Raw genomic sequence first — 113,800 nt, 5'->3', positions numbered from 1 at the left:
AGATAATGAGATGTTGCCGCGCGATTGCGGCATGGCGGGCGGGCCCGTCAATCCCGGGATGTGCGAATGGATCATTTATGGTTCAGTCCATGATTGCCGAAGTTTAAAACAGGCATAATAATCATGGGCTTTGACGTCATGTCCATCGCTCAAGCGCTTCCATCGGGTGCGCGCGTATATTCGCGATGACGGGCAGGATCGATTCGGAAAGGGCGGTTCAGCCTATGGCCGTACAGGACATTGTCTTCATTCATCAGAATATGCCGGGCCAGTTCCGCTATCTGGCCATGGCTCTGGCAAAGCAGAAGGATCGGTTTCGCGTCTTTTTCATCACTTGTCGCAAGGGGGTGGATATGGCCGGGATCGAAACGCTGCGTTATGAACGGCCCCAGCCCAAGGAGCGCTCGCCAGAACCTTTCGCCCGGTCGTTCGAGGCGGCGGCGGGCTTTGGCCGGGCGGTGGCCGGGGTGGCGCTCGACCTGACCAGGAAGGGGGTGCGGCCCGCTCTGGTCCTGTATCATCCGGGGTGGGGCGAAGGGCTTTTCCTGCGCGATATCTGGCCGGGGGCGCGGCTCTTGTCCTATGCCGAATATTATTATCAGCCGCGCGGGGGCGATATCGGCTTTGATCCGATCTTTCCGGTCACGCCTGCGGGATTGTTCAATGCGCGCGCGATGAATGCCAATCTGCTGCTGGCGCATGAACAGGCCGATGTGCTGCTCTCGCCCACGCATTGGCAGAAGAGCCGCCATCCCGCGATCCTGCGCGGCAAGACGGCGGTGATCTTTGACGGTATCGACACCAATCGCGCCAAGCCCGACCCCAAGGCCGGCTTCAAACTGCCCGATGGGCGGGTGCTGACGCGCAAGTTCGAGGTCATCACCTATGTCGCGCGCAATCTGGAGCCGCATCGGGGCTATCATGTTTTTATGCAGGCCCTGCCGAAACTGCTGGCCGCGCGGCCGCACGCGACCGTGCTGATCGTGGGCGGCAGCGATGTCAGCTATAGCCCGCGTCCGCGCGACGGCCATGCCGACTGGTGCGCCAAGTTCGCTGCCGAGGTCGATCTGGGGGGCGATGGTGCGCGCGTCCATTATTTGGGCAAGCTGCCCTATCCCGACTACATGGCGTTGCTTCAGATTTCCTCGGCGCATGTCTATCTGACCTATCCTTTCGTGCTGTCGTGGAGTTGCCTTGAGGCGATGGCCGCGGGCTGCATGTTGGTGGCCTCCGATACGGCCCCGGTGCGTGAGGTGATCAGGCATGAGGAAAACGGCCTGCTGGTGCCCTTCTTCGATGGCGATCAACTGGTGGCTGCGGTCTGCCGCGCGTTGGACGACAAGGCGCTGGCCAAGCGGCTGCGCAAGGCGGCGCGCGAGACGGTGGTGGCGCGCTATGAATTGCAGAATTGCCTGAAGCAGCAGCTCGCGCTGGTCGAGCAATTGCTGGCCCCGCCGCCGCCCCGACCCGCCCCGGCGCCCGTGGCCGCGTAGGGAGATGAGGATTGAGTTTTTTGATAGGTAATTGCGCAGGGCAAAACCGCCTACCGCTCAGGCAAACGCAGTCCCGCTCGAGGCGATGGTTTCATATCGGATCGTGGAATGGCCCGGGTCAAAATCCATCCATAAATTCCCGATTGCTCAAGAGAATTTATGGTGGGCGCGACAGGGATTGAACCTGTGACCCCACCCGTGTGAAGGGTGTGCTCTACCGCTGAGCTACGCGCCCGCTGGCCTCGTATCGGCTTCGTATCGAAGCGTCTCCGTTGCCGGGAGCCGCGCCTCTAAAGGGGTTTGTTTGCGTTGACAAGTGGGTAATGCAATTTATTTCACGCACCCATGACTGACACTGAAAACACCCCCGCCGAATCGGGCGCCGCTCTGGGCGATACCCCGCCCGATCGCCTCGCCATCAACCCCAAGAGCCCGTTCTTCGACGCGGACAAGCTGCAGCGCGGCATTGGCATCCGTTTCAAGGGCGTGGTGCGCACCAATGTCGAGGAATATTCGATTTCCGAAGGCTGGGTGCGCGTTCAGGCGGGCAAGAGCTTTGACCGCAAGGGGCAGCCGCTGACCATCAAGCTGAACGGCCCGGTCGAGGCGTGGTATGAAGATCTGGGCGACAATCCGCCCATCGCTGCTGCCTGAGGCTGAAACGAAAAAGGTCCGGGCGCAACCCGGACCTTTCCTATCGACTGCTACTTCGAATTCTTACAGGTTTCAGCGGCGCGAATAGGCCGCGATAATCGCCCCGATGGGGTCGCCCAGATAGCGGCTCAGCACCGAGCCGTGATTGGCCCCGGCATAGGTGCGGGTACCGCCAACAGGCGCGGTGGGCGTGTTATAGATAAAGCCCGAAATCGGCCAATGCGTCGTACCCAGCCCGCCCAGCGGCTGATACCACACGCGCACCTCGCTCCAGTCGCCGCGCGCCGACACGTCGGTTGCCAGCACATTATCCTCGATCTGTCCGCGCTCGCCGCCCAGCGGGCTCCAGTTGGCATGACGCAGCAGCACCCGGCGCGAATCGAGTATCCGGCTGACCGTGGCCACATGGCCCAGCACCATCGGCCCATAGGGCTTGAACGCCATCACCGCGCCCACGCGGGGGGTGAAACCGCGCTGATAGCGCCCGGCGGCCTGATCCCACCATGTATGCGCATCGCCGCGTAATTGAATGCCCGACACCGTGCGCGCATAGGGCACGCACTGCAGGAAAGTGCTGCCCGGCGCGGCCACGACCTGCTGGCTGCGCGGGATGATCCGCCCATTCTGATTCGCCAGATCGACAAAGGCGATGGCAAAGCGCGGGGCGGTCTGCGTGCGCCCTGCCGCATGGGCAGGCCCGGCTCCGATTATCGGAGCCCCCAACACCGAGACTCCCATCAGCGCGATGGCCAAAGCCTTTGCCGTGATCTTGCCCGGCGATTTGCTGATGAGCGTTCTCGTCATATCGGGAAGATTACGCCCCACAAGTTATGCTGGGGTCGCAAGGTGTGGTTACCAACCCGGCAACCTTTTGCCGGATTAGCCCTTATCGGCTCAAACCGGCGGTAAAAGCGGCCCATTTAGGGGCTGGGCAGGGCTGGGATGCGCCGTTTTGCTTGCCAAATGCGCGTTCTTGTGAGCAGGGACATGCCATGTCCCGTCAGATTATCATTATTGGCCGACCCAATGTCGGCAAATCAACCCTGTTCAACCGCCTCGTGGGCAAGAAGCTCGCGCTGGTGGATGACCAGCCGGGCGTGACTCGCGACCGCCGCTTTGGCGAGGCGAGTCTGCTGGGGCTGGATTTCACCATTGTCGACACCGCCGGGTGGGAGGACGACGATCCCTCCAGCCTGCCGGGCCGGATGCGGATACAGACCGAGGCCAGCCTTGAAGGCGCGGATATCGCACTGTTCGTGGTGGATGCCCGCGCCGGCATCACCCCGCTGGACGAGGAAATCGCACGCTGGCTGCGCGAACAGAGCGTTCCGGTTATCCTTTGCGCCAACAAGGCTGAAGGGCGCGCGGGCGATGGCGGCCTGTATGAGGCCTTCAGCCTGGGCATGGGCGATCCCGTTCCGATCAGCGCCGAGCATGGCGAGGGCATGGGCGACCTGTTCGAGGCGCTGCTGCCCTTCTTCGAAGGCGACGAGGAAGAGGAGGAGTTCGAACCCTTTGATCCCGACGATGAAGATGCGCTCAACGCCGCGCCGCTGAAGCTGGCCATCGTGGGGCGTCCGAATGCGGGCAAGTCCACGCTGATCAACGCGCTGCTGGGCGAGGATCGGTTGCTGACCGGGCCGGAGGCGGGGATTACCCGCGATTCGATTTCCATCGACTGGTTGTGGATGGACCCGGAAACTCATCTGGAGCGTCCTGTCCGCCTGATCGACACCGCCGGTATGCGCAAAAAGGCGCTGGTGGTCGAAAAGCTGGAGCGCATGTCGGTGGCCGATGCGCGCCGCGCGATCGACTTTGCCGAAGTGGTCGTGCTGCTGCTCGACGCTACTCGCGGGCTGGAGCATCAGGATCTCAAGATCGCCAGCATGGTGCTGGAAGAAGGCCGCGCGTTGATGATCGCCATCAACAAATGGGACGTGGCCGAAGACGCCTCGGGCCTGTTCAACGGTATCAAGGCGGCGCTGGACGATGGTCTGGCGCAGGTGCGCGGTCTGCCGCTGATGAGCGTTTCGGCGCGCACCGGCAAGGGGCTGAACCAGATGATCGCCGCAGCCTTCAAGCTGCGCGCGGCATGGAGCAAGCGCGTGCCCACCGCCGCGCTCAACCGTTGGTTCGACGATGCGCTGGCCGCCAATCCGCCGCCCGCGCCCGGCGGCAAGCGGATCAAGCTGCGCTATATCACCCAGGCCAAGACCCGCCCGCCCGGCTTCGTGCTGTTCGGCACCCGTCTGGACGATCTGCCGATGTCTTATCAGCGCTATCTGATCAACGGCATCCGGCGCGAATTGGGCTTTGACGCAGTGCCGGTGCGTTTGACGCTGCGTATGCCGAAGAATCCCTTCGCGCCTAAGAAGTAACAAAAAGGGCTGCTCCAGACAGGGGGCAGCCCTTTTTTCAACGGCGTCAGGTTTGAAGGATCAGCGCCCGCGCTGTGTCCGGGGCGTGGCCATGGCCAGAGCCCGGCCCTGCGAGCCTTTGCTCTGCGCGGGCTGGGCCGGGGTCGCCTGCGGCAGATTACCCGCATGGGCGAAACAGGCGCCGCCGCTCTTGCGGATCGAGGCGCATTTGTTCGACGCGGCATTGGCGTTGAACCCGCGCACCGACACACGCCAGAACTGGCGATCCTCGACCGTGGCCTTGGTCACTTCGACATCGGCGGCGGCAAAGGACTTTTCGCGGCTCAAGAAGGCCTTCTTGGCGCGCAGGGCGTTCTGTTCCGACAGGAATGCACCCAGTTGCACGACATGCGTGCCCGAGGGGCTGCGCGCTTCGGCACTGGCCATGTTGAGTGCAGGAGCCGTCTTGGCCTTCACGCGGGGCGTGCGGACGGCCATGGTCGCCGGGCGCGCCATCGGGGCGGGCATGGCAATGGCGTGAAACACCGGCGCGGGCGGGGCGATCACTTCGCTCTGGGTCAAAACAGGGGTCTGGGCCAAAGCGGGCAGTTCAGCGGCCGGAGCCGATTCGCTGGCCGCTATCGGGGAAGCCGCAACCGGGGCGGCGGGCTCTGCATTGGCGGGTTCGGCCTTGACCGGGACCTCGACCGGCGCGGCGGCGGCCACCATGGGTGCGGCCATCGGTGCGGGTTCGGCCGAGGCCATCTGTACCGGGCTCTCGCTCTTGTTCAACGCCAGTTGCATGGGCTGGCCCGCATCGGGCGCCAGATTGACGCCCAGCAGGCTGGCCACGCGCTGGCGGCTGGCTTCGGGGCGGGCGGCCTGCGCCCATTCGGTCATCCGGGCGTCGACCTTGTCGGCGGGCAGGTCCATCGCCACAATCGTGCGCGACTCGGCCCAGCGGCCCGCCAACGCATAAGCATAGCCCAGATTGGCGCGCAGCTTGTCGCTCTTGTCGCCCGCGCGCAGCGCATCGGCCAGCAGCAGGCTGCCCTTGTCGCCTTCGCCCGCCAGGGCCAGCGCGAGGCCAAGGTCGGCCACGGGAATCACATTGTTGCCATTTTCCAGCGTGGCCAGCGCGGCGTCATTCTGCCCGCTGCCGATCTGGGCCAGCGCCAGCGCCAGCAGGGTGCGGCCCGAGGTGTCGCCCAGCGTCACCGCATCGGAAAGCGCGGTGGTTGCCGACTGAAAACGCCCGTTTTTCAAATAGGCCCGGCCCAAAGTGGCACGCAGGGCGGCCTCACGCGGGCTTTGCGCCACCGATGCTTCGGCCAGCGAAACGCCCCGCTCGCCATCGCCCTTGGTCAATGCGGCCTCGACCGCCTGCGGCTTGGGTTTGGCGCGGGCCATCGCGGGCTGGGCCAGCGTGGCGGCCGCCAGCGCCAGAGTCAGTGAAAGCGGCACAGCAGCGTTAAGCGAAAAAGAACGGCGCGCGATCATGGTCGGCTCCTGCATCGGTTTACGGGCGCGCAAGGCGGGCGGCCCGGCGCGGCGAAATTGCCAGTTTCATCGGGCCAGCCCCATTTGCGCATCCCGACCCCATGGTGGGATTTCTGGGAAAAACTTCGCAGATCGTTCCTAAATTTAAGTTAACGGGACGGTAGTAACCCGCGTAGTAAACACGGGGGTAGCCAAGGGGCTGAGGGGGCGATCCGGCCCCGGCGGTCTTGGGCAATGGATTACGGGACAGGTATTGGCGGCGCGCTTTGCGTCGCAAGGGGATCGGACGATGGGTTTCTCTTTGATGCGCAAGGGTTTGGTCGTTGCAGGCTTGCTGGGCGCGGCGGCATCATTGCCCGCGCTGGCCGATGTGAAGGCCGGGGCCGATGCGTGGGGGCGCGGCGATTTTCCCGCCGCCATTCGCGAATGGCAACCCTTGGCCGATAAAGGCGATCCCGATGCCCAGTTTAACATGGCGCAGGCCTATAAATTGGGGCGCGGCGTGCCCCAGGACCTGACCCGCGCCGAAATGCTTTATGCCAAGGCGGCGGCGCAAGGCCACCTGCAGGCGGGCGACAATTACGGCCTGCTGCTGTTTCAGCGTGGGCAACATGCTGCCGCGCTGCCCTATATCCGCGCCGCATCGGACCGGGGCGATCCGCGCTCGCAATATCTGCTGGGGCTGGCCTATTTCAACGCCGATGGGGTTAACAAGGATTGGGTGCGCGCCTATGCGCTCGAAAGCCTTGCCGCCCAGCCATCTTCGGGCGCGCCGGGCCTGCCGCAGGCCAAGGCGGCACTGGGCGAGATGGACAAATATGTTGCCATAGAGGACCGCCAGCGCGCGATCTCGCTGGCCACCGAATTGGCCGCGCAGGTCGAAGCGAATCGCCAGCGTCAATTGGCCGCGTTCGATCTGGGCACGCCCAATCCGCCGGTGGTGGCCACGTCCGCGCCGGTGCGCCCGATGCCGGTGCGTGCCATGCCCACGGGAATGGCGGGTAATATGCGCCCCGCCACGGTCGCCACGCGTGAACCTGCGCCAATGGTGATGATGCGCGAACCCGCGCCCGCGCCGATCATGCCGCGCGAACCTGCGCCGCGTCCGACGCCGGCGACTCCGACGGGTCTGCCGCCTGCGCCTGCTCCGCGTGTGATGGCGTCCACGCCGCGTCCGGCCCCGATGGCGGTGGCTGCACCTGCGCCTCAACCGGCCCCCGCGCCCAAACCGGCGCTCCATGCCGCCCCGGTGACCGGGCCGTGGAAATTGCAGCTTGGCGCCTTTGGCGTGGCGGGCAATGCCGATGCGCTGTGGACGCGGGTGAAATCCATGCCCGAAATCGCCGGGCATCCGCGCGCCAATGTGCCGGTTGGCAAGGTCACACGCCTGCTGGCCACAGGCTATAGCGAAGAAAGCGCGCAAAATGCCTGTCGCAAGCTGACGGGGGCGGGTCTGTCCTGTATGGCGGTCAAGGATTGACGGCGTTCGAGGACTGACGATTTTGACGATGGAGGGGCGCGAGCGGATCATTTCGCTCGATCTGGTGCGCGGGTTTGGGGTGCTGGGCATTGTGGCGGTCAATATGGCGGGCTTTGCCGGGCCGCGTCTGGCCACTTTGACGCCCGCGCATCTGATCGCGCAGGGCGCCGGTTTTGCCTATGCCCCCGCCGCCCGGCTGGACGAGGCGGTGTTTGCCGCGATCCTTGTCCTGTTCGAGGGCAAGATGCGGGCGCTCTTCACCATGCTGTTCGGCGCCTCGATGCTGCTCTTTATTGAGCGGGCCGAGGCGGCGGGGCGCAATGGCCTTGCGCTTCAGGCGCGGCGGCTGGGCTGGCTGGCGCTGTTTGGTTATCTTCACTACGTGCTGCTGTGGTGGGGCGATATTCTTTTCCTTTATGCGGCCTGCGGCTTTGTTGCGCTGGGTCTTTGCGTGTTTTCCAATCGCGCCTTGGTAGTCGGCGCTCTGGCCGGTTATCTGCTCTGGGCGGTGATGGGGGGCTTGGGCGGCCTGCCGCTGGTGATGGCCGAGGAGCATATGCGCCTTGGCATGGCCAGCGCGGGCGAGGTGAGTAAACTCAACGAGGCCTTGGCCGACAGTATGACCATGCTGCGCGGCGATGTGGCGCAGGCGCATCTGGGCTTTGTGGCCATGGCGCATGACAAGCTGGTCCATGCGCCGGGCTGGCCCTTTGTCATGATCTTTGCCAGTTTTGGCGAGACTTTGCCGCTGATGCTGATCGGCATGGTGCTGTATCGTATCGGTTTTGCCCAAGGACAGGTCTCGCGGCGGGTGTTGTGGGGCGTGGCTGCGCTGGGGCTGGGGCTGGGCCTGCCGATGGCGCTGGGCATGGCGTGGTGGGCTTGGGCGCGCCATTTTCCCCCGGTGGCGATGGGCGAATTGATGGCTGATTGGGCCGCTCCGCAGCATCTGCTGCTGGCGCTGGCCTATTATGCGCTGATGCTGCTGGCTGCGCCCTGTTTGCTGCGCAGCGGGCTGGGCGCGCGTCTTGTCGCGGCGGGGCGGATGGCCTTTTCCAATTATATCCTGACCAGCGTGGCGCTTTCGGTGCTGTTCTATCGCGTGGGCCTGTTCGGGCGGATGGGCGATGCGACGCAGATGCTGGTGGTGGGGGCTGTGTGGATCGCCATGCTGGGCTGGAGCAAGCCGTGGCTGGCCCATTTCCGGCAGGGGCCGCTCGAATGGCTGTGGCGCTCGCTGGTGGAGCGCCGCGCCCTGCCTTTCAAAAGAGTGACGCCGGGAGTGTGATGCTCCCGACGCCGTGATGCTTAATTGTCGCCGCCGCCCATCGGGGGCATGCCGGGAGGCGGGCCATCGCCCATGCTGCCCCCCATACCGCCGCCTGCGCCGCCGCGTCCGCGTCCGCCGCCCATCGGCGGCATCATGCCGCGTCCGCCGCGCATCGCCTCGATCTCCTCGCGGCTCAGGAACAGGTCCTTGTTGGTGTCGGCCTTGTCAAAACGGGCGCGTTCATAGGCCTGCAATTCGGCCAGGCTGATCCCGGCGTCATAATCGACATTGGCCTTGGCGATCGCCACCGGGCCCAGCGGTTCGACCGCCAGACGCAGCGCCATGTCGCGTTCGCCTTCGCCCAGATCGGGGAAGATCGCGTCAGGCACGATTTCGGCAAATTCGCCGCCATCCTCGGCCATTTCCGCGCTGCTCTTGCGGCTTTCCCAGGCGATGAATTCGCCCTCGTCGATGCGCCCGTCATGGTTGGCGTCCACATCGACAAAGCGCTTGTGAATCAGCGTATTGCGCCGCGCGGTAATCACGCTTTCAAATTCGGCCAGCGTGACCATGCCGTCCTTGTTGGCGTCCGCCGCGCGGAACATGGATTCGACCGCTGCTTCGTATTTTTTCAGCGGGATGGGCTTCATGTCCCGTGGCGCGCCGCCGCGCGGGGCGCCACCGTCGGGCGGGCCGCCCATGTCGCCGCCGCCATGACGGCCACCCATGCCGCCACCGCCTCCCATACCGCCCATTCCGCCGCCGCCCATTCCCCCCATGCCGCCCATCTGGGCCATGGCGGGCTGTGTCGTCAGCGCCGCTGCCATGAGGGGCGCGGCCAGCAGCAAGGCTGTCAAAACTGTCAATCTGTTGCGCATATTACATCCCGGACCAATGCGAAGCCCTCCCCATAGCTGACCTGCCTGCGCAAAGCTTGCGCGCAGATGAACGGGGGCGTTTTTTGCATCCCGGGCTGATTTGCTCTAGCCCGAGCTGATGCATATTCGCGCCCCCGCCATCCTGTGTTCGGCCCGCCCGCATGGCGAGGTAGGGGTGATCGCGCGCCTGATGACCGCCGATCATGGCATGGTGGCGGCCTATGTCGCGGGGGGGCGGGGGCGCGAATTGCGGCCTGTGCTGATTCCGGGCAATGGGCTGGCGGTGGATCTGCGCGCGCGCATCCCCAGCCAGATGCCCGCGGCCAAGGTTGAACTGGCCATCAGCCGCGCGCCCTTTCTGGCTGAGCCCTTGCCCGCTGCGGCGATCGGCTGGGTCACGGCGCTCTCTGCCTGTTCTTTGCCCGAGCGGCAGGCCTATCCGGCGCTGTATGATGCGCTGGGCGCGCTGCTTGATGCGGTGTGTCATGCGCCATCGGCGCGGGGCTGGGCGCCGGCCTTGCTGGCCTATGAGGCGCTGCTGCTGCGCGAGATGGGCTATGGCGAGCGTTTCGGCGCGGGGGCTGATGGGCAGCGTATGCTCGATGGCGGGGCGTGGGAGGCGGTTCTGGCCCGTTTCGATGCGCTGGGGCTTGCACTTTCGCGCTATCTGCTTGCCGATCGGCGCGGCGATGTTATGGGAGCGCGCGAAATCCTGCGCCAGCGTCTGGGGCGTATGGCGGCTTGAACAAGAGGTTTGACCCATGAAGATTGCGGTTTTCGCCGGTGACGGCATCGGCCCCGAAGTGACGGCACAGGCCGTTCGCGTGCTGGACAAGCTGGCGATTGCCGGGCTTGAAATGGTTGAAGGCGATGTGGGCGGCGCGGCTTATTACAAGCATGGCCATCCCTTGCCCGAGGCGACCAAGGACATCGCGCGTTCTGTGGACGGCATCCTGTTTGGCGCGGTGGGCGATTTTTCCTGCGACCATCTGGAGCGCGCGCTGCGCCCGGAACAGGCCATTCTGGGCCTGCGCAAGGAACTCAGCCTGTTCGCCAACCTGCGTCCGGCCACGCTCTTCCCCGGCCTCGAAGGCTTTTCGGCGCTGCGTCCCGAAGTTGCCAGCCAGATCGATCTGCTGATCGTGCGCGAGCTGAACGGTGACGTCTATTTCGGTGAAAAGGGTATGCGCACTCTTGAGGATGGCCGCCGTCAGGGCTGGGACATGATGTCCTATGCCGAGGACGAAGTGCGCCGCATTGCGCACGCCGGTTTCAAGGCCGCGCAGGGCCGCAAGGGCAAGCTGTGCAGCGTGGACAAGGCCAATGTGCTGGAAACCAGCCAGCTGTGGCGCGATGTGGTGATCGAGGTTTCGGCCGAATATCCCGATGTCGAGCTGAGCCATATGTATGTCGACAATGCCGCGATGCAGCTCGTCAAGTCGCCCGGCCAGTTCGACGTGATCGTCACCGGCAATCTTTTCGGCGATATCCTCTCGGATCAGGCCAGCATGTGCGTGGGCTCGATCGGTCTGCTGGCCAGCGCCTCGCTGGGCACGCGCCAGACCGAATATGGCACCGTGGGCCTGTATGAGCCGATCCACGGCAGCGCCCCCGACATCGCGGGCCAGAACAAGGCCAATCCGATGGCTACGATCCTCTCGGCCGCGATGCTGCTGCGCCATTCGCTGGGCCTTGAGGCGCAGGCCGCGCGGATCGAGGCGGCGGTGGCCAAGACGCTGGCCGACGGCATTCGCGGTGGCGATCTGGGCGGCGATGCCGGAACCAGCGCGATTGGCGATGCGGTGCTTGAACGCCTTTGATGCAAGGTTTTGCGCCCCTGCCATGATTTGAACAAGGTTGGGGCGCAAGAACCGCGCGTTTTCCGGGGGGCGATAAACCCGGCAACATGCCGAGGTGGGATGAGAGTGGGGCTCTTTCCCATCGTCCGGCTTTTTAAGCATCAGGAATTATGGTTCAGACTCTGCAACTTGCCATTGTCATGCCCACGCTGAACGAGAGGGGCAATCTGCGCCCGCTCGTGGCGCGGCTCGATGCCGCCTTGGCGGGCATCGCGTGGGAGGCGATCTTCGTCGATGACAACAGCCGCGACGGCACCGCCGACGAAGCGCGCGCCATCGCTTTGGAAGACCCCCGCATCCGCTGCATCCAGCGCATCGGGCGGCGCGGTCTGGCCAGCGCCGCCATTGAGGGCATGTGCGCCACCGCCGCGCCCGTTGTCGCGGTGATGGATGCCGATCATCAGCACGATCCCAAATTGCTGCCCGGCATGCTGGCGGCGATTGAATCAGGCGAATATGATCTGGCCTATGCCAGCCGCTTTGCCGAAGGCGCCAGCACCGAGGCATGGGGGCGCCCCGATCGCGTCAAGGCCAGCGGCTTTGCCAATTCCATCGCGCGCAAGGTGACGGGCGTTGACCTGTCCGATCCGATGAGCGGCTATTTCATGCTGCCCACGGCCACGCTGCGTTGCGATGCGCATCGCCTTTCGGGCGTGGGTTTCAAGATCCTGCTCGACATTCTTGCCACAGTTGACGCGCCGATGCGGGTCAAGGAATTTCCCCTCGACTTTGCCGCCCGTGCGGATGGCGAAAGCAAGCTGGATCGGACGGTTGTGTTTGAATTCCTGATCGGTCTTTACGACAAGTGGCTCGGCCGCATCATTCCCACCCGTTTCGCGCTGTTCGGCACGGTGGGGGCGCTGGGTGTGGCGGTGCAGTTCGCGATGCTCTGGCTGGTGCTCAGCGTGTTTCTGGGCGAGCGTTTCGTCTATGGCCATTGGTCGAGCGACGAGACGACCTTCAACATCGCCAACACCATTGCCGCGTTGATCGCGATGACGTTCAACTTCGTGCTGAACAACGAACTGACCTATGCCGACAAGCGTTTGCGCGGGGTCTGGCCATTGTGCAAGGGCTGGGCGCAATTCGCGCTGACCTGTTCGCTGGGCCTGCTGACCAACATCGGCGCGACAGCGGCGCTCAAGCGGATGCATATCCACGATGTGATCGCGGTGCTGGTGGGCATCGTGCTGGCCTCTGTTTGGAACTTTGCGCTGTCGAGCAAGTTCGTCTGGGGCAAATACGGCAATTGATAGGCCGGGCCAGTTGGTGCCATCACCGCCAACTGGCCAGCCACATCCAGTCCTCGAAACTGGCCACGCCCTTGGTCAGCGCTGCGGCCGAGAGGATGGGGAAGAACCAGGCGAAGACACCCAGCGACAGCACGAGAACACCAAAGGCCTCGTGCCGCCGGCGCTGTCCCCGCGAGGCCCATAATTCATCCACCATCAGCCCAAGCGCGCCCATCAGAAATGTACCGGGCAGCAGATAGTGATAATAGAACTGCACCGGCTTGTTGCCCACGATCCACAGACCCAGCGATGCACAATAGAGCGCAACAAGCACCAGCGGCAGCCATGCCCCGCGCCGCATCCCGCTCCAGCCCGCCCAGATCAGCGCGATCAACCCCGCGATCATCGTAAAGGGATTGCCGATCAGCATCACCCCGCGCTGCGCCCCATCGGTGACTTCATAGAGATACCAGATCGCGCGCCAGTTGATGATCCACTGGCTCCATACGCTTTGATAGGGATGGTGCTTGGTCACGCTGCTTTGCAGGTCGATCATGTGGCGATGCCAGCCTAGCGGATCAAGCGTGGGCACCGCATCACGCGCGGTGAAAAAGCCGGGCAGATAGGTCAGCCAATAGGCTCCCAGCGGCAGGACGATCAGGCAAAGCCCCAGCTCGACCATCGATAGTGCGGGCAGGATCGGCCGCCCCCCGGTGGCAAAGGTCCACAGCCGCGCGCCCAGCACCAGAGCCACGACCACCGCCCAGACCGGCAGCACGCTCCATTTTGCGCCCAGCGACAGGCCCAGCACGAGCCCCGCGCCCACTATCCGCCAGCGCGCCCCATCCGTTCGCCTTATCGCCCCTGCGATCAGCCAGAGCGCCACCATCGCCAGCCCCGCCATCACCATGTCGAGCATCGCGATCCGGCTTTGCACATACCAGGCAAAATCCGTGGCCAGCAGCACCATGCCTGCCACCGAGGCCATCGCCCGCCCGCTGGCGTACCACAAGGCCCGGCCAAAGGCCCACAGGCCGATCACCCCCATCAGCGCCGAGGGCATCCGCCAGCCCAGCGGATTATCGCCGAAGATGCGGATCGACCCGGCAATCATCGCCTTGGCCAGCATCGGGTGTTCGGGGTTGGCCGGATGGCCGGCGATCATCGCGCGGGCGGCGGGCACATAATGGATTTCGTCAAAATAGAGATGCGAGGGGATGGTCAGGCGCAGAAAAACCAGCCCGGCAAACAGCAGCGTGACAAGGATCTGGAAGGCCCATGGATCGGACTGTTGCTTTGCAAACATTTGAACAGGCTAGATCCCGTCCGAGATATGCGCAACAGCGCTTGCGCCGGATGCCCTTGCTCTTGCGCCGTGCCGGTTATAGAGCAAACGCCATGAAAAGGGACACTGGACAGGATCGCAAGATCACCCGCAACTGGCGCAGCGCGACGCAGGCCGTGCGCGGCGGCACATGGCGCAGCGAACAGGGCGAAACCTCCGAGGCCATCTATATGACCTCGGGCTATGCCTATGACACGGCCGAAACGGTGGCCGACCGTTTCGCGGGCAAGATCCCGGGCATGACCTATTCGCGCACCGCCAACCCCAGCGTGCAGATGCTGGAGGAACGCATCGCCCTGATGGAAGGGGCCGAGGCGTGCCGGTGTCAGGCCAGCGGCATGGGCGCGATGTCGAGCGTTCTGCTGTGCCAGCTTTCGGCGGGCGACCATATGGTGATCGCCAAGGCCGCCTTTGGCCCGACGCGCTGGGTGACGGACAATCTGTTGCCGCGCTTCGGGATCGAGGTGACGGCCATCGACGGGCGCGACCTGAACCAGTGGCAGGATGCGATCCGCGACAACACCAAGCTGTTCTTCTTTGAAACCCCGGCCAATCCGACGATGGATCTGGTCGATATTGCGGGCGTGTCAAAGATCGCCAAGGAACGCGGCATTCGCGTGGTGGTGGACAATGCCTTTGCGAGCGTAGCCTTGCAGCGGCCTTTGGATCATGGCGCCGATGTGGTGGCCTATGCCGCGACCAAGCTGATGGACGGTTCGGGTCGAACGCTGGCGGGCGCGGTGGCGGGCGATGCCAATTTCATCAACACGATCCTGCACCCCTATACGCGCAACACCGGCAATGTGCTGTCGCCCTTCAACGCCTGGGTGGTGCTGAAAGGTCTGGAAACGCTCGAACTGCGCGCGCGGGCGCAGAGCGATGCGGCGCTCGAACTGGGCCGCTGGCTGGAGGCGCGTTTGCCGCGCGTGCTGCATCCGGGGCTGGAAAGCCACCCGCAGCATGATCTGGTGAAGAAGCAGATGTATGGCGCCGGTTCGATCTTCTCCTTTGAGGTCGATGGCGGGCGCGAGGCGGCGATGAAGCTGCTTAACGCGCTGCAACTGATCGATATTTCGAACAATATCGGCGATACCAAATCGCTGATGACGCATCCGGCCAGCACCACCCATTCCTCGATCTCGCCCGAAACTCGTCAGGCGATGGGGGTGACCGAGGGCATGGTCCGGATCAGCGTCGGCCTTGAGGATCTGGAAGACCTCAAGGAAGACCTCGACGGGGCGCTTAAGGCGATTGGCCTTTAAGCCTCGACCCTGAGTTCCCGCCCGGAATCGCGAAGGGCGCTGGCCAGCACGCGCGTGGTGGCCAGCAGGCCCTCGATGGCGGGGGCCTGCGTCAAATCCTGCAAATGTTGCCCTGCCTGCGCCGGATCATGATCGGCGCAGGTCATCGCGCGCAGCAGTGCATTTTCCGCCGGCGTCATACGCGAGGCGCAGCAGGGCGCGATCTGGATCGGCTTGCGCGTAGTCTGCGACACTTCCATCAACAGCGCGCGCATCAGCACCAGCGGTTTGCGAAAATGCAGCCCGAAATGTTCGAACATCAACAGCGACGCGCTGGCATCATACAATCCGTGAATCGCCATGCGGCGCAGCGCCACCAGAAGCGCGCGCGGCGGGCCGTCGAGCGGGGCGGCATGGGGCAGGATGCGGGCCAGATGCGGTTCGTTCATGGGGACACTCCTTGGTGTGGAGTCTCATTTAACGCTATTGCGAGTGAATATCAATAATGACGCTGCATTTTTTGCGGTGGACCGTTGACCCGATACCCCCAAAATGCCCCCAAAGGCCCGTTGCGAAGCGACAAAAGCAGCGCTAACCTGCACTCATGTCTGACCGATCCTTCATCAAGGAGCTGTTCCAGCACGCCGCCACCACCCATGGCGTCACCGTGCGGGTGGCTGTCAACTTCCTGCCCGAACAATCGCGGATCGAGGCGGGCAAGTGGTTCTGGGTCTATCATATACGGATCGAGAACGACTCGGATCGCACGCTCCAACTGGTCACGCGCCACTGGCGGATCACCGACGGGCGCGGCGCGGTCAATCTGGTCGAGGGCGAGGGCGTGGTGGGCGAAACCCCCGTGCTGCATCCGGGTCAGAGCCATGATTACGTCTCGGGCTGTCCGCTGGCCACGCCGCAAGGCAGCATGGAGGGGTACTATACCTTCCGCGAGATTCACCCCGATGGATCGCAGGGCGATTCGGTGCTGGTGCCGATCCCGCATTTCCCGCTGGCCGCGCCCGCCACGGCGGGATGAAGGCTTGACGCAGCGGGCGGTGGCGCGCAACAACCCGGCCCATGAAGCGTACCCATCTTCCCCTTAACGCCCTGCGCGTGTTTGACGCAGCGGCGCGCCATCTCTCCTTCACCCGCGCCGCCGATGAACTGGCCGTGACCCCCGCCGCCGTGGGCCAGCAGATCCGCGCGCTCGAGGATCTGCTGGGCGTGGTGCTGTTCCGCCGTACGACCAAGGGGCTGGAGCTGACCGACGAGGCACAGGCGGGGCTGGAGCCTTTGCGCGCCGGTTTCCTGCAATTTGAAGATGCGGTGCAGGCGATGCAGGCGGGGCAATCCTCGCATGTCTATACGATTGCCGCCCCGCGCGACATTTTTGCCGCTTGGCTGGCGCCGCGCCTTGCCGCATTCCGCGCGGCCAATCCCGACATCCGCGTCGTGCTGGTCGATGGCGACGCCACCGATTTTACCGAGGCCAACCTCGATCTGGCCATGCGCCTGTCGGAAGGTCCGGGCGATCTGGAAGGCGTGGCGATTGGCGAGGCCGAGCAGACCGTGGTGGGGCAGGGCGAGTGGATCGCATGGCCCAGCGACCCCAATCCGGCGGGCGAGGGGATTGAGGCGGGTCTGCATGTGGGCGATGCCGGACAGGCGATTGCCGCCGCGGCTGCTGGTCTTGGTCGCGCGCGCGTGCCTTTGTTGCTGGCGCAGGGCTGGCGCGATCTGGGCCGCATCCCCGGCTTTGGCGAGGTGGAGCCTGCGCGCAAGGCCTATTGGCTGGTTGCCCCGCTGCCGCAATGGCGTCAAAAAAAGGTGAAGGCACTGGTCGCCCATCTGACGGCCTAATCGGATTTTTGCCGCTCCAACGCCTGCAATTGTGCGCGCAGGCGGCGGTTTTCCGCGCGCAATTGCGTCATCTCGGTACGTTCTCGCAGAGAGAGCGGCGCCTCGCGCTGTTTTCGAACAATAAAGCCCGAGACCAGCATCCGCCCCATACTGCCGATCCATGCACCAATGGTCGCAGTCAACCCGACCGAGGGCCGCGTCAGCGAGAGATGGCGCGGCAGTGGCCTGTCCTTCACCAGCGGTTCGGGTCGAGATGGCAGAGGCAGGGCAGGCGGACCGCCGGAGCCATGGTTGCGATCAATTTCGTGCACGCCCTGTTCTTGCGCCATCCGATCCCATCCCCCGGGGATTACCGATACGGACCGGGCGGGAGATTGTCCGCCGCGGCCCGTATCGATTGGGCCCTATCCACGCGCCCTGTCTGGAGATTGGCAGACAAGCGCCCGGTCGTGAATCGCAATTGAATCGGCTTTGGACCAGACCCGATCCTTATTCCATGAACCACCCATGGCTGGCGATCAGCGATTGCCCGGTCAGCGCATTGGTGGGGAAGGAGGCGAAGAACAGCGCCACCTCGGCAATGTCTTCGACGGTGGTGAATTCGCCGTCCACCGTTTCGCCCAGCATCACCTTCTTGACCACCTCATCCTCGGAGATGCCCAATTCCTTGGCCTGTTCGGGGATCTGCTTTTCCACCAGCGGTGTTTTGACAAAGCCGGGGCAAATCACATTGGCCCGGATGCCCTTCTTGCCGCCCTCGCGCGCGATGGTGCGGGCCAGGCCCAGCAACCCGTGCTTGGCCGTGACATAGGCCGATTTGAGCGGGCTGGCGGTTTTGGAATGGACCGAGCCCATCATGAGAATCGCGCCCGAACCTTGCGCCTGCATATGTGGCAAGACCGCCTTGCTGGTCAGAAAAGCGCCGTCCAGATGGATCGCCAGCATCTTCTTCCAGTCGGCATAGGCGAAATTCTCCACCGGGTTGACGATCTGAATGCCCGCATTCGACACCAGCACATCGACCGTGCCCCACTTGGCCACGACCTGCGCCACGCCCGCATTGACCTGTTCCTCGCTGGTCACATCCATGGCGATGCCGATTGCCTCGCCAGGGCCTGCCGCGTTCAGTTCGGCCGCTGCCGCGCCGGCCGCATCCAGATTGAGATCGGCCAGCGCCACCAGCGCCCCTTCGGCCACATAACGCCGCGCGATGGCAAGACCAATGCCGCTGGCCGCGCCAGTGACGATGCAAACCTTTTTGTCGAGTTTCATTGCCGGTTCACTCCTCTTGTCATCCATTGCGGCATCGCGCGCCTTGGGATGGCTAACCTAGCCATCCTGAATGATGAATCAACTTTCGTATTGTCGCAGGCGATCCGCGTCCTGCGGCGTATCTATATCGCTGGTAAAACGCGAATGTTCCGCCTCATGCCAGACAATACGCGAGGCATGGCGGTCGATCCACGCGCGCGGGCTGATGTTCGCCGGCGCCGCGTTCAGCCCGCGCGCCAGATCGCCCGGCATCAGCACCGGATTGCCCCGCACACCATCATGGCGCGGGATAATGACAGCATCGCGATGGGCGGCAAAATCCGCGATCAGCGCGGCAATATCCTCTGGCCGCAACAAAGGCTGATCGGCCAGCGCAAAGATCACGCCATCCCCATCCAGCACGCCCCCGTCCAGCAGACAAGCCGCCAGTCCGACCCGCGCCGACGCGCCCTGCTCGCTGCCTGTATCAGGATTGGCCACCAGTCGCAGATCCAGCCCATCGAGCGCCAGCGCCAAAGCCTCATCGCGCGCCCGGCCCACCACCACCACCGGCAGGCCCAGCGCCAGATACAGTTGCACCGCATGGCGCACCATCGGCGTCCCGCGCCATTGCAGCAGCCTTTTGTCCGCGCCTTCCATCCGCCGCGACCATCCCGCCGCCAGCAGTATGACTTCAGGGCGCATCAGAAGCGGATCGCGGTGAACAGCCCCACTTCGTCATAGGTGCCGTTGCCCTTGCACAGCGCCGAAGGGCCAGAGATCGTGGCAAAGGCATTGGGCGTGGCCACCGTGCCGCAACCCACCACGCCATTGCTGGTGGCCAGCGAGCCGCCATTGACCGTTTCGCGCTTATACACCAGCGCCAGATCGACGAATTTGAGCGGCGAGAATTGCAGGCCGCCCACGAACAGATCGTCCTGCAATTCGCGCACCGTCATCCGGTTGGGGTGGACCTGATCATAGCGCATAAAGGCCCTCCACTGGCGCGACAGGTTGTAATGGGCAAAGCCCGACCAGCCGCTGGCCGTATCCTGCGAGAGGGCAAAGAGCGCGGGGTTGACGCCCACATTGTTCCAGTCGCGGGCAAAGAAATATTCACCGCCGATGCCGATCACCGAATTCTTGTATCCGCCCATAAAGTCGATGCGCGTGGCGGTGCGGAAGGACGAGGCCGTGGTGCCCGCGATGGATTCGATGTCATTGCCCCGCTTGCCGTAATAGCCCCCGGCGGCGGCGTAAAAGCCCTTCCATGTGCCCGACAGGCGCGCCTCGACGTCCACCGATTTGGTCACGCGGGCCTGGCGATAGCCTCCGCCGTTGACCACGGCCAGGCCATAGGACAGGCTGGTGTCGCCCTGACGCAGAAAGTCGCCCGAAAGGTGGACGCCCCAGTCGGCCGGATTGCCATAGCCCACCCGTTCGAGCAGCGAGCGTTCGACATGGCGCTGGTTTTCCGCGCCCTCGGCATAGGAAATCCACGGCATTTCCGCCGCGCCCAGCCGGATGGTCAGCGCCGGGTGCAGTTTGACCTCGCCATAGGCATTGCGCACATAGACGCCCTTGCCCACCAGCCCCGAGGCCGAGGTGAGCGGGTTCACCGTGCTGGGCTGGCCGGTGACATTGTCGGCGTCCAGCAGGATTGCGGCCGAAACCTTGCTGCTGAAACGATGGTTGACCCCCAGGAAGGCGCGCTTGAGATTGACGCCCACGCCGCTGGCCGGATTGTTCGCGCCGCCGCTGTGCTGGGTGATGTTGCTCAGGTTCAGGAACATCTCGCCCGAGATCGAGGTGTTGGCGGCCCATTTTGTGGCGGCCACGGCGCGCTGGGTCAGGGCGATGGCGCCCTGCGCCTTTTCCGCGCTGGCCAGCGCCTGCGTGGCGGTGGCATCGGCATGGCGTGCGGTTTCGGCGGCGGCGGCCAAGGTGGGCGTTTCAGGCGCGGCCGTTGCAGGCGCAGATTGCCCTTCGGCCAGCACGGTCAGCTTCTTTTCCAGCGCGTCGATCTGGGCCTGCATACGGGCCATTTGCGCCTGCGCTTGTTGCAATTGGGCCTGAAGGCTGGGGGAGGGCTTTGCCGTCTTTTGCGAGGATGCCGCCTTTTGCTGGCCTGCCATTGCCGCATCGGGCGCCAGAGCCGTCGATGCGAGAAGGGTCAGAGCAAGGGGCTTGAGCAAATCCATCGAACGAATTCCTTGTGGCATAAGCGTGGCATAAGCCATGTGGGCCGCGAGGCTGGCAGCCATTCCCGTGAACCGGCCGCCCCGATCGGATCGCGCCGGGACCCGGTCAGCGCGTCGATCTGATCGTGCCAGTTTAGGACCGCCGCGCGCATCGGGATAGATAGATAATCGTCGGTGGGACGATAAAGCGCTGGGGCGCCAGGGGTGCGGTCAGGAAAATGACATTTCTATGACATCGCTCTCCGCATAGGGGAGGAAAGGTTGGGCGTGGCCTGCGATTCTTGCGGCTTGGGCCAAAATTGCGCGAAAGTGCCGAGGCTTGGCGATTGTCACAAAGTTGTCATATGGAATGTCTAGCGCCCGACGTGGGCGAAGTGTGCCCATTGGTGGAGAATCGCCCATGTTTCGCAAAACCGTGCTGGCGTTCGGCCTTGGGCTGGCGATGATTTCGCCCGCTCGGTCCGAATCGTTCACCGGCGCGGGGGCCAGCTTTCCTGCCTCTCTTTATCAGGCATGGGCACGCGAATATGCCGGGGCTTCCGGCGATCAGCTGAATTATCAATCGATTGGATCAGGCGGCGGGGTGCGCCAGATCATCGCCCATACGGTCGATTTCGGCGCCACCGACAAGCCTTTGAAGCCCGAGGAACTGAACAAGGCCGGGCTGGTGCAATTTCCCGCTGCGATTGGCGGGGTGGTGCCGGTGTTCAATCTGCCGGGCATCGGGCCGGGGCAATTGCGCCTGTCGGGCGGCCTGTTGGGCGAGATTTTTCTGGGCAGGATCAAGCGCTGGAACGATCCGCGCATTGCCGCGCTCAACCCGGGGCTGAAATTGCCGCCTTTCCCGATCACGGTGGTGCATCGCGCTGATGGTTCGGGCACGACTTTCTTGTTCACCACCTATCTGGCCCAGACCTCGCCCGATTGGGCGCGCATGGTGGGGGCCAGCGATGCGGTCAAATGGCCCGCCGGGATCGGGGGCAAGGGCAATGACGGCGTGGCGGCCTTCGTCCGCCAGACGTATGGTGCGCTGGGCTATGTCGAATATATTTACGCCCGCAAGGGCAAGGTCAGCTATGCCCGTGTGCAGAACGCCTCGGGGCAATTCCCGACACCTGAACCGGCCAGCTTTGCCGCGGCCGCGGCGGCGGCGCCATGGGGCCGGGCGGCAGGCAATTACGTGCTGCTGCTCAACCAGCCCGGCGCCGGGACATGGCCGATTTCCGGCGCGACCTTCATCCTGATGCACCGTGATCAGGAGCGCCCGGAAAAGGGTCGCGCGGTGCTGCGTTTCTTTGACTGGGCCTTTGCGCGCGGGGACGCCACGGCGGCGCGCCTGTCCTATGTGCCGCTGCCCGCCTCGCTCAAGGCCATGGTGCGCCAGCAATGGCGCGCGATCGGGGGCGGCCAATGACCGAGGAAACCAACGGCCTTTCGCGCGCGGCGCGGCAGGATGCGTTTTTTCAGGCGCTGTGCTTTTCCGCCGCCATGGTGCTGATGGCCACGTTGGCCGGGCTGCTGGTCGCGCTGGTGATCGGGGGCTGGCCCGCGCTGGCGCATTTCGGGCCGAAGTTCTTCATCTCCGCCGCATGGGACCCTGTGGCCGAGGATTACGGCGCGGCGGGCCCCATTGTCGGCACACTGGTCACGGCAGGTCTGGCCATGGTGATGGCGCTGCCGCTGGCGGTGGGGATTGCGGTGTTTCTGGTGGAATTCTGCCCCGCGGTGCTGGCCAAATATGTCAGCATGGCGGTTGAGCTGCTGGCGGGCATCCCGTCCATTGTTTACGGCATGTGGGGCCTGTTTGTGCTGGCGCCGTGGTTTGCGCTGCATGTGCAATTGCCGCTGTTCTATGTGGTCGATCCCGACAGTTTCTGGGGCCATCTGTTCGAGGGCATCCCCAATGGTGCCAATATCTTTACCGCCGCGATGATCCTGGCGATCATGGTGCTGCCCTATATCGCCACGGTCCTGCGCGAGCTGCTGCTCTCGGTGCCCACCCATGTGCGCGAGGCTGCCTATGGTATGGGCTGCACGCCCTATGAGGTCGTCAGCCGGATCATGCTGCCCTATATCCGCCGCAGCGCGATTGGCGCGGTGATGCTGGGGCTGGGCCGCGCGCTGGGCGAGACGATGGCGGTGACGTTTATCATCGGCAACAGCCATGAATTTCCGCGCAGCCTGTTTGCCAGCGGGTCGACCATTGCCTCGACCATCGCCAATGAATTTGCCGAGGCCAGCAGCGATCTGCATGTCTCGGCGCTGCTGGCGCTGGGGCTGGTGCTGTTTGTGATTACCTTTGCCGCGCTGGTGGGCGCGCGGCTGCTGATCGGACAGGAGAAGGCGTGATGAGGTTTGACCGCCATACGCGGCGCAAGCTGGTCAATTACGGCTTTGTGGGCCTGACCATGGCGGCAACGGCCGTGGCGGTGATTGCGCTCCTGCTGATCCTGTGGTCGCTGGTGGTCAACGGGCTGGGCGGGATCGGACTGCATATCTTTACCATGGACCAGCCGCCGCCTGAAATGCCCGGGGGCCTGCGCAATGCGATCCTCGGTTCGTTGGAAATGTGCGCGATCGGCATGGTGATGGCGGTGGTCATCGGCATTCTGGCGGGCACATGGCTGGCCGAATATGGCGAGGGCAAGCGTCTGGCCGAGGTGGTGCGGTTTTTGAACGACGTGCTGCTTTCCGCGCCCTCGATCCTGATCGGCCTGTTCGTTTACGAATTGCTGGTGCGCCCGCTGCATGGCTTTTCGGCCGCAGCGGGCGCGGTGGCGCTGGCCTTTGTGGCCACGCCCGTGGTGACGCGCACTACCGAGGACATCCTGCGCCTGCAATCGAACCAGTTGCGCGAGGCGGGCATGGCGATGGGCGCGGGCAAGAGCTATGTCATCCGCGCTATCATCTGGCGGGCTTCGCGGCCCGGTCTGGTGACGGGCGCGCTGCTCGGCTTTGCCCGTATCTCGGGCGAGACGGCGCCGCTGCTCTTCACCTCGCTGGGCAATCCCGATCTGTCCTTTGCCCTGACCCAGCCGATGGGGGCGCTGCCCACCACGATCTATCAATTCGCGCTGTCGGCCTTTGACGACTGGCGCGCGCTGGCATGGGTGGGGGCGCTGTTGATTGCGATCACCGTCCTTGCCGCCAACATCATCGGACGCGCTCTGGCGCGCGGGAGCCATCAGTCGTGAATTTTGACGCCAAACAGGCCGATGTCGCCAGCGTGATCCTGCCTCCGCCGATGGAGCAGCGGGTGCTGGACGTTCGTGGGCTCAACTTTTTCTATGGCAAGCATCAGGCGCTGTTCGGCGTCGATCTGCCGGTGGCGCGTGGCAAGATCACCGCGCTGATCGGCCCGTCGGGTTGCGGCAAATCGACGCTGCTGCGCACGCTCAACAAGATCTATGACCTCTATCCCGGCCAGCATGCCGAGGGGCAGATCCTGTTCAACGGCGAAAACCTGCTGAACCCACGTGAAGCGGTCGAGGATGCGCCGCCCGCCGCAGGTCCGGCGATCAACGGCGACAATGCCCGGCTGCGCGCGCGTATCGGCATGGTGTTTCAGCGGCCCACGCCTTTCCCGATGTCGATCTATGAAAACATCGCCTTTGGCGTGCGGCTGCACCGCAATGTTTCGCGGGCGCAGATGGATGAGATCGTCGAAACCTCGCTGACCCGCGCGGCGCTGTGGGACGAGGTCAAGGACAAGCTGGACAAATCGGGACTGAGCCTGTCGGGCGGGCAGCAACAGCGCCTGTGTGTGGCGCGCGGGATCGCGGTGGAGCCGGAAGTGCTGCTGCTCGACGAGCCAGCCTCGGCGCTCGATCCTTTGTCCACCGCCAAGCTGGAAACGGCGCTGATTGAGCTGAAGCAGAGCTTCACCATCGTCATCGTCACCCATAACCTGCAACAGGCGGCGCGGATTTCCGATTACACCGGTTTTATGCTGATGGGCAAAATGGTCGAATTCCGACCCTCGGGCGAGGCCTTTGTGCGGCCTGCGACGGCGGCGATGCGGGATTATGTGACCGGAAGGTATGGGTAAGGTTAGAAGGTATGCGAGGGTCTAGACCCTCGCGCTCCCATTAGTTTGTGTTGCGCCTTGGGTTCGGCCAAGGTGAGTTGCACGCAGCGTTGCAACATTAAAGCCTGCGTCGCTTTTGGCTCTAAGGCCCCCGCGCCGCAGGCTTGCAAATTCTCTTCAATGACCCTGCCAACCCGGCCCCACCCCATTAACGGGATTGCAAAGGGACAAGTCCCTTTGCCCGCCGGAGGCATAAACCCCCGAAATCAAGCCGCCAGCCGCAACTCCAGCCGATCCCAGATTTCGACCAGCGCCCGCGTCAGATCGCGCATCATGGCCTCGGTATGCTGCGGCCCCGGTGTAAAGCGCAGACGCTCGGTCCCGCGCGGCACGGTGGGGAAGTTGATGGGCTGCACATAGACGCCATATTCGGCCAGCAGGATGTCGCTGATCTTCTTGGCCTTGACCGGATCGCCCACCATCAGCGGCACGATATGCGTGGTCGAGTTCATCACCGGCAGGCCCGCCTCGCGCATCATCGCCTTGAGGTTGGCGGCGGCGGCCTGCTGGCCGTCACGCTCCACGCTCGATGCCTTCAGATGGCGCACCGATGCCAGCACACCCGCGACCAGTACCGGCGAGAGCGAGGTGGTGAAGATGAAGCCCGGCGCATAGGAGCGGATAACATCGACGATGCGTTTGTCGGCCGCGATATAGCCGCCCATTACGCCGAATGCCTTGCCCAGCGTGCCCTCGATAATGTCGATGCGATGGGCGGCATTGTCGCGGTCGGTGATGCCGCCGCCGCGCGGGCCATACATGCCCACGGCGTGAACCTCGTCGATATAGGTCAGCGCGTTGTACTTTTCCGCCAGATCGCAGATTTCGTGGATCGGGGCGATATCGCCATCCATCGAATAGACCGATTCAAACGCCACCAGCTTGGGCACGTTGGGATCGGTTTCCTTCAGCAGTTCTTCCAGATGCTCGACATCATTGTGACGGAACACCTTCTTTTCCGCGCCCGAATTGCGGATGCCGGCGATCATGCTGGCATGGTTCAATTCGTCGGAAAAGATCACGCATCCAGGCAGGATCTTGGCCAGCGTGGAGAGCGTGGCATCGTTCGACACATAGCCCGAGGTGAAGAGCAGCGCGCCCTGCTTGCCGTGCAGGTCGGCCAGTTCTTCTTCCAACTGGATATGGTAATGGGTGTTGCCGCCGATGTTGCGCGTGCCGCCCGAACCGGCGCCCACGTCATGCAGCGCCTCTTCCATCGCGGCGATCACCTTGGGGTGTTGCCCCATCGCCAGATAGTCGTTGCTGCACCACACCGTGATCGGCTTGGGGCCGTTATGTCCGGCAAAACAGCGCGCGTTGGGATAGGCGCCCTTGTTGCGCAGGATGTCGATAAACACGCGATACCGCCCTTCGGAATGCAGGCGGTCGATAGCTGCGTCGAAAATCTGGTCGTAGTTCACTGGCTCTAATCCTGAACGGCACCGTATGGATCCGGCTTTCCGGCTCTCCCCCCTTAGAACATATGAGGGGATGCATAAAATGACCAGAGTCAAACAGTGAGATAGGGCATTCTGTCCAAAAGTAGTATTCGTCTTTGTCGCAGACCGATCATTAAGGCGATCAGAACACGGCGACCCGCATCAGCCCGCGCTGGTGCAGCGCCGGCTCCAGACCGGCGATGCCGTCCCCGCTGGTGAATAGGGCGAGGTCCTCGGCATTGCGGCTAAACTCCTGACCTTGCGTCAAAAAGGCGATACGACGCGCGATGCCGTCGGCCCCGTCGATAAAGCGCACGCCCGGACCGAATGCCTCGCCCAACTCCTGCGCCAAGAGCGGGAAATGAGTACAGGCCAGCACCACCGTATCGATGCGATCCCCACCCTGTTGATTGCGCAGCCCCGCAACCGCCCGCGCAATCAACCGGGAATCGACCGGCAGGCCCCGCAATTTCGCCTCCGCCGCCTCAACCAGTTCGGGCGCACCATGGCGCAAAAGGCGTTTACCGGCGGCAAATTCATGTTCCAGTCGATCCACATAGGCCTGCCGGATCGTCGCCTGTGTGCCCAGCAGGCCGATTACGCCGGTCTGGGTCATGGCTGCGGCGGGCTTGATCGCGGGGACGGTGCCGACAATCGGCACCTCCAGCACCTCGCGCACACTGGCCAGCGCGATCGTGCTGGCCGTGTTGCAGGCGATGCAGACAAGACGAGGGCGCAAACGCTCGGTCATCCGCCCCAGCAGGCCCGACACGCGAGCGGCGATCTGCGCCTCGCTCTTGGTGCCATAAGGCAGGCCTGCATTGTCCGCGACATAGATCACCGGGGCTTGCGGCAAATGGCGGCGCAGCGCGTCCAGCACGGTCAACCCGCCAACGCCGGAATCGAACAGCAGGATGGGGGCTGAAGGGGCGATCAGTTCTTTGGGAGTCGGGGCCATGTCAGTCCCTCTTTAGGAGGGATTGCGGCAAAAAGGAAAGAGAAGGGGGTTCGACAAAGCCTCCGCTGCGACTAAAGGAGGGATGAACGCGCCCTTTGGTTAAAGCATCGGGCGCCAACAAGGGTGAATGCAATGTCTTTGATGGTGGCCTCGGTGCTGGGTTACGCGCTGGGTTCGGTGCCTTTTGGCCTGCTGTTGACGCGGGCCTTTGGCGCGGGCGATCTGCGCTCGATCGGCTCGGGCAATATCGGGGCGACCAATGTGCTGCGCACCGGGCGCAAGGGTTTGGCGGCGGCCACGCTGCTGCTCGATGGCGGCAAGGGCGCGGCGGCGGTGCTGATCGCGGGCATGCTGCCTGCCGGGCAATTTGCCGATGGGGCCGCCGGGGCAACATGGCTGGCGCTGGCGGGCGGGGCAGGGGCGATGGTGGGCCATTGCTTTCCGGTCTGGCTGAAATTCAAAGGCGGCAAGGGCGTGGCCACCATGCTGGGCGTGGCGCTGGGGCTGGCATGGCCGGTGGGGCTGCTGTGCCTGCTGGCATGGGTGGGCATGTTCAAGCTCTCGCGCATTTCCAGCGTTGGCGGGATGAGCGCCGCGCTGGCCGCCCCGATTGGTGCATTGGCGCTGGGGCATATGGCGATGGTGCCGGTGCTGGCCGCGCTGGCCGTGCTGGTGCTGTATCAACATCGTGAAAATATCACCCGCCTGCGCGCCGGGACCGAGCCGAAAGTGGGCGCGAAAAAGGGATGAGCGGGCCGGGCGACGAGGCGCAGTCCGGCGCGGGTTTTACCCTGACGCGCGAGGAAGGGCTGGCGCGCATCCGCCTGATCCGTTCGCCCAACATCGGGCCAGTCACCTTCGGCCAATTGCTGCGCCGCTTTGGCGATGCGCGCCGCGCGCTCGACGCTTTGCCGGATCTGGCCGCCAGAGGCGATGGACGTGGCAGCTCCAAGGGTCGCAAACCTTATCGTGCCATCGACATTGGCGTGATCGAGGCCGAGATCAAGGCCGTCCGCGCCGCCGGTGCGCGCTATATCTTTCACGATTCGCCCGATTATCCTCCCTTGCTGCGCCAGCTCGATTCGGCGCCGCCGCTGTTGATTGCGCGCGGGCGGGCTGATCTGTCGCGGGCCGCGCCGGTGGCCATAGTGGGCGCGCGCAATGCCAGCGCGGGGGCGATGCGTCTGGCCCGTGAAATCGCGGGCGGGCTGGCCGAGGCGGGCTATCCGGTGGTTTCGGGTCTGGCGCGCGGGATCGATGCGGCCGCGCATGAGGGCGCGCTGGCCGGTCGCGGAGAGAGCTATAACAGCGCCACCACGATCGCTGTCATCGCGGGCGGCATCGACATTGCCTATCCCACCGAACATGCCGCGCTGCAATCACGTATTGCCGAGGAGGGGCTGCTCCTGACCGAGGCCCCCCCCGGCGTTGAGCCTACCCAGCGCCACTTCCCGGCACGCAATCGCATCATCGCCGGCATTGCGGCGGGGACCGTGGTGGTCGAGGCCGCGTTCAAGTCCGGCTCGCTGATAACCGCGCGGCTGGCGGGCGATTACGGGCGCGAGGTGATGGCGGTTCCCGGCTCTCCGCTCGACCCGCGCAGCCATGGCTGCAACGAAATGATCCGCGAGGGGGCCATCCTGATCCAGCGGGCCGAGGATATTATCGAGCTGATCGCCAGTTTCGACGGCCTGCCGCGTTCGCATTTCCATGAAGAGGATCACGCCCCGCTCGATGGCTGTGGCGGTGATCGCCTGCCAGAGGCGGATGAGACCGGGGATGAGGCCGAGGAGGGAGGCGCCGATGCCAATGACCGGATCGCCGCGCTGCTCGGCCCGGCGCCGGTGGGGGTGGACGAGATCGTGCGCCAGTCGGGCCTTAGCGCCGGGGGTGTGCAGATGGCGCTGACCGAGCTGGAGCTGGGCGGGGTGATCCAGCGTCATGCCGGGGGGCGGGTCAGCCGCATTGCGTGATTTTTCCATGGTGTGCTCCGTAAATCTGCGTGGGATTTTCTGCCGGGAGCGCCCGCGGGTAAAGTTGCGATAGTTCCGAAACGAACCTGCCGCTGTCTTATGGCTGTCAAAATGCCATGAGAATGGACCCGCCACACGCCCTCTTGACGAAGGCACGCCCGCCCCGCCACCATCGCGCGTATACGTGAGGCCCGGCGCTCTAAGGGGCAATCGGGCTTCACAAGCCTTTCAATTGGGGGCATGGCCGCATTGTCGGCCCTGCGGCCATCGCGGCCAGAGCGTCCCTCTTAGATAGTACAAGAGAAACCATGCAGCTTGTTATTGTCGAATCCCCGGCCAAGGCGAAAACCATCGAGAAGTATCTCGGCAAGGATTATCGGGTGCTGGCCAGCTATGGCCATGTGCGCGATTTGCCGCCCAAGGATGGATCGGTGCGGCCCGATGAAGATTTCGCGATGGACTGGGAACTGTATGGCGACAAGCAGGCCCGCGTGCGCGAGATTGCCGAACTTGCCAAGCAGGCCGACCGACTGATCCTGGCGACTGACCCTGATCGCGAGGGTGAGGCGATTTCGTGGCATGTGAAGGAATTGCTGGCCAAGCGGCGGGCGCTGCCCAAGGAGGTTGAGCGCGTCACCTTCAACGCGATCACCAAGGATGCCGTGACTACGGCGATGAAGCATCCGCGCGAGCTGGATCAGGATCTGATCGACGCCTATCTGGCGCGGCGCGCGCTGGACTATCTGTTCGGCTTCACGCTCTCGCCGGTGCTGTGGCGCAAATTGCCCGGCGCCAAATCGGCGGGCCGCGTGCAGTCGGTGGCGCTGCGCCTGATTGTTCAGCGCGAGCGCGAGATCGAACTCTTCAAGCCTGAGGAATATTGGCAGGTCATCGCGCGCATGATGCACGACGGCTCGCAATTCCCGGCGCGGCTGGTGAAGTTTGAGGGCAAAAAGCTGGAGAAGCTGAGCCTTGGCGAGGCGGGCATTGCCAATCGCGCCAAGGCGGCGGTGGAGCAGGGCGCCTTCCGCGTGGAGGAGGTGGAGACCAAGCCGGTCCGCCGCAATCCCTATCCGCCTTTCACCACATCGACCCTGCAACAGGAAGCCGCGCGCAAGCTGGGCTTTTCGGCCAGCCACACGATGCGCGTGGCGCAAACGCTGTATGAAGCGGGCGCGATCACCTATATGCGTACCGACGGCGTGCAGATGGACCCCAGCGCCATTTCCGCCGCCCGCCGCGAGATCACCGAGCGTTTCTCGGGCCATTACTGCCCCGAAAAGCCGCGCCACTATGAAACCAAGGCCAAGAACGCGCAGGAGGCCCACGAGGCCATCCGCCCGACCGAGTTCGGCCGCGACCATTACGGCAACGGCGACGAGGCGCGCCTCTATGACCTGATCTGGAAGCGCGCTTTGGCCAGCCAGATGGCGAGCGCCGCGCTGGAGCGCACCACGGTGACGCTGCGCGATGGCACGGGGCAGCATGAGTTGCGCGCCACGGGGCAGGTGGTCAAATTCCCCGGCTTCATGGCGGTCTATGATGAAAGCCGCGACAATAAGACGGACGATGATGACGATGCGAACCTGCTGCCCCTGATGAACAAGGGCGACATGCCCTTGAAGCAGGGCGTGGAGGCCACCCAGCATTTCACCCAGCCGCCGCCGCGCTATTCCGAAGCAAGCCTCGTCAAGCGTCTTGAAGAGCTGGGCATCGGGCGTCCCTCGACCTATGCGGCCACGCTTCAGGTGTTGAAGGACCGCGCCTATGTGCGCACCGAGAAAAACCGTTTCTTTGCCGAGGAAACCGGGCGTCTCCTCACCTCTTTCCTCGAACGTTTCTTCGACCGCTATGTCGCCTATGAATTTACGGCGGGTATGGAGGACGAGCTGGACGATGTTTCGGGCGGGCGGGCGCAATGGCGCACGGTGCTCGAAGCCTTCTGGAAGGATTTCAAGCCCAAGTCCGACGAGGTGATGGAGAAGAAGCCCTCGGAAGTGACCGAGGCGCTGGACGAATTCCTCTCCGATTACCTGTTCCCCCCGCGTGAGGATGGGACTGATCCGCGCAAATGTCCGCAATGCGAGGCAGGGCGTCTGAGCCTGCGCGGCGGCAAATATGGCGCGTTTGTCGCCTGCTCGAACTATCCGGAATGCAAATTCACCCGCAAATTCGCTCAGCCCGGCGGCAGCGCTGATGCGGGCGAGGAAGGCGAGCTGGGGAAGCACCCGGAAACCGGCGAGCCGATCATGCGCAAGGCGGGCCGCTTTGGTCCCTATATCCAGATGGGCGAGGGTGACACGCGCAAGATGGCGTCGATCCCCAAGGATATTGGCGAGATGACACTGGACTGGGCGGTCAAGCTCTTGTCCTTGCCGCGCACCATCGGGCCGCATCCCGAAAGCGGTGAGCTGATCACCGCCAGCATCGGTCGCTATGGCCCCTATCTGGCGCATAGCGGCAAATATGCCCGTTTGCGCAGCACGGCCGAAGTGTTTGAGACAGGCATGAATCTGGCCGTGACCAAGCTGGCAGAGGCGGCGGCGGGCGGCGGACGCAGCCGCAATGCTCCTGCCGAGCCGCTCAAGGTGTTTGGCGCCCACCCCACCACCGGGGGCGAGATCAAGCTGCTGGCGGGCCGCTATGGCGCTTATGTCACCGATGGCACGACCAATGCCACGCTGCCCAAGGCGGTCGACCAGGACAAGCTGACGCTGGAACAGGCGATCGCGCTGATCGACGAAAAGGCGGCCAAGGGGCCTGGCACCAAGGGCAAGAAGAAGGCCCCCGCGAAAAAGGCCGCGCCCAAGAAGGCCGCTGCCAAGAAAGATGATGGCGAAGCGCCTGCCGCCAAGAAGCCTGCCGCCAAGAAGGCTCTGGCCAAGAAGGCAGCCCCGAAGAAAGCTGCAGCCAAGGCCTGATTTTCGCAAGCCTGAGCAAAGAAAAGGGCCGCGCCGGAGATGTCCGGCGCGGCCCTTTTCGTTTGGCCCCTTATGGCCGGTTGTTCAGCCGATAGATCAGCAGGTCGCGCCATCCGACATGGGCCAGCCCGACAATCTGATAATCCCGCTTGAGATGCTGGAACATCATATTGCGCGTGTGCCAGTTCACCGGCAGCGACGAGGGCTCAACCGTCATCACCACCACCTGCGGGCGCTTGGCCAGAATGTTGCGCACCTCTTGCCCGGCATCGACGCCCAGCGCGTTGACATCGACCATGCCGTTGAGATGGTTGGGGAAGATGTAGCGCGTGACAAAGCAGGCATTGGCCATGTGATAGAGGATCGGATCGCCCTCGTTGATATAGACGCAGCCCTGCCCGGTGGGCGTTGCCGCCGCGTTTCGGATCATGTCGGCGGCCACCTCTACCTCTTCGGAGGTGCCATGGTGGCGGGTGTTATAGATCGTCACCACGGCGGCCGCGATCATGCCGATGCCCAGCATGAAATGGGTGTACCAGCGGAAAGGCCGGGCGCGGCCCAGCGCAGGTGCGGCCAGCGCCATCAGCGGCACCAGCAGCGGCGCGACATAATGGTCATACCACGTGCCAAAGATCAGGAACCCGGCCACCGCCACCCCGGCCCAGATCCTCAGGAACCCCTGCGCCGGGCGCGCAGCAAAGCGCAGCGGCGGCATTTTGCGCGGCGCCCACAGGATCGCCGCCCAGACCGGCAACAGCGCCAACGTTTCCTTGAACAGGCGGAACAGCGAACCGTCGAGATCCTCGTGTCGGCCAAAGATCGAGAGGAAATTGGCCTGCGCAAAGGCCAGACCGTGGCCCATCGCGATATAGACACCCCATGCCGCCAGCGTGGGCAACAGCGCCACGCCCGCCCAGCCGGTGGCCGCTGCCATCACCCGCCTATGCGACCAGCCCAGCGCCCGCGCGCGGAACATCAGCATCAGGCCAAAGGCCAGACCTTCGAATACGACCGTATATTTGATCTGAAGCGAGACGCCGACCACCGCCATGATCGCCAGGCCATGTACGAACAGGCGCCGGTCGGTCTTGGCCGTCCACACGCCCATCATGCCAAGGCCCGCCAGAGCCATCAGCAGATTATAGAAAACCGGCGCCTGTCCGCCAAAGCAGAAGAAGGCCGAGAGGAACAATTGATAGGCAACCCCGGCCCAGAACGCGCCCATCGGCGAGGCGATTTCGCGCGCCATGCGATAGATGACCAGCGACGTGCCCGCCACGCAGGCCAGTGCCACCAGTTGATATTGCAGGATCCCGTCGCCCCCCAGCAACCGGATCGCAGCATAGAGCAGGAACAGGCCAACCGGTTTGCGGTCCCAGATGTCGACAAAGGGCACCGCCCCATGCAGCATGCGGTCGCCCACCAGCAGATAGAACTGTTCGTCAATATGGATAACAGGAAAGCCCAGCGTGGCGCCGCGCAGCACCAGTCCAACCGCCAGATAGGCAAAGCCCATCAGCAGCAGATTGACCCCGCGCACCGCGCCCAGCCCGGCTCTTTCGGCCACGCCCTGCAAGGGCTGGCTGATCTTGGGAGCTTCCGCTCTGGCTGCACCCCGCAGCCGCGCCGGAAGTTCTGCGATATATTCGACCATCAAACACTCCGTCCGTCTGATCGCCTTTACAAACCGCGACAGACCCCCATCTGCATTGCGGTCAGGCCATCAACCCCCGATGCCCAGCTTTGATTCTGTGCCTTCACGTCATGGTTTCGAACCAAACTGTCTTGTCGCAGTTTTCATCCGATTTGCCATAACCTTTGTATGTCTGTCTCACAATAGATCAGGCAAGGCGCTTGAGCACGCCTGATAGGTTGCCGGGCGCGCCTCAGCGCACCCAGTCCAGCCCGATCTCTTCATAGATCTCGCGCGCATCGGCCCAGTTTTCGTCAACCTTGACGTGCAGGAACAGATGCACCTTGACCCCCAGCAGCTGCGCCAGCTCGGTCCGCGCCGCCTCGCCGATGGCTTTGAGCCGCGCGCCGCGCTTGCCCAGCACGATGGACTTCTGGCTTTCGCGGGCGATCACGATCTGCTGGCGGATCTCGACGCTGCCATCCTTGCGGTGAGTATAGCTTTCGGGCCGCACGGTGCTGTCATAGGGCAGCTCGTCATGCAGTTGGCGATAGAGTTGTTCACGGGTGATTTCGCAGGCCATCAGCCGTTCCGAGGCATCGGAAACCTGATCTTCGGGGAAATTCCACGGGCCCTCGGGCATCAGATCGGCCAGACGGGCCTTCAACTGCGCCACGCCGTCGCCGGTCGAGGCCGAGATGAAGAAGACTTCGGCAAAATCGACCGCCTGCGTCAATTCCTGGGCCAGAACCAGCAGCGGCTCCTTGGGGCAGAGATCAACCTTGTTGAGCGCGAGCAACTTGCGTTCGGGGCGACCTTTCAGCGATTCGAGGATTTCCTCCAGCCCCTGCCGGTTCTTCTTGGCGGCATCGACCACCAGCAGGATGGCATCGGCCTCGCTCGCGCCTTCCCATGCGGCGGCCACCATCGCACGGTCCAGACGACGGCGCGGGGTGAAAATGCCGGGCGTGTCGGCAAGTATGATCTGGGCATTATGCTTGGGCGACTGCTCCAGCGCGATGCCCATCAGGCGCGCGCGGGTGGTCTGAGCCTTTTGCGAGACAATCGCCACTTTTTGCCCGACCAGCGCGTTGACCAGTGTGGACTTGCCCGCATTGGGTGCGCCCAGCACGGCCACCAGTCCACAAGATTCTGCGATTTCACTCATCCAAATTGCCTTAAAAATGCGGCGGCCGCCTGGGTTTCGGCCTCCTGTTTGCTGTTGGCCACGGCCTCAACCTCGCCCACGCCTTTGACCGCCACGGCGACCGTAAAGCGCGCGGCATGATCGGGGCCTGAACGATCGACCAGTCGATATTCGGGGGGCTTGCGGCGGTTGCCGGCGGCCCATTCCTGAAGCGCGGATTTGGGATGCTTGGCCTGTCCCGCGCGCCCGCCGACCTCTTCGGCCCACAGGCTGCGGATCAATGCCCGCGTGGGTTCAAAGCCGCGCGTGACGAAGGAGGCGCCGATCAGGGCTTCCATCACATCGCCAAGGATATTCTCGCTGTCCGATCCGCCATCGTCGCGCGCCTGTTTGCCAAGGCGGATATGTTCGCCAAGCCCGATGCCGCGCGCGATGGTGGCGCACATCTGGCGGCTGACCAGCACGTTCAACCGCTGCGACAGGCGGCCCTCGGCCGCGCCCTCGCTTTGATACAGCCATTCGGCAATGGTCAGGCCCAGCACCCGGTCGCCCAGAAATTCGAGCCGCTGATAATCTTCAAGACCTTTGCCGCGCGCGCCGTTCTGGGCGGAAAAACTGCCATGGGTCAGCGCGGCGGTCCATTCGGGCGCGCCATCGGGATCCACGCCGATCACGCGGGTCAGAAACGCCCGCGTGTCATCAGGAAGCGCCGGATTATGGGCAGGCTTAGTCGTAAGGGTCTTGCTCAAAAGGTGCCCCCGATCCGGTTCCAGCGCGCGGCGGTCAGCCAAGTCCAGGGCTTGTACCACGAAACCGATCCGTCGGTCGACCACATCACGATGGTGGCGCGGCCCACCAGATTGCCCTGCGGCACATAGCCGATGCCGCCTACCTCGACGGGGAAACGGCTGTCCTGCGAATTGTCACGGTCATCGCCCATCAGGAACAGCGCCCCCTCGGGCACGATATAGGGCAGGGTGTTGTCCTGCGGCGTGGTTTCCATGTCGAGGACGTTATAGGACTTGCCCGGTTTGCCGTTGTCGGCGGGCAGCGTCTCGCGATATTGCGGATAGTGACAGATGGTCTTGCCATCCTTCACCGTCTCGTAGTTCACGCTCATGCCATAGCGCGGCTGATAGCAGGAGGTGTTGGGCGAGACGGCGATCTCGAAATCCTCGATCTTCTGCTTGGGCACGGCGTTGCCGTTGATATACAGAACGCCGCCCTTCATCTGGATCGTATCGCCCGGCAGGCCGATCACGCGCTTGATCCAGTCATCCTGATTGGTCGGCGGGGCCTTGAAGATGACCACATCGCCGCGCTTGGGCTGGGTGGCCAGAATGCGGCCCGGCAGCAGCGGCAGGCTGAAAGGCATCGAATAGCGCGAATAGCCATAGGGCCATTTGGCGGCCAGCAAATAGTCGCCATTGACCAGACGCGGCAGCATCGATTCGCTGGGGATGTTAAAGGGCGAGAAGATGAAGCTGCGGAACACAGCAACGATCACCACCAGCTTGATAAGGAAAACGAAAAAGTTCTCCTCCTGTTTTTCCGGTTTGGCGCCGGGCTTGGTGGCGGGTTCGGCTTGGCTCATCTTTGCTCATCCTTGAATCTGGCCGTGCTGCCATGTTGGCCAAGAGGCCCTGCGTCAAGACATGGTTTGGCTGAGCAGGGGATGAACCGTGCATGTTTGGGCCATCCTTGCGTCACAAAACGTATTCAGCGGCGCGATAAGGGTAAAAATGCTGCGGCGCACCCTTGGCCAATCCTTGCGCAAAGGGCATAGGTTCGGGCCAATTATTGATCGCATCTGCAAGACGGGAGTGAAGCTAACGTGTCCACCAACCAATCGGTCAAGGCTGCATGGGACCATCTGGCGGGCCTGCCTCGCCCCACGCTGGCGGAATTGTTCGCCGGCGATGCCGATCGTCTGAGCAAGCTGTCCACCCGTTTCGAGCTGGGCGAAGGGTTGGGCGGCATCCGCTTCGACTGGTCGAAGATGCATCTCGATGATGCGCATATTGCCGGGTTCGAGGCTCTGGCCGCGGCGCAGGATTTCGATGGCCGCCGTGCGCAATTGTTTGGCGGCGAAAAGATCAACAACACCGAAGGCCGCGCCGCCGAACATACCGCCCAGCGCGGCATCGGCAAGGACAGTTCGGTGGAAGAGGCACAGGCCCTGCATCAGCGCACGGCCTCGCTGGTGGCCGCGATCCACGAGGGCGCGCTGGGCGAGGTCAAGCACCTGATCCACATCGGCATCGGCGGTTCGGCATTGGGCCCGGCGCTGGCGATTGACGCGCTGACCCGCGACGGCTGCGTGGTCGAGGTGCATGTGGTCGCCAATATCGACGGCTGCGCGCTGGAGGCCGCCTTTGCCAAGGCGGACCCGGCCACCACGATGATCGCGGTTGCCTCCAAGACCTTCACCACCATCGAAACGATGACCAACGCCAAGTCGGCGCTGAACTGGCTGAAGGAAAATGGCGTCGATGATCCCTATGGCCGTGTGGTCGCGCTGACCGCCGCGCCGGAAAAGGCGGTGGAATGGGGCGTGGATGAAACCCGCATCCTGCCCTTCCCGGAAAGCGTGGGCGGGCGTTATTCGCTGTGGTCGTCGATCGGTTTCCCGGTGGCGCTGGCGCTGGGCTTTGAGGAATTTGCCGAATTCCTTGCAGGCGCGGCGGCCATTGACGAACATTTCGCCAATACGTCGGGCGCGGACAATCTGCCCCTGCGCGCGGCCTTTGCCGACCAGCTCTACACCCACCTGCGCGGTTGCCAGACGCGCGCCTGCTTTGCCTATGACGAACGCCTCGCGCTGCTGCCTGATTATCTTCAGCAGCTCGAAATGGAATCGAACGGCAAGAGCGTGACCTTCGACGGCGCGCCGCTCGATGGCCCTTCTGCGCCGATCACCTGGGGCGGCGTGGGCACGGATGCCCAGCATGCGGTATTCCAGTTGCTGCATCAGGGCACGATCGTCGTGCCGGTCGATTTCATCGCCAGCATCGCGCCGGGCGATCAGCTCGATCCGGCCCATCACCGCATCCTGCTGATGAACTGCTTTGCCCAAGGCGCCGCGCTGATGGCGGGCAAGGCGAGCGAGGACAAGTCGCGCGATTATCCGGGCAATCGTCCTTCGGCCACGATCCTTGTCGACGATCTCTCGCCCGCCAGCCTTGGCGCGCTGATCGCGTTCCATGAACATCGCACATTTGCCAATGCGGTGCTGCTGGGAATCAACCCGTTCGACCAGTTCGGCGTGGAATTGGGCAAGCAGATCGCCAATGCCATCGACAAGGGCGAAGCCGTGTTCGACGCCAGCACCACCGCGCTGCTGGCAGAGGCTGGTTTGGCCTGAAGCATTAGCCAAGTGTAAACTTGCACGGGATCGCGTCGTTTCTATGACGAAACGGCGCGATTTTCGTGAGAATTATCATTGAGTTCCGAAATAGGCTGTGGCTATTCTGCCCGCAGGCAAGATGTGTTCGATGGGCAGAACACAGCTAATGGGGGCTTGATGATCGTGAAGCAGTTTGGCCGGGCGTGCAGCAGTGTGCTGGCGTTGGCGGCGGCGTTTGGATTGGGCGGCGGACAGGCCATGGCGCAAGACGCAGCGCCGGTTGCCGCACCCGTGGTCGAGGCCGAACACCGGCTGGACGCGGCCGATTTCGCCGTCCTGCCCTTTGTGGCCGAACCGACGCTTTCGCCCGATGGCGAATGGATGGGCGGCCTTTTCGCCATTGGCGGGCAAAAGCGGATCTGCGCGATTGGCCTGTTTGACGGGCAGAGCAAACCTTCATGCATCGGCATCCCCGACCTGACCGAGGCGCATGGGCTGGAATGGGTCAACAATGATAATCTGCTGGTCCACCTGACCGTGTTGCAACCGGTGGAGGGCGAGCGTTTCTATGTCAGCCGCCTGATCAACTTCAACCGGGTGACGGGCAAGATCACCAAGCTGTTATGGGACAGTCAGGGCCAGTCGGCCGACCGGGTTTTGTGGACCGCCCATGACGGCAAGCCCACGGCGCTGATCGCGGCGCAGAATTCGATCTATATGGGCGCTGATTTCTGGCCCTCGATCTATCGCGTCAATGTCGAAACCGGCAGCCGGATGATCGTGCAGCAGCCGCGCGCGGATGTCATGCGCTGGTTCACCGATGGCGAGGGCGTGGTGCGCATCGGCTATGGCTATGACGATAACAGCCGCATGTCGCGCGTGATGTATCGCAACGGCGTGGGCGAGAGCTTCAAGGAAGTGGACCGCGCCGATGGTCGCAAGCGAGAGGATCTGATCTCGGTGGTCGGTTTTGGCAGCGTGCCGGGCAGCGCGCTGATCATCCATGACGACAAGGACAAGCATTCGGCCCTGTTCGAGGTGGATCTGGCCACGCAAAAGGATCTGCGCACGATCTGGACCGCGCCTGAGGGAAGCTGGATCGAGAAGGCATGGACTGATGTCGACCGCAAGACGGTGCTGGGTCTGCGTGTAGAGGGCAAGGAGCAGAAGCGGGTCTGGCTGGATCCCGCGCTGGCCGAAACGCAGGCCGCCTTTGCCAAGGCGGTGCCGGACCGGCGCGTGGCGATTGTCGATATCAACAGCAACCATACGCGGATGCTGGTGCGGATCGATGCGCCCGATGCGCCGGGCGCAATCTATTTTTATGATACCGGCGAGGGCGTGCTGCACCGTCTGGCCTATCTGTCCGAAAAGCTTAAAGGGCAGGCGATCAATCCGGTGAAGATGGTGCGCTATAAGGCGCGCGACGGGCTGGAGATCGAGGCGGTCCTGACCCTGCCCAAGGGCAAGGCGGCGAAGAATTTGCCGTTCGTGGTGATGCCCCACGGCGGGCCGTGGTCGCATGATACGCTGGACTATGATTACTGGGCCCAATTCGTGGCCCAGCTTGGATATGGCGTGATCCAGCCCAATTTCCGCGGCTCGGACGGCTATGGCGAGGAGTTTGAACGCAAAGGCGAAGGGCAGATGGGCCTTGCCATGCAGGATGATCTCAATGACGCGCTGGACTGGGCGGTGAAGGAGGGCATTGCCGATGGCAAGCGGGCTTGCCTGGTGGGGGCATCCTATGGCGGCTATGCCACGATGTGGGGGCTGGCGCGCGATGCGGACCTGTGGCGCTGCGGCATCTCGATTTCGGGCGTGGCCAGCGTGCGGCGCGAGGTCAACGATATGGGCAATTCGCTCTATGGCAATCACAACCGCGATGCATGGTCGCGCATGACCCCCGATTTCGCCGCCGTTTCGCCGATCAACGCGGTGGGCCGGATCAAGGCGCCGCTGCTGCTGGTGCATGGCAAGATGGATGTGACGGTCGATCATGGCCAGTCGGCCTCGATGGTGGCCAAGATGCGCGAGGCGGGCAAGCCGGTGGAATTCGTCTCTCTGCCCAAGGCGGACCATTATTTCACGCGTGAGGTCGACCGGCTGGAATTGCTCAAGGCCATCGAGGGATTCTTGAAAAAGAACAATCCGGCAGATTAATGGGGCCGGCAGATTAATATTGTCAGTGTTGCATACTATCTATTGGCAAAGTGTGTGGTTGGCCCCATATCGGCGCGGCAATCTGTCCCCCGGTGGAGTTTGAAAATGGCCGAATTTGACTACGACCTGTTTGTGATTGGCGCCGGGTCGGGGGGCGTGCGCGCCAGCAGGATCGCGGCCGGTCATGGCGCGCGCGTGGCCGTGGCCGAGGAATTCCGCGTTGGCGGCACCTGCGTGATCCGCGGCTGCGTGCCCAAGAAGCTGCTGGTTTACGCCAGCCAGTTTGCCGAGGAACTGCACGATACGGCCAAGCTGGGCTGGACGCTGGGCGAAAAGAGCTTTGACTGGGCGGCTCTGCGCGATTTCGTGGCCAGCGATGTCGATCGGCTGGAGCGTGCCTATACGTCCACGCTGGACAACAACAAGGTCGAGCATTTCCACGAACGCGCCACCATTGCCGGGCCGAACACGGTGCGTCTGGCATCGGGCCGCGAGATCAGCGCGAAATTCATTCTGGTGGCCGTGGGCGCTTGGCCGGTGATGCCCGAATTTCCGGGCAACGAATATGCGATCACCAGCAATGAAGTCTTCCATCTGGAGACCTTCCCCAAGCGCGTGGTGATTCAGGGGGCGGGCTATATCGCGCTGGAATTTGCGGGCATCTTCAACGCGCTGGGCGCGCATGTCACGGTGGTGAACCGCTCGGACAAGATCCTGCGATCGTATGATACCAGCCTGACCGACCGCTTGTTGACCATGATGCGCGCGCGGGGCATCGAGTTCCGCTTTGACGCGCCGATTGAAAGCATCATCAAGCAGGCGGACGGCTCGCTCTGCGTCAACACCAAGGGTTTCCTGCCGATTGAGGCGGATGCCGTGCTGGTCGCCACCGGGCGCAAGCCCAAGACCCCAGGGCTGGGCCTGGAAAACGCCGGGGTCGAATTGGGCAAGAACGGGCAGATCCCGGTGGACGAATATAACGCCACCTCCTGCCCCTCAATCTATGCCGTGGGCGATGTCACCGACCGGGTGCAGTTGACCCCTGTGGCTATCCGCGAGGGCCATGCCTTTGCCGACACTGTGTTTGGCGGCAAACCCCGCACCATCGCCTATGACCATATCCCCAGCGCGGTGTTCAGCCAGCCCCCTCTGGCGGGCGTCGGCCTGACCGAGGCGGCGGCACGCGCGGCGGGGCATGACATCAAGATCTATACCAGCGATTTCCGCCCGATGAAGAACATGTTCCACACGCGGGCGGAGCGCGGCTATTACAAGCTGATCGTCGACACGGCGACCGACAAGGTGCTGGGCGTGCATATGATCGGCCCGGATGCGCCCGAGATTTTGCAGGCAGTGGCCATTGCGGTGAAGGCTGGCCTGACCAAGGCCGATTTCGACGATACCGTGGCCCTGCATCCCTCGATGGCCGAGGAATTGGTGTTGATGCGGTAAGGTTTAGGGATAGGTGCGAGGGTCTAGACCCTCGCGCTCCCGTTACTGTCTTCGTTGCGCCACGGGTTCGGCCAAGGCGATAAATTTACACCGCCGGAGGCTATAATGCCTGCGGCGCTGATGGAGAGTTCGGGGCGCACCCTGTCGGCGCCACTCCCCTCTCGCCGGAAGACGTAGCGGGGAGCCACGAGGGGCTAGCCCCTCGTGATTCTTACCCCTCCAATTCATCCTTCAAAAACGCGGACACTTCCTCCAACGTCACATCCTTGGTCAAAAACGTCCCGCCAATCCCGCGCATCAGCAAGAACGCCAAGCGCCCGGCATCGACCTTTTTGTCATGCAGCATATGGGCCGCCAATTGCGCCCCCGACACATTCAGCCCCAACGCGCGAACGTCCGCAGGCAGGCCGACAGCGGCGATATGGGCGGCCACCCGCTCGGCCTCATCCGCTCCCATCAGCCCCCGCCGCGCCGAAAATCGCGCCGCCAGCACGCAGCCCAACGCCACCGCCTCGCCGTGGAGCAGGCGGTCGGAAAAGCCGGTTTCCGCTTCCAGTGCATGGCCGAATGTGTGGCCAAGGTTGAGCAGAGCGCGCAGGCCCGTGGTTTCGAACTCATCCTGCGCCACGATGCGCGCCTTGGCCGCGACCGAATAGGCCACCGCATATTCGCGCGCCGCCCGGTCGCCCGACAGCATGGCATCGCCATTGGCCTCACACCATGCGAAAAATTCCGGGTCGTTGATCAGCCCGTATTTCACCACCTCGGCATAGCCCGAAGCCAACTCGCGCCGGGGCAAGGTTTCCAGCGCATCGAGATCGGCCAGCACCAGTGAGGGCTGATGAAAGGCGCCGACCAGATTCTTGCCCGCAGGCGTGTTTATCGCGGTCTTGCCGCCCACGCTCGAATCGACCTGCGCCAGAAGCGAGGTCGGCACCTGAATGAAATGGCATCCGCGTTTCAGCATACTGGCCGCAAAGCCGGTCAGATCTCCGATCACCCCGCCGCCCAGCGCGATAATATGGTCGCCCCGCTCCACCTCCAGCGCCAGCAGCCCATCGACCACCGCCACCAGATTGGCCCAGCTCTTGGTGCTCTCGCCCGCAGGCAGAATGTGCCAGGCGGCCTTTTTGCCCGCGCGCGCCAACGAGGCGTCGACCGCCGCTCCCCACGCCTGATGCACATTCACGTCTGTAATGATCGGCACGACGGGCTTGCGCAAACGCGCCCCCGCCTCTTCGGCCAGACGCGCGATCAGCCCGGCGCCCACGCGCACTTCATAGGGGCGGCCGGCAATATCGACAGGAATAATCGGCATCGTAAAATCAGCCTTTCGCGCCATGGGCATCGAGCCATTCGTCCAGCGAGACCATCAGGCTGGCCAAGGTGCGCGAATGGGGCACATTGCCGCTCATCACCTTGATCGGGGCCTGCGAATAGAAGGGTTCGCGGCTGGACTTGAGATTGGAGAGAATTTCGCGCGGATTGCCGGTTTTCAGCAAAGGCCGGTTTCCCTTGCGCGCGGTGCGATCCACCAGCGTTTCCAGCTCGGCGTCCAGCCACACCGCGATCCCGCGCGCGAGAATCAGTTCGCGCGTGGCATCATTCACAAAGGCCCCGCCGCCAGTGGACAAAACCTTCAGCCCCGCTTTGCCATTGCCCGCATGAGGCAGCTTGAGCCCCTTGATCGCATCGCCCGGCGTGTTTTCGCCCAGCAGCCGCGCGATCACCCGCCGCTCGCCCTCGCGAAAGAAAGCCTCGCCGTAAGTGGCGAAAATATCGGGAATCGGCATATGCGCCGCCTTCTCGATCTCGTCATCGGCATCGACAAAGGGCACGCCCAGCAGCGCGGCCAGACGCCGCCCAAGGCTGGTCTTGCCCACGCCCATCATGCCCACCAAAACGATGGGGCGGTCGATATGCGCCAGAACAGCGGCCAGATGAGCGGCCTCGGCTACGCTTTCGGAAAGAGTGTGATCTTCATCCATTGCCGGGTTGCCTATACTTTTGCTAACCGGCTGCGCAAGCATAGCATGATGTTGGCGCGCTTCGGGCCGCTGTTTCGAGGATTTTGACGTTGAGTATCACGATCCGGCGCGATGGCGGCAAGAGTGCGGGCAGGAACAGAGCGGCAAAATCGCATCGCGGGCGGTGGCTGTTCTGGTGGCTGGTGCTGGCCTTGATGGTGGCGGGCGGCGTTGCGGCGCTGGCCTGGATCAAGGGCGGGCCGGTGCAGATGCGCGAAGTGGCGGTGGAACTTTCGGCCAGACAGGTCGGCGTGAACGGACAGGTGAAGTGATGAAACGGATTGCCAGACCTCTCCTTGTTTGCTCCGCGCTGGCCCTGTTGGGGGCGGGCGGCGCATGGGCGCAGGGCGGCCCCGAATCGCTGCTGCCCCCCGGCTTTGACCGTCCCGCGCCGCGCCCCAGCCGCGCGCCGGTTCCTGCGGCCGCTCCGGTTCGCCCCGGCCAACCGCGCGTTGACATCGCGCCCACGCCCGAACCCACCATTGCCGCGCAACCGATGGTTGAGGCGCCATCGGGCATTGCCGCCATCGGCGCGGCATCGGCCAGCGGGCCGGTGGTGCTGCCCGAGGGGATCAGCTCGTTTGAACAATTGATCGCCCTGCCGCCGGAGAAGCTTGACCGGTTGCTGGGCCTTATCCCCAAATATGACATCCCCCCCGGCGCCCAGCGGGCGATGAAGCAGGTTGGTCTGCTCGACACGGGCGAGGGCGGCATGGCGCCGCAATCGCTGGCCGGACAGAATGCGGGCCTCGTGCGCGCGGCGCTGGCGGGCAACAATGGTCAGATGGTGTCGCGCTGGGGCCATATTCTGGTGCGCCGGGCGCTGGCCTCGCGGCTGGATGCGCCCGCCGAGATGGCGCCCGCCGAATTCGCCGCGCTGCGCGCCGCCCTGCTGCTGCGCATGGGCGAAGGTGTGGCGGCGCGCGCACTGGTGCAGGATGTCGATCCGGTCAATTACGACGCTTCGCTGACGCAGGCGGCGATGGACGCCTATATCGCCACGGGCGATTTTACCGGCTTTTGCCCGGTGCTGCAATTGAACGCCTCGGCGCGCGACGATGTGCCCTGGCAGGTGATGCGCAGCATTTGCCAGACCTATGGCGGGGCCACCGCCACCGGCCAGTCCGAACTCGACCGTCTGGGCAAGGCCAAGGCGCTCTCGGGCATGGATATGGAACTGGCGCAGAAATATGCCGGCGCCGTGGGCGGCGCGCGGGCGCGGGCGGTCAAGATCGAGTGGGACAATGTGGGTGACCTGACCCCGATGCGTCATGGGTTGACGCTGGCGGTGGGATTGGCTCCGCCCGATGCGCTGCTGGCCAAGGCCGGGCCGGTCTATGCCGACATGACCGCGCTGTCGCCGATGGCCGGGCTGGGCCTGCGCGCCGATGCGGCCGATGTGGCGGGCGCGATGGGTGTGCTGTCGGGCGCGGCGATGGTCGATCTTTACAGCCAGATCTACAGCAATGACGACATCACCGGCGGCCCGGCGGAGCGCGCGCTTTTGCTGCGCGATGCCTATGTGGGCGTGGCCCCGGCCGACCGCGTGGCCGCGATGCAGCAATTGTGGGATGGGGCCGCCAACCCCTATTCGCGCTATGCCCGCATGGTGTTGACGGCCTATGCGGCGGCGCGTCTGGCGCCCTCGGCGGATCTCAATGCGCAATCGGGCGATCTGATCGCCTCGATGCTGAGCGCCGGGCTGGACGGCAATGCGGCCCTGTGGCGGCCGGTGGTCGAGGCCGGATCGCCCGGCTGGGCGCAACTGGCGCTGGGTCTGCCGATGTCGGGCGAGGCCGATACCGGGGCGATTGAGAGCTTTATCGGCAATGACAAATCCGATGGCCAGCATCGCAGCGCCATGCTGATCGCGGCGTTGTCGGGGCTGGGACGGATCAAGGACAGCACGCGCGATTCGCTGCTGGGCAAAGTCAAGGGCAGCGTCGGCGGCCAGACCCGCTGGACCGGGGCAATTGATACGGCGGCGGGCGTGAACAATGCCGCGCTGGTGGCGCTGCTGGCCGGATTGGGCATGCAGGGCGACAGTTGGGCCAAGATGACGCCGCGCTATCTCTATCACATCACCTCCGCGCTCAATCGCGTGGGGATGGGGGCCGAGGCGCGGATGATCGCGGCCGAAGCGGTGGCGCGCGGGTGACGCGCGAAATTCTAACAAAGGCGCGCGGGTGACGCGGGCGCCATCGGTTGCGGTGGCGGCGTTTCTGGCCATGCTGGCGGCGGAACGCGGCGCGGCGGCCAACACGCTGGCGGCCTATGAGCGCGATCTGCGCGGGGCCGAGGATGTGCTGGGGGATATTGAAAACGCCGATGTGGCCGCGCTGGAACGGCTGGCGGCCACATGGGGCCATCTCTCGCCCGCCAGCGTGGCGCGCAAATCCTCGGCTTTGCGGCAATTCTACGGTTTCCTGATCGACGAGGGCTGGCGCGAGGACGATCCCAGCCCGGCCCTGCCGCGCGTGGCCCAGCGCCGCCCTTTGCCGCGCATTCTGGGGCATGAGGATATCGCGACCCTGTTTGCCCGCGCCGAAGAGGAAGCCGCGGGCGACAAGCGCGAACCCTTGCGCACGCTGGCCTGTCTGGAATTGCTCTATGGTTCGGGCCTGCGCGCGACCGAGCTGGTATCCCTGCCGATCCGCTCCGCGCCGCGTGATGCGCCCTTGCTGACCATTACGGGCAAGGGCGGGGTGCAGCGCATGGTGCCGATCAGCGCGCGCGCGGGTCATGTGCTGCGCCGCTGGATCGCCATCAGGGGCGCGGGGGCGGATTCGCGCTTCCTGTTTCCTTCCACCGGCAAGGATGGGCATCTGACGCGGGTGCGCCTGTTTCAATTGCTGCGCGAACTGGGCGCGCGCGCCGGACTGGACCCCACGCGGCTTAGTCCCCACGTGTTGCGCCATGCCTTTGCCACCCATCTGCTTGAAGGGGGTGCCGATTTGCGCGTGGTGCAGACGTTATTGGGCCATGCCGATATTGGCACGACCCAGATCTATACCCATGTCGATGCGGCGCGTCTGGTCGAATTGGTGAACCAGCGACATCCTTTGGCGGCCAGAACGGTTGGCTGACGGCTGAAAGGCTTGCCCAAACCTGCGCGGCGCACTAGGGCCATGCCCCATGGTTTCCTATCTCGAATTTGAAAAGCCGGTGGCCGCGCTTGAAGCGCGCATCAAGGAATTGCGCGCAACGGCGGCCGAGGGCGACCTCGACATTTCCGCCGAGGTGGGGCGACTGGAGCGCAAGAGCGCCGATCTGCTGGCCAGCACCTATCGCGCGCTGACCCCGTGGCAGAAGACGCAGGTGGCACGCCATCCGATGCGCCCGCATTTCGTCGATTATGTCGAAAAGATCTTCACCGATTTCGTGCCTCTGGGCGGCGACCGCCTCTATGGCGAGGATCAGGCGATCATCGGCGGCTTTGCCAAGTTGAATGGCCGCAAGGTGATGCTGATCGGCCATGAAAAGGGCCATGATACCGCCACGCGCATCAAGCACAATTTCGGCATGGGCAAGCCGGAGGGCTATCGCAAGGCGATTCGCCTGATGGAACTGGCTGGCCGATTCGGGCTGCCGGTGGTCACGCTGGTCGATACCTCGGGCGCGTTTCCCGGCGTTGAGGCTGAGGAGCGCGGTCAGGCTGAGGCCATTGCCCGTTCGACCGAGGCCTGCCTTGCGCTGCGCGTGCCGATGGTGGCCGTGATCGTGGGTGAGGGCGGCTCGGGCGGCGCGGTGGCTCTGGCCAGCGCTGAGCGCGTGCTGATGCTTGAACATGCGGTCTATTCGGTGATTTCGCCCGAAGGCTGCGCCTCGATCCTGTGGCGCACCGCCGAAAAGGCGGCTGATGCGGCCGAAGCGATGAAGGTGACGGCGCAGGACCTGCTGGGCCTCAAGGTTATCGACCGTATCGTGCCGGAACCCGTGGGCGGGGCGCATCGCGATCCGGATGCTGCGGCAAAGGCGCTGGGCAAGGCGATTGGCGAGGAACTGGACAAGCTGCTCAAGCTGGATGCCAAGCAATTGCTGGCGATGCGCGAAGAGCGTTTTCTGGCGATCGGCGCTGAATAAGGCGCGGCGTCCTAAGCGGGATACAGAAAAAGGGCGCGGCCTTCGCAGGCTGCGCCCTTTTTGCTGGTCATGAGCGTCTGCCGGTCACAGCGCTCATATGGGGCGGGCGGCAAATGGCTCAGCCGCCCTGGATCACCCCGATCAGGCAGCGGCGTTGGCGGCCGACATCTGCGAAGAGGTGGTGTTGAAGGTGGTCGAGAGTTGATTGCCCATGCCGTTCATGGCGGTGATCGCGGCAACGGCGATCAGAGCGGCGATCAGGCCATATTCGATGGCGGTGGCGCCGGCTTCGTCACGGATCAATTTGCTGAAGAATTTCATGGTCGGTCTCCGGTCTCGTCGAGCAACTTGTTTCTGCCGACCTCCGGAGGAATACTGATAAGGTGTTGATAAAGCGATACCAAAAAGATAGTTTTACTTATGGTAACCTTAAAAAGGTTCATCATATTATGAGATGGTCAAGCAAATATTGCGCGCACGCAAGAAGGGCGACAGGTTGCCCTGTCGCCCTTCTCATTACCTCTAAATCGCGCCCGACCCCGTAGTCAGGCCGGCGATTAGGCAGCGGCGTTGGCGGCCGACATCTGCGACGAGGTGGTGTTGAACGTGGTCTTGAGCTGGTTGCCCAGACCGTTCATGGCGGTGATGGCGGCAACGGCGATCAGAGCGGCAATCAGGCCATACTCGATGGCGGTCGCACCAGCTTCGTCGCGGATCAGCTTGTTGATGAACTTCATGGTCAGTCTCCTGTAGCAGTCTTTCCGCCCTGCCAGTTTTCCCGTCTCAGCCCGGCGGTCCCATCGTCCTAGTCGAGATGTCTTAACAATCCGTCAGCGCCCCGATTCCTCTGCGGAGAATGCGGATGGCAAGGGTTAAGTCTTGCGCAAGGTATCGGAAGGGGGAGCAGGGCAGCTTGGCAAAATGCAAAACGAGGCAGAGCGGCGGGGCAGCCCTAGCCGCCTGTCGATTGTTGAACCGCAGTCTGGGCCTCGGAACTGACGTGATTCCATGTCTGGCCGATCACATTGGCCATGCCGTTGAGCGAGGCGATCATCACCAGCACAACCAGCCCGCACAGCAGCGCATATTCCACCGCCGCCAGCCCGCTTTTGTCCCGATGGAGCCGGGCCAGGATTTCTGTAATACACATGACCTTGCCCGCCCAATTCCGTTGCGGTGTTATTGTGCAGGCGTCCGGTTAATAAGATCTTGAACGGGAATGGTGGAATTTCCCAGGCGGTTAGGAAAGGTCGTACAATGATTCTGCCCGTGGTGGCCGTGGCGCTGTTGCGCGAGGACGGGCATATATTGATGCAGCGCCGTCCGGAGGGAAAACAGCACGGCGGTCTTTGGGAATTTCCCGGCGGTAAGATTGATCCGGGCGAGGGGCCGATCGAAGCGGCGCAGCGCGAGATGGAAGAGGAGCTGGGCGTAGGGCTGGAGGCGCGCGCGCTGATGCCGGTCAGCTTTGCCCATAGCGATGAGGGGCGGCGGGTGCTGCTGTTGCTTTACATAGCGCGGGTGTGGAGCGGCGATCCCGTGGCGCGAGAAGGCCAGCAATTTGCGTGGGTTGCGCCCGATGCTCTGTCGGATCTGGATATGCCGCCGCTCGATGTGCCGCTGGTTCGCGACCTGTTGCGCTGGATCGGCGCGGGGGCAATACAGCGAAAATAATTAGTTTTTACAAAATGTCATTTTCCTCTTGCCAAGCCGGTGCTGTCCCCTTAGAGGCGCGGCTCCAAGGCACCCGTAGCTCAGCTGGATAGAGCATCAGACTACGAATCTGAGGGCCGGGCGTTCGAATCGCTCCGGGTGCACCACTCTCCTTTTGGGGGGAATGGTCGGTCTTTTACAAGGCCGTTTGGGATATTGTGTTAGTGTGCACCCGTAGCTCAGCTGGATAGAGCATCAGACTACGAATCTGAGGGCCGGGCGTTCGAATCGCTCCGGGTGCACCAACACATGATCCCCTGAATGCCCCTTCGGGCCATCCTTCTTAAAAGCGCGAATTGTTCTTGCTTTGGCCGGCATATGGGCCGAAAGCGTGCGCCGTATCGGGGCATAAGCTCCCGTAAACCATGCTGGCCCGAAGCCGCGCTGACGATGCCGCGAGAGGACTCTTCCTTGACGCCCCGACAGCCGGTCTGGCGCAGGATGCCGGAGTAGCGCAGAATGAACGAGATCAGCGAAAATTTCGACCTGCATGACCACGATCATGCCGATGACGGCAAGCTGCCGGTCCCCCAAGAGGTTCAGGAGGCGATTCGCACGTTGCTGCGCTGGTCGGGCGATGATCCGGCGCGCGAAGGGCTGATCGACACGCCCGCGCGCGTGGCCCGCGCGTGGAAGGAATATTGTCAGGGCTATAATGAGGACCCGGCGGTCCACCTGTCGCGCCAGTTTGAGGAAGTGGGCGGCTATAACGAGATCGTCCTGCTCAAAGATATTCCGTTTCAGAGCCATTGCGAACATCACATGGCCCCGATCACCGGCAAGGCGAGCATCGCCTATCTGCCGCGTGAGCGCGTGGTGGGGATTTCGAAGCTGGCGCGGGTGCTGCACGGCTATGCCCGCCGGTTGCAGATTCAGGAGCGTCTGACTGCGCAGGTGGCCCAGTGCATCTGGGACAATCTCGACCCCTTCGGTGTGGCCGTGGTGATCGAGGCGCAGCATGGCTGCATGACCGGGCGCGGGGTGAAAACGCCGGGCGTGGGCATGGTGACCAGCCGGATGATGGGTGCGTTCCTGTCCGACCCGCGCAGCCGCAAGGAAGTGCTGAGCCTGATGGGCTATTGATCCGGCGCGGCGCGGGTGAGAGGGTGGGGCATGACCGCTCCCGCTCTTGTCCGCCGCGCCCTATGGGCCGCCTGTCTCCTCGCGCCTCTGGCTCCGGCGGCGGCCAGGCCGTTGCCTTTGCCGCCTGCGATTTACGCCGATCCTGTCCATGATGGGGCCCATCCTGCGCGGATGGAGGTGCTGCATATCCCCAGCGGCGGGGTGGAGATCAATGGCGTGGCTTATCTGGCCTCGGGCGCGGCGCCCCGGCCTACGGTGGTGATCTGCCACGGATTTCCCGGCAATGAGAAGAACCTCGATCTGGCGCAGGCGCTGCGCCGCGCCGGATGGCATGCGATCACCTTCAACTATCGCGGGTCATGGGGCAGCCCCGGCACGTTCCGCTTTGCCCAGAACCCGCAGGATTTGCAGGCCGTGCTGGCCTATCTACGCGATCCGGCCAATGCCCGGCGATTGGGCATCGACACCGCGCATATGGCCGTGGTGGGCCACAGCATGGGCGGATGGGTGACGGCGATGGCGGGCTCGCAGGACAAGGGGCTGGTGGCGCTGGGCCTGATTTCGGCGGCGAATTTCGGCCAGATCGGCCGGATGGCCCCAGAACCGCGCGTCAAGATGATGTCGGAAAACATGGAAACGCTGGCCAGCACGCCGCAGGCCCTGTCCGAGGAACTGGGGGTGCATGTGGCGGATTATGATTTCACCTCTCGGGCCGCCGCGCTGGCGGGCAAGCCCTTGCTGGTGCTGACTTCCGATGATGGGTTGGCCGGGGATGTTGCGCCGCTGATGGCCGCGATTCGCAAGGCGGGGGGCAAAAAGCTGCAGACCGGGCATGGGGCCACCGATCACAGTTGGTCGGACCGCCGCATTGATCTGGAGGCGCGAATCATCCGGTTTCTTACCCCCTATTTGCACAGCGGGGCCTGATTCGGAGACTGATTCGGGGCGGGAATAGATTCGGAATTGAACCGAGTTGCGTTCGACGAAACCCGGCATGGGCCGCAAACTTGGCCTCATGACGATACGCAACCCAATCGAAACTCTCGCCCGCTGGTTCCGCATGGCGGTCTGCCTGCTGCTTGCCCTTTTGTTTCAGGCGCCCCCGGCCCATGCGCTGGTGGATCAGACCTGGATCTCCTCCGAAGGGCTGGACAGCGGGGGCTGTCTGGCGCTGGCCCCCTGCGCCACGCTGGCCTATGCGATCCGCCAGACGTCGGCGGGCGGCACGATTTCGGTGATGGACAGCGGCATCTATGGCACGGCCACGATCGACCGCAGCCTGACGATCCGATCCGAATATGGCCAGATGTCGATGGTCGCCTCGATTACGGTCAATGCGGCCAGCACGGATAAGGTGATGTTCGACAATGTCGCGCTGGAATGCATCGCCCCGGCGCGCAGCATCGCCTATGGCTATGGGGTGCAGGTGCTCAAGGCGGGCGATGTCCTGTTCAACCGCGTTTCGATCAAGGATTGTCTGGCCAGCAGCACCGTTGGGGCGGGGGTCTATATCTATTCCACCACCAATTGCCGCGTGACGCTTAACGATTCGGTGATGTTCAACAATCGCGTGGGGGTTCTGGTGTCCAGCACCGACGGGATGGCCCATGCCAAGATCTACCGCACGCTGTTTCTGGCCAACAGCGAATCGGGCGTACGTGTGATCGGCACCGGCAATGATGCGATCATGGCTGATAACAATATGCTGGGCAGCACCAAGTCGATGGACCTGCAATCGGGCGGGGCCTCGCGCAGCTTTGGCAACAATTCGATGACCAGCGGCGATACGCCCATCCTGATGTCGCAATATTGAAGTAGCATTTGGGGCCGGTTCGATCCCATTTTGGACCAGCCACGATTCCTCCCTTGCGCAATCCGCCACCATGCGAGAGGTCGATCATAGGGCTTAAGAGTCCTTTAACCACTTCGAGCATGCAGGATCATGGCGGTCATCGCGGTTTACAGTTCCAAGGGCGGCGTGGGCAAGACGACGCTGGCGGTCGATCTGGCCTGGCGGTCGGCCGCGCTGGGCGGGAATCGCACGCTGCTGTGGGATCTGGACGTGCAGGGCGGGGCCGGGTTTCTGCTGGGCATGGACGAGGCGCCAAGAATGCGCGCGGCCAGCCTGTTCCAGCGCGAGGGGCGCCCTGAGCAATTGATCGAGCCGACACCTTATGCCGGCCTTTCGCTGCTACGCGCCGATGACAGTCTGCGCGGATTGCCGGTGCATCTGGCGAGGCTGGGGCAGAAGAAGCGGCTGGCGCAACTGACATGGCCATTGCGGCGCGAATTTTCGCGCATCATCCTCGATTGCCCGCCGATGCAGAATGAGGTGAGCGAGCAGATCATTGCCGCCGCCGACGTGTTGATCGTGCCGCTGCCTGCCTCGCCGCTGGCGGCGCGGGCGCTCGATCTGCTGCGGCGCGATCTGCTGCGCCAAAACGGGCGGCACCCGCCGCTTTTGCCGGTGCTGTCCATGTATGATGCGCGGCGCAAGGGGCATAGGGCCGCGCGCGAGGGGCGGATGGCGCCTTTCCCCGTCATCCCCATGGCCAGCATGATCGAGCAGACCGCCTTTCGCCGCGCCCCCATCGGCACATTCGCGCCCAATTGCGAACCGGCTCGCGCGCTCGACCGGCTGTGGCGCGCGATCGAGGTGAAGCTGATGGATGAGGAAGCGGCCTGATGGGCAACAAAAAACCCCGGCACTATCGCGGCACCGGGGTCTTTTATCGTGACCGAAAGGTCAGCGGAAAATCAGAGGTTTTCCAGCACGTATTCGGCGCTGGACACCTTGAATTCGCCCGGACCTTCGACGAAAACCTTTTCCACCACGCCGTCATTGACGACAAGAGCGAAGCGCTGACCGCGCTTGCCAAGGCCCGCGCCCGAAGCGTCGAGCGTCAGGCCCAGAGCGGTTGCGAAGTCGCCATTGCCATCGGCCAGCATGGTCACGTCGGCGCTGCCCTTTTGCGCGCCCCAGACGCCCATCACGAAGGGATCGTTGACGGCGGTGCAGACGATCTCGTCCACGCCGGCGGCCTTGAGTTCAGCGGCCTTTTCCACGAAACCGGGCAGGTGCTTGGCCGAGCAGGTGGGCGTGAACGCGCCGGGCACCGAGAAGACGACGGCCTTCTTGCCCTTGAAATATTCGGCGGTCTGAACGGGTTCGCGCTCGGAATCGGTGGACTTGACGAGCTTGACGTCGGGCAGGCTGTCGCCGGGGGCGATGGTCATGGCTTTCTCCTTATGCGGGGCGGGCGTTGCGATATGTCCGCCTCTGTGTCGCGCACAGATATAGGCCGCCCTTTCGCAGTCGCAACCACGCATGGGCCTTCGCGCAAGAATTTATCCCTGACGCACTGTTAACCTTAGCATTTGGGGGCGGGTAAAGGGCTTTTTCGCAATCTGCAAAGCTGGCGGGGGCGCCACAATGACAAATGCGGTCAAATCGCCGCAACCATCGGGGAGGATGGATATGAGGAAGGGATTGGGTATCGGGCCATATGCGGCGATTTTAGGCGCACTGGCCATCGGTTTGCCGCAGGGCGCACAGGCCCAGATGGCGCAGAGCACGATAGAGCAGACGATAGAGCAGAATCATGCGGAGTCCGATTTCGCCGTGCCGGATTTTGCGCGGCCCGTGCTTGCCCCGCGACAGGATGAGCGCCCGGCCAGCGCGGCGGAGAAATTGCGTAAGCTGGATATCATGCTGATGGTCACGGGCCTGCGTTGCCGCACCACGGCAGACAATTTCCTTGAGGATTTTCAGGCCTTCGAGGCGGCGCATATGTCCGAATTGAACGCGGCGGCGCGCGATCTCAAGATCCAGATCGCCGCGCAGGAAGGCAAGGATGGGGCTGAGCGCGCGCTCGACCGGATCGGCGTTGGCATGGCCAACCAGTTCGGCGGCGGGCATCCGTGGCTCGATTGTCGCGCGCTGAAGGAACTGGCCCATGCCTTGGCCGTTACGCAGGGGACGGCGGTGTTGCAGGACGCGGCCGATCTGGCGCTGGGGGCTGGGCCAAGGCTGGCCTATCGACCCTAGATCGGGGCATTTCCGCAGGAGACCTATAAGGGATATAAAGGTTCCTTTATATCCCTTGCGCGGGGGCGGGGGCTGGGCTAAAGGGCGACCATGATTGGCGCCCCTTTGGCGCCCACTCTCTAAGGAGCCCTTTCGTGACCACGCTGGAAGCCCAGAAGGACTATGTGATCGCCGACATCGGCCTGGCCGATTATGGCCGCGCGGAAATCGCCATTGCCGAAACCGAAATGCCCGGCCTGATGGCTCTGCGCGCCGAATATGGCGCCTCGCAGCCGCTGAAAGGTGCCCGGATCACCGGCTCGCTGCACATGACGATCCAGACCGCCGTGCTGATCGAAACGCTGGTCGCGCTGGGCGCCGATGTGCGCTGGGCCACCTGCAACATCTTCTCGACGCAGGACCACGCCGCCGCCGCCATCGCCGCGCGCAACATTCCCGTGTTCGCGGTGAAGGGCGAGAGTCTGGCCGAATATTGGGACTATGTGGGCCGCATCTTCGACTGGGGCGATGAGCCCTGCAACATGATCCTCGACGATGGCGGCGACGCCACGATGTTCGCCCTGTGGGGCGCGCGCGTTGAGGCGGGCGAAGACCTGTTCGAGCCCAGCAACGCCGAAGAAATCGAGTTCGTCCGCGCGCTCAAGAACTTCCTCAAGGAAAAGCCCGGCTATCTGACCGCCAGCGTCAAGGCGATCCGCGGCGTTTCGGAAGAAACCACCACCGGCGTTCACCGCCTGTATGCCCTTGCCAAGCAGGGCAAGCTGCCGTTCCCCGCGATCAACGTGAACGACAGCGTGACCAAGTCGAAGTTCGACAACCTCTATGGCTGCAAGGAATCGCTGGTTGACGCGATCCGTCGCGCCACCGACGTGATGCTGGCCGGCAAGGTCGCCTGCGTTGCCGGTTTCGGCGATGTGGGCAAGGGTTCGGCGGCATCGCTGCGCAATGGCGGCGCCCGCGTGATGGTGACCGAGATCGACCCCATCTGCGCGCTTCAGGCCGCGATGGAAGGCTATGAAGTCGTTACGATGGAAGAAGCCGTCAAGCGCGCCGACATCTTCGTCACCGCCACCGGCAACGAAGACGTCATCACCGCCGAGCACATGGCCGCGATGAAGCCCATGTCGATCGTGTGCAACATCGGCCACTTCGACAGCGAAATCCAGATTTCGGGCCTGTCGAACTATGCCTGGAACGAAGTGAAGCCGGGCACTGACCTTGTGACCTTCCCCGATGGCAAGCAGATCATCATTCTGGCCAAGGGCCGTTTGGTGAACCTGGGCTGCGCCACCGGCCACCCGTCCTTTGTGATGAGCGCCTCGTTCACCAACCAGACGCTGGCCCAGATCGAGCTGTTCACCAAGGCAGGTGATTACAAGAACGACGTCTATGTCCTGCCCAAGCACCTCGACGAAAAGGTTGCCGCGCTTCACCTCGAAAAGCTGGGCGTGAAGCTGACCCAGCTTTCGCAGAAGCAGGCCGACTATATCGGCGTGCCGCAGGCCGGCCCGTTCAAGGCGGATCACTACCGCTATTGATCCTTTTGGATTGATGGTAAAAGCGCCTCGCGGGGAATTTTCCTTCGCGGGGCGTTTTTGTTTTGGGAGGTTTTTTGCTCCGGCGGGTTAAGGGCGGGGGCCCTTAACAATCCCGTTACTGTCGAGGTTTGCGCTAGGGCGGCGGCCTTGGGTGTCGGACGCCATGTTTGATGCGGCGCCTTTGGGGCTGCGCTTGCCGCGCCGCAGGCTGTCAAGCCATCCGCCCACAACTGCCTCCCGCAAGCCTCCCACCACCCATTAACGGGATTGCAAAGGGACGAGTCCCTTTGCCCGCCGGAGGCCCCCCTGCACCCTTATATCTCACACCCCCCATTGCCATTCCGCCCCCGCCCGCTTAGCTGATAGGCGATGCAATGGACCCCTCTTGCCATGGTTGTCATGGGCTTGCTGCTGGCTGCTTGGGCGGTGGCGGCTGGCTGGGCTGTGCTGTCCTCGCTGGCGCGCGGGCGGGCGGCGGCGGGCGCGGTGCGTCAGGCGCGGCGGATGGCCCGGATGGTGGAGGAGAGCCCTGCGCAATTGCTGATCGTGCGCAGCGATGGGCGGATCGAGGGTTCGCCCCGGTTGGCCTCGTGGCTGGGTTTTTCGGCCATGCCGCAGTTTTTGAGCGAGTTGGATGATGGCAAGCCTGATCGCGGGCTAAGCGCCGAGCAATTGGCGCAGTTGACCGAGGCGGTGCTCTCGGCGCAGCGCACCAGCCGTTCGTTCGATCTGGCGCTTTCCCCGCGCGGCTCGCGCCGTTCGCTGTCCTTGCGTGGCGCTCTGGCCGATCCGCAGGTGGCGCCTGCCGGGTCGGCGCAGGTCTGGGTGTTTGATGCCAGCGAGGCTGAGACGCAGATCGCCCGGATGCGCGCCGAAACCGCCCGGTCGAAGAGCGATTTTCTTGCACTGGTCGGCCTGATCGAGGCAGCGCCGATCCCGATGTGGTTCCGCTCGCCGCAGGGAGAGCTGCGGCTGGTCAACTCGGCCTATGTCCGTGCGGTGGGCGCGGAAAATGCCGAATCGGTGGTCAATGGCGGGCTTGAACTGGTCGAGCGGATCGATGGTCAGACCCCGGCACAGGTGGCCGCCCGCGCCATGCTGGAAAAGCGACCAGCCGAGCGCATTGTTGCCGCCACCATCGGCGGCCAGCGCCGCGCGCTGCGCGTGTCCGATCTGCCGCTGGGCGACGAGGGCGTGGCGGGCTATGCCATCGACATTGAGGAAATGGAGGAAATCTCCCGCGCTTTCCGTGCCTTCCGCGAGGCGCAGCGCTCGATGCTTGATCTGCTGTCCTCGGGTGTGGCGCAATTTGATGCGCGCCACCGCCTGACCTTTGCCAATCAGCCGTTTCAGCGTCTGTTCGCGCTATCCCCCGCCGATCTGCACGACGCGCCGTTCGAGCGCCTGCTCGATGCCGCGCGTGAAACGGGCCGGGTGCCGGAAATGCGCGACTATCGCGCATGGCGCAAGGAGCGCGCGCAGTGGTTCGCAGCCTCTGAGGCGCAGGAGGAGGCATGGCCGCTTTCCGATGGCACGCATCTGCGCGTGGTGGCCCAGCCGATGCCCGATGGCGGTTTGTTGCTGGTGGTCGAGGATCGCACCGAGACTTTGCGGATTTCGGCCATGCGCGACACGCTGCTGCGCACCCGCACGGCCACGTTTGACAGCCTGTTTGAGGCGGTGGCGGTCTTTGCCCCCGATGGGCGGCTGCAATTGTGGAACCGCCTGTTCGCCAGTGCATGGGGGCTGGAGGCCGAGGTGTTGGACGCGCATCCGCATGTTGATGATGTGATGAAGCGGATCGGTGCGCAACTGGCCCGTCCGGAACAGGCGCAGGCGGTGGGCGATGGCGTGCGCGCCGCAACGCTTGAGCGGCGCCAGACCGGCGGGCGCGTGGCGTTGGCCGATGGTCGGACGCTGGAATATGCGGGCGTGCCGCTGCCCGATGGCAATGGGTTGCTGACGGTGCTGGACATCACCGATTCGCAAAAGGCCGAGGAAGCGCTGCGTGAACGCAACGCCGCGCTGGTCGAGGCGGACCAGCTCAAGACCCGCTTCCTCGCCAATATGTCCTATGAATTCCGCACGCCTTTGACTTCCATCGGCGGTTTCGCCGAATTGCTCGAGGCGGGCCTTGGTGGCGATCTGTCCGAAAGCGGGCGCGAATATGTGGGGGCGATCCTGACCTCGGTCGGGCGGCTGACCGATCAGATCGAGAATGTCCTCGACCTCTCGCAATCGGAGGCCGGGATGCTGCCGCTGGCGTTGGAGCCGGTCGATCTCTTCGCCCTGATGCGCGATCTGGTGCAGGAGCGCGAGGCGGTGGTCACGGAAAAGCACCTCGAACTCGACCTGCGCGGCAGCAGTCTGAACGCGGGGAAGATCGAGGCTGATCCGCGTCGTCTGGGCCGTGCGCTGGCGCATCTGCTCGACAATGCGCTGGACGCCACGCCGCACGGCGGGCGCATTCTGGTCGAGGTGGGGCGTCATCGCTCGCGCCAAAAGGATGGCAAAAACGGCGATGGAAAACAGCGCGCCCGCGTGGTGATTTCGGACAATGGGCCGGGCATGGACCGCGCCGCACTGGCCCGTGCCTTTGACGGTTTGCCGATCCAGCCGACCAGCCCGGATGCCAAGGGCGCGGCGCGGCGGCAGGGGTTGGGCCTGCCTCTGGCGCGGCAATTGATCGAGGCGCATGGCGGCAATCTCGAAATGTTGTCCGAACCGGGGCAGGGCACGGCGGCGATTGTGGAGCTGGACTGATGGAAATAATGCTGCCCGATCTGGCCGCGATGGAGCGGTGGGGCATGGCGATTGCGCAGGCCCTGCGCCCGGGCGATGTGATTGCCTTGAACGGTGGGCTGGGGGCTGGCAAGACCACGCTGGCCCGCGCGATCATCGCCGGATTGGGCCATGAGGGTGAGGTGCCTTCGCCCAGCTTTGCCATCATCGAGCCCTATGATGGCCTGCGTTTCCCGCTGGTCCATGCCGATTTCTACCGCCTTGCCGATCCGTCCGAGGCCGAAGAACTGGGGCTGGACGAATATCGCGAGGGCGGGGTGCTGATTGCCGAATGGCCGCAAATGGCGGGCGGCTTTGCCCATGAGGCCGGTTGCCTGTCGATTGCACTCGAAACTGCGGATGAAGGGCGCAGGGCCATTGTCGAACCGGGGGCCGATTGGCTAGGGCGCGTGCCATGCTGAAGAACTTGCCCGATGGTCTGCCCGATGGTCTAAACCTATTTGCCGCCCATGCCGGTTGGGGCGATGCCGCTGTGGAGCCTTTGCCCGGCGACGCCTCGTTCCGCCGCTATTTCCGCCTGCGCCGCGCATCTGGCGAGGTGGCGATGCTGATGCATGCCCCGCCGCCGCAGGAGGACCCCGCGCCTTTCCTTGCCGTGGCCGGTTGGCTGGGAAGTAACGGCCTGCGCGCGCCCGCCATTCTGGCGCAACAGGCGGCGCAGGGCTGGGTGCTGCTCGAAGATTTCGGCAATGACCGGGTGCGCGACTGGCTGGATGAGCGTCCCCAAGATGAGCGCGCGGTGTATGAAGGAGCGCTGGCCCCGCTGGTGGCGCTGACCCGCCTGCCTGCTGGGCCTTGGGCGCCCTATGACTGGGCGGTTTACCTGCGCGAGGTGCGCTTGTTGACCGAATGGTATGCGCCCGCGATGGGGTTGAGCGTCGATGAGGCAGGTTATGATGCGGCGTGGGAGGAAGCTCTCGCCCCGATGATCGTGCGCCAGAACGCCTTTAACGCCACCGGCGGCGTCACGGTCCTGCGCGATTATCATGCCGAAAACATCATGCTGCTGCCCGGCGGATTGGCGGATCAGGGCCTGCTTGATTTTCAGGACGCGCTGGTGGGCCATCCGGCCTATGATCTGGTCAGCCTGCTTCAGGACGCCCGCCGTGATGTCTCGCCCGAGATCGAGAGTGCGATGATCGAGCATTATCTTGCCGCCACCGGCTTTGACCGCGAGAGCTTCCTTGCCGATTACGCGCTGCTGGGCGCGCAGCGTAATGCCAAGATTGTCGGCATTTTCGTCCGCCTGTGCCGCCGCGATGGCAAGCCGCGCTATCTCGACATGATCCCGCGCGTCTGGGCGGCGATGGAGCGCGATCTGGCCCATCCAGCCTTGGCCCCGGTGGCGCGCTGGTTTGCCGACAATATCCCGGCGGACATCCGCGCGGCCCATGGCGGAAGGATTGCAGCATGAAGCCTCTGGTTTCCGATACGGCGATGGTGCTGTCCGCCGGGCTGGGCAAAAGGATGCGCCCCCTGACGGCCACGCGGCCCAAGCCGATGGTGCCGGTTGCGGGGCGTCCGCTGATCGACCATTCGCTGGACAAGCTGGTCGAGGCGGGCGTGGCGCGCGCGGTGGTCAATGTTCATTACATGGCCGATTATCTGTTGGCTCATATGGGCAAGCGGCAAAAGCCGGTCGTCACCATTTCGGACGAGCGCGCCATGTTGCTGGAAACCGGCGGCGGGATGGTCAAGGCCTATCGTGAGGGCCTGCTGCCCGATCCTTTCTTTGCGCTCAATTCGGACAATGTCTGGCTCGACGGGCCGGTCGATGTGTTTCATGACCTGTCCTCGGCGTGGGACGCGGACCGGATGGACGCGCTGCTGCTGATGGTGCGCCATTCGGACGCCAGCAATTATCGCGGCATGGGCGATTTCCGCCTCGATCCGCTGGGCCGGGTGGCCCGCCGCGCCCCGCGCAAGGTCGCGCCTTTCATCTTCACCGGCATCCAGATCGTTTCGCACCGCCTGTTGCGTGATGCGCCTGAAGGGCCGTTTTCCACCAACATCCTGTGGAATCGCGCGATGGAGGAGGGGCGCCTCTATGGCTTGGTCCATACCGGCCAGTGGTTCGAGGTGGGCACGCCGCAATCCATCGCCCCCACCGAGGAAGCGCTGAACCGTGTCTGATCGGGTCACGGCCCGGCTCCCCAAGGTTTATTCGATTCCAGCGCATCGCGGCTTTGCCGATGCTTTGGTGGCAGGGCTGATCCCGCGCTATGCCGATCCCGACCTGGGGCTGGCGCGGTTGACGCTGCTGCTGCCTAATCAGCGCGCGGCGCGCAATCTGACCGAGGCCTTTGTGCGCGCCGGGACCGATGGGTTTCGCGGCGGGGCGGGCGGTTTGCTCTTGCCGCGTATGGTCATCGTGGGCGATCTCGATCTGGACGAGGCGCTGGGGCCTTTGCTCGACCCTATCGGGGCCGGCGACATCCCTCCCGCCGCCGATCCCACAAGGCGCTGGCTGCGTCTGGCGCAGATTCTGGCGCAGGTCGAAGCGGCCGAAGGCGCGCAGGGCGGGGCGGTGCGCCTGCGCCGCGCGGCCGAGATTGCCCAGAGCATCGACCGTCTGGCCGTTGAAGGCATCGCACCTGAGGATTTGCTGAAAGAGGACGTGCTGGCCATCATCGGCGAGCAGGCGCAGCATTGGCGCCAATCGACCCGCGCCTTTTTGACGGTACAGGCCCATTGGCGCGCCGAACTGGACGCGCGCGGCGAGGTGGATCCGCCGGTGCGGCGCAACCGCCTGTTCGACCGCGCGGCGATGGTGTGGCGCGACAATCCGCCGCCCCATGCCGTGGTGGCCGCAGGCATCACCAGCGCTTCGCCTTCGCTGGCGCGGTTTTTGCGCGTGGTGGCCGAATTGCCGGGCGGGGCGGTGGTGCTGCCTGATCTCGACCTGTCGATGGACGATGAGGTCTGGGAGGAACTGGGCCATGCGGGCATCGCGCCTGAATTGGGCGATGCGCCATTCGGGCGCGAGGATGCGCTGACACATCCGCAATATCATTTGAAGCTCTTGCTCAACCGCATGGGCGTGGCGCGGGGCGAATTGGACCTGTGGCACCGCGCCGGGCCATCGGCGGCCCCGCCCGAACGCAGCAAGGCGATCTCGAACCTTTTCCTGCCCGCGCGGGCTTCGGCGCGCTGGGTCGATCTGGCCGAGCGGCAAAGGCGTCTGTCCGCCGTGCGCCTGATGGAAAGCGAGCATCCGGGCGAGGAAGCCCAGGCCATCGCCATCCTGATGCGTGAGGCGCTGGAAACGCCCGAAAAGCGCGTGGCCTTGGTGACGCCCGATCGCGGGCTGGCGAGCCGCGTGGTTGCCCATCTGCAACGCTGGGGCATCAAGGCGGACGATACGGCGGGCCGCGCCTTGCCCCAGACGGCGGCGGGGCGGCTATTGCTTCTGCTGGCCGAGGTGGCGGGTGAGGGCGCGCCGCCGGTGCCGTTGATCGCTTTGCTGGGCCATCCGATGGTGGGCGGGACAGAGGGGCGTGCGCTCTGGCTCGATCATGTGCGCGTGCTGGATCTGGCCCTGCGCGGGCCGAGGCCGGACGCAGGGCTGGCACCCTTGCGCGCGATCATCGAGCGGATCGAGAAAAAGCGCGGCCCCGGCCCGCTGACCGCATGGTGGGACGAGGTCGAGGGCATCCTTGGCCCGCTGATGAACTTGCCCGAGGAAGCGCCGCTGGCCGATCTGCTCGACGCGCTGGTCGCGGCGGGCGAGGCCTTGTGCGGCGAGGAATTATGGGCCGAGGCGCCGGGGCGTTCGCTCTCATCTTTCGTTGAAAATCTGCGCCTTGCCGCCTCGGCCGAGGGCACGGTGCTTCAGGTCCGCGATCTGGCTTCGGTGCTGCGCCATGCGATGGACAAGGTGGCCGTGCGCCCGCCATGGGGCGGCCATCCCCGCGTGGCGATCTATGGCCTGCTCGAAGCGCGCATGACGCGCAGCGACCTTATCATCTGCGGCGGCCTGACCGAAGGGTCTTGGCCGGGCAGCCCTTCGCCCGATCCGCTGTTGCCGCCCGCCGTGCTGCGCCATCTGGGCGTGCCGGGGGCGGAGTTTCGCATTGGTCTGGCCGCGCATGACCTTGCCGGATGCCTTGGCGCGCCGCAGGTGGTGCTCAGTTGGGCGCATCGCGACGAGGGCGGGCCGGTGATCCCCAGCCGCTTTGTCCTGCGCGTTCAGGCGATGCTGGGCAAGGATCTGGCCGAGAAACATGCCGAGACCGACGCCGTCACCTATGCCCGCGACATTGACGTGGGCAAATTGGCCGCGCCCCATCCGCGCCCGCAACCCATGCCCAGCGCCGAGCAGCGCAAGGTGGACATTCCCGTCACCGCGCTCGACCGGCTCCGCGCCGATCCGTATCAGTTTTATGCGCAGGCCATCCTGCGGCTGCGCGCGCTCGACCCGCTGGACGCCGAGCCCAGCGCGGCCTGGCGCGGCACGGCGGTCCATGCGATTTTGGACGCATGGCATAAGGATGGCGCGCCGCGCGGGCGTCTGGTTGAAACGGCCAACAACGTGCTGGACGGGATGAGCGCCCATCCGCTCGAACGCAGCCTGTGGCGTCCGCGCCTGTTGGCCGCGCTGGAATGGATTGATGAAGAAGTGGCCGCTCTGGCCGCCGAGGGCCGCCGCGTTCTGGCCACCGAAATAAGGGGCGAGATGCGCATCGACGGCATCCGCATCCATGGCCGCGCCGACCGTATCGACCGGATGCCCGATGGGAAACTGGCCGTGGTGGATTACAAGACCGGCGGCCCGCCCAGCGGCAAGATGGTCGAGGCAGGCTTTGCGCTGCAATTGGGCCTGATCGGCATGATCGCGGCGGATGGCGGGTTTGAAGGCGTAGCGGGCGTGCCCAATGTCTTTGAATATTGGTCGCTTTCCCGGAGGAAAGGCAATCCCGGCTTTGGCTGGCGCGATGAGCCTGTGCTGGAGGGGCGCAAGAAATCGGGCATCCCGCGCGAGGAATTCCTGAACAGGACCGAGGAATATCTGACCGACGCCATTGGCCAATGGCTGCTGGGCCAGGCGCCGTTTACCGCGCGGCTGCGGCCCGATATTCCCTCTTACAATGATTATGACCAATTGATGCGGCTGGATGAATGGATCGGCTGGATCGGGTCGGACGAAGTGCCGGAGGAAGAAGCGTGAGCGGGCCACAAAAGCTCCACGGTCTGCATGGCAATCAGGCGCGCGCGGTCTTGCCCGATGAAACGGTCTGGCTCTCGGCCAGCGCGGGCACGGGCAAGACGCAGGTGTTGTCCTCGCGCGTGCTGCGCCTGTTGCTGACGCCCCATGTGCGGCCCGAACAGATCCTGTGCCTGACCTTTACCAAGGCCGGCGCGACCGAAATGGCCGAGCGCATCAACAGCAAGCTGGCCGGATGGGTGCGGGCCGAACCCACGCAATTGGCCGCCGAACTGGCGGCTATCGGGGCGGATATATTGCCCGAGGTGCAGGCGCGGGCGCGCACGCTCTTTGCCTCGGTGCTGGATTGCCCCGGCGGGGGGCTGCGGATCGACACGATCCATGCGTTCTCGCAATGGCTGCTGGCGGCCTTCCCGGAGGAAGCGGGATTGAGCGCGGGCGCGCGGCCGATGGAGGAGCATGAAAAGACCCTGCTGGCGCGGCAGGTGTTGGCCGAACTACTGCTGGACGCGGAAAAGCGGGGGGATGAGGCTTTGCTCTCGGCTTTGGCCTCGCTGTCCTTGCGGATGGGCGGGGATGCGGTCGAGGGCTGGCTGATGCGCTGTGCGGGCGCGCGGGGGTTGTGGTTCGGGCCGGGGGCGTGGAGCGTGCCGGTGGCGCCGAGGGTGAAACAGGCGCTGGGCCTGCCTGCGGACGCCTCCATGGCGCAGGTCGTGGCCCTGTGCGAGGATGAAGCCTTTGACGTGCGCTCGGTGCGCTGGTTACTCGATGTGGTCAAACAATGGACCGACAAGAAGGGTAACATGACCGCCACCGCCGAGAAAAAGGCCAATGCGATCTGCGACTGGCTGGAGGCGGAGCCTGAGCAGAGGCTGGAGCGGATCGGTGATCTTTATTCGGCACTGTTCACCAAGGAGGGCGTGCCTTCTTATCTGAAAAACCTTGACAATATCGCGCCCGATTATGGCGAATATTGCTATCGCGTGGGGTTGAAGATCGAGGCGGTCAAGGCGCGGCGGGCGCTGATTGCGCTGGCCGGATGGTTGGCCCCGGCGCTGGAACTGGGCCGTGCCTATGCGCTGGCGTGGGAAGAGGCCAAGGCGCGGGAAGGGCTGATCGACTTTGACGACCAGATCGCCCATGCCGCCGACCTTTTGGGTCGCGCCGATATGGCAGACTGGATCCGCTATAAGCTGGACCGGCGATTCGATCATATTCTGGTGGACGAGGCGCAGGACACCAATGCCGAACAATGGCGGATCATCGAAGCGCTGACCGAGGAGTTTTTCGCGGGCGAGGGCGTCCATGCCGGGGCGGCGCGCACGCTCTTCGTGGTCGGCGATTTCAAACAGGCGATCTTTGGTTTCCAAGGCACCAGCCCGGAAAACTTCGCCGCCGCTCGCGAGAGGGTCAAGGGCCGGATGGGCGGCGCGGCGGATAATGCCGAGGCGATCCGTGGCGGGCCAAAGGCGCATCGCCTGATGGAGCTGGGGCTGGAGCGGTCTTTCCGCACCGCCGCGCCCGTGCTGGATTTCGTCGACCGGGCGATTGCCCACCTGGGCGCCCCGGCCTTTGGTCTGGACACCGCGCCGGAGCCGCATCAGGGCGAGGCCCGACCCGGATTGGTGACGCTGTGGCGGCCCGTGGGCGGGACCAATGGCGGCGCGGGCGAGGATGAGGAGGCCGAGGACACATGGCTCTCGCGGCCCGAGCGCGAAATGGCCGACCGCATCGCGCGGCAGGTCAAGCACTGGTTGTTTTCGCCCGATGGCTTCCCTCTGGTCAAGGGGCTGAAAACCCCGCGCCGGGCCGGGGCGGGCGATATCATGGTGCTGGTGCGCAAGCGGCGCGAGTTGGCCGGGCTGATCGTGGCGCGGCTCCATGCGGCGGGCGTGCCGGTGGCGGGGGTGGACCGGCTGCGGCTGGGCGCACCTTTGGCGGTCAGGGATCTGGTGGCGGCGCTGCGCTTTGCCGCGCAACCTTTGGATGATCTCAATCTGGCCGCGCTGCTGGTCTCGCCTTTGTTCGGATGGTCGCAGGATCAATTGCTCGAACATGGCTATCGCGAGGGGCGCCTGTGGCCGCATCTGCGGCGCAGCGATGCGCCTCTTGTCCGCGATGCGGTGGAGCAGTTGAACGCCCTATTGGCCCGCGCCGATTTCGAGCCGGTGCCGGTGCTGATCCACTGGTTGCTGGTAGGGCCGTGGCGCGCGCGCGAAAGGCTGGTGGCGCGGCTGGGGCGCGAGGCGAACGATCCGCTCGATGAACTTATCAACGCCGCCCATGCCTATGCCGCCACCGCCACGCCCAGCCTTGTCGGGTTCCTGGCATGGTTCGACGCGGGCGATGGCGAATTGAAGCGCGAGGCGGGCAAATCGGACGGCCTTGTGCGGGTGATGACCGTGCATGGGTCCAAGGGTTTGCAGGCGCCGATCGTCATCCTGGCCGATGCCACCGGCGATCCGGCGAAAAGCAAGGGTTCGCCGCTCTCGGTCGAGGACCCCAGCGCGGCCTTGTCGGGCGACAGGCGCGTGGTGCCGTTGCCCAATCTGGGCAAGGACGAGCGGCAAGGGCCGATTGCCGAGGCCGCCGCCCGCGCCGCCAAGGCCGAGGGCGAGGAACATTGGCGCCTGCTCTATGTCGCCATGACGCGGGCTGAGGAGGCCCTGTTCATCGGCGGGGCGTTGGCCGCGAATGAGAAGGAACCGGCCAAGGGGAGCTGGTATGCGCGTCTTGCCGAGACTTTCGCGCCCGAGGATTGGCTGGCCGATCCGTTGTGGGGCGCGGAGGCGCGGTTTGGCGCGCTGGCCGAGGCGCCGCAATGGCAGGCCGAGACGATGGAACTGGGCATGGAGGCGGGCAAGCCTGGATGGCTGACCCGCGCCGCGCCCGAGGAAGCGCGCCCTCCGCGCCCGCTCGCGCCCTCGGCGCTGGGCGAGGACACCGCCGCCGATCCGCCAACCGCCCTTGGCCCCGCGCGCGCGGCGGCGGCGCGGCGCGGTACGCTGATCCACGCTTTGCTCGAACGCCTGAGCGGCGCGGCCGATCCGATGGAGGCGGCGCTGGCATGGCTGGGCCGACAGGCGCGCGATTTGGACGAGGCGGCGCATCGGGAAATGGCGCAAGCGGCTATCGACGTGCTGGCCAATCCGGAATGGGCCGACCTGTTCGGGGCTGGCGCTCTGGCCGAGGTGCCGATTGCCGCCACCGTGGGCGAGCAGGTGGTGGCGGGAACGATCGATCGCCTGCTGATTGAGCCCGACCGCATCCGCCTGATCGATTTCAAGACCGCGCGGCGTCCGGCCACCAGCGCGGCGCAGGTGTCGGTGGCGATTTTGCGCCAGATGGCCGCCTATGTCGCCGCGCTGGAGGTGACCTATCCGGGGCGGCGGGTCGAGGCGGCGCTGCTCTATACCACCGGACCGCATCTGATCGCTTTGCCCGAAAGCATCCTTGCCCCGCACAAGGCCAGCTTGAGGCCCAAGCAGGAAAGCTTGACGCTCTAGGGTGGTTGCGCAAGGCCGCGCATGGACTATCTTAAAGACAACATTTCAGGAGATTTCAGGCCATGGCCACGATCAAGGTAACCGACGCAAGCTTTTCCACCGACGTGCTGGCTTCTGACAAGCCGGTTGTGGTCGATTTCTGGGCCGACTGGTGCGGTCCTTGCAAGATGATCGGCCCGGCTCTGGAAGAATTGAGCGAGGAACTGGGCGAGGAAGTGACCATCGCCAAGGTGGACATCATGGAAAACACCGAGATCGCCAGCCAGTTCGGCGTGCAGTCGATCCCGCTGCTGCTGGTTTTCAAGGACGGCAAGCCGGTGGCGCAAAAGCTGGGCGCCGCGCCCAAGAGCCAGCTCAAGGCATGGATTCAGGGCGCGCTTTGAGCGCTACGGACCAGATTCGATCTACGAGGGGCGTCTGAAAAGGCGCCCCTTTTCTTTGGGCGATCATCGGCTATTCTTTGCCCATGCGCCATACTTTGACCTTTTACTCCGACGCTTTTCCGATGATCCCCGATCCGACGCCGGAGGGGGATGAGGCATGGGAGGATATCGATGAGGTGAATCCCGGCATATATGGGCGCAGGCTGGCGGAGTTCGTGGCGCAGGAGCTACGCGGGGCGGGCATCGCCGCCGATGATCCGGCGGTGGAGGATTATGGCTGGTGGGTCAATCTGCCGGGATGGCCGCATCGTGCCTTTCTGGTTTGCAACGCAGGCTGGGGCCCGCCGGGACAATTTCGTATCATGTTCTATCCCGTCCGGCCCAGAGCATGGCGATGGTGGCGCTTTGTTAATACGCGGCCTTGCAACGAACAGGTCACGCGGGCGGTGGAAAAACTGATGCTTGAAAGTGGATTGGTCCGAAACGTGATCTGGGAAGATTAAAATATGAACCACGCGATCAACCCGATCTGAACCAGCGCGATCAGCCAGAGCCAGGTCGAAAACGGCTGTTTGCGCGTCTTGTGCCGAAACCATTGCCGCGCGGCCAAGGCGCCCGGTGTGCCGCCAACCGCCGCCATCATCAGCAGGCTGGATTCTGGAATACGGCGGCGGCCCTCCTGCGCATAGCGCTTGTCCAGCCAGAACAGGTGGGCGGTGCGCGCATTGATCAGCAGGAGGGCGAGAGGAATGTAGCCGGAGATCAAATTTCCGCCATTCGCGCGGCCAGTTCGTCCCACAGGGCGGGGCTGGAGGCGCCGATCAGGCCCCGGCGATCCTCGTCCACGCGATAGGGCGTGCCATCGAAACGCGCCGCCTTGCCGCCCGCCTCGTTCAGGAACAGGACGCCCGCCGCATGATCCCAAGCCAGCGTGCGTTCAAAGATCGAGACATCGTTCACGCCCGTGGCCAGACGCGGATATTGCTCGGCGGCGCAGCGGGGGATTTCGACCATGCGGTAATGCGGGGCGATATGATCCATCAGCGCGGCGCGGCGCGCCGGATCGGCAAACAGCACCGAGATCGCCGCCACCGCCGGGCTTTCACCGCTGGTCCGCGCGGTCAGGCGCTCGCCGTTTAGATAGGCCCCTTCGCCGCTGCGTGCATGGCAAAACCGGCCCGAAAGCACGTCATAGATCCAGCCGCCAATCGTCTCGCCCCCTTGCGCCAGCGCGACAAGGATGCCGAAGGGCGGGCGGCCATGGGCGAAATTGTTGGTGCCATCCAGAGGGTCGATGATCCAGCACAGGTCCGAGCCCAGCCGCGAAAGGATCGAGGGATCGGCAAAGGCCGCCTCCTCGCCCACAATCGCCGCCTCGGGCAGGATGCGCGCAAGGCCCTCGGCCAAAATCGCCTCGCTCTCCTTGTCGGCAATCGTCACCAGATCGTCGGAGGCTTTCTCGATGATGTCGGCAGCCGCCAGATGCTGATAACGCGGACGGATGGCGCGCGCCGCCGCATCGGCCATCACATCATGGACGGCTTCGCTCAGAGTATTGGTCATGGATCGCGCCTTTCAGGTGAGGGGGATGGCGACATATTGGAAGCCGGGACGGGCGCTGACGGCCTCGAACCAGCGGCGGATGTTGGGCACATCCTCGCGCGCAAAGCCCAGTTTGAACCATGTGTAAGTATAGGCGCCCATGGGAATATCGGCGATGCCGAAAGCCTCTCCGGTCAGGAAGGGCTGCTTGGCCAGCGTATCTTCCATGATCCGCATCAGCTTGTTGGTCTCGGCAACGGTGCGCTCGATCTTGGTCGCATCGCGGTCCGCCTCGGCCACGCGCACCATTTGCAGGAAGCCGTCGCGCTGCGCATCGGCAAAGGCGAATTGCCAGTCCATCCACTTGTCCGCCAAAGCCCGCGCGCGCAGGCCCGTGGGCCACAGATGCGGCGCATGGGCATCGGCCAGATAACGCAGGATGGCATTCGATTCCCACAGCGAGAAATCATCTTCCACCAGCGTGGGCACCAGCCGGTTGGGGTTCATCGCCAGATATTCGGGCGTATAACCGAATGAGCCGCCAATGTCATGGCGCACCCATTCCTGCCCGGTTTCGACCGCTGCCCAGACGACCTTTTTGACATTATGCGAATTGAGCCGACCCCAGATCGTGAGCATGCGCCTCAGCTCCGGTAATCAGCGTTGATCGAGATATAGCCATGCGTCAGGTCGCAGGTCCAAACGGTCGCGCGGCCTTGCCCAAGGCCGATATCGACCTCGATGCTGATCTCCTGACCCTTCAGATGGGCCGCCACCGGGGCCTCGTCATAATCGGGCAGAGGCTGGCCGTCCTTGGCCTGCCACACGCCGCCAAAGCCGATGGAGAGGCGGTCGCGGTCGGCCGGTTCGCCCGCCTTGCCTACGGCCATGACGATGCGGCCCCAATTGGCGTCCTCGCCCGCGATGGCGGTTTTGACCAGCGGCGAATTGGCAATCGCCATGCCGATCTTGCGCGCGCTTTCATCCGTCACCGCGCCCGTGACGGAGACGGCGATGAATTTCTGCGCGCCTTCGCCATCTTTCACCACCAGATGCGCTAGTTGGCGGCACACATCGGTCAGCGCGGCGGCAAAGGCATCGGCGCCCTCGCAGCCTTCGCAATTGATGATCGTGTTGCCCGCCTTGCCGGTGGCAAAGGCCAGCACAGTGTCGCTGGTCGAGGTATCGCTGTCCACCGTGATGCAGTTGAAGGTTTCATTGGCTGCCTTGGTCAGCAGTTCCTGAAGATAGGCCGGATTGATCGCCGCATCGGTAAAAATATAGCCCAGCATCGTGGCCATATCGGGCGCGATCATGCCCGACCCCTTGATGATGGCGCTGAACGTCACGGTCTTGCCGCCGATGATGGCGGTGGCCGTAGCGCCCTTGGCAAAAGTGTCGGTGGTGCCGATGGTGTTGGCGGCATCCTCCCACGAACAGGGCGCGGCGGTCAGGGCATTGTTGACGCCCTCCTTTGCCTTGTCCTTGGGCAGGGGGACGCCGATCACGCCAGTCGAGGAGACAAACACCTGCTCCTTCGCGCAGCCCAGATGGGCGGCAACCTGATCCATGATCTGCTCGACCGCCTCGCGCCCGCGATAGCCGGTGAAGGCATTGGAATTGCCCGCATTGACGATCAGCGCCCGCGCGCGGCCCTGCTTGACGTTGGCCCTGCCCAGTTCAACCTCGGACGAGCAGCAGATGTTGCGCGTGAACACGCCCGCCACGGCGGTGTTTTCGTCCAGCTCGACATAGGTCAGGTCGCAGCGGTCCCATTCCTTGTATCGCGCGCGAGCAACGCGAGGGCAGGCCCCGGCAATCGCGGGCAGAGCAGGAAAGGGCGAGGCGAGCGGAGAGATGGCGTGTGACATGCCAGCGGGTTAGCGCCTGATGCCCGCCACTTCAACCTTTCCGGCGCACAGGAATCCCATGGGCCAGCGGGCTGATCGCCAGCAGACCGGCCAGCGCCAACACGGCGACCAGCGTCAGCGGGCGAATCCACCCGGCCTGCGCCCCATGGCCATGTGCAAGTGATGCGCCCCAGATCAGCACCGGCCCATGGATCGCATAGGCCGGATAGGACAATCGCCCCAGCCCATCGGCAATTTTCAGCGCCCCGCCGTGCAAGGCCACATGCGCCGCGCACCACAATGCCACCGGAAAGACCGCAAAACCCGCCAACAGATCGCCCGCCACCACGCCCAAAGGCCACCAGGGCAGGCTGAATAAAGTCAGCGGCAGCAGCAATCCGCCCGCCCATGCCGCAACCGGAGAAACCGGCGCGCGCCCCGCCGCAAATTGCCGCCCCATCCACACGCCCAGCCCATAGCCAAAGCCGACCCGCGCAAAGCCGCCCCACCAGTTGCGCCCTGTATCGCCCAGCCCCACCGAGCCCCACGCATAAGCGCACCACGCCAGCACCCCCGCGCAGGCCAGCACGAAACCCAGCAGCAGCCGGCTATTCAGCCGCCGCAGCACCAGCGCATGCACCGCATTGGCCAGCACTTCATAGGCCAACGACCATTGCGGCCCGTTGAGCTGAAAGATCCCGCCTGTGCCTCGCATGATGGGCCACAGCGTCAGGCCCGAAAGCGTCAGCAGCCACAATTGCCCGGTGAGCCCCACCGAAAGCCGCCACCCCGCCCCGATCAGCACCCCCACCGCCAGCACCGGCCACAGCCGCGCCACGCGGCGGACCATGAAATCGCCCGCGCCAAGGGAGCCGCGCAATTTCGGTTCAAAGGCCAGGGTCAGCACAAAGCCCGAAAGCATGAAGAAGAAATCCACCGCCAGATAGGCGCGGGGAAACAGGCCCGGCGTGCCGTAAAGCGGGGCCTCGTGATGAAAAACCACGCTCAGCGCCGCCACCCCGCGCAGGGCATCGAGCAAAGGCAGGCGGCCGGATGGCGCGGCAGAACGGGCGATTTCGGACATGGGGCGCGGACTTGGCCCAGAATGGGCGGTCATACAAGCTCGGCCTTGTACGTGGTTGGCGCAGGATCTAGTCTCGGCCAAGCTTAGGGAGTGATGGTTATGCTGGCTTTGGGGTTGATTCTCTTGCAACAAGCCGTGAGCGCTTCTCCGGTGACGGCCGTGCCGCCCGCACCGCTGATGCCACCTGTGCCGATGCCTGCCGAGACTTTGCCGCGCGGCCCCCGGCCCAAGAACGGTCCGGCGGGGTGGATTCAGACCGGCGATTATCCGCCCATGGCGGTCAAGAACGGCGAATCGGGTACCACGGGCTTTACGCTGACCATTGACGCCAAAGGGGGCGTGACCAATTGCGTGGTGGTGGCCACCAGCGGATCGGCCGCACTCGACCGGGCCACCTGCGATCTGATGCGTGTGCGCGCCACTTTCGACCCGGCGCTCGACAGTGCGGGCAAGCCGGTGGGGGGCAGCTATACCAACCGGACGCGCTGGGTTCTGCCCGCGCCGGGGCCTTTGCCGCAGCCGGGCGAATTCATCTTTCACTATGTGGTTGAGGCCGACGGGCGCCAGACCGAATGTCGCGTCGAAAAGGCAACGGGCGCGATGGAGCCGCGGCTCAAGCTGTTGGGCGAGGGGTGTCCGGCGGTGCATTTCCGCGAACCCTATAAGGATGAACAGGGCAATCCGGTGCGTCGCCATGTGACGGTCCGCCAATCGCTGGTGGTGGAACCATAAAGGATACGCCCTAGACGCCGGCGATAGTCCTGCCTATATCCTGCGCCATGCTTCGGCTGCTGTTATCTTTTCTGGCTTTGGTTTCCGGTCTTGCCGCAATGGCCCCGGAAACGGATGCGCGCGCCTTTGCCGCGCGTCCGGCCATTGCGGCCACGATGCAGGGCGCAGGCGCGGCGCGGGTTTCGGCCCATGTCGTGGCCCATGCGCGCGAGATTACGCGGCCCGCACAGCCCCGGCTGATCGAGGCGGCGCGCGCGCCTTTGCGCATGGCCTATTCTGCGCCTGCGGTGCGGATGCGGGTGGATCGCGCCCGCGAATAAGGCGCTTATGCGCTTTTCCTCATGTCCTATTTCATGGGCGCGCGCCGCATGTGCCGGTGCCCCCGTGCCCCTATCTGTCTTCAGGAATTTTGCATGTTTTCCAAGCTTGCCAAGTCGATCTTCGGCTCGTCGAACGATCGTTACGTCAAATCGCTCGACAAGATGGTGCGCCAGATCGGCGCCTATGAGCCCCAACTGGCCGAAATGAGCGATGAGGAATTGCGCGGCATGACCGCCAAGTTCCGCGAGGAGATCGCGAGCGGGCGCACGCTGGACGACATTCTGCCCGAAGCCTTTGCCGTGGTGCGCGAGGCCTCCAAGCGCTGCATGGGGATGCGCCATTTCGATGTGCAGATGATCGGCGGCATCGTGCTGCACCGGGGTGAAATTGCCGAAATGCGCACCGGCGAGGGCAAGACGCTGGTGGCCACGCTGGCGGTTTATCTCAACGCCTTGGAAGGCAAGGGCGTGCATGTCGTTACGGTCAACGACTATCTGGCCCGGCGCGACGCCGAAACGATGGGCGTGCTGTATAATTTCCTCGGCCTGACTGTGGGCGTGATCGTGCCCAATCTGAACGAGCTGGAGCGTCGTGAGGCGTATAATTGCGACATCACCTATGCCACCAACAATGAGCTTGGCTTCGACTATCTGCGCGACAACATGAAGCATGATCGCGATCAGATGGTGCACCGTCCGTTCAATTACGCAATCGTCGATGAAGTCGACTCGATCCTGATCGACGAGGCGCGCACGCCGTTGATCATTTCGGGCCCCACCGATGACAAGAGCGACCTTTATGTCTCGGTCGATGCGGTGGTGCGCCAGTTGATCGCTGATGAATCGACCTTTGAAGCCGACGAAAAGTCGAAGAATGTCACGCTGACCGAGGATGGCGTGGAAAAGGCCGAGCGCCTGCTCGAAAGCGCGGGGCTGCTGGAAGGCAGCAACCTGTATGCCATCGAGAACACGCAGGTCGTCCATCACCTCGATCAGGCGTTGAAGGCCAATGTCATGTTCAAGCGCGACATTGACTACATCGTCAAGGACGGCAAGGTCGTCATCATCGACGAGTTTACCGGGCGTATGATGGATGGTCGCCGCTGGTCGAATGGCCTGCATCAGGCGGTCGAGGCCAAGGAAGGTGTGAAAATCGAGCCGGAAAACCAGACCATGGCCTCGATCACCTTCCAGAACTATTTCCGCATGTATCCCAAGCTTTGCGGCATGACCGGCACGGCGGCGACCGAGGCGGCGGAATTCTTCGACATCTACAAGATGAACGTGGTGACCATTCCCACCAACGTTCCGGTGCAGCGCATCGACGAGGAAGACGAGTTCTACAAGAACACGCTCGACAAGTTTGCCGCCATTGCCAAGCTGATCCGCGACAAGAACGAGATCGGGCAGCCGGTGCTGGTGGGTACGGTTTCGATTGAAAAATCCGAACTGCTCAGCGAATTTCTGACCAAGGAAGGGGTGGTGCATAATGTGCTGAACGCCCGTTTCCATGAAAAGGAAGCGCATATCGTCGCGCAGGCGGGCCGTCTGGGCGCGGTCACCATCGCCACCAACATGGCCGGGCGCGGCACCGACATCAAGCTGGGCGGCAATCTGGAATTCCGCATCGAGGATGAATTGCGCGATACGCCCGAGGGGCCGGAGCGCGACGCCATCATCGCCGGTTTCAAGGCCGAGATCGACGCTGAAAAGGAAAAGGTGCTGGCCGCCGGCGGGCTTTGCGTGATCGGCACCGAGCGCCACGAAAGCCGCCGCATCGACAACCAGCTGCGCGGCCGTTCGGGCCGTCAGGGCGATCCCGGCCTGTCCAAGTTCTACCTCTGCCTTGAGGATGATCTGCTGCGCATCTTTGGCCCAGACACGATGTTCTCCAAGCTGATGAACAGCAATCTGGCCGATGGCGAGGCAATTGGTTCGCGCTGGCTGTCCAAGGCCATCGAGACGGCGCAGAAGAAGGTGGAAGCGCGCAATTATGACGTGCGCAAGCAGGTCGTCGAATATGATGACGTGATGAACGATCAGCGCAAGGTCATCTATGAACAGCGCGCCGACATCATGGACGCGCAGGCGATGGACGAAGTGGTCCACGACATGCGCCACGATACGGTCAACGCGCTGGTCGGTACGGCCTGCCCTCCGGGGTCTTATCCCGAAGTGTGGGATATCGAGGGCCTGACCAATGCCGCGCTCTTTACGCTGGGCATCAATGCGCCGATCGCCGATTGGGTCCATGCCCAGGACGGGATCGAGCCGGAGACCATCGAGGAGCGTCTGGCCGAGATGGCGGACGCGCATATGGCCGACAAGATCGCGCGCAACGATCCGGAAATCTGGCGTCAGGTCGAAAAGAGCGTGCTGCTCGAACGGCTTGACCATCACTGGAAGGAACATCTGGCCACGCTCGATGCGCTGCGTCAGGTGGTGTTCCTGCGCGCCTATGCGCAAAAGACGCCAATCAATGAATATAAGCAGGAGGCTTTCGGCCTGTTTGAACGGATGATCGAACAGATCCGCGAGGATGTGACGCGCATTCTGTCGACCGCCGAGTTGCAGTTCTCGCAACCGGAGCCGGCCGCGCTGCCCGAACTGCCCGATTTCCTGACCACCCATATCGACCCGTTCACCGGCCAGAATGATGCGGCCCCGGCCGCGCTGCCCGGTTTCGATCCTTCGCAGATCGATCCGGCCTATTCGCGCAATGCGCCTTGCCCCTGCGGGTCGGGTCAGAAATACAAGCATTGTCATGGGGCTGTGGTCTGAAGCAGCGGGGCGGGCGCTGGTCGCTCGCCCTTTTACCTCAAGTTCGGGGCACAGTGCAAAGGACTGTATGCCTCGCCAATTAACTAAATTGCAGGAATTGGTTGGGGCTAAACCGCCATATTTCTCACATATTGGCTATTGCGGAGCCGATGTTCATAACCGCTTTACCATTTCCTGCAATGTATAGGAGGCAACCTGGGGAAACGGTTTTGCCTCTTTTCCCTGTCGGCAAATTATCGCAGGTGGATCAATCGGTGAGTCAAGACGTCTTCCGTCCCGAAATGACAGCGCATTCCGCGCCTGAGGTCGGGCAGGCGTCTGGGGCCGAACTGCGCGGTGCGCCGCGCTTCACGCTGCTGGTGCGTTCGGCCAAGCTGATCATCGACGGGCGCGAATATCTTTGCGTGCTGCGCGATGCTTCGGCCACCGGGTGCAAGGTGCGTCTTTTTCACCCGCTGCCTTCCTATACGTCGTTGGCGCTGGAAACATCGAGCGGCGAACGCTTTGCCATGGAATTGATGTGGAACCGCGACGATCACGCCGGTTTCCGTTTCTTCGACATGATCAATGTCCAGCGCCTGCTGGATGACAAATGCGGCCTTTATGCCAAGCGGCAGATCCGACTCAAGACCGATGCCGAAGCCATCGTCTTTGCCAATGGTCAGCAGATCCGCGCAATGATGCGCGATATTTCCCAGCAGGGCGCCTGTATCGAATGCCCCGAAAGGCTGATGCTGCGCCAACCGGTGCGGATCGAAACCATCGGCTTTCCCCCGATCTACGCCAAGGTGGTGTGGCGCCAGCAGCCGCGCCACGGGCTGGTGTTCGACCGGGGCTTTCTGATGGAAGAATTGGCCCAGAACATTGCCAAGATGCATGAGGCGCAAGGGTCAACGCCTCCGGGTCGTTTCCGCGCTGCCTGCTAAAGCGCGGGCGGGTGCGGCTTTTACCCTCAGACTCCTTTACTCTCAAACAACGCCGCGCAGGTCCTTCCGATGTCGCCTTGCGCCCTTATGGTGGCGATGATCGCGCAGAATCAGCGTCGTCCCTTCCTCGCCAATCGCGTAATCCTTGCAGGCCTGCTCGATCAGCGCATCGACATCTTCCTCACTGGCCGCAGGGTTGATGGGGATGCGCGCGATGGTCATGCCTTCGGCCGGATCGTCGACCGAGAGAAAGAAACTGGCCGCATCGCCCAGCGCGTCGATATTGAACCCGCCATTGATATGCCATGTCGTTCCATCGACGCTGAAGATCGGGCGGTGGCAATGGTTGCAATGGGTGTAAAAGGCCCCGTCAACGCGCTCTTTTGGCTTGTGATCGGGTGAGTGTCGGCGGGTAAACCAGCATTGTGTAAGCGCAAAAGCGGACATGGCGGAGCCCTGGGCAAAGAGGGAACGGGCCGCCAGTCTATGCCCAATCGCTGATATTGTGGTTATTTTGAATTAAGCAGTCCGCCCGGGGCAAACCCCTGTGCCGTTGATACTTACGGCCCGGTCTGGCGCTGTTCGGCCTGCTCCACATCGCTGGTGATGCCCGTCAGGCGGCGTTTGACGCGCACATAATCGCCGGCCATGGTTCGGGGCAATCCGGTGCGGATTTGACGGCTTTCGCTGCCCGATGAGCCGGGCTGCACATGCATGTCGATGGACTGCTCGCTCGAATGCAAACGGGTGCATTCGGGCTGGGGCGAATCCTCCTCGGGGCAGGCAAAGGCCTCGGTCCAGGTATTAACCGTGACGATGGCCGATTCGGTGCCGTTATAGACTGTTACGGGCAAATCCAGCACCAGTTCGCCCCCGGTGATCGCGCCCTTGGTGCCCTCGGTCTCCACTTGTACACTGCCCTCGACGAAATGCTGGCGCGCAGCCATGATCCGCCATACCGCCGTGCCCCCGGCCAGCGCGAAAAGCACCATCAGCAGATAGACCGGGCGCCATTGCAGCAGATTGCGCAGATCATGCGAGGAGAGGGATTGACTCGGCATCGGACTTCCTGACTGGGTCTGGAATTATCCTATGCTTCACACCTTGTTAAACAGGCGCTGCAAAATGGGGTGAATACAAATTAAGGCTGTTTTTGCGCAACAGGCGCAGAATGGCCCGCGCCATGGCTTTACGCTGAATTTTGGAAAGGGTGGCTCCCTGAGTAGGATTCGAACCTACGGCCGCTCGATTAACAGTCGAGAGCTCTACCGCTGAGCTATCAGGGAACAGGCCGGCGATGCCGGGCGGTTTATGTGTCCATCGCAAAGAGCCTTGGCCCAAAGTGATGAAATGGCTCCCTGAGTAGGATTCGAACCTACGGCCGCTCGATTAACAGTCGAGAGCTCTACCGCTGAGCTATCAGGGAACAGTCCGGCGAACCGGGCAGGTGCGCGCCAATAACATCTTGTCCGACTTTGACAAGCCCGCATTGACGCAGAATGGCATTTTTTTGCCTATCATGTGGAAAAGTCGGTGGATTTATTCGCGCGATCAGACCTGAAACTGCTCAGCAAAGATTCGCTCGTCCAGACTCGAATGGCGGTCGAACAACAGCGTGAGCGTATGTTCACGATGCGCGGCCACGCGGACATGGGCGATATCGCGCACTTCCTTCTGGTCGGCCACCGCCGCCACCGGGCGCTTGTCGGGTTCCAGCACGCGGAATTCGACCGTGGCATTGTCCTTGATGATCGCGCCCTTCCACCGGCGCGGGCGAAACGGGCTGATCGGGGTCAGCGCCAGAATGCCGCTGCCCATCGGCAGGATCGGGCCGTTGGCCGACAGGTTATAGGCCGTCGATCCGGCAGGCGTGGCCACCAGAATGCCGTCACAGGCCAGTTCGGCCAGCCGCACCTTGCCATTGACCGAAATCTCGATCTTGGCCGTCTGGCGCGTTTCGCGCAGCAGCGAGACTTCGTTGATCGCATAGAAATGCTGCGTCTCGCCCGCCCATGTGGTGCAGGTCATCTCCAGCGGCGCCACCGCCAGCTTGCTGGCCTTGGCCACGCGGGTGGCGATGGGCTTGGTCGATTTGGGGCGGTTCATCATAAAGCCCACCGTGCCGTGATTGAGGCCATAGGCCGGGATCACGCGCCCGGCGTCCAGCATCCGGTGCAGCACCGTCAGCATGAACCCGTCGCCGCCCAGCACCACCACCACATCGGCTTCTTCGAGCGGCACCCAGGGGTGATCGCCCGCCATCAATTCGGCCGCCGCCATTGCCTTGGGCGTGTCCGATACCACCAGCGCCAGGCGCAATTCTTCTGTCATTGCCGAAAGTTCCGCTCCGCAAATTGAGACTGCCGGGCTGATGGCTGGCCCTTGTGGGCCTCATAGGCGGGCTTCTTGTCAATTGCCAGCGCGGCCTTTGTGATAAGGATCAATCAAGAGAAGGTTTTGGCAAGAGCTTGTGGCCTATGTTAAAGCCTTGTTCGAACAAACAGCGTGAAAGCACCGATGCCCTTTCGCCACAATTTGCCCGCCGGGATTATACCTGCGGTGATGCAGGATCATGACGATGCAGGGCGCGATCCGCTGACCGGCCTGTTGACGCTGGATGCCTCGCGTGAGCGATTGGCCGAATGGGTCGAACAGGGCAAATCGGCGGCGGAAACGGGCGGGGGCATTCCGCGCGTGCATGCGATGCTGATGGGCATCCGCCGGTTCGAAACGATCAATCTGGCCTATGGCGAGACGACCGGGGACGCCGCGCTGATCGAGGTGGCCACGCGCATCGCCAGGCTGGCGACGGAAAGCTTGAACGGCCCATGGTTTGCCGCGCGCGGGCCGGGCGGAACGTTCCTGCTGATTGTGGACGAGGCATGCAGCCGCGAGCGATGGCACGCCTTTGCCGACCAACTGGCCGACCGTATCGCCCAGCCGATCCAGCGCCGGGTGGGCACTTTGCGCCTGTCGCCGCGCATCGCCTTGCTGCGCGTGCTGGTGGGCGAAAGCGCGGAAAGCGCAATGGACCGGCTGGCCCAGACGCTGGCCGTTGCCCAGCGCGATGTGGCGCGCCGCGTGGTCTGGGTCGATGGCGAGACGAACCGGGCCGGGCGGACGGCCGCCCAGCTTGAGGCCGACCTCCTCCACGCGATCGACAAGGGCGAGATCGAGGTTCACTATCAACCCCAATTCGCGCTGGACGAAGAGGGCAACGAGCATCTCTCGGGCGCCGAGGCGCTGGCGCGGTGGAACCATCCCAAGCTGGGGCGGATCGGGGCGGCGGCGCTGTTTGCCATTGCCGACCGGGCCGATCACCTTGCGCCCCTCTCGCGCCATATTGCCGAAACCGCGCTTAATGCCGCATCGGCATGGCCGGGGCATCTGCGGCTCTCGCTCAATGTCACGGCGGCCGATCTGGCCGCGGTCAGCTTCACCTTCGATTTGGGCAAGGCGCTGGGCAAGAGCGGCTTTCCCACCGACCGGCTGACGCTGGAGGTGACCGAACAGGTGTTGGTGGCGGACATGACGCTGGCCGAAAGGTCGCTCTCGGATCTGGCGCGGCTGGGGATCCGGATCGCGCTCGATGATTTCGGGGCGGGCTTCTGCAATTTCCATTACTTGAAAACGCTGCCGCTGCATTATCTCAAACTCGACCGCTCGATGGTCGATGGCATTACCGACGATCCGCGTGATCTGGCGGTTTTGCGCGCGATTGTGGCCATGGCCAAGGCGCTCGACCTTGACGTGGTGGCCGAGGGCATCGAGACCGAGGCGCAGCGCCTGACCGTGGCGCGTGAGGGCTGCGCCTGTTATCAAGGCTTTGTCCGCGCCCAGCCGATGCCCGAGGCCGCATTTCTGGCCATGGTGCGCGGCTGATCCTCATACCCTGATCGCGCGCGGCCTTATCCCTTCGGCCAAAGACAAACTGCCCCATCGGCTTGATCTGGCTCCACGACCGGCGCGGCCCTTGGTGCGACATAGGCTGTCATCAGGGCCGCTCAAGGATTGCCGGCCATTCGATGATGGAGATCAGGGTGATGAATAAGCTCTCTCGTTTGCTGCTTGCCCCCGCGCTGTTCGCGCTGGCCATTCCCGCCGCCATCGCCGCGCCCCATGCCAGTTCGACCGAAGCACAGGGCCTGCTGGACCGCGCCGTGGCGGAATTGGGCAAGGAAGGCCCCACTAAGGCCTTTGCCGAATTCAACGACCCCAAGGCAGGCTTTGCCCAAAAAGACCTCTACGTCTTCGTCTTCAACGCCAAGGGCGTCTATGAAGCCACCGGCGCCAACCCCGCCCTGGTGGGCACCAGCGCCATCGACATGACCGATGCCGAAGGCAAGCTGCTGGTTCAGGCCATCATCGCTTCGGTTAAGGATCAGCCCGAGGGCCGCGTCGATTACGTCTGGCTCAACCGCGCCGACAACCGCGTCGAGCACAAGGTCTCGCTGGTGCGCCGCGTGGGGGATCATATCGTGGGGGTGGGGTATTATAAGGGGTGATGTTGCGAAGGGGGCTTGATTGCGCGATTGTGGCCCCATGCGATTTTCTTTGTGCTTGACTATCTTCCCGCTGCTGGCGGCAACTTTTGCTCCTTCCGAAGCGGCAGGGCATAGGCGGCTGCCGGCGGGGTATCACCAAGGCCAATGCCTTTACATTGCCGATGGCCAGAGGCGGATTGCGGGAAAATGCTTTTACAAGTTCTATGATGACGAATCTTTCCATATCGAAGGCCCCAGGCAGATCTTCGATGGTGTCGACTATCCCAAGGCCGAAACGATGGCCAACATGGTGTCAAAGGACTTCTGGGCTGACGTCTGGCGAGAGGACAAAGGCTGGTCGGGATATGGCAACGATGACATCTCATCGGTCCACGGAGGGCGCATCTGGGAATTCCGTCGCCAAGGGGCCTGTTTTGTGGGCGAGGACGTCAAAGTCTGTCTTTGGCGAAAATAGTACCAGCCAACTGCATACTTCCCGCCGCGAAGCGGCCCTCAATAGGCATCACTTTGCGTCTATGCGCAACGCAGAACGCTTAATACATCACACCCAAAAACGGGATTGTTAAGGGCCCGGGGCCCTTAACCCGCCGGAGGCCCCCCTTACGCCTTCTTCTTCCCCTTGCGCGCCACCGCGCTCAACCCCTTGGTCAACTGGAACAGCCCGTTCAAACGCGCCTTGGGATCGCCCCATGCACGCTGGACCACCAGCTTGGAATCGGGCCGCAGCTTGATCACCCCGCCGACGCGCTCGACATAGGCGAACAGGCCTGCCGGATCGGGGAAATTGTCATTGTGGAACGCGACGAGGGTGCCGCGCGGGCCGACGTCGATCTTGGCGATATGGGCCTCGATGGCCTGGCGCTTGATTTGGATAAGCTGGATGAGGTTTTCGGTGGCGCTGGGGAGCGGCCCGAAGCGGTCGATCATTTCGGCCGAGAGCGCCTCGACCTCGCGCGTGTCCTCGGCATCGTTCAACCGGCGATAGAGCGCCATGCGCACGGCCAGATCGGGGACGTAATCCTCCGGAATCATGATCGGCGCGTCCACCGTGATCTGGGGCGAGAGGCCCTTGGTGCTTTCGCGCTCCAGCCCGTATTCGCCCGCCTTGGCGGCCAGAATCGCGTCCTCCAGCATCGACTGATAGAGTTCGAAGCCCACCTCGCGGATATGGCCTGATTGCTCGTCGCCCAGCAGATTGCCCGCCCCGCGAATGTCGAGATCGTGGCTGGCCAATTGGAAGCCCGCGCCCAACGAGTCGAGATCGCCCAGCACTTTCAGCCGCTTCTCTGCTGTTTCGTTCAGCGCCCGCCCTGCAGGCGTGGTGAGGTACGCATAGGCCCGCAGTTTCGAGCGCCCCACGCGCCCACGCAACTGATAGAGCTGCGCCAGACCGAAGCGATCCGCGCGGTGGATGATGATCGTGTTGGCCGAGGGGATGTCGATCCCGCTTTCGATGATCGTCGTCGAGACAAGAACGTCATAGCGCCGCTCGTAGAACGCGCTCATGCGTTCTTCGACTTCGCTGGGGCTCATCTGGCCATGGGCGGCGATATATTTGACCTCGGGCATGGCGGCGTGGAGCCAGTCCTCGACCTCGGCCATATCGGAAATGCGCGGCACGACGATAAAGCTCTGCCCGCCGCGGTGATGTTCGCGCAGCAAAGCCTCGCGCATCACCACCTCGTCCCATTCCATCACATAGGTCCGCACGGCGAGGCGGTCGACCGGCGGGGTCTGGATGGTGGAAAGCTCGCGCAGGCCCGACATGGCCATTTGCAAGGTGCGCGGGATCGGCGTCGCGGTCAGTGTCAGCATATGCACATCGGCGCGCAATTGCTTAAGGCGTTCCTTGTGGTTGACGCCAAAGCGCTGTTCCTCGTCAACGATAACAAGACCCAAATTCTTGAACTTCACATTCTTGGCCAGCAAGGCATGGGTGCCCACCACGATATCGACCGTGCCATCCTCCAGCCCCGCGCGGGTCAGGCTGGCCTCCTTGTCGGGCACAAGGCGCGAGAGGCGGCCCACCTGCAGCGGGAAACCGGCGAAACGCTCGGTAAAGCCCTTGTGATGCTGGCGCGCCAGCAAGGTGGTGGGCGCGACCACGGCCACCTGCTGCCCCGCCATGGCGGCCACGAATGCCGCGCGCAGCGCCACCTCGGTCTTGCCAAAGCCAACGTCGCCGCAGACCAGCCGGTCCATCGGGCGGCCGCTGGCCAGATCCTCGATGACATCGCTGATGGCCGCTTCCTGATCTTCCGTTTCCTGCCAAGGGAAACGGTCGCAGAAAGGATCATAGCTGGCCGGATCGGACAGCAGCGCGGGGGCGGTGCGCAGCGCGCGCAATGCGGCGGTTTTCAGCAATTCATGCGCGATCTCGCGGATCCGCTCGCGCAGCTTAGCCCGCCGCTTCTGCCATCCTTCGCCGCCCAGCTTGTCCAGCGCAACGCCTTCGGATTCAGACCCAAAGCGCGAAAGCACATCGAGATTTTCCACCGGCACATAGAGCTTGTCGCCCCCGGCATAGGTGAGCATCACGCAGTCATGCGCCGACCCGCCGACCGGGATCGACTGCAAGCCTTCATAGCGCCCTATGCCATGCTCCATATGCACGACCAGATCGCCCGGCGTTAATGCTGCCAGTTCGGCCAGGAAGGCGTCGGCGGATTTCTTCTTCTTTTTGCGGCGCACCAACCGGTCGCCCAGCAAATCCTGCTCGGTGACCAGTTCGATGTCGGCATTGGCAAAGCCAGTGTCGAGCGGGAGCACGATAGCCGCCACGCGTCCGGTTCCGGCAATGCCCAGCGCCTCCTGCCAATTGTCGGCCATGGTCGGGCCGGGGGCCTGCGCCTCGGCCAGGATGGAGGTGATGCGCGCTCGGCTGCCGGTGGAATAGGCGGCAAGGATGGCGCGGCGGCCGGAGCGGGCGGCGGTCAAGAGGTGCTTGGCGGCGGCTTCATAGGCATTGTCGCCGCGTGCGCGCTCGGGGGCGAAGTCGCGGGCATTGCCAAAGGCGAAATCGACCGTGGCCGCGCCATCGGGCTGGGGGAAAGGCTCGGCGCGGTGGGCGGGCCACCCGTCCAAAAGCCCGGACAGTTCGTCCTGCGTCAGATAGAGCGAGGCAGGTTCTAGCGGGCGATAGGCGCCCGGAGCCTTGGCGGCGGTATCCTTGCGGGCCGCATAATAGTCGGCAATGTCGGTCAGGCGCTCTTCGGCCGAATGGCTGGCTGAGGCATCAACCACCAGCAGATCCTCGCCCGCCAGATGGTCGAAGATCGTGACCAGCCGTTCTTCGAGCAACGGCAGCCAATGTTCCATCCCCGCCAGACGCCGCGCATCGGTGATCGCCTGATAGAGCGGATCGGAGGTGGCTGTCGCCCCGAACATCTCGCGATAGCGGGTGCGGAAACGCTTGACGGTCGCGTCCTCCAGCATCGCTTCGCTGGCGGGCAGCAGCAGATGTTGATCCACCGTGCCTACGGTGCGCTGGGTATTGGGATCGAACAGGCGCAGCGTTTCGATTTCGTCGCCGAAGAAGTCGAGGCGCAACCCGTGATCCAGCCCCGAGGGGAAAATGTCGAAGATCGAGCCGCGCACCGCATATTCGCCCGCATCCGCCACCGTATCGGTGCGCGCATAGCCCGCGCGTGACAGCAGCGAGGTCAGCGTCTCGCGCCCCACCTCGGCCCCGGATTTAAGCAGGCGCACCGATTCGCGGATACGGAAGGGCGTCAGAACCCTTTGCAGTATCGCCGCAACCGTCGTGACCAGCAATTGCGGGGTTTTGGCAGGCTGTTGCAACCGGTGGAGCGCGGCCAGGCGGCGCGAGGATACCGAGAGCGCGGGGCTGGCCCGGTCATAGGGCAGGCAGTCCCACGCCGGAAACTCGATCACCTCCAATTCCGGCGCAAAGACCGGGGCGACATCGGCGATGGAGCGCATCGCGGCCTCGTCGGCGGCCACAAACACCGCGCGGCCCCCCTTGTGCGAGGCGGCCCGCGCCAGATCGGCCAGCACCAGAGGCTGGCTGCCGCGCGACAGGCCCGCCAGCGTCAGGGGCGTCTTTGCGCTGAGAATGCGGGAGATATCAGCCATGTTCAATCCGTGTCCAAACAGCCCCATGGGCAACAGCAATCGCCCGCCGCACCGATTCGGTGGGCGGGGGCGTGGGTTGCCTGCGCTTTAGGGGAGATTGAAGAGGGATGAAAGGGAAGGGATGGGGGCCGCCCCAAAGAGAAGGGATGATGCGAGGGGCATAACCCTCGCGCTCCCATTACTGTATGCGCTGTGCCTGCTCCGGCATCCGAGGCGCCCTGAACGCGAGGGAGAAGTCCCTCGCGTTCATCCCTTAAAACCCCGGCTCAACGCGGAATATCGACGTAATCCAGCTTCTTCAGCGCCACCATCATCGCCCCTTCATATTCGGGCGGGGTGGAGAGCGAGCCGAGCGCCCAGCCCAGAATGTCCACGTCTTCCTCGTAGATCAGCTTTTCGAACCAGACGAGTTCTTCCTCGCTCCAATCCGCGTGGAAGGTGTCGAAGAAGCCGCCGATCATATAATCGGCCTCACGCGTGCCGCGGTGCCATGCGCGATAGTGCAGGCGTTTCAGGCGGTCCTGATGGGCTTGGTCAATGGAGTCGGTCATAGCGCCTCGGTTAGGGCAGGGCGGGCCGCAGATCAATGTCTGATGCGGCCCGCAAACCCGTCAGCGCCCGCGCAGCTGCGCGAGGATTTCCGGCCCCTTTGCCTCGCCCAGATCCTTGGCCAGTTCGCCTCGCAGTGCCTGTTCGAGACCCTTGGTATAGGCCTTGCGCAATTCGCCAAGGCTGCGCGGGGCGGCGATCACTACGAGGTGTTCGATCCGGTGGCCCTGCACCTCCTGCGCCAGCCATTCGACGGCGGCGGTGGCATGGGCGTCATGGGCCATGGTGACGGTCGATCTGTGATGGCTGCCGCCCGAATGGTTATGCGTGTCCAGACGCGGCGCATCGGCCTCGGCCAGTTCCGGGTTGGCCTCATCGCCAATGTTGCGCAGCAGGCGGAAATTGCGGGCGTCGATCACAGCGATCACGGTGCCATGGGGCAGAAGCATCTTTGTCTCCATATCCTCCCGGTGTTTGCTGCCGGGAAAACGACAGGACGCCGATTTGCCCCGTCGTTCCATGCGCAAGGTCAAATTCGGGCGCGACAAAATTGAGGAGTGGCACCTTTTGTTCCATGCGCTAATAGCCTGTCTATGCGTCCCGATTTGCTCAATCCGCTGTTTGCCGAGGCCGGGGGCCTCAAAGGTGTGGGGCCGGGTCTGGCCCGTCCGCTTGAAAAGCTGGGGCTGAAGCGGATTCGGGATTTCATCTATCACCTGCCCGACCGTTTCGTGCATCGCCGCGCGATTGCCGATCTGGACGAGGGAAGCATTGGCGAGCAGGTGGTGATCGCGCTGACGCCGGTGGAATATCGCGGCGGGCCGTCGCCCAAGGCGCCGTTTCGCGTGATGGCCGAGGATGCGAAGGGCAACCTTTGCACGCTGGCCTATTTCGGCCGCAATGCGGGATGGGCCAAAAAGCAGTTGCCGCTGAATGAAAAGCGTTGGGTGGCCGGGCGGCTGGATCAGTTTGGTGCGAATTTGCAGATCGTTCACCCCGACCATGTGAACCCGGAAGGCGCGGCCATGCTGGGGCAACTGGCTGAGGCGATCTATCCCTTGTCCGAGGGCCTGACGCAGGGGCGGATGGCCGCGCTGGTGCAGCAGGCGCTGACCCATGCGCCGGACCTGCCCGAGTGGTGCGAGCCGGGCGTGGTGAACAAGATGGGCTGGCCGGTGTGGCGCGAGGCTTTGACGCAGGCGCACAGGGACGAACACAAGCAGGCGCGCGACCGGCTGGCCTATGACGAATTGCTGGCCAACAGCCTTGCGCTGATGCTGGTGCGGGCCAGCAATCGCCGGGCGCTGGGTCAGCCTTTGCGCGGGGATGGGCGGCTGCGCGGTGCTTTGAAACTGCCCTTTGCGCTGACCGGCGCGCAGAAGCGCTCTATTGCCGAGATCGAGGGTGATCTGGCGCAGGCCGCGCCTATGCTGCGCCTGCTGCAAGGCGATGTGGGCAGCGGCAAGACCGTGGTGGCGCTTGAAAGCCTGCTGATCGCGGTGGAGGCGGGGGCGCAGGGCGCTTTGCTGGCCCCGACCGAAATCCTTGCGCGCCAGCATTTTGAGACGTTGCGCCGGATGGCTGCGCCTACGGGCGTCAACATCGCGCTCTATACCGGGCGCGACAAAGGGCGCGCGCGCGAATCGATCCTGATGGGTCTGATGGATGGCAGCATTGACATCGTGATCGGCACCCATGCGATCTTTCAGGACGCGGTTGTCTATCGCAATCTGGGCCTTGTAGTGATCGACGAACAGCACCGCTTTGGCGTGGGCCAGCGGCTGATGCTGACGCAAAAGGGCAAGGGCACGCATTGCCTTGCCATGACCGCCACGCCCATCCCGCGCACGCTGACGCTGGCGCAATATGGCGAGATGGATGTGAGCCGCCTCGACGAACTCCCGCCCGGACGGCAGGCCATCGACACGCGCGTGGTGGCGCAGGAACGCTTGGGCGATGTGGTCGAGGCGTTGGCCCGCCATTTCAGCACCGGGCAGCAGGCTTACTGGGTGTGTCCGATGGTGCGCGAGAGCGAAGTGGCCGATCTTGCCGCCGCCGAGGAGCGCCACGAGATGCTCTCGCTGCGCTTTGGCGAGGATGCCGTGCTGGTCCATGGCCAGATGAAGCCCGAGCAGAAAGACGCCGCGATGGAGCGTTTTGCCAGTGGGCAGGCCAAGTTGCTGGTGGCCACCACCGTGATCGAGGTGGGCGTGGATGTGCCCAATGCCACGCTGATGGTGATCGAACAGGCAGAGCGGTTTGGTCTGGCGCAGCTTCACCAGTTGCGCGGGCGCGTGGGGCGGGGGAGCGAGAAATCGACCTGCCTGCTCCTGCGCGGGGAGACGCTTTCCGAGGTTTCACGCGAGCGGCTGGCGCTGATGCGCGAAACGCAGGATGGCTTCCGGCTGGCCGAGGAGGACTTGCGGCTGCGCGGCGGGGGCGAATTGCTGGGGACGCGCCAGTCGGGGGATACGCCGTTTCGCGTGGCGTCTTTAGATCAGATTACGCGCCTGTTGCCCATGGCGCATGATGATGCGCGCCTGTTGATCGAGCGCGATGGGGGGCTGACCGGAGAGCGAGGGACGGCGGCGCGGGTGTTGTTGTACTTGTTCGAGCGGGATTGGGGGGTGCAGTTGTTGCGGGGCGGGTGAGGCTTCAAAAGGGCCTCCGGCGGGCAAAGGGACTCGTCCCTTTGCCCGCCTGAGGCAAAACCTCCTATAAAATCTCCAAAACCTCCGCCACCGGCGTCAAAGCGCCGCGCCCTTCGAACCAGCCGACCAGATTATCCACCACCAATTGCCCCATGGCGGCCCGCGTGGATACCGATGCCGATCCGATATGCGGCAGCAGCACCAGTCCGGGAATGTCGAGCAATTCGGCGGGGACACGCGGCTCATCCTCGAACACATCGAGACCTGCGGTCAGGATTTTCCCCTCGCGCAGGGCCGCGATCAGGGCCTGTGTATCGACCACGCTGCCTCGCGCCACGTTGATCAGCACCCCGTCCGGCCCCAGTGCGTCCAGCACGGCCCCATTCACCGTATGACGCGTGGCCGCCCCGCCGGGGATCAGCACGATCAGAACATCGACCGCCCGCGCCAGCGCGAGCGGGGTGGGGTAATAGGCATAGGGCACGTCCTGCGGACGGCGGCCGCAATAGGCGATATCGACCGCGAAACCTTCGAGTCGCCGGGCCACCGCCTTGCCGATATCGCCAAGGCCCAGGATACCCACGCGCCGCCCGCGCAAGGATGCCGAGAGCGGAAAGGAACGTTCGAGCCATTTTCCCGCGCGCAGATGGCGTTCGGCGGCGGGGATCTGACGGATCGTGGCCAGCAGCAGCCCCAGCGCCAGATCGGCGGTTTCCTCGGTCAGCACGCCGGGCGTGTTGGTGACCACCACCCGGTGGGCCAGCGCGGCATCGACGTCGATATTGTCATAGCCCACGCCGAAACTGGCGACGATTTCGGCATTGGGCAGATGCTTGAGCAGATCCTCGCCCACCCGGCCATAGAGGGTCGATGTTGCCACGCCGCGAATGCGTGGACCGATTTCGCGCAGAAAAGCCTGTTTGTCTGAAACTTCCCAGAGATGGTGCGTTTGGAAGCGCTCGCCCAACTGAGAAATGACGGTTGGCAGCATCGGGGCGGTGATTAGAATTTCATCCGGAATCATGGGCTTTCCAATGTAAATGGTGTTATTTTTGCCACGGGTGTTTCGCGAATGCAGCATGAAATTTCGTTTTATCGTTGAAAATGGAATATTGATACGCTAATCACCACGTGTCGGACACGAGACCCAAAGACGTTTTAGCGTCAGGATGGCTTCGGTTGCGATTGCAGGCGGGACGACATCTCTTGTTCAGGGTGGAGTCCACATAATGAAGGCACACAAGAATTTCCGCGCGCTGGCTGGTCTTGCCGGTATGGCTCTGGCGCTCAGCGCTCAGGCTGCCAAGGCTGAAGACGCCGCGCCCGCCGCTCCCAAGGAATTCACCGTCACGGGCAGCGTCTCGGTTCTCAGCGACTATCGCCTGCGCGGCGTTTCGCAGACCGACCGCGGCAAAACGCTTCAGGCCGGCGTGACCGTTGCCCACAAGAGCGGCTTTTACGGCAGCATCTTCAGCTCGAACCTGGCCGGTTGGGGCACGTTCGGCGGCCCGAACCTCGAATTCGACCTCATCGGCGGTTATGCCAAGGCGGTTGGCCCGGTCACGATCGATGCCGGTCTGACCTGGTACATGTATCCCGATGGCGCGGCCAAGACCGACTTTGCCGAACCCTATGTCAAGGTTTCGGGCGCGGTTGGCCCGGTCAGCTATCTGGCGGGCGTGGCCTATGCTCCCAAGCAGAAGGCGCTGGGCAACTATTCGAACACTTCGTACAGCTATGGCCAGGCCTACGATAACCTCTATCTGTGGGGCGACACCTCCTATGTCATCCCCTCGACCAAGCTGAAGCTGAAGGGCCACCTTGGTTACTCGAAGGGTAACCCCGGCCTTGGCCCGAACGGCACCTCGGTGGCGCCGACCGGTTCGTATTGGGACTGGCAGGTGGGCGGCGAATATCCGGTTGGTCCCTTCACCTTTGGCGTGTCCTGGGTTGATACCGACATTACGGCTGCCAAGTCTGCCTATCTGCAGCCTAACTTCTCGGTCCAGAACGGCCGTCTGAAGGGCGCCAGCATTGCCGGCAGCACGGCTCTGTTCTCGGCAACCGTTGCGTTCTGATGATCTGATCTTGCGGGTGCCTTCGTGAGGGATGGCGCCCCCGAGACAGCACGAAACGCGAAAAGCGCGGGAGAGGGATGACCTCTCCCGCGCTTTTTCATTTCTTGAGGCCGATTTCGCGCAGGCGTTCCTGCAAATAATCATCGGCCGTGATCGAGACGGGATAGCGGTCGGGGTTTTCCGGCGTGATGCATTGCTCCAGCGTCTTGAACGGAAAATCGCTGCGCAGATGCAGGAAGTAGGGCATCGAATAGCGGCTGTGGGCGGCGCGCTCGGCATCCGGGTTGCGCACGCGATGGGTGGTGCTGGGCAGGACATGGTTGGTCAGGCGTTGCAGCATGTCGCCGATGTTGATGACGATGGCGCCTTCGGGCGGGGCCACGCCGACCCAGCGGCCATCCTTGGTCAGCAGTTCCAGACCTGCCTCCTGCGCGCCCAGCAGCAGGGTGATGAGGTTGATGTCCTCATGAGCGCCCGCGCGAATCGCGCCGCCTTCGGCATCGGCCACCGGCGGATAATGCAGCAGGCGCATCACCGAATTGCCGTCCTCGATGGCCGGATCGAACCAGTTTTCCTCCAGTCCCAGATGCAGCGCGATGCGCGAAAGGATCGTCGCGCCTGCCTTGTCGAATTCGGCATAGAGGCGCGAAAAGACATCCTGAAAGCCCTCGGGCGAATCAGGCCAGACATTGGGCGCCATGCTCGCGGCCAGCGGCGAACCCTCGGGCAGATCGCGCCCGACATGCCAGAATTCCTTCAGGTCATGCGCCTTGGCGCCCTTGGCGATTTCGGTCTTGAAGGGGGTGTAGCCGCGCGCGCCCGCGATGCCGGGGATAAAATACTTGCGCTTTTCCTCCTCGGGCAGCGCAAAGAATTGCGCGGTCAGCGCCCATGCAGACTCGATCAATGCAGAATCGATGCCATGATCCTTGACCAGCGCAAAGCCATATTCGCGAAAGGAGGCGCCGATCGCGCGGGCAAAATCCTGCGGGGCATCGGAAAGCGAGAGAACGGGAAGTTTGGCAAGATCCATGGGTGGTTCCGTGTTGCAACAGGCGCTAAGCTCGCGCCATCCATGAAGCCTCTTTAGGCGATCCGAGACGGGGACGCATGACCAAAATCAAATCCTATTGGCTGATGAAGTCCGAGCCCGATGCCTATTCCTATGACGATCTGGTCAAAGAGGGCGAGGGCACGTGGGACGGCGTACGCAACCACCGCGCGGCCAACAATATGCGCGCGATGCAGCCGGGCGATCTGGCCTTCTTCTATCATTCGAACATCGGGCTGGAAATCGTGGGGATCATGGAGATCAGCCAGTCGGGTCTGACCGATCCTTCGGATGAAACGGGGCGCTGGGCCTGTGTGAAGGTAAAGCCTGTGCGCAAGTTGAAGCGTCCGGTGACGCTCAAGCAGATCAAGGCCGATCCGGCGCTGGCTGATATCGAAATGCTGCGCCTCTCGCGCCTGTCGGTCAGCGCGATCACGCCGGAGGAATGGGACTATATTATCGCGCTTTCAGGGGGTTAACCAGCTCTGGCCCCTGTCCCGATCTGGGGCAGGGCGCCGCCGTCCCGGATTGGGACGGGTTAACCATTGTGGCTCGCTTTCGAAATGGTGAACAAAATCTTAAGCCTTGGGCATGAGACGTTCACTGGTTCTGGGTGACGAGAGCGCCCATCATCCTTTTCTGCAGACGCTGCCCCCCCATGTGCGGGTGGATCGGCCTGTTGCATCGCCTTGCCAAGAGGCGCCCGCGCCCAAGGCGGCCGCTGCCGACTGGTTCAAGCGCCAGCTTCACGCCGCCCCCCATATGGTGGCATCGCGCGCGCGCCATTGGCGCAAAGGGCTGACCATGCAGAATGCACGCGAATTTCTGCTCGCTTATTGCGCTTGCTTTGTCGCGGTGATGGCCTTTATCGCCTGAGCGGCGAAAGGCCATACATCAGGCAAAAGGTCGAGGCCCGCCGTGGATCTCGGCCTCGCGTTCGGCGCGGACCAGCAGGACCGCCAGCCATGCCGAAATCAGGCACATGGCCGCTGAGATCAGCACCAGATCGACGATCTCGACCCCCGCCGCGCCAAGGCCAACGGCAATCGCCGCACCCACCACCATCGCGCCGGAATTGACGACATTATTGGCCGCAATCGTGCGCGCGGTCTGAGATTTGTCGACGATGGTGGTGAGGAACGCATAGAGCGGAACCACGAACATGCCGCCCGCCACCGCGATCCCGCCCAACGTGCCCAGCAGCAGCGGGGTGAGCGGATGGTGCAGGAATTCTCCGATGCTCATCAAATGGCCATCGACCGTGGCGGGAAAGCGGGTGCAGACCTGTTGAAAGGCTACGACGAACAGCGCCATCACCAGCACCGAGGGTGGCGAATAGCGGGCCGAGACCTTGCCCTTGAGCAGCGCGTTGATCGACACCGAACCCAGCGCCACGCCGATCGAAAAGATCACGAGGAACAGGCTGGCCACTTCCTTGCTGGCGCACAGGACGCGCTTGGCCAGTAGCGGGAATTCGATGAACAATACCGCGCCCACGGTCCAGAAAAAGCTGATCGACGCGATGGCAAGGAACACGCGGCGATCATGCATTGTGTTCTTCACCAGTTGCACCGAGGCGCGCAGGATGTGGAAATCGAGGGGCTGGGCCTCTTCCTGCGGCGGGGCAGGGGGGACCGAAAGGCAGGTGCCATAGCCCACCAGCGCGGTGACGAACACGCCCGCAGCGGCCCATTCCACCGGAATGAACCCGGCCAGAATCGTGCCCGCCAGAATGGCGATATAAGTGCCCGCCTCAACCAGACCCGTGCCCGCCAGCACTTCCTCGGTTTTGAGATGCTGGGGCAGGATCGCATATTTGATCGGGCCGAAAAAGGTCGAGTGAATGCCCATGCCCAGCAAAGCCAGCAGGATCAGCGGCATGGCCACCGGCATCAGCAGCATGTCCTGCCAAGGCTCAAGAACGCCGTGCTTGGCCTGCCATGCGATGACCAGGCCCGCGCCGCCCGCGATCATGATGCCGATTTCGGCCAGCTTGACCCAGCGGATGATCTGCGCCTTGTCGCGCATGTCGGCCAATTGCCCGGCCAGCGCCGAGAGGATGAAAAAGGGCACGATGAACAGCGCCGAGGCCACCGCCGAGAAAATCGCCTCGGATTTTTCCGAGTTGAACACGCCATAGACCACGAAGAACACCGCCGCGTTCTTATAGAGGTTGTCGTTGAACGCGCCCAGCAATTGCGTTGCGAACAGGGGCAAAAAGCGCCGCCGATGCAACAGGTGGGTGGATGTCGTCATGCTGTGTTGTCGATCCTTGTTGTGCGCGCTGTCCTAGCGAAACACACGGATGGGGCAAGAGGCGTGATGGGGTGTCGGAAAATTCATCCGAAGGGCGAATCGGATCGATTGTCCGGGCTTTTGCCGGTTTCTGCCCGCGCAAATGCTACGCTGTAGGGCGCGCGTGGGGACAAGGTGCAGGCAAACAACGACTCTTGAGCTGCCATGTCTTTTTTGCTTTGCGGTTAGCGGCTATGGCGATTCGGCCATGCTGACTTTGCCCAACCTGCTCACCCTCTCCCGAATCGTTACCGTGCCCGTGCTGGTCTGGCTGCTGTGGTGGCCCGAATGGACCACCGGCTATGCGCTGGCTTTCGGCGTCTATTCGCTGATGGGCATCACCGATTATTTCGATGGCTATCTGGCCCGCGCTCAAGGCGCGGTAAGCAAGCTGGGCATCTTTCTCGACCCCATCGCCGACAAGATCATGGTGGCCGCCGTCATCCTCGTGCTGACGGCCAAGGGTGTGCTGACCGGGCCCTATGTGGGCGAACTGCATGTGATCGCGGGGCTGATCATCCTGCTGCGCGAGATTGCGGTGTCGGGCCTGCGCGAATTTCTGGGCGGGATTCAGGTGTCGGTGCCGGTGTCAAAACTGGCCAAATGGAAAACCACCTTCCAGATCCTGTGCCTTGGCGCGCTGATCCTGGGCCGGGCGATGCCCTGGTGGTTGGTCGATGTGGGCGGCTATGTGGTGAATTTGCCCCATACCGTCGGGTTGACGACCCTGTGGGCCGCCGCTGCGCTGACGATGATCACCGGGTGGGATTATCTGCGGGTAGGGTTGAAGCATATGGATTGAGGCTTGGAGGTTTAGGTTTGCCTCCGGCGGGCAAAGGGCGGGGGCCCTTTGCAATCCCGTTACTGTCGGCGTGGCGCTATGGGTTCGGCGTTGCGCAAGGTTGCCGCGCCGCAGGCCTTTAAACCTCTTCGCGGAATGGTGCTTCCTCTCCATCTTTGCGCCACCCCATAATGGGATTGCAAAGGGACGAGTCCCTTTGCCCGCCGGAGGCATAATCTACCCGATCAAACCTCGCTGCGATACCGATCCGGCCGATGCCAGACCAGCACCACCCCGTTCATCACCAGCGCCGCCACCAGCGACCAGAACCCGCGCTCAAGCCCCAGCACGGCAAAGGCGGAGGAGACGATCACCGCGTCGATGGCCATGCAGATCGCGCCGAAATGCCAGCCTTTCCATTGCGATAGCCAGCGCGCGATGACCGCCAGCCCGCCCACGCCCGTGGCATGGCGCGTGACGGCCAGAATGCCGATGCCCAGCGCGGTGCCGCCGACGATGGCGGCCATGGGCATGGAAATTCGCGCGATGACCAGATTGGCCGCCACCACATCGACCAGCGCCATGATCGCCAGCGTGGCGATGGTGGTACGCAGGATATAAGCCGTGCCCAGCCGCGACCAGAAGAGCGCGAAGATGGGCAGGTTGATCCATGTGAACAGGCTGCCGGGCGGATAGGGCAGGACGTAGGAGAGCAGCAGCGCCACCCCCGCCACGCCGCCGGTAATCAGCCGTGCCTCATGCAGCAGGTCGAGCCCGAGGCCGATCAGCAGGCAGCCGTTGGCGATGCCGAAAATGTCTTCGACAAGCGTGTGGGGCACCGTGGGCGAGGCGGTGGATTCGGCAAGAGGCTCTGTCATGATATGTCTCAATCATGACAGAATATTGCGCATCATGCAATATGCCTTATCCCGCGCGCAACTCCTCGGCCAACATGCGAAACTCCTCTGAGCGCGGCGATTGCCGCCGCCAGACCAGCGCGATTTCACGGTTTGCGCTGTCCGAACGCAGGGGGCGGGCCACCACATTCGTCCCATTCAAAATCCCCGCATCCAACGCCATTTCGGGCAGCATGGTCAGGCCCAGCCCATTGTCCACCATCTGCACCAGCGTGTGCAGCGAAGTGCCGATCATCGTGGCCGAGGCGCGCAATTCGGGCCTGTTACAGGCCGCCAGCGCATGTTCCTTCAGGCAATGGCCGTCTTCCAGCAGCAGCAGGCGATGTTCGTCGATCAGATCGGGGCTGATCTCGGCGGGCGGGTCGCGCGGGTCGTCCTTGGGAAAGGCCACGAACAGCGCGTCCAGCTCGATAGTCTCCTTCTCCACCTCTCCGGTGGGAAAGGGCAGGGCCAGCAGCACGCAATCGGCCCGCCCGTGATGCAGCGATTCAATCGCCTGCGCGCTGGGCTCCTCGCGCAGGAAGAGCTTGAGATTTGGCCTTTCGCGCCGCAACCGGGGCAACATGCGCGGCAAGAGGAAGGGCGCAATCGTGGGGATCACGCTCATCCGCACCTCGCCCGACAAAGGCTGGGACGAGGAGTGGATGAGGTCGGACAGTTCCTCGGCCTCACGCAGGATGCGGTGCGATTTGGCCACCACCGCATTGCCCAGCGGCGTGAAGCGCACATTACGCTTGGTCCGTTCCACCAGCACCACGCCCAACAGCGTTTCCAGATCGCGCAACCCCGCCGAAAGCGTCGATTGCGAGACAAAGCACGCCTCCGCCGCCCGGCCGAAATGGCCATGTTCGTGCAACGCGACCAGATATTGCAACTGTTTGAGCGTGGGCTGGTAAACGCTCATTCTTCCTCGCCCGCTTCCTGTTCTGCGGCAGGGGCTTCCGGATTGGCCCCTTCGGGATTGACGCCTTCGGGATTGGCTTCGCGCATGTCGCCGTGCAATTCGTCAACATGGGTCATTTTCAGCCGCCCGTTGACCACCGCAAAGGCCAGCTTGCCCTCGACCAGATCGAGCGCATCGCGGCCAAACACGCCATAGCGCCAGCCTTCCAGCACACTGACCCCCTTGCGCACGCCGGCCGCCAGAAGTTCCAGATCGTCGCTGCGGGCCAGCAGGCGGGCCGCCACATCGATTTCGCGCGCCCGGATTTTCAAGAGCAGCTTGAGCAGATCGGCGACCAGCGCGCCTTCCTTGCCCAAAGGCGCCCCGCGCGGGGCCTTGGGCGGCATTTCGGCCTCGGTCAAAGGCTGGGCATCGGCCAGAGTCTGCATCAGCCGCTTGCCGATGTCATTGTCCTTCCACCCGGTGGACAGCCCGCGCACCTTGGCCAGATCGGCCTGAGTCTTGGGCGGGTGGCTGGCAATATCGGCCAGCGTTTCATCGCGCGCGATGCGGCCGCGCGGGATATTTTTGTCCTGCGCTTCATATTCGCGCCATGCCGCAAGGCCGCGCAAACGGCCCAGCATCGCCGGATTGCGCCCCGCCGCCTTGATTTTCAACCAGGCGTTCTGAGCATCGTTGCGGTAGTTGTCCGGGTCGGCCAGACGCTCCATCTCGGCATCCAGCCATTGCCCGCGCTCGGTCTTGATCAGGCGTTTCAGGATCTTGGGGAAGATCTTGGCCAGATGGGTCACGTCGCCGATCGCATATTCGATCTGGCGTTCGGTCAGGGGGCGGCGGCTCCAGTCCGTAAACCGCGCGCCCTTGTCGATCACCAGCCCCAGCCAGCTTTCCACCAGATTGGAATAGCCGATCTGCTCGCTCTGGCTGATGGCCATCATCGCGATCTGGGTGTCGAAAATCGGGTGAGGGGTCTTGCCGGTCAGGTTGTAGATGATTTCCACATCCTGTCCGCCCGCATGAAAGATTTTGAGCACATCCTCATTGTCCACCAGCAGGTCCAGCAGCGGGGACAGGTCGAGGTCGGACGCCTTGGGGTCGATGGCGGCGGCTTCATTGGCATCGGCGATCTGGATCAGACACAGTTCGGGCCAATAGGTGCTCTCGCGCATGAATTCTGTATCGACGCAGACGAATTCTGATTTCGCCAGGCGGCTGCAAAGATCGGCCAGCGCGTCGGAAGTGGTGATGAGCTTGTGAATCTTCATCGGTTTCTTTTCTATGCGCCAACCCCTGGAGGCCGGCTTGATGGTTGGCCCGGATGCGGGCCGGAGCCTGCCGACAGCGTGAAAAGCGCATATCAGCGGGCGGTTTTGGGCCGGTCTTCGGCCCTGTCGGCTTGACAAAAGCGCGGCCATCGCCTGTTAGCCGCGCATAAGCCTGTCCAGCAATGGGCAGGAATCCCCTATCCCTGCCCGATTGGCGCAAGAATGGAAAGAGTTGTCATGTCCTCGCCCAAAACACAGGCGCATCCCTATCGTTCGCACACTTGCGTTGCGCTCAATTCGGATGCCGTGGGTCAGAATGTCCGCCTCTCCGGCTGGGTCCACCGCAAGCGTGACCATGGCGGCGTGCTGTTCGTCGACCTGCGCGACCATTACGGCATCACCCAAATCGTGGCCGACAGCGATAGCGCGGCGCTGCCCGTTCTGGAATCTTTGCGCGTGGAAAGCGTGGTCACGATCGACGGCGTGGTCAAAGCCCGCAGCGAAGGCACCGTGAACCCCAACCTGCCCACCGGCAGCATCGAGGTCTTCGCCCGCGAGGCCACCGTGCTGAGTCGCGCCGAAGAACTGCCGATGCCGGTGGCGGGCGAGCAGGAATATCCTGAGGAAATCCGCCTCAAGTATCGCTTCCTCGACCTGCGTCGTGAAACGCTGCACGCCAATATCGTCAAGCGCACCAAGGTCATCTCCTCGATGCGCCGCGCGATGGAAGACATCGGCTTCACTGAATATTCGACGCCGATCCTGACGGCTTCCTCGCCCGAAGGCGCGCGCGACTTCCTCGTGCCCAGCCGTATCCACCCCGGCACCTTCTTCGCGCTGCCCCAGGCGCCGCAGCAGTATAAGCAGCTTCTGATGGTGGCCGGTTTCGACCGCTATTTCCAGATCGCCCCCTGCTTCCGCGACGAAGACCCGCGCGCGGATCGTCTGCCGGGCGAGTTCTATCAGCTTGACCTCGAAATGAGCTTTGTCACGCAGGAAGAAGTCTGGGAAACGATGGAGCCGGTGATCGGCGGCATCTTTGAAAAGTTTGCTGACGGCCGCAGCGTCACCCCCATCGGCAGCTTTCCGCGCATCGCCTATGACGACGCGATCCTGCGTTACGGCAGCGACAAGCCCGACCTGCGCAACCCGATCCTGATCTCCGACGTGTCGCATCACTTCACGACCAGCGGCTTTGGCCTGTTTGAAAAGATCGTCGGCACGGGCGGCGTTGTGCGCGCCATTCCGGCCCCGAACACGGCGGACAAGAGCCGCAAGTTCTTTGACGAAATGAACGAATGGGCGCGCAGCGAAGGCCATGCAGGGCTTGGCTATGTCACCCGCAAGGGCGGCGAATTCGGCGGCCCCATCGCCAAGAACCACGGCACCGAGGGCATGGAAAAGCTCTATGCCGAACTGGGTCTTGGCGCCGACGATGGTCTGTTCTTTGCCGCAGGCAAGCCCGATCAGGCCGCCAAGCTGGCAGGGGCTGCGCGCACCCGCGTCGGCACGCTGCTGGGCCTGATCGACGAGAACAAGTTCGAGCTGTGCTGGATCGTCGACTTCCCCTTCTTCGAGGAAGGCGAAGAGCCGGGCAGCATTGATTTCGCTCACAACCCATTCTCGATGCCGCAGGGCGGTCTGGAAGCGCTGACCGATGGGCGCGATCCGTTGAGCATCAAGGCGTTCCAGTACGATCTGGTTTGCAACGGCTTTGAAATCGCATCAGGCTCGATCCGTAATCAGCACCCCGATCTGATGGTCAAGGCGTTCGAAACGGTGGGCCTGTCCAAGCAGGACGTGGAAGACCGCTTTGGCGGCATGTATCGCGCGTTCCAGTATGGCGCCCCGCCGCATGGCGGCATGGCCGCTGGCGTCGACCGCATCGTCATGCTGATCTGCGGCGCGCAGAACCTGCGCGAAATTACGCTGTTCCCGATGAACCAGCGCGCCGAGGATCTGCTGATGAACGCGCCTGCTCCGGCCAGCCTGAAGCAATTGCGCGAGCTTCACATCCGCGTGGTGGAACAGCCCAAGGGTTAAGGTTTCCGCTTTAAGTCAAGGTTCAAGCAAGGACTGGTCGAGCGCGATGCGTTCGGCCAGTCCTTCTTTTTGGGCCCATGCCAGCACTTTTGGCGAGAGGCGGTGGAAGCGGTCATAGGCTTCCTCCTCGGCGATGGGGTCGCCCAGTACGCGCCATGCCTCATGCCCCTGAATCCAGCGATGGCCCCCGCCACAGGGCGTGGTGCCCGTGCCGTCGCGCCGCCGGTTCCACAGCGCCCGCCAGCGTTCGAGCGTGATGCAGTTGAAATGCAGCAAAAGCGCGCCCTCCGGCTCGCCCACCGGCAGTTCGGGCGCCTCGACATGGTGGATCGTCAGACGCTGAACCGGAGAGGCCACCCGCACCGCGACTTTTGAGGCGATATGGCCGCGCAGCCAACGCTCGCCCACGCGCAGATGTTGGGGCACGCGGGTGGGAATGTCGGCGGCGGGAATGGAAATCCGAAACCAGTCCGAGGCAAAGGCATGGGGCGCGATGCCGGGCGGGGCAATCGCCTCGCGCAGGGCAAAGCGGGCGACATCCTGCATCATTGCCCCCAGAATGGCGCCAATCGGGCGGCCATCGGTCCGCACCAGCTCGTCGCTGTCGATATGCGCCAGCCAGTCGGCCCCCTCGCGGCGCGCCATGGCCAGCGCGAGATTGGCATTGGCGATCTGGCGCAAGTCGATCAGTTCCGGCCTCTCGCCCGTCAGAGCGCGCCAATGGGCCGCGTCACACACGATCACCGTCACATCGGGCTGATTTTGCAGGCCTTGCGCCCATGGATCATCCGGATCGTCGAAAAACAGGATCTGGCGTGAAAAGCCCATTGAGCGATGAAATCGCACGAATCGGCTCATTTCATCCCCCACAGGGCGAACCGTCGAGGTCAGCCAGACTTGCGTTCCCATGATAAGCCCTTTCGTGCGAGGGAGCAAAAACACGGCTAACATCGCTCTGGACGGGCGGCAATCGCAGCGGGAAGGGGGGTGCAACGGTTGTGATGTGCAATCCCGCTTGCCAGTCTGCGCGCCACCCATTAGGGGCGCGCATTGAGTTTCACAATTTCGCCGCTTTTCGTAAGGGGAATATCATGAGCACCATCGAGGCGCAGGTTAAGAAGATCGTTGTCGAACACCTCGGCGTTGAAGAAGACAAGGTCGTTGCCGACGCCAGCTTCATCGACGATCTGGGCGCTGACTCGCTCGACATCGTTGAACTGGTGATGGCTTTCGAAGAAGAATTCGGCGTGGAAATTCCCGACGATGCCGCCGAAAAGATCGCCACGGTCAATGACGCCATCGCCTTCATCGAGGCGAACAAGGGCTGATTTCGCCAAAGGGCCCGTGGGGCTGACGCGCCCGCCTGATGCATGGGCGGGGCGATGTCGTCCCACAGGTCCTGCGCCGAAACAGGATGATGGCCTTGGCCGGAACCTGTATTCGGCGTTGACCTTCGGGGTCATAATCAGGCCCGGTCCGCTTTATCGGGCCGGGCTTGCTTGTTATCGGACATTTGGCCAGAATAAGCGCCTGTTGGGTCGCTGTTGGATGCCGCAACGGCTTGTCGGTATGGTCGGCCGATGCGGTAGAGGGAGAATCGAGAATGCGTCGTGTTGTCGTCACCGGGCTTGGTCTGGTCACCCCGCTGGGCGCTGACGTGGAAACCGCCTGGGCAAATATCCTTGCCGGCAAATCTGGCGCGGGCAAGATCACCAAGTTCGATGCGTCGGCGCAAAAGTGCCATATCGCTTGCGAAGTGAAGCCTGCCGACCATGAATATGGTTTCGATGCGGGCAAGCGCGTCGATCACAAGATCCAGCGTCAGGTCGATCCCTTCATCGTCTATGGCATCGATGCCGCAGGTCAGGCGATCGAAGACGCCGGGCTGGAAAGCGCCCCCGAAGAACTGCGCCTGCGCATGGGCTGCTCGATCGGCAGCGGCATCGGCGGTCTTCCCGGTATCGAGAGCGAATCGCTGGTTCTGGCCGAAAAGGGTCCGGGTCGTGTCTCGCCGCATTTCGTCCATGGCCGTCTGATCAACCTGATCTCGGGTCAGGTTTCGATCAAATACGGCCTGATGGGCCCCAATCACGCGGTGGTCACGGCCTGCTCGACGGGCGCGCATTCGATTGGCGACGCCGCGCGCATGATTCGCGATGGTGATGCTGATGTCATGCTGGCGGGCGGCGCCGAATCGACCGTTTGCCCCATCGGTATCGCCGGTTTCGCTCAGGCGCGTGCGCTCAACTGCAGCTTTAACGACCGCCCCGAAGCGGCCAGCCGCCCCTATGACAAGGACCGCGACGGTTTCGTCATGGGCGAAGGCGCGGGCGTGGTCTGCCTTGAGGAATATGAGCATGCCAAGGCGCGCGGTGCCAAGATCTATGCCGAAGTCGTCGGCTATGGCCTGTCGGGCGATGCCTATCACGTGACCGCGCCGCATCCCGATGGTTCGGGCGCCTATCGCTCGATGGAAATGGCGCTGAAGAAGGCGGGTATGACCCCGGCCGACATCGATTATGTCAACGCCCATGGCACCTCGACCATGGCCGACACGATCGAACTGGCCTCGGTCAAGCGCCTGTTCGGCGATGACATTGCCAATGTCTCGATGTCCTCCACCAAGAGCGCCATTGGCCACCTGCTGGGCGGCGCGGGTGCGGTGGAAACCATCTTCTGCATTCTGGCCATCCGTGACCAGATCGTGCCCCCCACGCTCAATCTGGACAATCCGGATGAAGGCACCGAGGGCGTTGACCTGGTGCCCCACGTGGCCAAGAAGCGCCGCGTGCGCGCGGCTCTCAACAACAGCTTCGGCTTTGGCGGGACCAATGCCAGCGTTGTTGTGAAGGCGCTGGAAGACTAAGCGGACATTTGGGGCGGGGCCTTGCCAACCGGCGCCCCTGTCCCCACCTGAAAGAACAGAGATGGCGGGCGCCTTTGGGGGCTCGCCTGATCTGTATTTGGCATCAGGCAGAAGAGAGCCGGAAGCGCCCATGAAAAAACCCGTCCTGATCGTTCTTGGCGTGGCCGCGCTGGCCATTGGCGCTCCGGTGGCCAGCCTGCTGCATGGATGGTACGGTGCTGGCCCCTTGCCGCAGGACCGGCCCTTTACCGTGCCTGACGGTGCGGGGCTGACGGTGGTGGCGGCCAAGCTGCAACGCGAAGGCGCGATCTATTCGGCGCGGGCGCTGCGCTTTCATGCGAAACTGATGCGGGCCGGAGGCGGGATCAAGGCGGGCGAATTCCTGCTGCCCAAAGGCGCCAGCGAGCAGCAGATTCTGGCGATCATCACCGGCGATCAGGTGCTGCGCCGCTTTGTCACGATTGCCGAGGGCCTGCCTTCGGTGATGGTGCGCGAAAAGCTGTTGGCTAATGCGGACCTGATCGGCACGGTCGATGCCCCGCGTGAGGGCAGCATCTTGCCCGACACCTATGACATCAAGAAGGGCGCCACCCGCGCCTCTGTGGTGGCCACGATGCAGGCGGCGATGACCAAGGCTCTGGCCGAGGAATGGGCCGCGCGTGGCCCCGACACTGTGGCCAAGACGCCTGAGGAGGCGCTCACGCTGGCCTCTATCGTCGAAAAGGAAACCGGCAAGCCGGAGGAGCGCGCGATGGTGGCGGGCCTCTATTCCAACCGCCTGCGCCAGCATATCATGCTTCAGGCCGACCCGACGATCATCTATCCGATCACGCAGGGCAAGCCGCTGGGCCGTCGCATCCGCCAGAGCGAGATTGCCGCGAAGAACGATTACAACACCTATTCGATGGTGGGCCTGCCCAAGGGGCCGATCACCAATCCGGGGCGCGATTCCATCCACGCCGTGTTGCACCCGGCCAAGACTCAGGCGCTCTATATGGTGGCCGACGGCACCAAGGGCCACGCCTTTGCCAACACGCTCGAAGAGCATAACAAGAATGTCGAACGTTGGTTCGCCATTCGCCGCCAGCGGGGCGAGATCTAACTCAGCAGGTCGCGTCCGGCCGCCGCATGGGCATAGGCCATCGAGCCCAGCGCGATGGCAAAGATGACCGCGGGAAAGGCGATCACGCCCGGCCCCTTGGCCGCCACCAGCGGCGAGAGGACCAGCGCATAGCTGAATTGCGCCACGATGCCGATGGTGGAAATCGCAAATAGCCACACCGCCGCCCGCCTTTGCAGCAACAGCGCCACCGCGCCCAGCAGCCCGCTCCAAGTGCCCACCGCATAGGCGGCCCACGCCCAGAGCGGCATCGCCTGCCACACTTCGATCTGCACCTTGTCGCCCTGTGCCAGTGTTTCCGGGCTGGTGCTGGATTGAAGCGCCCACATGGCCACGCCCACCGCGTTCCACACCGTCAGTATGATGGCGATCATGCGTTGCTTTCCGGCGGTTTTCTGCATGGGCTGTCTCCCCCTTATTTGCCCGGAATGTGGCAGAGGGCCCCGCTATGCGCAAGCATCTGCATCGCGCGGGGCGGGGGCGCCGGAAGGTAGTTTTACTCTTTGACAAAAAAATTTCACCAAACATGCAATGGGCTGTTGACGCCTTTGCCCGTCGTGGCTATTCGGCCCGCCTGCACCGGGCAATGGTGACCGACACGGTCGCCGCCAGTCATGGGGCGGAGTAGCTCAGCAGGTTAGAGCAGCGGAATCATAATCCGCGTGTCGGGGGTTCGAGTCCCTCCTCCGCTACCAAGACGTACCACACCTCAGGCCTTGTATTCTGGCGGTTTTCCGCCGTTATCGAGGTGGTGAGCAGGCCTAATCAGACCAAGCCTCCAATTTCCTACCCGGTCAGATCTGGACAGACTCAGACCAGTTTGGACAGCTCTTGTGTCATCGTTTTATCGCCTCGCGTTAGTCGAGGTTGTCATGGGAAAAGCCCAGAATTTCAGTTCTTCGAGCCTTGATGGGCTCAGCTCCGGAAGGGTTTCCGACCCCCTTGTGCCGTGACTTTGTGTCAGCGTTTCCGCGTCGGGCCGGAAAACCTGGCTGTTTCGGCGCAGAGTGGCGCGTTCGGGCGCGATTGTGACGCTCACGCTCGGGGCCTTCCCCGCCTATACGATACCGGCTGCCCGGGCATGGGCCACGGAGCTGAAGGAGGCAATTGAGCGGGGGGATGATCCCCGGGTTCTCAAGCGCGCTGAGGAAGCCCGGCAGGCGCTCACAGTGGCCAAGGCCCATGAGATCTACATGGAGGCCATGCGTCGTGGCGAACTTCCCGCCGCATCGCCCGCCAATGCGACCGTTGCGCCGGTAACAACGGCACCGGCCAATGCTGCGGCACCGGCAAAACCCGCCGAGATAGACGACGTTGTGGCGATGACTTCGGCGCCGCGCGCCTTGGCGAACTGTAAGGCGAACAGAGACACACCGCCGGTCCCTTGTGTCAGAACGCGATGCTGCGGGCCGACGCCTGCGACGGCGTTCCAACCGGTTACTGCAGCGCATGGCAGGGTGGCGGCGTCCTCGAAGCTGATGCTGTGGGGGATGGCCACCAGTTCGTTCTGATCGATCGTCCGGTATTCCGCCGCCCAGCCTTCAATCTGGATGCCGTATTGAGGCGGGAATTCGCGGAACGGTCCGGCGTGCCAGCCCGGCGAGAAGTTGTTGGCCACGCGGTCGCCGATTGCAAAGCGGGTGACGCCCGGTCCAACGGCTTCGACAACGCCGGCCGCGTCCGACAGCTGGGAAAGACCCTCCTGAAGCGGAAACGGCGACCAACCGTTTATGATGGAAAGGTCGCGGAAGTTCAGCGATGTCGCCTTAATCTTGACGAGGACTTCGCCCGGCCCCGGCTGGGGCGTTGGCTCTTCGCTCAGTTCCAGACCCTCGACCGAACCGATTTTCTGCAGACGAAATATTTTCATGGCTGTGTCTCCAATGCAGGAGAGGCCTTATCGCTCGACTTGACGAGATGATCCATTACGCTCGGTATGACATTCATAACCAATCGTCCAAAATGGTCGCCATGCACCCGTTCGACACCGTCCTAAGCGCCATGCAGTTGGAAAGCTCGCAGTTCATCCATCTTTGCGGTCATGCCCCTTGGGCAATCTCGTTCGACAGCGGCGGGCAGGCGCGGCTGGTCGTCTTTGCGAAGGGGGGAGGCTGGTTCACACGACCCGGCGAGACGCCGAAGCGCCTCGCGCGGGGCGACTGTCTGATCATCAAGCAGGGGGTGGAAGGCACCTTGGGTGACGCGCCACACCGCGAGCACGTCCCGTGCTGGCAGGTCGTCGATCGGGTGACCGGTGAGCGCGTCGACTTTGGCGGCGATGGCGAGAGCTGTGAGTTCTTTTCAACGCTGTTCACCTTCGACCATGCGGCGGGCGAGCCGTTGTCGGCCCTCCTGCCGGACGTGGTCCATGTCGCGATGGCGGAGCGCGAAGCCGGTCGGATGCTGTCCGTGCTTGAGCAGATTGGCGCCGAGGAGGCGCAGAACGACCTAGGCAGCAACTATGTAGTCCAGCGCCTGCTGGATGTGCTGTTCATTCACGCGATCCGCACTTGGGCCGCATCCGAAGGCAATGTTTCCGACGGCTGGCTTGCGGGCCTCACCCATCGGCAGCTGTCGGGCACGCTGCGCCGTATCCATGGTGATCTGGCGCATTCTTGGACTGTGGAGGAACTGGCTAAGGAGGCTGGCATGTCGCGGTCCTCCTTTGCGGTCCTGTTCAAGTCGGTCGTGGGCGTGCCGCCGCTCAGCTATGTCGCGAGCTGGCGCATCTACCGGGCCAAGCTTCTGCTGGCGGCGGGGCGAACCATTTCCGAAGCGGCCGAACAGACCGGCTATGGGACCGACATTGCCCTGAGCCGGGCCTTCAAGGCCACCACCGGCGTCGCGCCCGGACAATGGCGGCGCACCCGACTTGGGGCCAGCAAGCCAGAAGCGAACACCGCCGCATCGATCGCTTGAAGGACGTTGATGTGCCTTATCGCTTTGCGTTGTGGCTTACCCCGAAGAAGGAGCGAGACATGCAGATCTATCGCACAGAACCACTTTTCAGCCTGAACAATCTCCACGCTCACAAGGAAAAGCAATCGGAGCGAGGCTAGGCCGCCTCGCGACGATATGGTTCGCGTCAGCGCAGCCAGCCTCAACTTCCGCGCCCTGATGATCATGCGGGGTGAGAGCAACCCCAATGCCGTGCATGGAAACATTCCCAATTCGGACCGCTTCGGCGTTCACCATGCTCACCGCACGGGCGCTGACCTTCAGGTGCAATCTTGTTCGTCGCTTTGCCTATAGCAGTACCAGATTTCCGGGACGTCGCGCGGCAGGGCGTGGATCAGGAAGCAGAATTTGCCCGGCGGAGCTGGAACGCGATGCTCCAGCTCCGGGTCGGATCAGAGTGTAGCCTTCAGCCCAAGATAGAAGGAGCGACGGATCACGTCATAGATGCCCATGTTGGTCATCCCCGATGTGCCCTGCACCGCAGGCGGGTTGCGGTCGCCTACATTGGTGATGCCTCCGCGCAGCTCAAACCGGTCGGTTACTTTCAGCCTGCCGATGATGTCGAAATAATCATAGGCGGGCGTGCCGGGAACGGTCGTTGCGGGGTTTGTGATGGCTGATGAGTCCTTGAAGGACGAGATATGCCGCCAGCGCAGGCCGAGGCTGACCTTGCCGCGATTGGCCATGAAAGTGCCCGAATATTTCCATTTAGCATAGGATTGCCCGGTGCTGCTTGGCCCTACGATGGTTCCGGCGGCCTCTTGGAATGGGCTGGTGGGTGATGCCTGGATCTTGAATGTGTCGAGATAGTTCAGCGTGAAATTGACGTCGAACGAACCCTGACCCATCTTGAGCGCTTCGAACGGGATCGACCAGTCAAAGGCGACGTCGATGCCCGCCGTCTTGATCGCGCCGATATTCAAAAGCGCCTGATAGGAATTGGCGATCTGGCCGGTCGAGCTGTTGCGCAGGACGTTCTGGCAATAGAGATTATTGGCGTCATAGGTTGGGTTGGACCCGTCGGAATTGAAGCATTTGGCGATGGAAGTAGGCACATCAATCGTGGAAATCGCCTGATTGATGTTCATCTGGTAATAGTCGACCGACAGGTTCATCCGGCGGAAGGCCGCCCCGGCAAAGGTGGGCTGGAACACACCCCCAAAGGTATAGGAATCGGCCTTTTCGGGGCGCAGGTTGACATTGCCCTGCGTGGTGGCCGGAATGGCCGCCGCGCCGTTGAAACTGTCCACCAGCGAGGATGGCACACCCGAGGCGATGCAGAGCGAGCGCACGGAAGCCGCGTTGGCGCCGGTGCGATAGCTGCTGCCTGCGGTGCAAGGATCGCCGAGCGTGCCAAGATTGGCCACGCCCGCCGAGGCAGGCAGGAACAGTTCGCCGATATTGGGCGCACGCACCGCCTTCTGATAGCCGCCGCGCAGCAACAGCGGATCGGCGATGCGCCAGTCCGCACTCAGCTTGTAGGTACTGACCCCGCCAAACAGGTTGTAATGCGAATAGCGATAGCCGCCGGTGAAATTCAGCGCCTTGATCAGTGGCAGGTCGGAGAGCACCGGCACCAGCACTTCGATGGCGGCCTCGGAAACCTTGGTGCTGCCATGAATGGCGGGAATGCCGTTGACGGCGGCAATGTCGCCGATCTGGAGCAGGGGATCGGGGTTTGAGGTAAAGGTGTTGCTGCGGTAATTGCCGCTCAACGCCACCTTTACCTCGCCTGCGGGCAGCTTGAACAGGCTGCCGGTCAGGTTGGCGGCCAATTCATCCTGCCCAATCGAGGTTGTGCTCAGTGTCTTACGCTGGATGAAGGAGAGGCAGGAGGCCGACATCGGCGCATTGGAAAAGAGGTTCAGCCCGCCCCCGCACTTGCTGGCGCCGCCATCGGCGGCGTTCACCAATTGGCGGATGGCCGAGAGAGAGTAGGAGCCGTCATAGGAGGTATCGGAAAAGCTGGTCCGCCCATGCGATCCGTAGAGTTCGAAGTTCCAGTTGATACCCGGAATGACCCCTTCGGCCCCGGCCACGATCTGATAGGTGTCGGACACATCACGGTAATGGCGCACCCCGCCATCGACGATGCGCTTGGTGATCTCGAAGGTGGCATTGGGATTGGGGCGGCTGAGCAGAAGCGTGCGCAGATCGGCCGGAATGAAGGGATTGCTCATCGGGATCGTGAAGGAACTCGAACCTGCCGATGCCAATTGCGGATGGCTGCCCTGCGCCACGGAAATGCTGCGGGCGAATTGCCCCTGAACGAACAGCTTGAGCGAGGGGCTGACCTCATATTCCGCGCGGCCCAGGAAGGCAAAGCGGGTGAGGGGAAGCTGCAGCGTGTTGGTGCACAGTCCGTCATAGCGTACCAGCGTGCCCGATTGATACATGCAGGGGGCGTTGTCGGCCCGGTAATTATAGGCGTTGGCCGTGTTGTTCACAAACAGTGTGCCATCGCCGTTGACTCCTTGCTGGACCGTGCGCGCAACAGTGCCCGCCGGGATGCCGTAATTGGCATAGACCCCGTTGACGGCGGCCTGAGATGGCAGATTGCTGCCTGAGACGACATAGGCGGCGTTGGGCAGCGTGGCATTGTACGAACCCGAAGGCGTGGAGAAAGGCCGGTCGCGATAGGTCAGTCCGCCGCGATCCGAATATTCGCCCGCCAGCATGATCGACCCTTTGCCATCGGCAAATTTGGTGCCGGTGATGGCCGATATCTGCTTGGAGGCCGCATCGCCTCTTTCGCTGATGCCCGATTGCGCATCGATGCGCAGCCCCTGAAAGCTGTGATAGAGCTTGAAGTTGACCACGCCCGCGATGGCGTCCGAACCATAGGTGGCCGAAGCGCCGCCGGTGATGACCTCCGTGCCCGAAATGGCCGAGGTGGGCAGCGAGTTGATGTCGATGACATTCGAGGCATTGCCCGGTTGCAGCCGCCGCCCATCGAGCAGCACCAGCGTGCGCACCGCCGTCAGCCCGCGCAGGTTGAGCGTGGATTGCCCGATGCCCGCCCCGCCCGAACTGGAATTGGTGAAGCCCCCGGTTCCGGGCTGGAACTGGGGCATTTGCAGCAGGGCGGCATCGATCGTGGCCGTGCCGGTGTTCTCAATCATCTGTCGGCTGGTGGTGACAATCGGGCTTTGCGCCACATAGTCGCGCCGGGCGATGCGCGATCCGGTCACCACAATCGCCTCGGCGGCGTTGGCCTGCGGCGCATCGCCGGTTTGCGCCCATGCGGTTTGGGGCACAAGCAACAACCCAAGACAAAGCGAGCTGGCCGAAGTCAGAATGGACCCTCTCATGCATACCTCCATGGTTTTGTTTTCTGTTTTCGGTCAGGTCAAGCGGCGCGGAAAAAGATGCGATACACCTTGGTGGGGGAATGGATAACCTGACGCACGTATTCGTATAGACGAATTATCCATGGACGTGAATTTTAAACAGAGAGCGCAGCCATTCTGATCCGACATCAATTGATGCCGGATGGAGATGGTCGGGACGTATGCTTTGGGCAAAGAAAACTGTTCAATAACAATTGTTATTGTCTTGACGAAAGGGTGTAAGCCCTTGCTGTCGGCGCGGCCGGACGAACCGGCGGCATGCGCGGTCCAGCCCCGGCCCGACGCTTTTCACCCGAGCGATAGACGCGGTGCAATCGGAGAGGATCTCGCCCTAGCGCCCCGTTCGGCACACATATTTGGTGCCATCCGCGCCTTCGCCCGGCTTTCCCGTGAAATAAGGCCAGGTGCCATAGCGACACATCGGTTTGGAGGCGATCACGCGTTCGGGCTGCGCCCCGTCATGCAGTGTCAGCATCAGGCCAGCGCCCGGTTTGCGGCCCCGCTCCACCCAGTCTTCCAGAACATCCAGCAAGTCGATCCGGCCCGGAATGCCATAGGTCGGAGCGCCCGGCGTGCCCGGATCAATCCCCCCTGACGTATGCGGCAAACCAGTGGCGACATAGGCGGCAAAGAAGGCATCGGTGGTGTTTTTGCCCATAAGGCGAGCCACAGCATCGCGATACTGCAGCGAATTGAACGGTCCCTGGCCGGAATCGGCCAGATCCTCGCGTAGGATCAGTTTGCCGCCTCGGGCATGAAAGGCCCGTAGATCCGGGTTCGTGGCATCCATGATGCGTGAGACTTCCAGTACCCGCTTTGGGAAACTGCGGGGATCATAGGTCAACGTATTGAAGCCAGCATCGCGGGCGATGAAATGGCGCACATAAACACTGCCCAATTGATACAGACGACTGACCGAGGGATCATCAGGATTGGCGGCGGTCGGCCTTGTCGCACCCGCCTCCCATTTTGACCATGCGCCGGGCAGGTCCTCGCTGCCGGGCAGATATCCGGCATAATGCGTCACCCCATTGGCCAGCGGAAAGGGGAAATCATAGCCGCGATGAGCCGCGCGCAGAACGGTCAACTGAGCATCGGAGAAACAGGCCGCCCCCTCATCACCGCCCGAGGCACAACGATGGCTTGTCAAAGCCTTCGTCGCATGGGCGAGACAGGCCGTCGGCGCGCTGATCACCTTGTCGGCGATCCCGTCGGCGCTGTCGCATGTGTCGCGCACGATCTGCGCCAGCAGGCCCGTCTTGGCCCCCAGCCATCCATCGGGGGCGGCCTGCAACTGTCCGCCAATATGGTTGCTGAAGGTCTGCAACCCGGTCCAGTTCATCACCGGGTCGATCGCGACGATCCCGTCATAGTCCTTGGGATAGCGCTGGGCCATGGTCATGGCCTCACGCCCGCCCTCCGAACCGCCCAGATAATAGCTGCGCACAGGTTTGCGGCCATAGAACAGGCCCCCCAGCGCCACGGCGGCATCATGCGTCTTTTTATAGGCAGCATAGCCGAAATTGCGCAGCGCCTCCCCATTGGCGGCAAAGGCATATTGGCGGGCCGAGGCGGCGCGTGGATCATCCCCTGCCGATCCGGCCGAAGCGCCGCTGCCGCGTTGATCGCCGCCGCCGGTGATGGTGATCTGGTGCCCGGAATCGGTGCCCGCCGTCATATAGCCGCGTTTCAGCGGCAGTTCGGCATTGATCGGGGCATTGCGGCTGGGCTGAACCCCGGTCTGCAGGAAACCGTTATAACCGCTGCCGCCAAATTGCAGCTTTTTGCCGTTCCATGGAATAGGCAGATTGACCTGCGAATGGATCAGCGGCGCCTGCGGGTCGCGAGGCAGGATGTCAAACCGCACTTCGCAATAATCCGGGGTCTGGAATGCGGCACTGCCATCCAGCCCTTGCAGTTTGATCTCGCCTGCCTTGTGGAATTGGGCGGCCACCACTTTTGCCCCGGAGGAAGGTTCGCCTAATTGGGTTGCGGGAAGGGTCACAGCCGCCAGATTCGCGCAGCGCAAAGCTGGAGCCTTTTCAGCGGGTGCCGCCATGGCGCTGCCGCCCACACAAAGGGACACAGTTGCGTTTAAGACCGCCCAAAACCTAATGCTTCGGCCTTTCAGCATCGCCACCTCTCCCTGTATTTTGCGTTTTCACATGCAGCCTGCCGACTGACGAAGCTGCAGAGTTAACCTCTGCCGCTGCAGCAAACCAATTCATAAATGGCATGGCTTCATACTCAGCCTGCAGGCTCCATCAGGATCGCGTCCCATGGCGTGGTGTAGCTGGGGTTGATCTCCGCGTTATCCGGCGTCAGCCAGGGCAGGTCATGTGCCGGGCACAGCCGAGAGCATGACGATGGGATTGTCGTTCACCGGCGCCATGGTTTCAAGAGACATGTAGCGCCCACGCTGGACAGCCCATTCATCGGACTGTTCCATGATGATGGCGCCGATCAGGCGAGTGATAGCGGCCTCGTTGGGGAGTGGAAGGCGCACAGCCATGCCGGGGGCATGGCGAGCACCGACACGCCGACGACTTCGGTCCTTCGCTTGATCTCCCCGTTCAGCCGTTCAATGGGGTTTGTGCTATGCAGTTTGGCACGATGTTCCTTGGGAAAAGCCATGTAGGCCAGCACGTCGGGCTCGGCATCGTCCATCAGATGGAGTAACGGTCGGGTTTCAGTTGCACAGTTCAGTTACTGGGTTGGCGACCTCCCGATATGATGGTTGTGCGGCGTCAGCGGTAGGGCTGCGCCAAGCATCTGAGGAGGCCGCCGTGAACTACTATACTGGGATCGACGTTTCGCTGGAAGTCTCGCATTTTTGCGTTCTGGATAGCTCAGGGTCCATCGTGAAGGAGGCTCGAGTTGCCAGCGAACCGGAAGCTATCATAGCCTGGTTTTCCGAACTTGGCCTTGAAATGGCTGCGATTGGTCTTGAGGCAGGGCCATTGTCACAATGGCTCTATGCTGGGATGATCACGGCGGGCTTGCCGGTGGCTTTGCTCGAAACGCGACAAGTGCGTGATGCCTTCCGATCG

General features: G+C 63.4%; 100 protein-coding genes, 6 tRNA genes and 3 pseudogenes. 62 read left to right on the top strand and 47 right to left on the bottom strand.

All coding sequences use genetic code 11. The annotated features are described in order from the left end of the window. Positions 1-224: 224 nt before the first annotated feature. Complete coding sequence (locus FHW96_RS16030; RefSeq protein ID WP_172341579.1) at positions 225-1,493, top strand: glycosyltransferase; 1,269 nt, start codon at positions 225-227, stop codon at positions 1,491-1,493. Between the two features lie 160 nt (positions 1,494-1,653). Here the strand turns inward: FHW96_RS16030 and FHW96_RS16025 are convergent. Continuing rightward, positions 1,654-1,728 (bottom strand) — tRNA-Val (locus FHW96_RS16025). A 110-nt stretch (positions 1,729-1,838) separates the two neighbouring features. On the opposite strand from FHW96_RS16025, the gene FHW96_RS16020 reads away from it, so the two are divergent. Next, positions 1,839-2,147, top strand: coding sequence for a DUF3297 family protein (locus FHW96_RS16020; protein WP_172341578.1), 309 nt, complete (start codon positions 1,839-1,841; stop codon positions 2,145-2,147). A 72-nt stretch (positions 2,148-2,219) separates the two neighbouring features. On the opposite strand, the gene FHW96_RS26780 is transcribed toward FHW96_RS16020, so the two are convergent. Further along, positions 2,220-2,951, bottom strand: a complete 732-nt coding sequence (locus tag FHW96_RS26780) for a CHAP domain-containing protein (protein ID WP_371815735.1) — start codon at positions 2,949-2,951, stop codon at positions 2,220-2,222. Between the two features lie 188 nt (positions 2,952-3,139). Here FHW96_RS26780 and der point away from each other — a divergent pair, with 188 nt between their 5' ends. Beyond that, entirely contained in the window at positions 3,140-4,525 is a 1,386-nt protein-coding gene (der, locus tag FHW96_RS16010) for a ribosome biogenesis GTPase Der (RefSeq protein WP_172341577.1), read from the top strand. Between the two features lie 60 nt (positions 4,526-4,585). On the opposite strand, the gene FHW96_RS16005 is transcribed toward der, so the two are convergent. Beyond that, positions 4,586-6,004: a lipopolysaccharide assembly protein LapB gene (locus FHW96_RS16005; protein WP_172341576.1), complete on the bottom strand. Its 1,419-nt coding sequence runs from the start codon at positions 6,002-6,004 to the stop codon at positions 4,586-4,588. Between the two features lie 289 nt (positions 6,005-6,293). Here FHW96_RS16005 and FHW96_RS16000 point away from each other — a divergent pair, with 289 nt between their 5' ends. Both FHW96_RS16000 and FHW96_RS15995 read left to right on the top strand, forming a co-directional pair. After that, the gene (locus tag FHW96_RS16000; RefSeq protein WP_172341575.1) at positions 6,294-7,484 is read left to right on the top strand and encodes an SPOR domain-containing protein; all 1,191 of its coding nucleotides are present in this window, start codon (positions 6,294-6,296) and stop codon (positions 7,482-7,484) included. A gap of 28 nt (positions 7,485-7,512) precedes the next feature. Further along, positions 7,513-8,772: a DUF418 domain-containing protein gene (locus FHW96_RS15995; protein WP_253951020.1), complete on the top strand. Its 1,260-nt coding sequence runs from the start codon at positions 7,513-7,515 to the stop codon at positions 8,770-8,772. A 20-nt stretch (positions 8,773-8,792) separates the two neighbouring features. On the opposite strand, the gene FHW96_RS15990 is transcribed toward FHW96_RS15995, so the two are convergent. Next, positions 8,793-9,620, bottom strand: coding sequence for a calcium-binding protein (locus tag FHW96_RS15990; RefSeq protein WP_253951007.1), 828 nt, complete (start codon positions 9,618-9,620; stop codon positions 8,793-8,795). A gap of 130 nt (positions 9,621-9,750) precedes the next feature. Between FHW96_RS15990 and FHW96_RS15985 the strand changes: the two genes are divergently transcribed. The 3 genes from FHW96_RS15985 (at position 9,751) to FHW96_RS15975 (ending at position 12,744) form a co-directional block, all read left to right on the top strand. Then, positions 9,751-10,377, top strand: coding sequence for a DNA repair protein RecO (locus FHW96_RS15985; protein ID WP_172341573.1), 627 nt, complete (start codon positions 9,751-9,753; stop codon positions 10,375-10,377). A gap of 16 nt (positions 10,378-10,393) precedes the next feature. Next, positions 10,394-11,452 carry a 3-isopropylmalate dehydrogenase gene (leuB, locus tag FHW96_RS15980; RefSeq protein WP_172341572.1) on the top strand — a complete coding sequence of 353 codons (1,059 nt, stop codon included), beginning with the start codon at positions 10,394-10,396 and terminating at the stop codon, positions 11,450-11,452. A gap of 149 nt (positions 11,453-11,601) precedes the next feature. Next, the gene (locus FHW96_RS15975; RefSeq protein WP_253951006.1) at positions 11,602-12,744 is read left to right on the top strand and encodes a glycosyltransferase family 2 protein; all 1,143 of its coding nucleotides are present in this window, start codon (positions 11,602-11,604) and stop codon (positions 12,742-12,744) included. A gap of 22 nt (positions 12,745-12,766) precedes the next feature. Here FHW96_RS15975 and FHW96_RS15970 read toward each other — a convergent pair whose 3' ends face one another. Further along, positions 12,767-14,029, bottom strand: coding sequence for a glycosyltransferase family 39 protein (locus FHW96_RS15970; protein WP_172341571.1), 1,263 nt, complete (start codon positions 14,027-14,029; stop codon positions 12,767-12,769). Positions 14,030-14,121: 92 nt separating this feature from the next. Here FHW96_RS15970 and FHW96_RS15965 point away from each other — a divergent pair, with 92 nt between their 5' ends. Beyond that, positions 14,122-15,330, top strand: a complete 1,209-nt coding sequence (locus tag FHW96_RS15965) for a PLP-dependent aspartate aminotransferase family protein (protein WP_172341570.1) — start codon at positions 14,122-14,124, stop codon at positions 15,328-15,330. On the opposite strand, the gene FHW96_RS15960 is transcribed toward FHW96_RS15965, so the two are convergent. Continuing rightward, positions 15,327-15,758 (bottom strand): DUF6628 family protein, encoded by a 432-nt coding sequence (locus tag FHW96_RS15960; RefSeq protein ID WP_172341569.1) that lies wholly within the window; start codon positions 15,756-15,758, stop codon positions 15,327-15,329. The genes FHW96_RS15965 and FHW96_RS15960 overlap by 4 nt on opposite strands. Before the next feature lie 173 nt (positions 15,759-15,931). Between FHW96_RS15960 and apaG the strand changes: the two genes are divergently transcribed. Then, a complete protein-coding gene (apaG, locus tag FHW96_RS15955) occupies positions 15,932-16,345 on the top strand; it encodes a Co2+/Mg2+ efflux protein ApaG (RefSeq protein WP_172341661.1) in 414 nt (137 codons plus the stop codon). A 41-nt stretch (positions 16,346-16,386) separates the two neighbouring features. Beyond that, positions 16,387-17,169 (top strand): LysR family transcriptional regulator, encoded by a 783-nt coding sequence (locus tag FHW96_RS15950; RefSeq protein ID WP_172341568.1) that lies wholly within the window; start codon positions 16,387-16,389, stop codon positions 17,167-17,169. Here FHW96_RS15950 and FHW96_RS15945 read toward each other — a convergent pair. The 4 genes from FHW96_RS15945 to FHW96_RS15930 all read right to left on the bottom strand — a co-directional run bounded on the left by FHW96_RS15945 (position 17,166) and on the right by FHW96_RS15930 (position 20,621). Then, positions 17,166-17,498 carry a hypothetical protein gene (locus FHW96_RS15945; protein ID WP_172341567.1) on the bottom strand — a complete coding sequence of 111 codons (333 nt, stop codon included), beginning with the start codon at positions 17,496-17,498 and terminating at the stop codon, positions 17,166-17,168. The genes FHW96_RS15950 and FHW96_RS15945 overlap by 4 nt on opposite strands. A 160-nt stretch (positions 17,499-17,658) precedes the next feature. Continuing rightward, a complete protein-coding gene (locus tag FHW96_RS15940; RefSeq protein WP_172341566.1) occupies positions 17,659-18,441 on the bottom strand; it encodes a 3-hydroxybutyrate dehydrogenase in 783 nt (260 codons plus the stop codon). 78 nt (positions 18,442-18,519) lie between these two features. Further along, on the bottom strand, positions 18,520-19,125 hold the full coding sequence (locus FHW96_RS15935; protein WP_172341565.1) for an NTP transferase domain-containing protein: 606 nt from the start codon (positions 19,123-19,125) through the stop codon (positions 18,520-18,522). Then, positions 19,125-20,621 (bottom strand): hypothetical protein, encoded by a 1,497-nt coding sequence (locus tag FHW96_RS15930; protein WP_172341564.1) that lies wholly within the window; start codon positions 20,619-20,621, stop codon positions 19,125-19,127. Before FHW96_RS15930 ends, FHW96_RS15935 begins: the two co-directional genes overlap by 1 nt. A 400-nt stretch (positions 20,622-21,021) precedes the next feature. Between FHW96_RS15930 and pstS the strand changes: the two genes are divergently transcribed. Genes pstS through pstB form a run of 4 tightly spaced genes read left to right on the top strand, consistent with a single transcriptional unit; the run spans position 21,022 to position 24,669 of the window. Further along, positions 21,022-22,035 carry a phosphate ABC transporter substrate-binding protein PstS gene (gene pstS / locus FHW96_RS15925; protein ID WP_172341563.1) on the top strand — a complete coding sequence of 338 codons (1,014 nt, stop codon included), beginning with the start codon at positions 21,022-21,024 and terminating at the stop codon, positions 22,033-22,035. Then, complete coding sequence (gene pstC / locus FHW96_RS15920; protein ID WP_172341562.1) at positions 22,032-22,970, top strand: phosphate ABC transporter permease subunit PstC; 939 nt, start codon at positions 22,032-22,034, stop codon at positions 22,968-22,970. The genes pstS and pstC overlap by 4 nt, the downstream gene beginning before the upstream one ends. Next, complete coding sequence (gene pstA / locus FHW96_RS15915) at positions 22,970-23,815, top strand: phosphate ABC transporter permease PstA (protein ID WP_172341561.1); 846 nt, start codon at positions 22,970-22,972, stop codon at positions 23,813-23,815. Before pstC ends, pstA begins: the two co-directional genes overlap by 1 nt. 50 nt (positions 23,816-23,865) lie before the next feature. Then, positions 23,866-24,669: a phosphate ABC transporter ATP-binding protein PstB gene (pstB, locus tag FHW96_RS15910; RefSeq protein ID WP_172341660.1), complete on the top strand. Its 804-nt coding sequence runs from the start codon at positions 23,866-23,868 to the stop codon at positions 24,667-24,669. Positions 24,670-24,914: 245 nt separating this feature from the next. On the opposite strand, the gene hemA is transcribed toward pstB, so the two are convergent. Both hemA and murI read right to left on the bottom strand, forming a co-directional pair. Then, complete coding sequence (hemA, locus tag FHW96_RS15905; RefSeq protein WP_172341560.1) at positions 24,915-26,129, bottom strand: 5-aminolevulinate synthase; 1,215 nt, start codon at positions 26,127-26,129, stop codon at positions 24,915-24,917. A gap of 160 nt (positions 26,130-26,289) precedes the next feature. Continuing rightward, entirely contained in the window at positions 26,290-27,105 is an 816-nt protein-coding gene (gene murI, locus FHW96_RS15900; protein WP_172341559.1) for a glutamate racemase, read from the bottom strand. A 132-nt stretch (positions 27,106-27,237) separates the two neighbouring features. On the opposite strand from murI, the gene plsY reads away from it, so the two are divergent. From plsY to topA, 3 genes are all read left to right on the top strand, one after another. Continuing rightward, positions 27,238-27,855, top strand: a complete 618-nt coding sequence (plsY, locus tag FHW96_RS15895; RefSeq protein WP_172341558.1) for a glycerol-3-phosphate 1-O-acyltransferase PlsY — start codon at positions 27,238-27,240, stop codon at positions 27,853-27,855. Continuing rightward, a complete protein-coding gene (gene dprA, locus FHW96_RS15890) occupies positions 27,852-29,078 on the top strand; it encodes a DNA-processing protein DprA (RefSeq protein ID WP_172341557.1) in 1,227 nt (408 codons plus the stop codon). Before plsY ends, dprA begins: the two co-directional genes overlap by 4 nt. A 308-nt stretch (positions 29,079-29,386) precedes the next feature. Next, positions 29,387-31,999, top strand: a complete 2,613-nt coding sequence (gene topA, locus FHW96_RS15885; RefSeq protein WP_172341556.1) for a type I DNA topoisomerase — start codon at positions 29,387-29,389, stop codon at positions 31,997-31,999. 70 nt (positions 32,000-32,069) lie between these two features. Here the strand turns inward: topA and FHW96_RS15880 are convergent, their stop codons facing one another. The 4 genes from FHW96_RS15880 to lepB all read right to left on the bottom strand — a co-directional run bounded on the left by FHW96_RS15880 (position 32,070) and on the right by lepB (position 36,373). Continuing rightward, positions 32,070-33,653 carry a glycosyltransferase family 39 protein gene (locus FHW96_RS15880; RefSeq protein ID WP_172341555.1) on the bottom strand — a complete coding sequence of 528 codons (1,584 nt, stop codon included), beginning with the start codon at positions 33,651-33,653 and terminating at the stop codon, positions 32,070-32,072. 232 nt (positions 33,654-33,885) lie between these two features. After that, positions 33,886-34,800 (bottom strand): GTPase Era, encoded by a 915-nt coding sequence (gene era, locus FHW96_RS15875; RefSeq protein WP_172341554.1) that lies wholly within the window; start codon positions 34,798-34,800, stop codon positions 33,886-33,888. Then, positions 34,797-35,528 carry a ribonuclease III gene (gene rnc, locus FHW96_RS15870; RefSeq protein WP_253951005.1) on the bottom strand — a complete coding sequence of 244 codons (732 nt, stop codon included), beginning with the start codon at positions 35,526-35,528 and terminating at the stop codon, positions 34,797-34,799. The genes era and rnc overlap by 4 nt, the downstream gene beginning before the upstream one ends. Further along, entirely contained in the window at positions 35,525-36,373 is an 849-nt protein-coding gene (lepB, locus tag FHW96_RS15865; protein WP_172341553.1) for a signal peptidase I, read from the bottom strand. The genes rnc and lepB overlap by 4 nt, the downstream gene beginning before the upstream one ends. Before the next feature lie 240 nt (positions 36,374-36,613). Here lepB and pgi point away from each other — a divergent pair, with 240 nt between their 5' ends. The 3 genes from pgi (at position 36,614) to gorA (ending at position 41,740) form a co-directional block, all read left to right on the top strand. After that, positions 36,614-38,143 (top strand): glucose-6-phosphate isomerase, encoded by a 1,530-nt coding sequence (gene pgi / locus FHW96_RS15860; protein ID WP_172341552.1) that lies wholly within the window; start codon positions 36,614-36,616, stop codon positions 38,141-38,143. 159 nt (positions 38,144-38,302) lie between these two features. After that, positions 38,303-40,288: a S9 family peptidase gene (locus tag FHW96_RS15855; protein WP_172341551.1), complete on the top strand. Its 1,986-nt coding sequence runs from the start codon at positions 38,303-38,305 to the stop codon at positions 40,286-40,288. Between the two features lie 105 nt (positions 40,289-40,393). Next, complete coding sequence (gene gorA / locus FHW96_RS15850; RefSeq protein WP_172341550.1) at positions 40,394-41,740, top strand: glutathione-disulfide reductase; 1,347 nt, start codon at positions 40,394-40,396, stop codon at positions 41,738-41,740. A 211-nt stretch (positions 41,741-41,951) separates the two neighbouring features. On the opposite strand, the gene aroB is transcribed toward gorA, so the two are convergent. Continuing rightward, on the bottom strand, positions 41,952-43,058 hold the full coding sequence (gene aroB, locus FHW96_RS15845) for a 3-dehydroquinate synthase (protein ID WP_172341549.1): 1,107 nt from the start codon (positions 43,056-43,058) through the stop codon (positions 41,952-41,954). Positions 43,059-43,065: 7 nt separating this feature from the next. Beyond that, complete coding sequence (locus tag FHW96_RS15840) at positions 43,066-43,728, bottom strand: shikimate kinase (RefSeq protein WP_253951004.1); 663 nt, start codon at positions 43,726-43,728, stop codon at positions 43,066-43,068. A gap of 89 nt (positions 43,729-43,817) precedes the next feature. Between FHW96_RS15840 and FHW96_RS15835 the strand changes: the two genes are divergently transcribed. From FHW96_RS15835 to FHW96_RS15820, 4 genes are read left to right on the top strand one after another with little or no spacing between them, the layout of a single operon-like run. Next, positions 43,818-44,039 carry a hypothetical protein gene (locus tag FHW96_RS15835; protein ID WP_172341547.1) on the top strand — a complete coding sequence of 74 codons (222 nt, stop codon included), beginning with the start codon at positions 43,818-43,820 and terminating at the stop codon, positions 44,037-44,039. Beyond that, the gene (locus tag FHW96_RS15830; protein WP_172341546.1) at positions 44,039-45,925 is read left to right on the top strand and encodes a hypothetical protein; all 1,887 of its coding nucleotides are present in this window, start codon (positions 44,039-44,041) and stop codon (positions 45,923-45,925) included. Before FHW96_RS15835 ends, FHW96_RS15830 begins: the two co-directional genes overlap by 1 nt. 28 nt (positions 45,926-45,953) lie before the next feature. Next, entirely contained in the window at positions 45,954-46,853 is a 900-nt protein-coding gene (locus tag FHW96_RS15825; protein WP_371815734.1) for a tyrosine recombinase, read from the top strand. Positions 46,854-46,902: 49 nt separating this feature from the next. Further along, entirely contained in the window at positions 46,903-47,850 is a 948-nt protein-coding gene (locus tag FHW96_RS15820) for an acetyl-CoA carboxylase carboxyltransferase subunit alpha (protein WP_172341545.1), read from the top strand. A 141-nt stretch (positions 47,851-47,991) separates the two neighbouring features. Here the strand turns inward: FHW96_RS15820 and FHW96_RS15815 are convergent, their stop codons facing one another. The 3 genes from FHW96_RS15815 to FHW96_RS15805 form a co-directional block, all read right to left on the bottom strand. Beyond that, positions 47,992-48,171, bottom strand: a complete 180-nt coding sequence (locus FHW96_RS15815; RefSeq protein ID WP_172341544.1) for a Flp family type IVb pilin — start codon at positions 48,169-48,171, stop codon at positions 47,992-47,994. 236 nt (positions 48,172-48,407) lie between these two features. Beyond that, entirely contained in the window at positions 48,408-48,587 is a 180-nt protein-coding gene (locus tag FHW96_RS15810; RefSeq protein ID WP_172341543.1) for a Flp family type IVb pilin, read from the bottom strand. A gap of 215 nt (positions 48,588-48,802) precedes the next feature. Beyond that, complete coding sequence (locus FHW96_RS15805; RefSeq protein ID WP_172341542.1) at positions 48,803-49,000, bottom strand: Flp family type IVb pilin; 198 nt, start codon at positions 48,998-49,000, stop codon at positions 48,803-48,805. Between the two features lie 107 nt (positions 49,001-49,107). Here FHW96_RS15805 and FHW96_RS15800 point away from each other — a divergent pair, with 107 nt between their 5' ends. From FHW96_RS15800 to FHW96_RS15770, 7 genes are all read left to right on the top strand, one after another. Continuing rightward, positions 49,108-49,524, top strand: a complete 417-nt coding sequence (locus FHW96_RS15800; protein WP_172341541.1) for a (deoxy)nucleoside triphosphate pyrophosphohydrolase — start codon at positions 49,108-49,110, stop codon at positions 49,522-49,524. A 69-nt stretch (positions 49,525-49,593) separates the two neighbouring features. Continuing rightward, positions 49,594-49,670, top strand: a tRNA-Arg gene (locus FHW96_RS15795). A 61-nt stretch (positions 49,671-49,731) separates the two neighbouring features. Next, a tRNA-Arg gene (locus FHW96_RS15790) sits at positions 49,732-49,808 on the top strand. Positions 49,809-50,022: 214 nt separating this feature from the next. Further along, on the top strand, positions 50,023-50,646 hold the full coding sequence (folE, locus tag FHW96_RS15785) for a GTP cyclohydrolase I FolE (protein ID WP_172341540.1): 624 nt from the start codon (positions 50,023-50,025) through the stop codon (positions 50,644-50,646). Positions 50,647-50,676: 30 nt separating this feature from the next. Next, positions 50,677-51,573, top strand: a complete 897-nt coding sequence (locus FHW96_RS15780) for a S9 family peptidase (RefSeq protein ID WP_172341539.1) — start codon at positions 50,677-50,679, stop codon at positions 51,571-51,573. 88 nt (positions 51,574-51,661) lie between these two features. Further along, complete coding sequence (locus tag FHW96_RS15775; protein ID WP_172341538.1) at positions 51,662-52,459, top strand: NosD domain-containing protein; 798 nt, start codon at positions 51,662-51,664, stop codon at positions 52,457-52,459. A 129-nt stretch (positions 52,460-52,588) separates the two neighbouring features. Beyond that, on the top strand, positions 52,589-53,332 hold the full coding sequence (locus FHW96_RS15770) for a ParA family protein (protein ID WP_172341537.1): 744 nt from the start codon (positions 52,589-52,591) through the stop codon (positions 53,330-53,332). A 71-nt stretch (positions 53,333-53,403) separates the two neighbouring features. Here the strand turns inward: FHW96_RS15770 and FHW96_RS15765 are convergent, their stop codons facing one another. Next, positions 53,404-53,883 carry a peroxiredoxin gene (locus FHW96_RS15765; RefSeq protein ID WP_172341536.1) on the bottom strand — a complete coding sequence of 160 codons (480 nt, stop codon included), beginning with the start codon at positions 53,881-53,883 and terminating at the stop codon, positions 53,404-53,406. Positions 53,884-54,124: 241 nt separating this feature from the next. On the opposite strand from FHW96_RS15765, the gene FHW96_RS15760 reads away from it, so the two are divergent. The 10 genes from FHW96_RS15760 to FHW96_RS15715 all read left to right on the top strand — a co-directional run bounded on the left by FHW96_RS15760 (position 54,125) and on the right by FHW96_RS15715 (position 68,590). Further along, the gene (locus FHW96_RS15760) at positions 54,125-54,694 is read left to right on the top strand and encodes a hypothetical protein (RefSeq protein WP_172341535.1); all 570 of its coding nucleotides are present in this window, start codon (positions 54,125-54,127) and stop codon (positions 54,692-54,694) included. A 134-nt stretch (positions 54,695-54,828) separates the two neighbouring features. After that, complete coding sequence (gene ahcY, locus FHW96_RS15755; RefSeq protein WP_172341534.1) at positions 54,829-56,232, top strand: adenosylhomocysteinase; 1,404 nt, start codon at positions 54,829-54,831, stop codon at positions 56,230-56,232. Positions 56,233-56,601: 369 nt separating this feature from the next. Beyond that, entirely contained in the window at positions 56,602-58,995 is a 2,394-nt protein-coding gene (locus FHW96_RS15750; protein ID WP_172341533.1) for a PAS domain-containing sensor histidine kinase, read from the top strand. Then, a complete protein-coding gene (gene tsaE, locus FHW96_RS15745; RefSeq protein ID WP_172341532.1) occupies positions 58,995-59,435 on the top strand; it encodes a tRNA (adenosine(37)-N6)-threonylcarbamoyltransferase complex ATPase subunit type 1 TsaE in 441 nt (146 codons plus the stop codon). The genes FHW96_RS15750 and tsaE overlap by 1 nt, the downstream gene beginning before the upstream one ends. Continuing rightward, positions 59,429-60,448 carry an aminoglycoside phosphotransferase family protein gene (locus FHW96_RS15740; protein WP_172341531.1) on the top strand — a complete coding sequence of 340 codons (1,020 nt, stop codon included), beginning with the start codon at positions 59,429-59,431 and terminating at the stop codon, positions 60,446-60,448. The genes tsaE and FHW96_RS15740 overlap by 7 nt, the downstream gene beginning before the upstream one ends. Then, positions 60,445-61,167 (top strand): nucleotidyltransferase family protein, encoded by a 723-nt coding sequence (locus tag FHW96_RS15735; RefSeq protein ID WP_172341530.1) that lies wholly within the window; start codon positions 60,445-60,447, stop codon positions 61,165-61,167. The genes FHW96_RS15740 and FHW96_RS15735 overlap by 4 nt, the downstream gene beginning before the upstream one ends. Further along, positions 61,160-64,201: a double-strand break repair protein AddB gene (gene addB, locus FHW96_RS15730; RefSeq protein ID WP_172341529.1), complete on the top strand. Its 3,042-nt coding sequence runs from the start codon at positions 61,160-61,162 to the stop codon at positions 64,199-64,201. The genes FHW96_RS15735 and addB overlap by 8 nt, the downstream gene beginning before the upstream one ends. Continuing rightward, positions 64,198-67,704 (top strand): double-strand break repair helicase AddA, encoded by a 3,507-nt coding sequence (gene addA / locus FHW96_RS15725; protein ID WP_172341528.1) that lies wholly within the window; start codon positions 64,198-64,200, stop codon positions 67,702-67,704. The genes addB and addA overlap by 4 nt, the downstream gene beginning before the upstream one ends. Before the next feature lie 62 nt (positions 67,705-67,766). Further along, a complete protein-coding gene (gene trxA / locus FHW96_RS15720; protein WP_172341527.1) occupies positions 67,767-68,087 on the top strand; it encodes a thioredoxin in 321 nt (106 codons plus the stop codon). Positions 68,088-68,182: 95 nt separating this feature from the next. Continuing rightward, positions 68,183-68,590, top strand: coding sequence for a hypothetical protein (locus FHW96_RS15715; RefSeq protein ID WP_172341526.1), 408 nt, complete (start codon positions 68,183-68,185; stop codon positions 68,588-68,590). Here FHW96_RS15715 and FHW96_RS15710 read toward each other — a convergent pair. The 5 genes from FHW96_RS15710 to FHW96_RS15690 are packed head-to-tail and all read right to left on the bottom strand — an operon-like array spanning position 68,587 to position 72,563. Next, entirely contained in the window at positions 68,587-68,853 is a 267-nt protein-coding gene (locus FHW96_RS15710) for a DUF1294 domain-containing protein (protein ID WP_216650918.1), read from the bottom strand. The genes FHW96_RS15715 and FHW96_RS15710 overlap by 4 nt on opposite strands. Continuing rightward, the gene (locus FHW96_RS15705) at positions 68,850-69,650 is read right to left on the bottom strand and encodes an inositol monophosphatase family protein (protein WP_172341525.1); all 801 of its coding nucleotides are present in this window, start codon (positions 69,648-69,650) and stop codon (positions 68,850-68,852) included. Before FHW96_RS15705 ends, FHW96_RS15710 begins: the two co-directional genes overlap by 4 nt. 12 nt (positions 69,651-69,662) lie before the next feature. Then, on the bottom strand, positions 69,663-70,268 hold the full coding sequence (locus FHW96_RS15700; protein WP_172341524.1) for a glutathione S-transferase family protein: 606 nt from the start codon (positions 70,266-70,268) through the stop codon (positions 69,663-69,665). 5 nt (positions 70,269-70,273) lie between these two features. Next, positions 70,274-71,500, bottom strand: a complete 1,227-nt coding sequence (gene argJ, locus FHW96_RS15695) for a bifunctional glutamate N-acetyltransferase/amino-acid acetyltransferase ArgJ (protein WP_172341523.1) — start codon at positions 71,498-71,500, stop codon at positions 70,274-70,276. Between the two features lie 31 nt (positions 71,501-71,531). Further along, complete coding sequence (locus tag FHW96_RS15690; protein ID WP_172341522.1) at positions 71,532-72,563, bottom strand: acyltransferase; 1,032 nt, start codon at positions 72,561-72,563, stop codon at positions 71,532-71,534. 135 nt (positions 72,564-72,698) lie between these two features. On the opposite strand from FHW96_RS15690, the gene FHW96_RS15685 reads away from it, so the two are divergent. The 4 genes from FHW96_RS15685 (at position 72,699) to FHW96_RS26775 (ending at position 77,322) form a co-directional block, all read left to right on the top strand. Then, positions 72,699-73,295 carry an energy transducer TonB gene (locus FHW96_RS15685; protein ID WP_172341521.1) on the top strand — a complete coding sequence of 199 codons (597 nt, stop codon included), beginning with the start codon at positions 72,699-72,701 and terminating at the stop codon, positions 73,293-73,295. 47 nt (positions 73,296-73,342) lie between these two features. Further along, positions 73,343-73,615 carry a hypothetical protein gene (locus tag FHW96_RS15680; protein ID WP_172341520.1) on the top strand — a complete coding sequence of 91 codons (273 nt, stop codon included), beginning with the start codon at positions 73,343-73,345 and terminating at the stop codon, positions 73,613-73,615. 93 nt (positions 73,616-73,708) lie between these two features. Continuing rightward, positions 73,709-76,396, top strand: coding sequence for a preprotein translocase subunit SecA (gene secA / locus FHW96_RS15675; protein WP_172341519.1), 2,688 nt, complete (start codon positions 73,709-73,711; stop codon positions 76,394-76,396). Between the two features lie 254 nt (positions 76,397-76,650). Next, positions 76,651-77,322 carry a PilZ domain-containing protein gene (locus FHW96_RS26775; protein WP_172341518.1) on the top strand — a complete coding sequence of 224 codons (672 nt, stop codon included), beginning with the start codon at positions 76,651-76,653 and terminating at the stop codon, positions 77,320-77,322. Between the two features lie 42 nt (positions 77,323-77,364). Here the strand turns inward: FHW96_RS26775 and FHW96_RS15665 are convergent, their stop codons facing one another. The 5 genes from FHW96_RS15665 to FHW96_RS15645 all read right to left on the bottom strand — a co-directional run bounded on the left by FHW96_RS15665 (position 77,365) and on the right by FHW96_RS15645 (position 79,653). Continuing rightward, a complete protein-coding gene (locus tag FHW96_RS15665; RefSeq protein WP_172341517.1) occupies positions 77,365-77,769 on the bottom strand; it encodes a hypothetical protein in 405 nt (134 codons plus the stop codon). 113 nt (positions 77,770-77,882) lie between these two features. Then, positions 77,883-78,383: a hypothetical protein gene (locus tag FHW96_RS15660; RefSeq protein ID WP_172341516.1), complete on the bottom strand. Its 501-nt coding sequence runs from the start codon at positions 78,381-78,383 to the stop codon at positions 77,883-77,885. Positions 78,384-78,533: 150 nt separating this feature from the next. Then, positions 78,534-78,608: transfer RNA gene (locus tag FHW96_RS15655), tRNA-Asn, on the bottom strand. 65 nt (positions 78,609-78,673) lie between these two features. Next, positions 78,674-78,748: transfer RNA gene (locus FHW96_RS15650), tRNA-Asn, on the bottom strand. Positions 78,749-78,873: 125 nt separating this feature from the next. Beyond that, positions 78,874-79,653 (bottom strand): NAD kinase, encoded by a 780-nt coding sequence (locus FHW96_RS15645; protein WP_172341515.1) that lies wholly within the window; start codon positions 79,651-79,653, stop codon positions 78,874-78,876. A 174-nt stretch (positions 79,654-79,827) separates the two neighbouring features. On the opposite strand from FHW96_RS15645, the gene FHW96_RS15640 reads away from it, so the two are divergent. From FHW96_RS15640 to FHW96_RS15630, 3 genes are all read left to right on the top strand, one after another. Then, a complete protein-coding gene (locus FHW96_RS15640) occupies positions 79,828-81,204 on the top strand; it encodes an EAL domain-containing protein (protein WP_371815733.1) in 1,377 nt (458 codons plus the stop codon). 161 nt (positions 81,205-81,365) lie between these two features. Beyond that, positions 81,366-81,827, top strand: a complete 462-nt coding sequence (locus FHW96_RS15635; RefSeq protein ID WP_172341514.1) for a cache domain-containing protein — start codon at positions 81,366-81,368, stop codon at positions 81,825-81,827. 37 nt (positions 81,828-81,864) lie between these two features. Beyond that, complete coding sequence (locus FHW96_RS15630) at positions 81,865-82,281, top strand: hypothetical protein (RefSeq protein ID WP_172341513.1); 417 nt, start codon at positions 81,865-81,867, stop codon at positions 82,279-82,281. A 146-nt stretch (positions 82,282-82,427) separates the two neighbouring features. On the opposite strand, the gene mfd is transcribed toward FHW96_RS15630, so the two are convergent. The 3 genes from mfd to FHW96_RS15615 form a co-directional block, all read right to left on the bottom strand. Continuing rightward, positions 82,428-85,922, bottom strand: a complete 3,495-nt coding sequence (gene mfd / locus FHW96_RS15625) for a transcription-repair coupling factor (protein WP_172341512.1) — start codon at positions 85,920-85,922, stop codon at positions 82,428-82,430. 266 nt (positions 85,923-86,188) lie between these two features. Next, on the bottom strand, positions 86,189-86,473 hold the full coding sequence (locus FHW96_RS15620) for a succinate dehydrogenase assembly factor 2 (RefSeq protein WP_172341511.1): 285 nt from the start codon (positions 86,471-86,473) through the stop codon (positions 86,189-86,191). 60 nt (positions 86,474-86,533) lie between these two features. Next, the gene (locus FHW96_RS15615; protein ID WP_172341510.1) at positions 86,534-86,920 is read right to left on the bottom strand and encodes a host attachment protein; all 387 of its coding nucleotides are present in this window, start codon (positions 86,918-86,920) and stop codon (positions 86,534-86,536) included. A gap of 144 nt (positions 86,921-87,064) precedes the next feature. On the opposite strand from FHW96_RS15615, the gene recG reads away from it, so the two are divergent. Continuing rightward, complete coding sequence (recG, locus tag FHW96_RS15610) at positions 87,065-89,122, top strand: ATP-dependent DNA helicase RecG (RefSeq protein WP_172341509.1); 2,058 nt, start codon at positions 87,065-87,067, stop codon at positions 89,120-89,122. Between the two features lie 64 nt (positions 89,123-89,186). Here the strand turns inward: recG and FHW96_RS15605 are convergent, their stop codons facing one another. Next, complete coding sequence (locus FHW96_RS15605) at positions 89,187-90,146, bottom strand: 2-hydroxyacid dehydrogenase (RefSeq protein WP_172341508.1); 960 nt, start codon at positions 90,144-90,146, stop codon at positions 89,187-89,189. 205 nt (positions 90,147-90,351) lie between these two features. Between FHW96_RS15605 and FHW96_RS15600 the strand changes: the two genes are divergently transcribed. After that, the gene (locus FHW96_RS15600) at positions 90,352-91,200 is read left to right on the top strand and encodes a TorF family putative porin (protein ID WP_172341507.1); all 849 of its coding nucleotides are present in this window, start codon (positions 90,352-90,354) and stop codon (positions 91,198-91,200) included. A gap of 97 nt (positions 91,201-91,297) precedes the next feature. Here the strand turns inward: FHW96_RS15600 and FHW96_RS15595 are convergent, their stop codons facing one another. Then, positions 91,298-92,233 (bottom strand): isopenicillin N synthase family oxygenase, encoded by a 936-nt coding sequence (locus FHW96_RS15595; protein WP_172341506.1) that lies wholly within the window; start codon positions 92,231-92,233, stop codon positions 91,298-91,300. Positions 92,234-92,310: 77 nt separating this feature from the next. Here FHW96_RS15595 and FHW96_RS15590 point away from each other — a divergent pair, with 77 nt between their 5' ends. Together FHW96_RS15590 and FHW96_RS15585 are read left to right on the top strand one after the other, a co-directional pair. Continuing rightward, a complete protein-coding gene (locus FHW96_RS15590) occupies positions 92,311-92,730 on the top strand; it encodes an EVE domain-containing protein (RefSeq protein WP_172341505.1) in 420 nt (139 codons plus the stop codon). A gap of 112 nt (positions 92,731-92,842) precedes the next feature. Further along, positions 92,843-93,127 (top strand): hypothetical protein, encoded by a 285-nt coding sequence (locus tag FHW96_RS15585; RefSeq protein WP_172341504.1) that lies wholly within the window; start codon positions 92,843-92,845, stop codon positions 93,125-93,127. An 18-nt stretch (positions 93,128-93,145) separates the two neighbouring features. On the opposite strand, the gene FHW96_RS15580 is transcribed toward FHW96_RS15585, so the two are convergent. After that, complete coding sequence (locus FHW96_RS15580; RefSeq protein WP_172341503.1) at positions 93,146-94,507, bottom strand: MFS transporter; 1,362 nt, start codon at positions 94,505-94,507, stop codon at positions 93,146-93,148. Between the two features lie 247 nt (positions 94,508-94,754). Here FHW96_RS15580 and pgsA point away from each other — a divergent pair, with 247 nt between their 5' ends. Continuing rightward, on the top strand, positions 94,755-95,348 hold the full coding sequence (gene pgsA, locus FHW96_RS15575; RefSeq protein ID WP_172341502.1) for a CDP-diacylglycerol--glycerol-3-phosphate 3-phosphatidyltransferase: 594 nt from the start codon (positions 94,755-94,757) through the stop codon (positions 95,346-95,348). Between the two features lie 224 nt (positions 95,349-95,572). Here the strand turns inward: pgsA and FHW96_RS15570 are convergent, their stop codons facing one another. From FHW96_RS15570 to rnd, 3 genes are read right to left on the bottom strand one after another with little or no spacing between them, the layout of a single operon-like run. Further along, positions 95,573-96,205, bottom strand: a complete 633-nt coding sequence (locus tag FHW96_RS15570; RefSeq protein ID WP_172341501.1) for a YitT family protein — start codon at positions 96,203-96,205, stop codon at positions 95,573-95,575. Between the two features lie 46 nt (positions 96,206-96,251). Beyond that, positions 96,252-97,148 carry a hydrogen peroxide-inducible genes activator gene (locus FHW96_RS15565; protein ID WP_172341500.1) on the bottom strand — a complete coding sequence of 299 codons (897 nt, stop codon included), beginning with the start codon at positions 97,146-97,148 and terminating at the stop codon, positions 96,252-96,254. Further along, a complete protein-coding gene (gene rnd, locus FHW96_RS15560) occupies positions 97,145-98,413 on the bottom strand; it encodes a ribonuclease D (RefSeq protein ID WP_172341499.1) in 1,269 nt (422 codons plus the stop codon). The genes FHW96_RS15565 and rnd overlap by 4 nt, the downstream gene beginning before the upstream one ends. A gap of 237 nt (positions 98,414-98,650) precedes the next feature. Between rnd and aspS the strand changes: the two genes are divergently transcribed. Further along, the gene (gene aspS / locus FHW96_RS15555) at positions 98,651-100,456 is read left to right on the top strand and encodes an aspartate--tRNA ligase (RefSeq protein ID WP_172341498.1); all 1,806 of its coding nucleotides are present in this window, start codon (positions 98,651-98,653) and stop codon (positions 100,454-100,456) included. 15 nt (positions 100,457-100,471) lie between these two features. Here the strand turns inward: aspS and FHW96_RS15550 are convergent, their stop codons facing one another. Then, entirely contained in the window at positions 100,472-101,302 is an 831-nt protein-coding gene (locus FHW96_RS15550) for a glycosyltransferase family 2 protein (protein WP_172341497.1), read from the bottom strand. A gap of 245 nt (positions 101,303-101,547) precedes the next feature. Here FHW96_RS15550 and FHW96_RS15545 point away from each other — a divergent pair, with 245 nt between their 5' ends. From FHW96_RS15545 to mltG, 3 genes are all read left to right on the top strand, one after another. Next, a complete protein-coding gene (locus tag FHW96_RS15545) occupies positions 101,548-101,784 on the top strand; it encodes an acyl carrier protein (protein WP_168603874.1) in 237 nt (78 codons plus the stop codon). Between the two features lie 275 nt (positions 101,785-102,059). After that, entirely contained in the window at positions 102,060-103,322 is a 1,263-nt protein-coding gene (fabF, locus tag FHW96_RS15540; RefSeq protein ID WP_172341496.1) for a beta-ketoacyl-ACP synthase II, read from the top strand. A gap of 130 nt (positions 103,323-103,452) precedes the next feature. Beyond that, positions 103,453-104,424 carry an endolytic transglycosylase MltG gene (gene mltG / locus FHW96_RS15535; protein ID WP_172341495.1) on the top strand — a complete coding sequence of 324 codons (972 nt, stop codon included), beginning with the start codon at positions 103,453-103,455 and terminating at the stop codon, positions 104,422-104,424. Here the strand turns inward: mltG and FHW96_RS15530 are convergent. Continuing rightward, positions 104,421-104,816 carry a sugar transporter gene (locus tag FHW96_RS15530; RefSeq protein WP_172341494.1) on the bottom strand — a complete coding sequence of 132 codons (396 nt, stop codon included), beginning with the start codon at positions 104,814-104,816 and terminating at the stop codon, positions 104,421-104,423. The two genes, mltG and FHW96_RS15530, sit on opposite strands and share 4 nt — an antisense overlap. A gap of 244 nt (positions 104,817-105,060) precedes the next feature. Here FHW96_RS15530 and FHW96_RS15525 point away from each other — a divergent pair. Next, positions 105,061-105,137, top strand: a tRNA-Met gene (locus FHW96_RS15525). 270 nt (positions 105,138-105,407) lie between these two features. Further along, positions 105,408-105,578 (top strand): annotated as a pseudogene (locus FHW96_RS26770) (Arm DNA-binding domain-containing protein); the annotation flags it as partial. 53 nt (positions 105,579-105,631) lie between these two features. On the opposite strand, the gene FHW96_RS15515 reads toward FHW96_RS26770, so the two are convergent. After that, on the bottom strand, positions 105,632-106,312 hold the full coding sequence (locus FHW96_RS15515) for an NAD(P)-dependent alcohol dehydrogenase (RefSeq protein ID WP_216650917.1): 681 nt from the start codon (positions 106,310-106,312) through the stop codon (positions 105,632-105,634). 47 nt (positions 106,313-106,359) lie between these two features. Between FHW96_RS15515 and FHW96_RS15510 the strand changes: the two genes are divergently transcribed. Continuing rightward, positions 106,360-107,361, top strand: coding sequence for an AraC family transcriptional regulator (locus FHW96_RS15510; RefSeq protein WP_216650916.1), 1,002 nt, complete (start codon positions 106,360-106,362; stop codon positions 107,359-107,361). A 431-nt stretch (positions 107,362-107,792) separates the two neighbouring features. On the opposite strand, the gene FHW96_RS15505 is transcribed toward FHW96_RS15510, so the two are convergent. From FHW96_RS15505 to FHW96_RS15495, 3 genes and pseudogenes are all read right to left on the bottom strand, one after another. After that, a complete protein-coding gene (locus FHW96_RS15505; protein WP_172341493.1) occupies positions 107,793-110,711 on the bottom strand; it encodes a TonB-dependent siderophore receptor in 2,919 nt (972 codons plus the stop codon). A gap of 370 nt (positions 110,712-111,081) precedes the next feature. Beyond that, positions 111,082-112,809, bottom strand: coding sequence for a tannase/feruloyl esterase family alpha/beta hydrolase (locus FHW96_RS15500; RefSeq protein WP_172341492.1), 1,728 nt, complete (start codon positions 112,807-112,809; stop codon positions 111,082-111,084). A 276-nt stretch (positions 112,810-113,085) separates the two neighbouring features. Next, positions 113,086-113,429, bottom strand: a pseudogene (locus FHW96_RS15495) (transposase); the annotation flags it as partial. Positions 113,430-113,536: 107 nt separating this feature from the next. Here FHW96_RS15495 and FHW96_RS15490 point away from each other — a divergent pair. Then, positions 113,537-113,800: pseudogene (locus FHW96_RS15490) on the top strand (IS110 family transposase); the annotation flags it as partial.

Source organism: Novosphingobium sp. SG751A (assembly GCF_013149295.1).
In the GTDB taxonomy this organism is placed as follows: Bacteria; Pseudomonadota; Alphaproteobacteria; order Sphingomonadales; family Sphingomonadaceae; genus Novosphingobium.
Note: the sequence above shows the minus strand (reverse complement) of the source record. Positions and strands in the feature narration are given on the sequence as shown.

Bases quoted from the DNA above. Each gene is read 5' to 3' on its own strand.
- FHW96_RS16030 (WP_172341579.1), top strand. From the start codon at position 225: ATGGCCGTACAGGACATTGTCTTCATTCATCAGAATATGCCGGGCCAG.
- FHW96_RS16020 (WP_172341578.1), top strand. From the start codon at position 1,839: ATGACTGACACTGAAAACACCCCCGCCGAATCGGGCGCCGCTCTGGGC.
- FHW96_RS26780 (WP_371815735.1), bottom strand. From the start codon at position 2,951: ATGACGAGAACGCTCATCAGCAAATCGCCGGGCAAGATCACGGCAAAG.
- der (WP_172341577.1), top strand. From the start codon at position 3,140: ATGTCCCGTCAGATTATCATTATTGGCCGACCCAATGTCGGCAAATCA.
- FHW96_RS16005 (WP_172341576.1), bottom strand. From the start codon at position 6,004: ATGATCGCGCGCCGTTCTTTTTCGCTTAACGCTGCTGTGCCGCTTTCA.
- FHW96_RS16000 (WP_172341575.1), top strand. From the start codon at position 6,294: ATGGGTTTCTCTTTGATGCGCAAGGGTTTGGTCGTTGCAGGCTTGCTG.
- FHW96_RS15995 (WP_253951020.1), top strand. From the start codon at position 7,513: ATGGAGGGGCGCGAGCGGATCATTTCGCTCGATCTGGTGCGCGGGTTT.
- FHW96_RS15985 (WP_172341573.1), top strand. From the start codon at position 9,751: ATGCATATTCGCGCCCCCGCCATCCTGTGTTCGGCCCGCCCGCATGGC.
- leuB (WP_172341572.1), top strand. From the start codon at position 10,394: ATGAAGATTGCGGTTTTCGCCGGTGACGGCATCGGCCCCGAAGTGACG.
- FHW96_RS15975 (WP_253951006.1), top strand. From the start codon at position 11,602: ATGGTTCAGACTCTGCAACTTGCCATTGTCATGCCCACGCTGAACGAG.
- FHW96_RS15970 (WP_172341571.1), bottom strand. From the start codon at position 14,029: ATGTTTGCAAAGCAACAGTCCGATCCATGGGCCTTCCAGATCCTTGTC.
- FHW96_RS15965 (WP_172341570.1), top strand. From the start codon at position 14,122: ATGAAAAGGGACACTGGACAGGATCGCAAGATCACCCGCAACTGGCGC.
- FHW96_RS15960 (WP_172341569.1), bottom strand. From the start codon at position 15,758: ATGAACGAACCGCATCTGGCCCGCATCCTGCCCCATGCCGCCCCGCTC.
- FHW96_RS15950 (WP_172341568.1), top strand. From the start codon at position 16,387: ATGAAGCGTACCCATCTTCCCCTTAACGCCCTGCGCGTGTTTGACGCA.
- FHW96_RS15945 (WP_172341567.1), bottom strand. From the start codon at position 17,498: ATGGCGCAAGAACAGGGCGTGCACGAAATTGATCGCAACCATGGCTCC.
- FHW96_RS15940 (WP_172341566.1), bottom strand. From the start codon at position 18,441: ATGAAACTCGACAAAAAGGTTTGCATCGTCACTGGCGCGGCCAGCGGC.
- FHW96_RS15935 (WP_172341565.1), bottom strand. From the start codon at position 19,125: ATGCGCCCTGAAGTCATACTGCTGGCGGCGGGATGGTCGCGGCGGATG.
- FHW96_RS15930 (WP_172341564.1), bottom strand. From the start codon at position 20,621: ATGGATTTGCTCAAGCCCCTTGCTCTGACCCTTCTCGCATCGACGGCT.
- pstS (WP_172341563.1), top strand. From the start codon at position 21,022: ATGTTTCGCAAAACCGTGCTGGCGTTCGGCCTTGGGCTGGCGATGATT.
- pstC (WP_172341562.1), top strand. From the start codon at position 22,032: ATGACCGAGGAAACCAACGGCCTTTCGCGCGCGGCGCGGCAGGATGCG.
- pstA (WP_172341561.1), top strand. From the start codon at position 22,970: ATGAGGTTTGACCGCCATACGCGGCGCAAGCTGGTCAATTACGGCTTT.
- pstB (WP_172341660.1), top strand. From the start codon at position 23,866: ATGGAGCAGCGGGTGCTGGACGTTCGTGGGCTCAACTTTTTCTATGGC.
- murI (WP_172341559.1), bottom strand. From the start codon at position 27,105: ATGGCCCCGACTCCCAAAGAACTGATCGCCCCTTCAGCCCCCATCCTG.
- plsY (WP_172341558.1), top strand. From the start codon at position 27,238: ATGTCTTTGATGGTGGCCTCGGTGCTGGGTTACGCGCTGGGTTCGGTG.
- dprA (WP_172341557.1), top strand. From the start codon at position 27,852: ATGAGCGGGCCGGGCGACGAGGCGCAGTCCGGCGCGGGTTTTACCCTG.
- topA (WP_172341556.1), top strand. From the start codon at position 29,387: ATGCAGCTTGTTATTGTCGAATCCCCGGCCAAGGCGAAAACCATCGAG.
- FHW96_RS15880 (WP_172341555.1), bottom strand. From the start codon at position 33,653: ATGGTCGAATATATCGCAGAACTTCCGGCGCGGCTGCGGGGTGCAGCC.
- era (WP_172341554.1), bottom strand. From the start codon at position 34,800: ATGAGTGAAATCGCAGAATCTTGTGGACTGGTGGCCGTGCTGGGCGCA.
- lepB (WP_172341553.1), bottom strand. From the start codon at position 36,373: ATGAGCCAAGCCGAACCCGCCACCAAGCCCGGCGCCAAACCGGAAAAA.
- FHW96_RS15855 (WP_172341551.1), top strand. From the start codon at position 38,303: ATGATCGTGAAGCAGTTTGGCCGGGCGTGCAGCAGTGTGCTGGCGTTG.
- gorA (WP_172341550.1), top strand. From the start codon at position 40,394: ATGGCCGAATTTGACTACGACCTGTTTGTGATTGGCGCCGGGTCGGGG.
- aroB (WP_172341549.1), bottom strand. From the start codon at position 43,058: ATGCCGATTATTCCTGTCGATATTGCCGGCCGCCCCTATGAAGTGCGC.
- FHW96_RS15840 (WP_253951004.1), bottom strand. From the start codon at position 43,728: ATGGATGAAGATCACACTCTTTCCGAAAGCGTAGCCGAGGCCGCTCAT.
- FHW96_RS15830 (WP_172341546.1), top strand. From the start codon at position 44,039: ATGAAACGGATTGCCAGACCTCTCCTTGTTTGCTCCGCGCTGGCCCTG.
- FHW96_RS15820 (WP_172341545.1), top strand. From the start codon at position 46,903: ATGGTTTCCTATCTCGAATTTGAAAAGCCGGTGGCCGCGCTTGAAGCG.
- FHW96_RS15815 (WP_172341544.1), bottom strand. From the start codon at position 48,171: ATGAAATTCTTCAGCAAATTGATCCGTGACGAAGCCGGCGCCACCGCC.
- FHW96_RS15810 (WP_172341543.1), bottom strand. From the start codon at position 48,587: ATGAAGTTCATCAACAAGCTGATCCGCGACGAAGCTGGTGCGACCGCC.
- FHW96_RS15805 (WP_172341542.1), bottom strand. From the start codon at position 49,000: ATGTGTATTACAGAAATCCTGGCCCGGCTCCATCGGGACAAAAGCGGG.
- FHW96_RS15800 (WP_172341541.1), top strand. From the start codon at position 49,108: ATGATTCTGCCCGTGGTGGCCGTGGCGCTGTTGCGCGAGGACGGGCAT.
- folE (WP_172341540.1), top strand. From the start codon at position 50,023: ATGAACGAGATCAGCGAAAATTTCGACCTGCATGACCACGATCATGCC.
- FHW96_RS15780 (WP_172341539.1), top strand. From the start codon at position 50,677: ATGACCGCTCCCGCTCTTGTCCGCCGCGCCCTATGGGCCGCCTGTCTC.
- FHW96_RS15775 (WP_172341538.1), top strand. From the start codon at position 51,662: ATGACGATACGCAACCCAATCGAAACTCTCGCCCGCTGGTTCCGCATG.
- FHW96_RS15770 (WP_172341537.1), top strand. From the start codon at position 52,589: ATGGCGGTCATCGCGGTTTACAGTTCCAAGGGCGGCGTGGGCAAGACG.
- FHW96_RS15765 (WP_172341536.1), bottom strand. From the start codon at position 53,883: ATGACCATCGCCCCCGGCGACAGCCTGCCCGACGTCAAGCTCGTCAAG.
- FHW96_RS15760 (WP_172341535.1), top strand. From the start codon at position 54,125: ATGAGGAAGGGATTGGGTATCGGGCCATATGCGGCGATTTTAGGCGCA.
- FHW96_RS15750 (WP_172341533.1), top strand. From the start codon at position 56,602: ATGCAATGGACCCCTCTTGCCATGGTTGTCATGGGCTTGCTGCTGGCT.
- tsaE (WP_172341532.1), top strand. From the start codon at position 58,995: ATGGAAATAATGCTGCCCGATCTGGCCGCGATGGAGCGGTGGGGCATG.
- FHW96_RS15740 (WP_172341531.1), top strand. From the start codon at position 59,429: ATGCTGAAGAACTTGCCCGATGGTCTGCCCGATGGTCTAAACCTATTT.
- FHW96_RS15735 (WP_172341530.1), top strand. From the start codon at position 60,445: ATGAAGCCTCTGGTTTCCGATACGGCGATGGTGCTGTCCGCCGGGCTG.
- trxA (WP_172341527.1), top strand. From the start codon at position 67,767: ATGGCCACGATCAAGGTAACCGACGCAAGCTTTTCCACCGACGTGCTG.
- FHW96_RS15705 (WP_172341525.1), bottom strand. From the start codon at position 69,650: ATGACCAATACTCTGAGCGAAGCCGTCCATGATGTGATGGCCGATGCG.
- FHW96_RS15700 (WP_172341524.1), bottom strand. From the start codon at position 70,268: ATGCTCACGATCTGGGGTCGGCTCAATTCGCATAATGTCAAAAAGGTC.
- argJ (WP_172341523.1), bottom strand. From the start codon at position 71,500: ATGTCACACGCCATCTCTCCGCTCGCCTCGCCCTTTCCTGCTCTGCCC.
- FHW96_RS15690 (WP_172341522.1), bottom strand. From the start codon at position 72,563: ATGTCCGAAATCGCCCGTTCTGCCGCGCCATCCGGCCGCCTGCCTTTG.
- FHW96_RS15680 (WP_172341520.1), top strand. From the start codon at position 73,343: ATGCTTCGGCTGCTGTTATCTTTTCTGGCTTTGGTTTCCGGTCTTGCC.
- secA (WP_172341519.1), top strand. From the start codon at position 73,709: ATGTTTTCCAAGCTTGCCAAGTCGATCTTCGGCTCGTCGAACGATCGT.
- FHW96_RS15665 (WP_172341517.1), bottom strand. From the start codon at position 77,769: ATGTCCGCTTTTGCGCTTACACAATGCTGGTTTACCCGCCGACACTCA.
- FHW96_RS15660 (WP_172341516.1), bottom strand. From the start codon at position 78,383: ATGCCGAGTCAATCCCTCTCCTCGCATGATCTGCGCAATCTGCTGCAA.
- FHW96_RS15645 (WP_172341515.1), bottom strand. From the start codon at position 79,653: ATGACAGAAGAATTGCGCCTGGCGCTGGTGGTATCGGACACGCCCAAG.
- FHW96_RS15635 (WP_172341514.1), top strand. From the start codon at position 81,366: ATGAATAAGCTCTCTCGTTTGCTGCTTGCCCCCGCGCTGTTCGCGCTG.
- FHW96_RS15630 (WP_172341513.1), top strand. From the start codon at position 81,865: ATGCGATTTTCTTTGTGCTTGACTATCTTCCCGCTGCTGGCGGCAACT.
- mfd (WP_172341512.1), bottom strand. From the start codon at position 85,922: ATGGCTGATATCTCCCGCATTCTCAGCGCAAAGACGCCCCTGACGCTG.
- FHW96_RS15620 (WP_172341511.1), bottom strand. From the start codon at position 86,473: ATGACCGACTCCATTGACCAAGCCCATCAGGACCGCCTGAAACGCCTG.
- FHW96_RS15615 (WP_172341510.1), bottom strand. From the start codon at position 86,920: ATGCTTCTGCCCCATGGCACCGTGATCGCTGTGATCGACGCCCGCAAT.
- recG (WP_172341509.1), top strand. From the start codon at position 87,065: ATGCGTCCCGATTTGCTCAATCCGCTGTTTGCCGAGGCCGGGGGCCTC.
- FHW96_RS15605 (WP_172341508.1), bottom strand. From the start codon at position 90,146: ATGATTCCGGATGAAATTCTAATCACCGCCCCGATGCTGCCAACCGTC.
- FHW96_RS15600 (WP_172341507.1), top strand. From the start codon at position 90,352: ATGAAGGCACACAAGAATTTCCGCGCGCTGGCTGGTCTTGCCGGTATG.
- FHW96_RS15595 (WP_172341506.1), bottom strand. From the start codon at position 92,233: ATGGATCTTGCCAAACTTCCCGTTCTCTCGCTTTCCGATGCCCCGCAG.
- FHW96_RS15590 (WP_172341505.1), top strand. From the start codon at position 92,311: ATGACCAAAATCAAATCCTATTGGCTGATGAAGTCCGAGCCCGATGCC.
- FHW96_RS15585 (WP_172341504.1), top strand. From the start codon at position 92,843: ATGAGACGTTCACTGGTTCTGGGTGACGAGAGCGCCCATCATCCTTTT.
- FHW96_RS15580 (WP_172341503.1), bottom strand. From the start codon at position 94,507: ATGACGACATCCACCCACCTGTTGCATCGGCGGCGCTTTTTGCCCCTG.
- pgsA (WP_172341502.1), top strand. From the start codon at position 94,755: ATGCTGACTTTGCCCAACCTGCTCACCCTCTCCCGAATCGTTACCGTG.
- FHW96_RS15570 (WP_172341501.1), bottom strand. From the start codon at position 96,205: ATGACAGAGCCTCTTGCCGAATCCACCGCCTCGCCCACGGTGCCCCAC.
- FHW96_RS15565 (WP_172341500.1), bottom strand. From the start codon at position 97,148: ATGAGCGTTTACCAGCCCACGCTCAAACAGTTGCAATATCTGGTCGCG.
- rnd (WP_172341499.1), bottom strand. From the start codon at position 98,413: ATGAAGATTCACAAGCTCATCACCACTTCCGACGCGCTGGCCGATCTT.
- aspS (WP_172341498.1), top strand. From the start codon at position 98,651: ATGTCCTCGCCCAAAACACAGGCGCATCCCTATCGTTCGCACACTTGC.
- FHW96_RS15545 (WP_168603874.1), top strand. From the start codon at position 101,548: ATGAGCACCATCGAGGCGCAGGTTAAGAAGATCGTTGTCGAACACCTC.
- fabF (WP_172341496.1), top strand. From the start codon at position 102,060: ATGCGTCGTGTTGTCGTCACCGGGCTTGGTCTGGTCACCCCGCTGGGC.
- mltG (WP_172341495.1), top strand. From the start codon at position 103,453: ATGAAAAAACCCGTCCTGATCGTTCTTGGCGTGGCCGCGCTGGCCATT.
- FHW96_RS15530 (WP_172341494.1), bottom strand. From the start codon at position 104,816: ATGATCGCCATCATACTGACGGTGTGGAACGCGGTGGGCGTGGCCATG.
- FHW96_RS15515 (WP_216650917.1), bottom strand. From the start codon at position 106,312: ATGAAAATATTTCGTCTGCAGAAAATCGGTTCGGTCGAGGGTCTGGAA.
- FHW96_RS15510 (WP_216650916.1), top strand. From the start codon at position 106,360: ATGATCCATTACGCTCGGTATGACATTCATAACCAATCGTCCAAAATG.
- FHW96_RS15505 (WP_172341493.1), bottom strand. From the start codon at position 110,711: ATGAGAGGGTCCATTCTGACTTCGGCCAGCTCGCTTTGTCTTGGGTTG.
- FHW96_RS15500 (WP_172341492.1), bottom strand. From the start codon at position 112,809: ATGGCGGCACCCGCTGAAAAGGCTCCAGCTTTGCGCTGCGCGAATCTG.